Genomic DNA, 115343 nt, shown 5'->3' with positions numbered 1-115343 from the left:
AAACAGTAGAGCAACCTTGAATGCCGTACTTATCTTGAGCTTGTTTATAAGTTAATTCGCCTTTTTCTACCTGATCGACAATCGATAATTTAAAAGCGAGTGAATAGTCGCGCTGAGTACGCTTAGATGTTGATTGCATAACACTCTCCAAATGATTAATTGGAAGTGACAACCTTATTCAGGACGGGACAAGTAGATTAAAAAAGCCAAGACCTAGGTCTTGGCTTTTTTTTGCGAAAATTAATTCACATCAATCACGCTGCGTCTTTCTCTACCCTATTCAGACACTAAGGCTCACTAAAGATAGCCACAACGGCTATCCAGCCAAGAAACAACACAAAATGTAGCTTTTTACTTAACTCCATATAACGCCAATACTTATTCGTTAATTGATGCGTGACGCATATATTTTTGTATTCTTGCAACTGCTCTTTCTGCTTAACAGGACTAAAGTACTCCTGATAATCAGCATCATACTCTTTTAATGTCGGCACAATAATTTTTTTACGTATATAAATCACACGTCCTATTGCTGCGGCAAATAAGAGCTAATAAGCAAAGATGATAACTTCAGTATTCATAAGATAGGGCTTTTAGACCACGCCCTTCGGGTCTTTCAGAAAAATCATCTCATAGACAGAAAATTACAAGCGAATAATCAAATTCAAAATATTCACAAAAGGTGCTTAATACTTTCATATCTTGATTTAAAACCACTATATGAAATCGAGATTTGGGATAAGGATTATGATTGCATACCAATTAAGGCCTAGTTTCACTAAAATGAAGCCATTATTGATGAGCCGTGAAGGCTCTAAGCTAGGAGATAAAAATGCAATATAATGTTTATTTATCCGGTGAGATTCACTCGGATTGGCGTGATCAGATTAAAAAAGGCATCGCTGAAAAAAACCTTCCTGTTACCATTTTTGCCCCTAACTGCCATCATGAATCAAGTGACGAAGTAGGCTCTGTGATTTTAGGCGAAGAAGATAAAGCCTTCTGGAAAGACCATAAAGCCGTCAAAATTAATGCTATCCGCATTAATAATATGATCAAACAGTCAGATATTGTTGTGGTACGTTTTGGTGATAAGTACAAACAATGGAATGCGGCATTTGATGCAGGCACAGCCGTTGCATTGGGTAAGTCTCTCATTACCATGCACTCTCCAGAGCTAACACACCCACTAAAAGAAGTGGATGCACAAGCGCTAGCGGTAACAGAAACACCAGAGCAAGTTGTCAGCATCTTAGAGTACATTTGCCAGCCTTCATAGGCTGATAGGCAATACTCATCCATAAAAAAAGGAAGCTTGGCTTCCTTTTTTTATGCTAGTTATCTACTAACTAGATTCTGACTAATGGTGGAGTCGTAAGGCTTTAATTACTTAGACTGTATTAGGCTTGGTTAACAAGCTTCCTTACCTCCAGGTAATAATTTAATGTCAGCTCTTTTTTAAAGCTAACACTTTGTATGTCCTTTATGTTCTCTCGCTATTTTTAGCGCTTTATGTGATAAAGCAATTCTTTAAGCCATTTGGCTAAATAATAATGTTAGGTAAATTGTAAATTCAAATCAGGGTTAGCTGGTAAAACAGGATAACGGCTGGATATCGCCACACGATTCCAAGTGTTAATAACAATACTAAGCCATTCTATTGCGGCAATTTGTGCTTTTGTTAATACCTTGGTGGCGGCTTTATACACAGTATCAGGTACTTGGCCCTGAGAAATTAATGTAATGGACTCTAGTAACTCTAAGGCTGCCTTTTCTTTATTATCAAAATATAGGGACTCCCGCCAGGCGGAGACTAAACTAATACGTTCAATAGGTTCGCCACTATCTGAGGCATCTTTACTGTGCAATCGAATACAGAAAGCACATTGATTGATTTGTGAAGCGCGCAGCTTTAATAGATGGCTAAAGCCTTCATCTATTCCAGCATCTTCAATGAACTGAGTTGCGATACAATCGAGCTGCACCACAGACTTATACATAACAGGACTTGCTTTACCTAAATTGACTCGATCTTCCATTTTCTACCTCAACATATTCTTCAGTTAAATAAATGAATACGAAACCATATAAAGTTAGTACTTTTTACGTTAATTTACATAATCAAATATTTAAAAAAATTCAGTTAGCAGAAAAATACGTTACCACCAGCCCATTTGGGTATCAACTAACTAGCAGAAATTGAGCCCGCTGCGAGGAGAACGCACCCACTAGATGTAAAATTATAGTCAAAATAACGAAAGTATTTAGCAAACTATTTATCACTATTACTCTGAGTAATTAAACAGGCCTCTCAATGCCTACTTTTACGACCATTTGACAAAACTGATAACTGATTCAGTTTTAGTGTTGCAATTTATTCACTGAGCCAAAAAGCTAAGACAAAATGCATAAAAATATCCCATGAAATTTTAAATTTTTCTATTACATCTTATTATTCATATCTTGTTAAAACAGTAGAATGAGATTCGTTTACACCACTTTATAGCGCTAATATTGTGAATTAAACACGGATAACTACCTGCCTTTTATTTGATTAAACCTATGCTTTGGTTCAATTTGCTAGGAAAGTTGATCCCCCTTGTTATTGCCTAAGTCTCGAAAAAATCACTATATTCCCATTCTTTGATCTAAGACAATCCCTGAGATCTAAGCAGGGAAATTTGTAATGAAGGCAGTTCTAAATGAAACAACTCATACACCCAAGCACCTTATTTCGTCATTTGATTAACCTCTACCCTCCTTATCTTTTTACTGGGATTAAAGTTTCTTCGATCAGCCGAGACTTCCAGCATTTACAAGTGGATATGCCACTTCGTTGGTACAATAGAAACTATGTCGGTACGCATTTCGGCGGTAGCCTATTCGCCATGACTGATCCTTGGTTTATGCTGATGTTAATGCAAATATTGGGGAGGGATTATCTCGTTTGGGACAGCAAAGCCGAAATAGATTTTATCAAACCAGGCAAAGGTAAGGTCTCTTGTCGCTTTCATATTAGCCAAACCATGCTAGATCAAATAAAACAAAATACGGAGACAGGTGCTAAGTATTTACCTGAATATGAAGTGCATATTCGAGATGAATCAGGAGAGCTAATCGCTAAAGTCAAAAAGGAAATCTACATTCGTAAAAAACCAAAAAAATAAGCAGGAAAAGTTGTTTTTGCCTAATCGCTCTCTTTAAAAGGTACATTACACTCAACTCAAAAACGTCGTTTTTAGATAAATCAATATTAAAAGTGTCGTTTTTTAGCCATTTAAAATAGAAACTATCTTATTAAAGCCTATAGCATGAAACCCTATTCGAACCGACTATATTAAAATAAATGACTGTTATTTAAGACAAATTCAACAGCTGTTACTAGTAGGTTTCAGGCTACAATAGGGTATTTGAATTTTTTGATAAAGAGAGATCAATGTACACCATTAAAGCTCGTGACCTATCTGTTCAATTCGATAATGATTTCATATTAAACACTGTAAACTGGACGATTGAGCCAGAACAACATTGGGTTATCACGGGAAGCAACGGAGCAGGAAAGTCTGCACTGGCAGCCAGCTTATGCGGCTATGGGGATATTAGTTCAGGTGAACTCTCTGGCTTACCTGAAAAAGTCGCAATAGTCTCATTTGAAGCACAAGCAGAACTGATTACAGCAGAGCTAAAAAAGGATGACGCAGACATTATGGATGTTGTCGCCTTAGGTACTCCAGTAAGAGAGATACTAGAAGGTGAACAAGCTAAGCCGACTAATCCAGGGTTAGTTGAACGCCTTGTAAGTGAATTCAAACTTGAGTATCTACTTGATCGCGCTTTTCGCAAACTCTCTACAGGTGAAAGCCGTAAGGTAATGCTGATCAGAGCATTAGCAAGCGAACCCGAGTTACTTGTTTTAGATGAACCTTTTGATGGCTTAGACGCAGATACATTAGATATGCTGCAAAGCTATCTAGAGCAGATTAAAGATCAGATTCAAATTATCATGGTACTCAATCGTTTTGACGAGTTTCCAGCCTTTACAAGCCATGTGGCTTACGTCGAAAATGGGCAACTTACTCATCAAGTAAGTACCCAAGATAAAGAAGCCTATGCCGACCTTTATCAGCTAATGCATTTAAAAACGACAGATCTTAGTATCCCACCAGCAAGCAGCGCGTCACTATTAGAAAACTTAGACCCAACAGAGCCCCTTGTTGACCTTAATAAAATTCAAGTGAAATATGCTGACACCACCATTCTTGATGGTATTGATTGGCGTATAAAACAACAGGAACACTGGCAATTAAGCGGCCCTAACGGCAGTGGTAAAACAGCTCTTTTATCCCTCATTACAGGTGACCACCCACAATGTTATGTAAATGATATTTTTGTATTTGGTTTTAAGCGAGGCAACGGCGAAAGTATTTGGCAGATCAAACAATATATAGGCTATGTCTCGACTGCGTTACAGTGGGAATATAGAGTAGGGACAAGTCTAAGAAATGTGATTATTTCAGGCTTTTACGACAGCATTGGTTTGTACAATAAAAGCAGTGATGTAGAAAAAGACATTGCCAACCAATGGTTAGCCCTATTAGGAATGAGCCACAAAGCAGATCAGCCTTTCAACCAACTGTCCTACGGTGACCAAAGGCTTATCTTAATTGCTCGTGCCATGGTAAAACACCCACCACTATTGATTCTTGATGAACCTTGCCTTGGCTTAGATGATATCAATAGACAACTTGTATTAGCTCTCATTGAGAAGATTTGTGCTGGTAGCGAAACCACTGTTATTTACGTTAACCACCATGCTGAAGATAAGATCAAAGGCATCAACAGACACCTTAAATTAGATAAAAAGCAAAGCTAGTCTCTTAGGAAGGTACGATTATCTTGTACCTTCCTTCTTTCACTCCAGTAGCCATAAGACACGATAACTCTTATCTTGCCGATAACTTTATTGTCAACTTTTGCGACAAAGGGGTAACTATAAAAGAAATCACCATGGCTAATGGCCAAGCAAAAGCAAACGCTTTAAGCCAGCTAAATATAAATACCTCAGTCCAGCCAATATTGAACCAGGTCACCCAGAAGCTCATTAATAGTGACAGTTGAAAAGACATAATAAGGGTAAAAATCAAGCGCTCTTTCATTGTTGTTTCCTAACAATTCAAACAGGCTTAAAGTATATTTATTTGCATTATTGTTTTATATAGACAAAATTAGAACAACAAATTGCACATATGAAATCATAAACAAACCTGAGTGATTTATGTACGACGACCTCAACCTCTTTATCCAAATTGTTCAACACCAAGGTTTAGCAAAAGCCGCGATAAAACTAAACATGTCTGCCGCCACTATCACGAGACGCCTACAAAAACTTGAGCAGACCCTCAGTACCCAATTAGTTCATCGTTCAGCAAGACAGTTTATCTTAACGCCTGAAGGACAAAACTATTATCAAACCTATGCACCTTTATTCGAGCAATTAGAAGCCTCTAAAAATGCGCTCGACATGGAAAGCCAAGAAACATGCGGCAGCTTAAAAGTCTTCACTCCCACCAATATTTCATTGGGCTTTTTACAACCTATGTGGTCAGGCTTTATCAAACAATATCCAGACATTCGATTAGAGCTTCAACTCAATAATCAAAGAGAAGACCTTCTAGCAGCTAAAGCAGATATTGCTCTTCGCATCGGCCCACAAAGTGACTCTCAGCTTTATCAAAAAAAGCTAGGAAGTCTGTCCACTTTATTCGTGGCAGCACCAAGCTACATAGAGCAAAAAGGTGAACCAAAAACGCTAGAGGAGCTTGAGTGGCATACTTTACTAGCGACCCATACCTTACCTAACTGGCAACTCAACCAAATGAGCACAGGAAAAAGCTGTGTATATCACCCAAAAATATCCACACTGACAAATGACATCAGCCTAATTACCCAATTTGTATGCGACGGACTAGGGGTTTCACTCTTACCTATTAATGAAGCAAGAAATCATCTTGCCTCAGGGCGTCTGGTACACATTTTAAAAGACTGGAAAGGCCCAGAAAGAGAACTCTTTGCCGTCTGGTCTACGGGTCGCTTGCTTAATCCAAGAGCCAAGCGTTTAAAAGAATATATGCAAGATTATATTAAGCTGAAACTCAGCGAACTGTCCTTAGAACAATAGAGCAAATACTTTTACCTAAGGAGGGAAGAGAAACTATTCTCAGCCCTCTTAGCTTGTTATGATGCGCCAACAATTATCATGGGAAGTTAGAGTGCAGACGCTAAAGCAATTAAAAAATGGTGAACTTAAGGGTACAGTTCGCTTAAACCTGAGTGAGAACCTTAGCCAATTTCCAGCTGAAATTTTTGACCTAGCTGATAGCCTCGAAGTACTGGATCTATCCAACAATCAACTAAGTGAATTACCCCAAGATCTCAATAGATTGAAGAAGCTAAAGATTCTATTTTGTTCAAATAATGAATTTACTTGTCTTCCTCCCATGCTATCTCTTTGTCAAAATCTTGAGATGATAGGCTTTAAATCGAATAAGATTACCCAAGTACCAGCAAGCTCATTACCATTACAAACTCGCTGGTTAATTTTGACTGATAATAAAATCGCAGAATTGCCAGAGAAGTTAGGTCAACTTAATAATCTAGAAAAGCTTGCTTTATCCGGAAACCAGCTAACTTATATACCTCAATCTATTTCTAATTGTCATAAATTAGGACTAATTCGTTTATCAGCTAATGCATTAACATCCTTTCCAGATGCCCTACTTGATTTACCAAAACTTGCTTGGCTAGCTTTTGCAGGTAATCCTTTTTGTGAGACCTCTGCCATTGAAGACAGAATTAAAATACTTAAAAGAGACACATTTAGTTTCTATGAAGTTTTAGGCAAAGGAGCCTCTGGTGTTATCTATAGAGCCACCAACTCTAGTGAGAACCATCTTCCAAATGAAGTAGCCATTAAGGTGTTTAAAGGTGAAGTGACCAGTGATGGTTACCCAGAAGACGAATTGGATGCCTGCCTATCAACAGGATTGCATCCTAACCTTGTAAAACCCTTAGCTCAAATTAAAGAAGCTGACTGCTCCGCCCTTGTGATGGAGCTCATTCCAACGGACTATATAAATTTAGGTCAGCCACCTAGCCTTGAAACCTGCACTCGTGACACATTTACTCAGGGTCAAAGCTTTAGTATCAAACAGATTGAACACATAGTACAGCAGCTAGAAAGTTTAGTGGATCATCTAATTGAATACAAAGTCAGCCATGGTGACCTGTATGCTCACAATGTACTTATCAACCATCAAGGCGATATTTTATTTGGTGACTTCGGCGCTGCATCAAAATATCAGATGCTTGAGGGCTATCAGCAATCTGGTATCCAAGCGATAGAAAGGCGCGCGTTAAACTACTTTATTGACGACATGTTAAGCCTATGCCAACCAGAGGATCGCCAAAGCCAAGCTTATCATCAGTTAAAAAGCAAACTGTCCCTTATCACAGAGTAAACCTTCCTAGCTTTAATCTTAATCGTTACTCACCAAGATGCTCTTTTGGCCTTTAAATGATTCATATAGGGCCATATGAGCCACTCTGGAAAAACAATCTGTACGGGTATCGTAAGCTTTCATCCATTCAATCAAAAAGTTTAGATTGTCATCTTGGGCTTGTTTTGACTCATATTTATGGGGCTCCCAGGGCCTATTTTTAGCGTTTTCAATACACTCGTTTAAAGGCAAGTTCAAAAAGAAAGCTTGATTAGCTTCATGACTAATTAAAGCTAATAAGTCACTGTAGCAACCTTCAATTACCCACTCATCATGTTGCTTTATAAAAGTATCTATCATACCTTTGGATTCATCGAGAGGGCGTCTTTGAGGTGTTTCTCCTCCCTCTTGCCAAGCTAATGTATCCAAATCTAAATGGGCTAACTTATCAATCACACTTAACTTTTTTGCCAAAGTTGACTTACCCGATGAAGAATTGCCAAACACTATAATTTTTTTCATTAGTCACGCCTTCAAGTAAAACTTCTGTAAACATAAAAGCAAGCTCAAATGCTATCCCTTAATATAACCTTAAGCTTGCGCCTTTAAGATGTTGAGAATTTCAGAACTGTCTTGGTAAATTAACTATGTTTATTGCTATATGCATCCTTATCACAACTTGCTTAATCATACCTGGTTTAGGTGTGATGCAAAGCTATTCTGGCGTGCCCATGGATGCGGCTTTCAGTCAATACTTAGGAATCGTTGCCTTATTAGGTATGTCCTACTGCTATATTTTAGCCACTCGCTTTAAACTCGTAGAAAGCCTTTTTGGTGGCTTAGACAAGTCTTATGTCTTTCATAAGTGGTTAGGTCTTGGCTCACTCGCTGTCATTTTTTTACATGATCAGATAGACGCTGAAATTAAAAGTCTAGGCTCTCCTAGCATGGGAGAGTTGGCTGAAGACTTAGGCGGACTGGGATTTGATGGTTTACAGGTTTTACTTTTAATCACAGTCATTACACTCATTCCTTATGCACTTTGGAAGTTTACCCATAAGTTTATTGGCGTTCTCTTTGTCTTATCTGTTTTACATTTTGCTTGGATGCCAAAACCTTTTGATCTCACTTCACCTTTGGGGCTTTACGTCCTTAGTATATGTGGTTTAGGGATCTTATCTTACCTTTATACTCTCTCTTCAGGTTTTGCTAGAGCATCAAAGAGCCACAACCCATTAAAGGGCACTCGCCAATACAAAGTCATCAGTAAAGACCTTACAGGAGATATTGTTAGCTTTGAGTTAGCGCCAATACAAAAAGGCATTCGTCATCAAGCGGGTCAATTCTCTTTTATTTCATTTGATCACGCGAAACTAAAGGAAATCCACCCATTTACGATTAGCAAAGCACCTAACCAAGAGGGCAACTTAAGATTCAGTATTAAGGCTTTGGGTGATTACACAAAAGCGCTTCCTAAGCATTTAGAAATCGGTATAACAGCTAATGTCAGTAAAGCTTACGGCCATTTTGGTAAGAAGCTAGGTAAACGTAATGAGGTATGGATTGCAGCAGGCATAGGTATCACACCGTTTGTCGCTATGGCTCAAGCTTTATCAGAACAAAAAGAAAGCAGTGATAAAGAGACTCATCTTTTCTACTGTGTTCAAAGTAAACAGCAAGCGATTCATCTAGAAGAATTAGAGAAAATTGCAGCTAGATGTTCACGTTTTCATGTGCACCTTTGTGAGTCATCACTAGGCAAACGTATTAGCCTTAACTTAATTAAAGAAAGTATTGGTTTCGAGCTTAAGAAAGCGTCCATTTCTTTCTGTGGTCCAAGCAAGCTAAGAAAAACCTTACAAGATTGGTTTAAAAGCGAGTCTGTACCTAGTCGCAACTTCCATTATGAAGTATTCGAAATTCGCTCTGGTATAGGGTTAAATCCTATCGTCAGCTGGATCTTAAAAGTTTTGCTTGCTCGTTTTCCAAAAATTAAACAAGTTTGGGCTAGGCTACCTTTTACTCAACAATAGTTTTCAGATCAATAACAACCTCTTCTGTTAATACTCCCTTCAGTTATTAACAGAGCATCAGCCAAAGCAAAGCCTGCTTTGGCTGATTTTTTATTACAGCGATACCATAACACCTAACAGAGTAAAGCAGTCCGCACTGTCTCATTGAACTAGGTTAACAACTTAACGCCAACTATTTAGTTTCTTATGAATATCTTTTTTAGATGTTTTACAGAGCAGCTGTATCTGTTCAAAGCTCAAATCGAATATACCATAGCGCTCACCGATACTTTCAAGCATAGCTAGCCAAACTTTGGCAGTCATTTGGGCATCATATAAAGCTCGGTGGAAATTACCTTCAACGGGGATATTGGCAAAATCCACCAAGCTTCCCAGCTTATGGTTAGGTGCATCTTGAAAAATCCGTCTGGCTAACAATAAGGAGCAGGCAAATTCCCCCTGATAATTTAGCGACAATCGCGCAAGTTCTGCGTCTAGAAAACGACGATCAAATGAGGCGTTATGAGCAATGAGGTTATCCTTGCCAATAAAGTCTGCGAAATCACGCATAACCTCGGCACAAGGTGCTGCTTCAGACAAAAGCCCATTACTGATTCCAGTATAGTCTTCAATAAAACGACTCACCCTGAAACCTGGGTTCATCAGTGCTTGAAATTCAGCAACGGGCTGACCAGCTTCTAGCTTTACTGCACCAATTTCAATGGCCCTATCACCTTGATCTGGTGATAATCCTGTGGTTTCAAAATCAAGAATAACAAGTGTATCTGCGCGCATTTAACCCTCATAAGCTAGCCGTTCAGACTCGCTACTTTAAAACCACTAGCCTAACAGACTCAACTAAACAAAGGTCAAACTATCTTGGTGTTTCAAACCTGCTTAAGAAAAGAAGTAGTTACAAATGCGTCGATACATAGAAATTGATTCGGGCGGATTAGAACCCGATTTTGGGATATTATGGCCTTTACCAATTTGAGCATACATGAGTTTACTCACGGCACTCATTGCTGCTACTTCCGCTTTGGTTATCGTTAAAGAGCGTCCTTGGTTTTTTACCAGTCTGGCAATCATAATACGCATTGTGATTAGGTACTGCCGTGTCATAGGCGCCTTAGTACCAACGAACTTAAACCAGTCATCATTCATTTTATTCATGACTGGCTTTAGTACATCAGGATTATTAACGGTAAAGCCTGAGCCATTCACCGTGCCTTTTGGCGCAGCTCGCATTAAATCGTAAATCAAATGTTCCTTGGCCTTAGCGACTAACATACCTTTGGTATTAAGCTGAAGCTCCCCAATTATGCCGTTATCCATTGGCAAGAAGAACTTAATATCTTGGTAACCAGACTTAAGTGCGCCAGAATTATGTGGATCACTTTCATCCCCACTAGAAGAAGTTCCATAACGGTTCTTTAGAGATTTGGCATATTGACGAATTTTTTTAAATTCATCACTGCCTTCTACCTTTTGACGGGCCATATTCATATCAAATTCATTATCAAATTCGACCGTCATTCTAGCGATATCTTTTAGGTCGCCAAAGTCAGACTCTCTTTCTCGATTGGTAATTTTATCAAGCGCGCCATTAAAGCTTTTAAGACCCTGGAATGCGCCAGGAGGGCAAGAGATGCGGCCATGAAACTCAGCAGCCAAATCCTTTGAAAGGGAGACTAGTTGGGCTTGAGCCAGTTTCATTCGCTCAAACTGCATGAAAAGAGATTTCATTTTGAACTTAGTATTGGCAACATGGCGCCTATCACGGCTAGTAAGCGCATAACCTTCTTTTAAGCGTTTACGAGTTTCCTCTGGCACATAGTTCTCAATGGCACTTGGATCCGTCAACATAATGAGAATTTTTCGATCTGCTTCAATATCGACGTGGGGACCAAAAAGCGACAACCATCTGGCACAGACGCTATTGTCATGGCCACGAATTTTTTCTTGCAGCATTTTCACCGCAGCAGCATAAGCATCTTGGTTCAGCAAAGGGTAGCCTTGGCTAAGATGAGTACTTAAATCTAAACGCTTCATTACTTTGCCGTGACTTTTACGCGCAGCCACCTCTATCTCATCTAATCTCAGAGACTGCTTAATCAATTCCTCAGGAGACTTTTTCTTCAAATAAGCCCTTTGCCCTGAGTACTTTTTTCGCATGGAGGCATTCAGTTTTTGCTGTAGCGCGTCCTCTTTTTGCGAGGCCAATACACTACTAGTAATCGTCATAATTGGCTGCCCTTATTACTCGCAGTTACCTGCTATCCTTGAATTAAATCTGACTCAATTTGGCTAAGTTTCATTTATTCAGCACTAAGCTAACCATTAGAAATGCTTGATAAACTTGCCCATTTTCATTGTATTAGAAGTTTATGGATTAAATGTGCAGTTAACCAAAGAAGCAGAAGTTTAACTAGGGGATTTTGTAACAAGAGATGCATGCTGACACGAAAAGAAACAGAGAAGCTCACCACATTTAGGGTGAGCGACAATCTAACTTATGAGAAGAAATAACGAGATACCTTACTAAAGGTTGATCCTGATTGAGGAATACTCGTTCCAAGTTTAACGCCCTCTCCTTTACCTATCTGTGTATACATAAGACGACTAATAACGTTCATAGCCTCCACTTCTTGTTTTAATACAGTAAAACTTCCTTTTACTGGCCTTTTGGCCATGCGAGCCATCATCGCCTTCATGGTATAAAGTTTAGTGAGTGTCTTTGGCGCTCTTTGACCAACGAATACAAACCACTCATCATTCAACTTATGCACTAGGTGATCGAGTAAATCTTCTTTATTATTCAGCGTAAAACCCGCGCCCTTCTCTGTCCCCTTAGGGGCTGCACGTGTTAGGTCATAAATAAGATGCTCTTTTTCTTTCGCTATCAACATACCTTTAGTGTTCAGCTGAAGTTCGCCAATAATACCGTTACTCAATTTAAGGAAAAATTTGATATCTTGATAACCTGATTTCAACGCTTTGCTATTATGAACCGAACCTTTCTCCGAAGTGCCATACCTGTTTTTTAGGGCTTTGGCATAACCTTTTATTTGCTCAAACTCTTTTCCATCTTCTAAATATGCTCTGGCCAAGTTCATCGCATGCTCATCTTCAAACTCAACCGTCATTCGAGCAACATCTTTTAAATCTCCAAAATCTGATGACCTCTCCCTATTGGTTATTTTATCTAACGCACCACTAAAGCTTTTTAAACCATGGAAGGCACCTGGTGGCGTGGATAGCTTGCCATTGAACAAAGAGGAAACCTCTTTGCATAAAGTCAGTAACTCAGATTGAGCCACTTTCATCCTTTCAAACTGCATGAATAAAATTTTCAGTTTATATTTTGTATTAGCAACATCACTCTTGTCTTTGAATTTCAAACTTGAATCTTTAACTGTCTTTTCTGTTCCCTTTTTATCTTTAATGACACTCTCACCAGACCACCCTCTTTTCTCCCGTTGAAGAGTCCCCTCAGAAACATATTTTTGATACGCGTTTGGGTCAGTTAATAGCTGTAGAATTTTTCTATCGGCTTCGATATCAACATAGGGACCAAACATGGTTAAAAACTTCTTACAAATACTGCCATCATGACTAGCGATTTTTTCTTGCAGAAGATTTACCGCATTTGTATAAGCTTCTCTATTTAATAATGGGTACCCCTGAGTGAGGTATTTATCCTGACTAAGTCGCTCAATGACTTTTCTCTTTTTAGATGCCACATCACTATTTAAAGAGTCAATAATTTGTGGAATCGACATTTCAGGAACAATCGTCGGTGCAATACGCTGGGTACTTGGTGCTTTTAAACCTGCTTTTGCAGATGCTAACTCTGATATTGTTGGCATATTAATCTCCTTTTAAAAGGCAGCGGGTACTCAATAAGGCCTTTCATTTGAGTTAACTACCCCATAAAAATTCGTTGATAGATAAGGCTATTGGCCCACTATAAAATCAATTTGTGCACTTTATGTGCAATCTATCGAATATAAAAAGAGAATAATTATTCATTTATTAGATAACGATTAAATTTACCTACCAAAAAAATAAGAACTACTAAAAATAGCTAAAGAGTAAAGCTGCACTAAAAAAAAGCACAAAATCCGCTCCATCCAAACACCTTACTTAAAATGCACCAAAAAAGCGCCATAAACCTAACATATTCAATCAAGGCACTCTTGATGCGACCAATCTAGTGCACAGAACACAGATGATTGCTAAGAAAGATACAAAAATTTCAAGGTTTATAGATATTGGAATATTAATTGCTACTAACAGTCTATCTAATGACTTTCTTCTGCAAGGACTGTTGTAACTTAATGAGCCTAACTCTGATAAATACAAACAATAATAAGCGTCAAAACAGTATGGTTAAAACGGATAGCAAGACTAGCCAGTGGCATGCTTTTCTTGATCTTACATTAGCCTCTACCCTACGAGGTGTGGTTTTAAAATCTTGCGCTCATCAAGGCCCTCTTTATGTACAAAAACCTTTTTATCCAGAAGGAAAAGATCTCGCTCACCTTTATATACTGCACCCGCCTGGTGGGTTAGTGTCTGGCGATACGCTAAACTTTAGCTGCCATCAAGAAGCAAATGCTCACTTGCTTTTAACAACACCTGGCGCAGGGCGAGTTTATCGAGCCAGACAAGATAAAAGTTTACAGTCTCAAAATAACCTCTTTCATGTTGGTGAAAGTGCCAGTCTAGAATGGCTACCACAAGAAACGATTCTCTACCCTGATGCCAATACCAAACTAATGACGCAAGTTGACCTTGCTAAAAATGCTCACTTTATCGGTTGGGAAGTCACTTGCTTTGGTCTCCCCGCAAGCGACCAAACCTTTACGAGTGGGCAAGTCAGCCAAACATTCGAAATTCGCCAACAGGGTCAAATCAAGTTTCGAGAAAAAAACCTAATCAACAAAAATTCATTTCATTTATTAAGCCAACAAGCAGGCTTTAATCAACAAAGCGTCAATGCACTTATGGTGGCAGGCCCTTGCATTAACGAGCCAAACAAACCACAAGAAACAAACACTTTAGATAGGGTGATTAATGCATTACAGCAGGACTGCGAACACTTAAATCAAGCACAGACCCATGCGATGGCAAGTGTCAGTTTAACCGGTGAGTTTTTACTGATTCGCTACCTTGGCGACTCCTCAGAACAAGCTAAACAGCTTTTCTTAAGCTGCTGGCAAAAAATACGCCCTTTTTTGCTAAACAGAGATGCCTGCATTCCTCGCATTTGGGCTACTTAATAAGGATAACAAGATGGAATTACTCCCTAGAGAAAAAGATAAATTATTAGTCTTTACCGCTGCCTTACTGGCAGAGCGCAGGCTTAACCGTGGTTTAAAACTCAATTACCCAGAAGCTATGGCCTATATCACGATGGAGATCATAGAAGGTGCAAGGGATGGACAAACCGTGGCTCAACTCATGAGCTTTGGCAAAACCCTGTTAACAGCTGAACAGGTGATGGATGGGGTAATAGAGCTTATCCCTGAAGTACAGGTAGAAGCCACGTTTCCTGATGGCACCAAGTTAGTCACAGTACATAACCCGATTAATTAACGGCGTTCTTAACTGCATTTAAAGGAGGACACATGATTCCAGGTGAGATTAAAGTCGGTCAAGACAAGATCATCTTAAATGAAGGCCGTAAGAAAATAAAAATCACAGTACAAAACACAGGCGATAGGCCAGTTCAAATTGGCTCACACTATCATTTCTATGAAGTTAACCCTGCCCTATCTTTTAACCGCGAAGCAACAAAAGGCTATCGCTTAAATATTGCATCAGGCACGGCGGTAAGGTTTGAGCCTAGCCAAGCACGAAGTGTTGAGTTGGTTGAGTATGCAGGCAGTAAAACCATCTATGGCTTTCGTGGCGAAATAATGGGCCCTCTGGAAGCCACAGCAGTTACTGAGCAAACAGACGACTATAGCAGTGATTATGAAGCCAGTATGGACAGGGAAAGTTATGCGCAGATGTTTGGCCCAACCACAGGCGATCAAGTTCGTTTAGCCAATACCGATATTTGGATTCAAGTGGAGAACGACCTGACCACCTATGGGGATGAAGTTAAGTTTGGCGGTGGTAAAGTCATTCGAGATGGTATGGGACAAAGTCAGGTTATCCGTGAGCAAAGTGTTGATCTTGTCATTACCAATGCGCTCATTCTGGATTATTGGGGAATCGTCAAAGCCGATGTTGGCATCAAAGATGGCCGTGTGTATAAAGTCGGAAAAGCAGGTAACCCAGACATCCAAGACAATGTCACTATCAATATAGGCCCAGGAACAGAAGTCATCGCTGGTGAAGGCTCTATTTTAACGGCTGGCGGTATAGATGCACATATCCACTTTATCTGTCCACAGCAGATCGAAGAAGCTCTCACCTCTGGCGTTACGACCATGATAGGTGGCGGCACAGGGCCAGCGACAGGGACTAATGCAACTACTGTAACACCAGGTGCTTGGAACATGCATAAGATGTTACAAGCAACTGATAACATGCCAATGAATTTAGGCTTTTTGGGAAAAGGAAACGCCAGCCTCCCCGATGCATTGGAAGAACAATTAAAAGCAGGGGCTTGCGGCCTGAAACTTCATGAAGATTGGGGCACGACTCCCGCTTCTATCGACAACTGTTTAACCATTGCTGACAAATATGATGTACAAGTCGCCATTCATACAGACACTTTAAACGAGTCAGGTTTTGTTGACTCAACTTTGGGCGCTTTTAAAAACAGAGTCATTCACACTTATCACACAGAAGGAGCTGGAGGCGGCCACGCACCTGATATTATTCAAGCCTGCGCCCATGCCAATGTATTACCCTCCTCTACCAATCCAACACGCCCCTATACGCATAACACGGTTGATGAGCATTTAGACATGCTGATGGTTTGCCACCATCTCGACTCAAGTATTGCTGAAGACGTGGCTTTTGCTGACTCTCGCATTCGTAAAGAAACCATAGCAGCAGAAGACATCCTGCATGATAGAGGCGCATTCAGTATGATCTCCTCAGACTCCCAAGCAATGGGACGAGTAGGTGAAGTCGTCACACGAACCTGGCAAACCGCTCATAAAATGAAACAGCAGTTTGGTTTCTTAAAAGAAGACACTGAGCTTGGCGCTGATAATTACAGAGCTAGACGCTATATTGCAAAATACACAATAAACCCTGCCATTACCCATGGTATCGCCCATGAAGTAGGCTCAATCGAAGCCGGAAAGTTAGCAGATCTAGTACTTTGGAAACCCGCATTTTTTGGTATAAAGCCCTCACTTATAATCAAAGGCGGCATGATAGCAAATGCCCCAATGGGCGATCCTAATGCCTCTATTCCAACACCTCAACCTGTGCATTATCGCCCTATGTTCGGCTCTTTTGGTAAAGCCAGTGCTAAGACATCACTTACCTTTGTCTCACAAGCTGCACTCGATAATGGCATTCAAGAAGAGCTGCAATTAGAGCGTACCTTGGTGGCTTGTAAAAACACTCGCGACCTTTCTAAGAAAGACATGATATTAAACGATTGGTTGCCAAACATTAGCGTGGATTCACAAACCTATGAAGTAAAAGCAGATACTGAGCTGCTTACCTGCGAACCTGCCAAAGAGCTGCCATTGGCTCAACTTTATTGCCTATTTTAAGGAGCTAAACATGCTAGAAATTTATCAAAGACTAGGCACTCATTGCCACCAGCCACTTCATACCCAAGTTGAGCTAAGCCATGAACAAAGAACAAAGGGCCGCCTCAAACTATTCGGTAAAAATGGCGAAGAAGTTCGCATCTTTTTAGAAAGAGGCAAAACCTTAGAAGTTGGCGAATACTTAAAATCTGAATGCGGCAAATACGTCCAAGTACAAGGCATGATAGAAGAAGTTTGTCAGGCTAGGTGTGATGATTGGCATACCTTTAGTAAAGCCTGTTATCACTTAGGTAACCGTCACGTCAAAATAGAAATTGGTGAGCTTTGGTTACGTATTAGCCCAGATCATGTACTAGAAGAAATGCTACAAAATCTTGGTCTTGAGATAAGCCGCAAAAATGTCATTTTTGTGCCTGAGTCCGGAGCGTATAAAGATGCTCACCACGGACACTAGCCTACTAAGATTGCTGCAATTAAGCAGTGCTAGCTTGCCTGTTGGTGGCTATTCCTTTTCTCAAGGAATGGAGTTTGCAATTGACCTTGGTCTGGTTCAAAACCAAGAACAAGTACATGACTGGATAAAGACACAGTTAGAACAAAGTGTTAGCCAGCTAGACCTGGCTATCTTGTGTCACGCAATCAAGGCCTGCAAAGCAGAAGACTGGCACGCTCTCCTTGATTTAAACCAACTTGCTCTGGCCTGTCGTGAAAGTAAGGAATTAAGGCTGACTGATACAGCAATGGGAGAGGCATTAGGGCGCTTACTGACCAATTTAGAAATAAGCTCCCCATTTAAAAAAGGAGACGAGGTAAGCTTTGTGAGTTTATTTGCTCTGGCCTGCGTTAATTGGCAAATAGATTATCAACTCGCCGCACTTGGTTTTAGCTGGTCATGGTTAGAAAACCAAGTCGCTGCTGCCACCAAGTTGGTGCCTTTAGGACAAACCCAAGCACAGATTTTATTAGGTCAATTGCAAGCCTATATTCCCGCAGCGATTAATCATGCGCAAACACTTGCTACGCAAGATATAGGAGCAGGCTTACCTATGCTTGCCATTTTAAGCGCTCGCCATGAGCAACAATATTCGAGGCTATTTAGATCCTAAATCAGCCAACTAACACATTTAAAAGGAAAGGCTATGTCTGCAACAAAAAAACAATGTTTAAGAATTGGCGTAGGTGGTCCTGTAGGGTCAGGTAAGACTGCTCTACTTAGATCTTTATGTAGTGCTTTAAGAGAGCATTATGATCTCGCCGTGGTAACCAATGATATTTACACCCAAGAAGATGCTAAATTCCTAACTCATCATGAAGCATTATCCGCCGACAGAATCATAGGCGTTGAAACAGGTGGCTGTCCTCATACAGCCATACGTGAAGATGCCTCTATGAATCTTGCTGCAATTGATACCTTGATGGAACGTCATGGCGAGCTTGATCTTGTTTTTGTCGAAAGTGGCGGAGACAATCTTAGCGCCACATTTAGCCCAGAACTGTCTGATCTCACTATTTATGTGATCGATGTATCGGCGGGCGATAAAATCCCTCGTAAAGGCGGCCCAGGTATCACCAAATCCGATCTATTAATCATTAATAAAACGGATCTCGCTCCTCTAGTAGGTGCGTCGCTGGATGTAATGGATACTGATGCGAGAAGAATGCGTGGAGATAAACCCTTCATCTTTGCCAACTTGAAAAAAGCCGAAGGTTTAGACGATATAATTCAACTCATCATTCAGCTAGGCATGTTAGAATCCAAAACCATTCCCGCTGCTAAGGCTGTGGTCTAATTAAACACTTTATTATGGAGAATTCCCCAATGAGAAAGAGTCACTTTCTTGTGATTGCTGCATTAGCCAGCATAACATCTGGCGCTTTTGCACACTCAGGCCATGAGGCTAGCATGCCTTTTATGTCAGGTTTCCTTCACCCTATGATGGGATTTGATCATCTAATTGCCATGTTTGCAGTTGGCCTTTGGGGTGCGCGTTTAGGTGGTAAAGCTATTTTTGCCGCGCCGTTTGCCTTTGTTGGGACTATGATTATTGGCTTTGGCTTAGCCATCGCTGGCATGAGTATTCCTTATATTGAACAAGGTATCATTGCCTCTGTTATCTTTTTAGGATTAGTACTGGCCTTTTCTGCTCGCCTACCTTTGGTATTTAGTAGTGGTTTAGTGGCTGTATTTGCTTTTTTCCATGGCGCCGCTCACGGAATGGAACTGCCTGCTGATGCCCACGCAACAGGCTTTGCCATGGGGTTCGCAGCTGCTTCAATCTTCTTCCACCTAATTGGTGTGGCATTTAATAAAGCAATTGAGCCTCTTAACCAAAAGCTTGTCTCTCGTATGACAGGTAGCCTGATTGCGCTATCTGGTGTTTTTCTTGCTGTTGGTGCATAAGACCTAAGCGAAAAACCAGAAAATCCTCCATAAATCCATAATAATGCTAAGTTAATAGGCATTATTATGGATTTTTTTTAGCTAAACTAATGTCTTCATTATCCTCATGGATAAACGGAAAGATCTAGGGAAGGCTAAACTCTAATAATCCGTTCAAACAAGTGAATAGATAAACGACTAATAAGATAGTCAATCATGCCTTCCCCAGATACTTATATTGAAATTTGATCCTGTTAGGGCGCTATATGCATCGCAAAGTCGAAAGCTCCATATTAATTGTTGATGATGTTTCTTCTGTAAGACAGTTTTTAAAACAGTCACTGCATCATCTAGGCACTTATGAAATTCACGATGCAGCCAATGCTAAACAAGCACTTCGCACCATGACCTACTTAAGGCCAGATATTATTTTTCTGGATATCGACTTGCCTGACCAACAAGGCACGACACTTATCCCTAAATTCTTACAGCTTTCACCCAGCACAACGATAGTCATGTTTTCTGCTAACAATACGGTTGAGAACATTGTTAAAGCGAAGAAACTAGGCGCTAAAGCCTTCTTAGTGAAGCCTTTTACCTTGAATAAAATTGACTTTATTTTAAAAAAATATGGCAGGAAGTAATTCTTATGGCGAGCAAGATTCTTGAGATTTTAGACAAGTGTGAAAGACGTTTAAGTAAGAAGGCAAAGCGCGCTGAGATAGCGCTTAAAATAAGTGGACAAGAAGTTTTTGACTTGTGTGAAACCTCTCAAGGTGATGACTGGCAAAGACTCTTTATCGCTATTATTCAAATTCATCTAGAGAACTATTCAACCTCAGCAAGCACACTCCAGTTTCAAGCAATCGACTCACTTAATGCGAGCCTTAGCATAGAAAACTTATCCGACGTTATCTGGCAAGGCGAAAGCATGGAGAAGTTAACACAAAGCAGCGCTACCATTGATGCAATAACAATCACAAAGAGCGAAACAAGCCTTGAACTCTCCTTTCAATTAGGCAGCCTATCCGAAATAAAAAACCACAAACTTATATTGTGTGCTGACGACAACCCAGATAACCGTCAAATTATGCAGTTATTATTAGAAAAAATGGGACACAAGGTCTGTACCGCTGAAAACGGCGAATTGGCATTACAAGCAACGCTAGAGCAAGAGTTCGATTTAATTTTCCTTGATATTCAAATGCCTGTTATGGATGGGATAGAGGCATTAGAGTTAATACGCTCCACAGCTTGTGAAACACCTATCATAGCTTTTACGGCTCAAGTTTTTGATCACGAAGTAAGCCATTTATTAGAACTAGGCTTTAATGCTTGGTTAGCTAAACCAATAGATAGGAGCAAACTAGACGAGATATTAGCGCAATATCTTGATTTTCAAAGCCATACTGAAAACATTGAAATTGATTCAGCTGAATTAGATGCTTTAACTCACACCTACCAACAAAGCCTACAGCAATATATCGACGATATAGATGCAACAATAAAGACTCAAGACACCTCACAATTAGCACGCCTAGCCCATGCACTAAAAGGTAGCGGTGGTAACTTTGGTTTCCACGATATTACCCAAACGGCAGGGCAATTAGAGCAAGCTTGCTATGCAACGCCTTACGTAATTCCAACAGAGCTGACAGAAGCGTTAACCAAACTCCTCAAAAAGTACAAAATTTGATCAAAAGTTTCTTAAAATACCGAATATAACGTCACTTTCTCTACAAATGCACAAAAACTGAGCACTATCCTCTAGATAGATGTTGCTTATTAGAGCGTGTTTTTGAAATAATCGCCGTCCTGCACATAAAGCCCCCCATAAAGGGTGCTAAAAACAGCGTGTCATGTGGGAATGTCACACCTTGATTTTAGCTTTAGCTGATTTGCTGCAACCTTAAAAACTCATATATAAAAATGAGATAACTGATAATAAGTTGAGATAACTATGCAAGAAAAACAATCTATACACGGCACATGGGCGAGCCGTTGGATCTTTATTTTGGCGGCAACAGGTTCTGCTGTTGGCCTAGGTAATATCTGGAAATTCCCTTACATCACTGGTGAGAATGGCGGTGGCGCATTCGTACTTATGTACCTAGTATGTATTCTTCTCGTGGGCGTGCCTATCATGATGGCGGAAGTCTTTATCGGCCGCCGTGCACGTAAAAGCCCAATCAATGCGATCACTGAACTCGCTAAAGAAGCAAACAAGTCTACTAACTGGTCTATTCTTGGCCTAATGGGAATGCTAGCGGGTGTGATGATTTTCTCATTCTACTCTGTTGTAGCGGGTTGGGTACTTCATTATATCGCCCTAATGGGAAGCGGTGAATTTGTAGGTGCAAGCTCTGACAAAGCCGGAGAGATCTTTAACGGTTTACTAGGCGATCCTAAAACCATGCTACTTTGGCACACAGTGTTTGCCATTATGACAGTTGTGGTTGTTATCGGTGGTGTAAATAAGGGTCTAGAGCGTGCTACACGTATCTTGATGCCAGCTCTGTTTGTATTGCTTATTATCTTGCTTGGTTACTCTGCAACGACTGATGGTTTCGCTGAAGGCTTTGACTTCATGTTCCATTTCGATGCAAGTGAACTATCTTGGGATGCGGTACTAATTGCTCTTGGCCACTCTTTCTTCACCTTATCACTAGGTATGGGTACCATAATGGCATACGGTGCTTATATGCCGAAAAAAGCCTCTATCGGTAATACAGTAATCACCATTGCTGTACTTGATACTGTTGTTGCTTTGATTGCTGGCCTAGCTATTTTCCCAATCATCTTTGCCAACAATATGGACCCAGGTGCAGGCCCAGGATTGATGTTTGTTAGTTTACCCGTTGCCTTCGGTCAGATGCCTGGTGGTCAAATATTTGGCTTCATGTTCTTCTTACTAGTCGGTGTAGCAGCTTGGACATCAGCTATCTCTCTACTTGAGCCAACAGTTGCTTACCTAGTAGAAAAACTAAAATGGTCTCGTGTTAAAGCATCAATTATTCTTGGTGTAATCGTTTGGGCAATTGGTATTTCTTGCCTACTAGCCTTTAACGAATGGTCTGAGTTCAAACTGTTCGGTAAGAACATGTTCGATCTTCTTGATTATGCAACAGCTAACATCATGCTACCGTTAGGTGGTATTTTGACTGCGCTATTTGCAGGTTGGGTTGTATCTAAGAAAGTCAGCCTTGAAGAAACAGCTATCTCTGAAAGCCTTCATACAGTATGGTTGTTTACAGTACGTTTCGTAGCGCCTATTGCAGTAAGTATCGTATTTGTTTTAAACCTTAAATAAATACCTACTACGCATTTTAAAGCCCCAAGCTTGTATAAGCTTGGGGCTTTTTTGTTTTTAAAGTTAACCCATGTTTATAGTGTAAATAAGGTCTTATTTCATGGCATAGCTTTCGTAACTTTGTATTAACACATCCACTAAGCCGTTTAAAAACCTAAAGCCTTCTTGCCTGGTTTCTTGTTCAGATTGTTTTAATTCCATTATCACTTACTCCTGCCCCTGCCTGTGATAATTAATACTAGTAGACAAAACCCTATATAGATAATGGATTTTCTTAATCAGCCTAATAGCCAAGGGAAGCAGCGATTAAGTTATCTCTTCTTAGTCTGCTCTTTTAAGGGAGTTGCGATTAAGTCTTCCCGCCTCAGAGCCTATAACGAACCTACCGAATTAAGAGAAAGCTTAAGTTAAATTAGCAGGAATGATTAAATGTTATTTACATTTTATCCGCATTTGAATAAATTTAGTTACGACTATAATATTTTGATATCTAATCATTAGAATTGAATGTTTTTATTAGTTCTAAAATCTATTGCACCGTTCGCACAAAGCCCTATAATCCGCGAACTATTTTTAACACTCATCTTAAGCTGTATAGAAAGTAATTATGCCTGATTCACAACAATTACATGATGTGCTTATTAACTTACGCCGAGTAATAAGAGCGACTGATTTGCAATCCAAGCGGGTTGTTAAGAAGTGCGGCCTTACCATACCCCAAATTATGGTATTGAGTGCTATCCATGAATTAGGGGATGTGACTGTAAAACGCATCTCAGATAATGTCTCATTAAGCCAAGCAACAGTCACAACTATCCTTAATCGCTTAGAGGACAGGGTGTTAGTAGAGCGCGTTAGAGCCCAGAAAGACAAACGAATTGTCAATGCACGCCTAACAGAAGAAGGTCGCTGCATGTTAGATAATGCGCCACCTTTATTAAATGAGAAGTTTATAGACCGCTTTGAAGATTTAGAAAGCTGGGAAAAAAATCAAATTCTTTCCACCCTACAAAGAATCGCCAGCATGATGGATGCAGAAAACATCGACACAGCTCCATTAAGTGAAGTTTCAAGCGATACTTTTTAAATAGCATTTCTACTTTTAAGACTCAACAAAGAAGCCCTTATTTTTAAGGGCTTTTTTTTATTTGATCAAAACTTACCCAATCACGACTAACCTTTAACAAACAACGTCTTGCTCGTTTACTGAATTAATTTGCGCACTAATAATTAGAGATGTAAACTATTCAATGTTTTGAACACTAATCATCTCCTTAAATAGAACAATTAAACAAAAAAGGTACCCCTCTATGCATAAACAAACTTTTGTCGCTGGAGCTATGGTCTTATTAAGTTCTGCAAGTTTTGCTGCCGATTCATGTGGTGAGATTACGATCGCTGATATGAACTGGAACTCAGCCTCTTTGATGGCGAATATTGATAAATACATCCTCGAAGAAGGTTATGGTTGCGAGATCGAACTGATCCCTGGCGATACTATGCCAACAGGTGCTTCCATGATTGAAAAAGGCGAGCCGGATGTGGCACCAGAAATGTGGAGTAACGCCATGCGTGATGCCCTACAAAAAGGTGTCGATGATAAACGTTTACGTTTTGCAGGTAACTCTTTATCAGACGGCGGTGAAGAAGGTTTCTGGGTACCTAAGTATCTAGTCGAAATGGACAGCTCTTTAGCGACTATTGAAGGTGTATTAAAAAACCCTCAACTATTTAAGCACCCTGAAGATGACAGCCTAGGCGCTCTATATAGCTGCCCTGCTGGTTGGAACTGCCAAATCTCTACTAACAACCTTTATGTTGCATTAGGTATGGAAGAAGCAGGCTTTGATATTATCGATCCAGGTTCTTCTGCAGGTTTATCTGGTGCCATTGCACGTGCTTATGAGCGTGGACAAGGTTGGTTAGGTTACTACTGGGCACCTACTGCCGTTCTAGGTAAGTATGAAATGGTGAAAGTTGATTTTGGTTCAGGCATTGATGAAGAACACTTCACGACTTGTCTGACACAAGAAGACTGCCTTGAGCCTCGCCCAAGCATGTGGCCACCAGCACCAGTTAAAACTATGACAACTGAAGACTTCGCTAAACGCGAACCTGCTGCCTATGATTATTTCACCAAGCGTTCATTTACCAACAATAAAATGAATGTATTGTTGGCTTGGATGGAATACAACCAAGCAGACGGTGAAATTGCTGCTGAATACTTCCTAAAAAATAATGAAGAAATGTGGACTACATGGGTTTCTGCTGATGTAGCTAGCAAGATTAAAGCTTCATTAAACTAATCTTAAATACGCTAGTCTCCTCTACCTAACTCAGTTAGGTAGAGGCTATAAATAGTTTTTTTGCAACAAGATAAACGAGGCGACATTCACTATGTCAGATACTTCTTGGTTAAGTAAATTTCCACAACTAGAACGTGGCGATCTGATTGCCATCCGTAAAACTCTCGATGGTGCTTATAGGGAATTCTCTCGCAATTACGGCGATACTATTGAAAGCCTTTTTGACCCTCTTCTTACATTTTTAATTTGGTTTGAAAAGCTCCTTATTGCCTCTCCTTGGTGGCTAACCATAGGCGTAATCCTTGCGATCGTATATGGTGCAAGCCGTTCTTGGAAACTTTGCACAGGTGTCTTTGCCTCTCTAATCGCCATTGGCGTATTAGGCATGTGGGATGACACTATGCGAACACTCAGTATTATTACTGTCTGTACCTTACTTTCTATTGGTATAGGCATACCTACTGGCATACTCATGTCTCGCTCTAATCGAGTACAAGCTATAGTCACTCCCATACTCGATGTCATGCAAACCATGCCAGCATTCGTTTATCTCATCCCTGTTGTTATGCTATTGGGTATAGGTAAAATCCCAGGGGTTATCGCGGTAATTATCTATGCTGTTCCACCTGTTATTCGATTAACTAACTTAGGGATTCGCCTAGTTAACAAAGAAACCCTTGAAGCGGCAACGGCATTTGGAGCCACAGCTAAACAAAGATTATTTGGCATCCAGCTTCCTCTTGCTATGCCGACTATCATGGCCGGTATCAACCAAACCATTATGATGGCACTTGCCATGGTTGTAGTGGCTTCCATGATAGGGGTTAAAGGTTTAGGGCAACCGGTTCTAAAATCTATTACTAACCAATATTTCACCCTAGGTTTATTCAATGGTTTAGCCATAGTTGCATTGGCAATCATCTTCGACCGAGTATCTCAAACCTATGCAAAACGCACTCAAAAACACCTAGGAGGCATGAATAATGACTGATTTAAATAAGGCCTCTACAGAAGAAAACGAAACTCTGATCGAAATTAGTGGTTTGTATCAAGTATTTGGTAATAAGGCTAAGTCTGTATTACCTATGGTTAAGGCCGGCAAAAGTAAAGACGAGGTGCTTGCTGAAACGGGCCATACAGTCGGCTTAAGAGACATTAATCTTGATGTAAAACGTGGTGAAATTTTCGTTATTATGGGTCTATCTGGCTCAGGTAAATCGACAATGATCCGACACTTCAACCGTTTGATCGATCCAACAGAAGGTCAAATCAAAGTTGAAGGCGAAGACATCATGAAACTTACAGATGATGAATTGATCCAGTTCCGTCGTCACAAGATGTCTATGGTATTCCAACACTTTGGTTTAATGCCCCATCGTACTGTCATTGACAATGTTGCCTATGGTTTAGCGATTCAAAATGTTGATAAAACAGAACGCTTAGCAAGTGCTAGCCAATGGTTAGAAACTGTTGGTTTAGCAGGTTATGGTGATCAATACCCAGCGCAGCTATCAGGTGGTCAGCAACAAAGGGTTGGCCTTGCCAGAGCCTTATGTACTAATGCTGAAATTCTCTTGATGGATGAAGCATTCTCAGCACTTGATCCCTTGATCCGTAGTGAGATGCAAGATCAATTGATCGAGCTACAAGCAAAACTGAAAAAGACAATTATCTTTATCACCCATGATTTAGATGAAGCATTACGTATCGGCGATCGTATCGCTATCTTAAAAGATGGCATTCTATCTCAAGTTGGTAAACCAGTTGATATCTTACTCAGCCCTGCTGATGACTATGTTGAGGCTTTTGTTAAAGACGTTAACCGCGCACGAGCACTAAGCACACAAACCCTAATGCAAAACGTCAACAATACATTGGAATCACAAAGTGTTGAGTCAGCCATCAATTCATTAAACGCTAGCCAACAAGAATATGGTTTCGTTTGTAATAATGAAGGTTATCAAGGTGTCGTTACTCGCTCTCAATTAGAGCAAGCCGCAGCGAATGATAGTAACGCGGACATATGCTGTGATGAGCTTTTAATCAAGGTTCCTAGCGTATCGCCAACCCAATCATTGCAATCAGCTATCCCTGAAGCCTTGGGTCATAACTTTGCTCTACCTGTTACCTGTAAAGATGGTAAGTTGGTCGGCACAATTCCAAGATCAGAAATTGCTCAAGTGCTAGAGTCCTAATCTAGCCAAAGCCAGCTTGGGTTAGTAAGACACTAACCCAAGCTTGGTTTATCCAAACTATTCCTGCAAACATCATCCTTTTCTTAAGAACTGAATACTAATTCTTCATCTCCTTAATAATTCGCTTATAATAACTTAATTGAAACACGAAGTTAGCTCTCACACCTATCCAACTAGGCAAGTCTACTCGAGGGGAAGTTATGGATAATCCAGCATTAGAACCAAGACATAATTGGCGAGTTCTACTTCAATTAAGAGCCATTGCCATAATGGGGCAAGCGGTTTGTGTCCTTGTCATCTTTCTATATTTCGATAGTGTCGAACATACTGCCATCATGGCGGCTGTGATTGCCGTTTATGCTTTAATCAATGGCATTCTATGGGTACAACTACGTAACCCTGAATTACCCGGCAATAAGTCATACTTGTTTCAAATCCTATTAGATATCATTGAGCTCAGTGCTATCTTTTATTTAAGTGGCGGTAGTGATAACCCCTTTATCTTTTACTTTCTAGTCCCCTTAAGTATTGCTGCCGTAGTTTTGCCTTTAAATTATGTTGCCTGTGTCGCTATCAGCGCGATTATTGCCTTTAGCTTTTTAAGTCTTTATAACCTCCCATTGCCAGAGTTCACCGAAGAAAATCAAAACTTAAACCTGTCACAGTTTGCCCTCTGGTTTAACTTTGTCATGTGTAGCATCTTTATTGCCGGCTTTATCACACACATAGTGGGCTATATGAAACGCCAACAAAATTGGTTATCTGACAGCCGTGAACACCTACTACAAGACGAACAAATACTCGCTATTGCAACCCATGCAGCAGGGACAGCTCACGAACTGGGAACACCTTTAAATAGCATGAAATTAATTATTGAAGAGCTCATCGTTGAGATAAAGGACAATGAAACAGCTCATCAAGATGTTCTACAATTAAAAAACCAGCTAGATAACTGCACTAAAATTCTTCGCAATCTATCTGAAGAGGCTAGAATTAATGAACACTGGCATAATGACATTACACTTGCGACTCAATATATGGAAAAAATTCTAGATAAGTGGCGTATATTAAGACCTGATGTCAGCCTTGATTATCAGGCTAAATCAGGTGAGTCGCCTTATATTCGTGTCGATCCAACATTGGACCAAGCCTTTTTAAACCTTCTTAATAATGCTGCAGATGCGAACCCTAATTCGATCGAAATTAAAGCTAAGTGGAATCTTGAAGAGTTTATTCTCACTATAAAAGATCATGGCGCAGGTATTTCTAACCAAGTTTTAGAGCGTTTAGGGCAGCAGCTCACTACCACTAAAGATGGTATGGGTATTGGTTTTTTCCTTTCTAATGCCTCTGTTGCAAGACGAGGCGGCACAGTCGCCCTTTATCCCGTCGAAGAAGGCGGTACCTTAACCCGTATAACAATTCCTTTTGCTGAGAAGCAATAAGCCTGTTTGGAAAACAAATTAATAAGATGAATACGAACCTACTAATCATTGATGACGACGAAGTACTTACCTCTACCTTAAAACGCGCTATGGAACGCCGAGGTTTAGAGGTTTCAACAGCAATGAATGGTGACGAAGCTTGCCTAGCTTTAAAAGAAAAGAGCTTTACCTATGCCACTTTAGATTTAAAGCTGGAACAAGAATCTGGCCTTGCCATTTTAACCAAATTACTTGAAATACAGGCCGACTTAAAAGTTGTTGTGTTAACAGGCTATGCCAGTATTCCTACAACCGTTGAAGCGATTAAACGAGGTGCACAAGATTATTTATGCAAACCTGCTTCTGGGGATGATATCTATGCTGCACTACTTGGCAACAACACCGAAGAAGTTTGCATAGCAAGCAAACCTTTATCTGTTGATAGATTAGAGTGGGAACATATCCATAGAGTGATGGCAGAAAATAATGGCAATATTTCTGCAACAGCAAGAGCACTGGGCATGCATAGACGTACATTACAACGAAAGCTACAAAAGCATCCCGCAACACATTAAATTTAATTCCACATAAACATTAAGTATTTAGTAAACTATGGAGAAGATCTAGTTAAAAAGTAAAAGAGAGAAGCAATGGCGGAAGCACATATTCCATTACAAAAGCTTGTATTAATCAGCGTATCTCTTTTATCTTGCCTGCCTATTACTGCCCTATTTCTTTGGCTTCTTATTAGAGTTGAAACCTTAGACTTTACAGGTGAGTTTCTCTCCATAGATTTTGCTTTTGTCGCAGCTCTAATATTGATGAATATTCTGATTGCTAAAAAGCTTGCGCGTTATTTAGACCATACCATTCAACCCTTTGTTGCAGCAGCTAAACACATACATCATTCAAAGAATAAAATCCCTTTAGAGAAGTTACGCACGACAGAATTTTATCAACTTGCAACCGCATTTAACTCTTTATCAGATCAAGTAGAACAACAGAAACGTCAGCTTAAAAAACAACAAGAGCATGATAAAACCTTATTGCTACAAAGAGTTGCAGACAACTTACCCGGCATGATTTTTCAATCCAAGCTCACCTCCTCAGGTTCGATTCTCACCTACTTTTTAAGCTATGGCTTAGAGCATATTTATGCCAATGCAGAAAAGCCTCAGGAACAAAGAGTTCATGAGCTTATCAACTCGTTTAATGTAGATGCTTTCCCAGAACTGCTGAAAATCATGCGAAAATCAGCACACTCTATGCAGCCTTATCACTTTGATATTGAAGCGATTAACCTTGTTGGCGAAACTTATTGGCTATCGATATCTGGGCAACCTTCTATTAAAAAGGGAGAAGTGCACTGGGATGGAGTTGCACTTGATATCACAGAACGTAAAAATTATGAGACTAAAATGTGGCAGCAAGCTCATATTGATGCAATTACTCAATTAAATAACCGGTCCTCCTTTAATAAACACCTTAAAGCACTTTGCAAACAAGAAGCCCTTCGCCCCTTTTCGTTACTCTTTTTTGATTTAGATGGTTTTAAAAATGTGAACGATAAACATGGTCATCATATAGGCGATCAAGTTTTAATTAAGTTTTCACAACAACTTACTCTGGTATTTTCACCGTTAGAGTCCAGTTTTTTAGCCCGAGTAGGCGGTGATGAGTTCTGCGTGATAGCGACCAATAAAGCAGACTTAATTAAACAAACCGATAACCTACTTGAAAGCTTATCTTTACCAGTCGATATCAATGGTATTCAAATCTATATTAAAGTCAGTGTAGGCATGGCCAACTGGCCAGAAAGTGGCCACAGCGCCGAAGCGATTCTGCATAAAGCCGACATTGCCATGTACTCAAGTAAAGAAGTTGGCGGTCATCAGTTACGCCAATAAATAATGACATTTGGATGACTCATGTCAATCTGATAAACTTGCGCCAAATTTACGACGATGATGGTTTTCGGTCTATTTTTCTCCGAAAATATTGCATTTTTAGATGAAGCAGACTAAAAACTGAACTAAAATCATCGGCCTTCCTTCCTAACTCAATCAGGATTCTGACTAAATGTCTAAATCGAATATTAAGAACGATTTATTATCGGGTCTTACGGTCGCACTTGCCCTAGTCCCAGAGGCTGTTGCATTTGCTTTTGTTGCTGGTGTTGCCCCACTTGTTGGCCTATACGCTGCAGCCATTGTTGGTTTTATCACGGCGGCATTTGGTGGCCGTCCAGGTATGATTTCTGGTGCAACCGGTGCGCTGGCTGTCGTCATGGTCGCCTTAGTAGCAAATCATGGGGTTGAATACCTATTCGCTACTGTTGTCCTTATGGGGATCATTCAGGTACTTGCTGGGGTATTACATCTAGGTAAGTTCATTCGTATCGTACCTTACCCAGTGATGCTTGGTTTTGTTAATGGCCTTGCTATTGTCATTTTCTTAGCCCAATTAGGCCAATTTAAAGTGCCTGATGCAGAAGGCGCACTAGTATGGATGCAGGGTTCTGAGCTTTACATCATGCTAGGACTAGTCGCATTAACTATGGCGATCATTCACTTTTTACCTAAGTTCACTACAGCTATTCCTTCGTCATTAGCAGCCATTGTTTTTGTTACCTTCTTATCAACCTTCTTGAACCTCGAAGCAAGAACAGTAGTTGATTTTGTTGCCACAATGACAGGCGATATTAATGCCTCTATTGCAGGTGGGTTGCCAAGTTTCTCTATTCCTATGGTGCCTTTCAACTTTGAAACACTGGCTATCATAGCGCCTTACGCTTTCATTCTTGCAGCAATTGGTCTGATTGAATCTCTGCTAACATTACGTCTTATCGATGAAATGACAGAAACTCGTGGTCGTGGCAACAAAGAATGTATTGCCCAAGGCTCTGCAAACATAGTGACAGGCTTCTTTGGTGGTATGGGTGGTTGCGCCATGATTGGCCAGAGTATGATCAACATTAATTCTGGTGGTCGTGGTCGACTATCTGGTATTAGTGCAGCAGTGGGTCTAATGCTATTTATTTTGTTTGGTGCCTTCTTAATTGAACAAATTCCTCTAGCAGCCCTTGTGGGTGTTATGTTCATGGTTGTTATCGGTACATTTGAATGGTCTAGCTTTAGAATCATCAAAAAAATACCAAAACAAGATGCATTTATTATCGTGCTTGTTTCAGCCGTCACAGTATTCACTGACCTTGCCATTGCTGTATTCGTTGGTGTTATCGTTGCGGCACTGGTATTTGCTTGGGAACATGCAAAGCACATTCAAACCAAGTCTTATCTTGATGAAAATGGCTGGAAAGTTTATGAATTAGATGGTCCTCTTTTCTTTGGCTCAGTGAGTAACTTCATGGAGTTATTTGACCCTAAAAACGACCCAGATGATGTCGTGGTTGAATTCATGCGTTCACGTGTTGCTGACCACTCCGGCCTTGAAGCAATTGATGCTTTAGCAGATAGGTATGAGAAGGCGGGTAAACGCTTACATATCAGACACCTAAGTCGCGAATGCCAACTACTACTTAAAAAAGCAGGTAACCTAGTAGAAGTTAACTATATCGAAGATCCAAGTTATAGTGTTGCCTCAGACAAGTTAGGTTAATCACCCCAAACCTGTCATAAAAATAAAAAAGGCCGTATTCATTGAATACGGCCTTTTTTGTGACATTTTTTGCTTAAAGAATAGCGCTACTCTGCTATTTGAGATCTAGAACATCCTGCATGTCATACATACCAGCAGACTTACCTTTAAGCCACTCAGCGGCTCTCACAGCACCTTTGGCAAAAGTCATGCGACTACTTGCTTTATGTACGATCTCGATACGTTCGCCTTCTGTCGCAAACCAAACACTGTGATCACCGACTACATCACCTGCACGAATCGTCTCAAAGCCGATCTCTTTTTGGGTTCTAGGACCAATCTGTCCTTCACGGCCATACACAGCGCATTCTTTTAAATCACGACCCAGTGCATCAGCGACAACTTCACCCATTTTAATAGCGGTACCTGAGGGTGAATCGACTTTATGTCTATGGTGAGCTTCGACTATTTCAACATCATACTCATCACCTAGGATCTTAGCTGCAGTCGCTAACAGCTTTAGTGTTAAGTTAACACCAACACTCATATTAGGCGCAAAAACGACTTGAGTTTGCTTAGCACATTCATCAAGAGCAGCCTGCTCATCTTCAGTTAATCCAGTTGTGCCTACTACGATAGCTTTTTGGTTAGCAGCGCAAAATTGTGCATTCTCTATCGTTAATGCTGGTGTTGTGAAGTCAATCAGCACATCAAAATCATTTACACAAGCCGCTAAAGAATCCACCATAGCAACATTAAGCTTACCTACGCCTGCGATTTCACCGGCATCAGCTCCCACTAAGCTGCTACCAGCTTTAACAATTGCAGCACCTAAAACACAGTCTGTTGCATCATTTACAGCCGTAATTAAGTTTTTACCCATACGCCCAGAAGCGCCAATAATTGCTACTCGCATCATCTTCTTATCCCACAATAATTATGCCGCCAACAATAACAAAAACAGAATAAAATCTCAGCTATTTCCGACAGCATTTAGGATAAGATAAGGAGTATGTGTTAAAGCCACGGAAAGCAAACATGAAGACTTTATTAATCATTTTTCTCAGTATTAGCCTAACGGCATGCAGTCTGGGCAGTACCGCCTATAAACACCTAGATTATGTGGTGCTCTGGTACACATCCGATTATGTCAGCCTTGATAAGTCTCAGAAATTGCATCTCTCAGAAGTAACAAAACATTTTGTTGCTTGGCATAGAAGTAATGAGATAGAAAAATATAAGGTGGTACTGGCAGAGTTTAAACAGGATATTGCTCAACAGACGATGACAGATGAAAGGGCAAACTATTATCGTCAACAAATCAGATTTTTCTTGAGTAAGGTAAGGTTTTACCTTAGTCCACATTTAATTCCATTATTAAATAGCCTATCAGATAGTCAATATACCCAAATCGTCGAAGCACTCGACAAAGAAGTTAATTCGGATAAAAAGCCACTCACTTCTGATGAGAAAATCAAAAAGATGCAAGATGAGCTCGAGGAATGGTATGGCACATTAAAACCAGCTCAATTAAACATACTGGCTAACATCAACGCAAAAAGAGAAGTACAAGCTCCTATCTGGCGTGCCGCTAATCAAGCATGGTTAGACACTTTTAAAGAAGCAAGTAAGCAAGCGCAGACGCCAAGGTCACAAGCAATAAAAGCACTCTTGTTGGAAACATTGACCCCTTCCGATTCAGGTGACTATTCAGAAAGAGAAGAATGGATGCAAGTTTGGCGATTAGCTGATGAGGCTCAAAGGCAATCTATCCTAGATAAACTCTCTGAGTATCAAGAATTGCTTGATGACGTATCCAATTAATGATCCGTCATCAAGCTTCGAGGTTAGAATATTTCGTCTGGTGTTAACTCAAAAGTAGCAGCATCATCATTGCTATCTTCGATTTCAGAGTTTTGGAAAGCATTATTAAAGCTATCAAAAGCATTATTAAATCGAGCAGCCGATAGATCATTTTGCTTGATAATCAATTCAACGCGACGATTACTCGCCCTGTTAAAAAAAGTATCATTAGGTGCAAGTGGCCTAGTATCAGCATAACCTGTTACAGAAAAACGGCTTTGCTCTAGTTGACCTGTAGCAAATAACTCTTCTGCTACTGAAATAGCTCGGGCAGATGATAGCTGCCAGTTAGAACCAAATCGACCACTTACGATTGGGATATTATCCGTATGCCCTTCTACCGCAATGGTACCTTCAATACCAATTAACACATCACGAATCATGTCAATAATAGGTATAAAGTCAAAATTCAATTCGGCAGAACCAGATTCAAACGAACCCTTTTCTTTTAGACGTATCGTAATCGTTCGCTCTTGTGTTTCAACTTCTACTGTTCCTTTAGAGATTTCTTCCCTTAGAACAGAGGATATTTGCTGTGCATCTTCTTCTGTTTGTTTTACTTGCTCTTCTCTCTCAAGATCAGCAGAAGATTTATCAACAAGTTGTTGACCTTGAGCACCAGCACCTTCTTTCTCATTTAACTCAGATTCACCAGGTTTACAAAGAACCTCAAGTGTATTTTCAGGCCTTTCATCTACCTTCTGACGCACTTCATTAATGGGTGTAGGTTCTGGCTTACCAGGACTGAACTCTTGAGCAATAATGGAGGTACCAGTCGGAATAGACTTAGCTTCAATTTGCTTTTGCACACCAAAAGCTTCTCGCATTGAACCTGCAAGCTGTTTGAACTTTAATACATCCATTTCGGCAAAAGACAGCAGCAATACAAAGAAACACATCAATAGCGACATCAAGTCGGCAAATGTTCCCATGTAGGCAGGAAGCCCCTCTATACATTCGGGGCAATCCGGTTCTTCTTCATCACTCATGAGTTAGGTTATCCAGCAGCTAAATTGCTTTTATTCACGTTCAATACGTTTGCCTTCGGCAATATAGGTTTTCAATAAACCGTCAATTACACGAGGGTTTTGACCAGCTTGAATAGCAAGCAGAGCATCAATAATTAGTTGTTGTGCCATTAATTCTTCATTAGCACGCTTCTCAAGCTTAGCTTGTATAGGTAGGGCAAACATATTCGCCAACATGGCGCCATAGAGGGTTGTTAGAAGCGCAACCGCCATCGCAGGACCGATGGACTTAGGATCATCCATGTTTGCAAGCATCTGTACCAAACCAATCAGTGTTCCTATCATCCCCATCGCAGGACCAGTATCACCAAAAGCTTTAAATACTTTTGCACCAGCATCATGGCGTTCAAATGCCATTTTCATATCTTTATTCATCTGGCTTTTGACCACAGAACCGTCGTGGCCATCCACTAGCATCTGAATCCCCTTAGACATAAAAGGGTGACTCACATCCATGCCTTCCAATGACAATAGGCCCCCTTTACGAGCAGCATCGGCAAGGTTAAAAATTTCATCAATAAGTGCATCAAGAGGAACACTCTTGAACATAAAGGCTTTCGCTGCGACTTTACCTGCGCCAAGGAACTGACTCAGAGGATATTGCATTAATACAACAAAGGTAGAACCTATTAAAACAATCAGGATAGATGCAGGATCCAAAAACATCCCTGCAGATCCACCTAATATGATTGCCGAAATGATGATCGCAAATGATCCAATCAAACCGACTAACGTTGCTAAATCCAAACTAGTCTCCTAACGAGTAGATTGCTATGTCAAACTTGGTACAATTCTAAACTAAAGTAACGAGATAGGGTTAGACCCTTACTCTAGATTTTTGTATTACTTACGACAGAAAGCTCGAAGAATTTTCAATTTTCTGTTACAAAATGTAGTCTTTTAAAGAGAGCTAGCCATGTCACGTAAAACCAGCGTTCGACACTTCGAAGATAATTTGGTCGAATTAGACAGCATTGTCAGTCAATTAGAGTCAAATCAATTATCCTTAGAAGATGCTTTAAAAGCATTTGAAAAAGGTGTCAAACTTAGTAAAGACTGTCAAACAGTGCTCACTCAAGCAGAGCAAAAAGTACAAATTTTGCTTGAACAACAAGGCAATGAAAGCTTAGAGCCTTTTGATCCGGAATCTAATCAGTGAACCTAAAGCAATTTTCTACTTATACTCAAGACCGTGTCGATCAATATTTAGAACAACAACTTAGCGATTATGAAGCTGCAAATCAACTACATAATGCTATGCGTTACAGCCTTTTTAATGGCGGTAAGCGAATTCGCCCTATGCTAACTTATGCCAGCGCTCAGCTTGTTGGTGAGATTTCATCTCTAACTGACGCGGCTGCTGCAAGTATAGAATCTATCCATGCATACTCTCTTATTCATGACGATTTACCTGCTATGGATGATGATAATCTTAGGCGTGGAAAGCCAACCTGTCATATACAATTTGACGAGGCGACGGCAATTTTAGCAGGCGATGCACTGCAAACCTTTGCTTTTGAACTATTATCCCAAGCAGAGCTAAAAAATACAGATAAGCAATTAACCCTTATTCAAGAGCTAACCAAGGCATCTGGGCGTCATGGCATGATCACGGGTCAAATGATTGATCTTAGTTCTGAGAACAAGAACATTAGCCTTGCAGAGTTAGAGCTAATGCATCTTCATAAAACTGGCGCCCTTATTAAAGCCAGCGTTAGAATGGGAGCATTATCCACAGCTAACCCGAATCCAGAGGTATTAGCTAAATTAGATGCTTATGCTCACGCAATAGGATTAGCCTTTCAAGTACAAGACGATATTATTGATCTAACAAGCGATACTGAAACCTTAGGCAAAACACAGTTTTCAGATGCTGAAGCCAATAAAGCAACTTACCCTAAATTGTTAGGGTTAGATGGCGCAAAGGCTTTAGTTTTAAGACTTCATCAAGAAGCGCTTGAACAAATAACTGAGTTTGGTGACAAAAGCCGACCATTAACAGAGCTAGCTAACTATATTATTGACCGTAACCACTGATATACTAGCGCGCCAATTTGACATTAAAGTGAAAAAATAACTTGTCCATGTTCGAAGAAATTCCAACGCAGCGTCCTAGTACGCCGTTATTAGACCAAATCAACTCACCTGCTGATTTAAGAGAGCTATCTAAAGATCAGCTGACTGTGCTTGTCAGACAGTTACGTGAATTTATGCTGTACAGTGTTGGGCAAACTGGTGGGCACTTTGGCGCAGGTCTTGGGGTCATAGAGCTTACTGTTGCGCTTCACTATATCTATAACACACCCGACGATAGACTAGTCTGGGATGTGGGCCATCAGACTTACCCGCATAAAATTTTGACAGGTAGACGTGAAGAGCTACTCAATATTCGTCACGAACATGGGATTTCAGGCTTTCCTAAAAGAGATGAAAGTGAATTCGACACTTTTGGAGTTGGCCATTCAAGTACCTCAATCGGCGCTGCGTTAGGCATGTCGATAGCCGCTAACCGTATGGGGATTGACCGTAAGGCTGTTGCAATTATCGGTGATGGCGCAATGTCAGCAGGCATGGCATTTGAAGCATTGAATCATGCTGGTGATGTGAATGCCGACATGATGGTCATATTGAATGACAACAAAATGTCCATCTCTAAGCCTGTTGGTGCTTTATCTAAATACTTTGCCCGTATTTGGGCCAGTAAAACCTATGATACTGTGCGTGAAAGTGGCCGAAAAGTTTTAAAAGGCCTCCCTTCAGCGTTAGAACTTGCCCGTAAAGCAGAAGAGCATATGAAAGGCATGGTTGCTCCTGGCACTTTGTTTGAGGAGTTAGGTTTTAATTATATCGGTCCTATTGATGGTCATGATATTGACCTTCTACTGACCACTATCTCTAACATGAAAGACAGATCTGGACCTCAGCTTTTGCATGTTATTACCCAAAAGGGCAAAGGCTTTGAACCTGCTGAAGGCGACCCTATTGGCTACCATGCGATTAATAAAATAGAACCTGAATCTGAGCCAGCAACGCAAGTAAAATCAGAAAACACTAAGAGCAAGCCTAAATACAGTAATATTTTTGGGCGCTGGTTATGCGATGCCGCAGAACAAGATGAAAGCTTAATGGCAATTACACCTGCCATGAAAGAAGGTTCAGACTTAATCGAGTTTTCTGAGCGTTTCCCTGATCGCTATTTCGATGTCGCTATTGCTGAGCAACATGCTGTCACACTGGCTGCAGGTATGGCTTGTGATGGCGTAAAACCTGTTGTCGCCATTTATTCCACCTTTTTACAAAGAGCCTACGATCAGCTAATTCACGATGTGGCGCTGCAAAATCTTGATGTGCTATTTGCAATAGATAGAGCAGGTTTGGTTGGTGAAGATGGTCCTACCCATGCCGGGGTTTATGACCTCAGTTATTTACGATGCATTCCCAACATGCTTGTTATGGCACCATCAGATGAAGATGAATGTCGTAAGATGCTGCATACAGGTTATGAATACAAAGGTCCAGCAGCGGTTCGCTATCCTAGAGGAACAGGTATTGGTGCTAATATTGATTCAGGTCTAAACACCTTAACAATCGGTAAATCTCGCACTTTACACACAGGGCAAGCAAATATTCTGATCTGTGGTTTTGGTAGCCCGACTCATACAGCAATGCAAGCTGCTGAGGCACTCGATGCAACTTTACTGGATATGCGTTTTGTTAAGCCTCTTGATGAAGCGTCACTGCTAAAATTAGCTGGCGATAAGCTTATTGTTACCATAGAAGAGAATGCAGTTATGGGTGGTGCAGGTTCTGCTGTAAGTGAGTTCTTACTATCTAAAAATATCCAATGCCCAACTTTACACATTGGACTGCCTGATCAATATGAAGAACATGCAAGTCACAGTGCTATGCTTAAACGTGTCGGTCTTGATAAAGATGGGATTCAAAAACAAATTGAGGATAAGGTCGAAAGCCTAAAAAAGGCTCAAGTTATGCCTGCTGTTGAACTATAAACTCAGGCAAGCAGATATACTTTTTTATAAAAAAATGGCTCTAAGCTCTAATTAAAAATCAGAGCAACTAGAGCCTTTTTTTTCTAAGAACAAATTGTTTTCAAAGCGGTAACCAATACAGCCATTTCATCATCAGTACCTATGGTAATTCGAAGGTATTGATCAATCCTAGCTTTCTTACCAAAGTATCTAACAAGAACACCGGCCTCTTTTAATGCCAGATAGATATTTTCTGCTTCGTAATCTGGGTGAGTAACAAATACAAAGTTAGTTGAAGATGGAATGATTGAAAAACCAAGTGCTTCAAGCGCTTCAGTCGTCACGCCTCGTGTTTTGATCGTTTTATTACATAAGTCAGCAAGGTAATCGCTGTCTTCAACAGATGCAGCAGCGCCTGCAAGCGCAACTCTATCAATAGGATAACTGTTAAAAGAATTTTTTAGCCTCTCTAAGCCTTCTATCAAATCAGGGTGACCTAGCGCGTAACCAACACGAATACCCGCCAAAGCACGTGATTTAGACAAGGTTTGTACCACTAACAAGTTTGCATATTGATTAACTAGAGTCACCGCACTTTGCGCACCAAAATCAACATAGGCCTCATCGACTAATACCACCTTATCTGGGTTAGCAATCAGAACTTGCTCGATATCAGCCAAAGGCAATGCCTTACCTGTTGGAGCGTTCGGGTTAGTAATAACCACACCTGACACATCTAAATCTTGATAATGTTTGATATCAATATCAAAATTATCGGTTAAAGGAATCAACTTAGGTTCAATACCATACAAGTTGGCATAAACCTTATAAAAACTATAAGTAATATCTGCAAAAGCGAGCGGTTTAGCCTGCCCTTCATTTGAAGTGAAGTACCCCATAAATGCCAATGCCAGCACCTCGTCAGAACCATTACCTACAAATACTTGATTCGTATCTAGCTCATACGCATTTGCAAGTGCTGTTTTAAGCTGCATGCAGTTAGGGTCTGGATATAAACGTAAATCATCACTTACTTGCTCTTGCATAGCAGCAATAGCTTTAGGTGAAGGCCCATAAGGGCTTTCATTGGTATTAAGCTTTATATATTGCTTATCTTGTGGCTGCTCACCTGGCACATAAGGGTCTAGGTTTGCGATTTTATTGGTCCAAAAACGGCTCATTATCCTCTCCAAATGAACCCAGGCGCCTATTCTGCACTTGGGCTAATCCTATATTTAAAACGGTATTAGAAATAAATAAGGCCTCAAAAGAGGCCTTATTGTTTAACGTTAAAGCACTCTAGACTAGTCTTGGCGACGCATATGCGGGAACAAGATAACGTCACGGATAGAAGGCGCATCGGTAAACAACATAACCAAACGGTCGATACCAATACCTTCACCAGCGGTTGGCGGAAGACCATGCTCAAGGGCATTAATGTAATCGGCATCAAAATGCATAGCCTCATCATCACCAGCATCCTTCTCAGCAACCTGCTTATTAAAGCGATCCGCTTGATCTTCTGGGTCGTTAAGCTCAGAGAAACCGTTTGCAATCTCACGACCACCCACGAAGAACTCAAAACGATCAGTAATGAAAGGGTTATCATCATTACGGCGAGCCAAAGGAGATACTTCTGCAGGATAAGCTGTGATGAAAGTTGGCTGGTCTAACTTAGATTCAGCTGTCTCTTCAAAAATCTCAGTCTGTAGCTTACCAAGCCCCCAAATAGGCTTAACCTGAATACCAAGCTTTTTAGCAACTTCTGTCGCTGCTTCCAGCGTACTGATATCTGCTTCAGTTAATTCAGGGTTATAGTGCAAAATAGACTCAACCATTGTCATACGAACAAATGGCGCACCAAAATCATACTCAGAACCTTGATAAGTTACCTTAGTTGTACCTAGCACTTTTTCAGCAACATCACGCAGCATATCTTCTGTCAGATCCATTAGATCCTTGTAATCTGCATAAGCTTGGTAAAACTCTATCATAGTAAATTCTGGGTTATGACGAGTTGAAACACCTTCGTTTCTGAAGTTACGGTTAATTTCGAAAACTCGCTCAAAACCACCTACAACCAAACGCTTTAAATAAAGTTCAGGCGCTATACGTAAGAACATTTGCATATCCATCGCATTATGATGAGTCACGAAAGGACGTGCAGAAGCACCACCTGGAATCGTTTGCATCATAGGTGTTTCAACTTCAGTAAAACGACGATCTTCAAGGAAACGACGAATTGTAGACACGATTTGTGAACGCATTTGGAAAGTCTTACGAGACTCTTCGTTCACAATAAGGTCAACGTAACGCTGACGGTAGCGAGTTTCCATATCTGCCAAGCCTTTATGCTTATCAGGTAATGGACGCAACGCCTTAGTTAATAAAACAGCTTCTTGCATATCCACATAAAGGTCACCTTTACCCGATTTATGCACAGGGCCTTTAATACCAACAATGTCACCTAGATCCCAAGTTTTTTGATCCGCAAGTAATTCAGGGCTTAAAGCTTTACGGTTTACATAAGCTTGGATCTGACCAGACATGTCTTGAAGTAACATGAAAGCACCACGGTTACGCACAATACGGCCCGCAATACTTACCTTATGATCTAAGGCTTCAAGTTCTGGTTTTTCTTTATCTGCGAATTCTTTTTGTAAATCTTCTGCATAAGCATCACGACGGAAATCGTTAGGGTAAGCATTTCTTTGCTCACGAATGCTATTTAATTTAGCACGGCGCTCTGCAATCAATTTATTATCTTCAGTAGCGCTTTGTTCTGGGCTGTTTTCATTGGCCATGGTGTTTTAAATTCTCATCTTAAAAATGTTTTAGTCGTGGTAGTTCAGATTAAGCTATAAGCCTTGTTTCAAACTCGCGACAATAAATTGATCTAGGTTTCCGTCTAACACTGAACCCGTGTTTGAGCTTTCAACACCGGTTCGTAAATCTTTAATACGAGATGAGTCTAGTACGTAAGAGCGTATCTGACTGCCCCACCCGATATCAGATTTTGTATCTTCCACAGCTTGTGCTGCTTCTGTACGTTTTTTCATTTCAAACTCATAAAGCTTGGCACGCAACTGCTTCATGGCAAAGTCACGGTTCGCATGTTGCGAACGTTGGTTCTGACATTGCACCACTATCCCTGTTGGCATATGTGTAATACGCACAGCAGAGTCTGTTGTATTTACGTGCTGACCACCAGCACCAGACGAACGATAAGTATCGGTTCGGATATCAGCTGGGTTGATCTCAATTTCTACATTGTCATCAATTTCAGGTGATAAAAATACTGATGCAAAAGAAGTATGGCGGCGACTACCCGAGTCGAAAGGTGATTTTCGAACAAGGCGATGAACACCTGTTTCTGTTCTTAACCAACCAAAGGCATACTCGCCTTCAAAGCGAATTGTGGCAGATTTTATGCCTGCAACATCACCCGCTGAAACTTCCATCAACTCAACTTTAAAACCTTTATCTTCACCCCAACGTAAATACATACGCAACAACATATTGGCCCAATCTTGAGCCTCTGTTCCACCAGATCCAGCCTGGATATCAAGGAAGGCATTAGTTGGGTCCATTTCTTGAGAGAACATGCGTCTAAACTCTAACTTAGCTAATTGAGCTTCAAGCTCTTCTAGCTCCAGAGTGACTGCTTCTACCGAATCTTCATCGTCTTCTTCAACGGCCATATCTAGTAATTCTTTAGCATCTACTAAGCCACTAGACATGGTATCTAATACACTGACTACTGCTTCAAGTGCAGCACGTTCCTTCCCTAGCTTTTGAGCATAATCTGGATCATTCCAGACATCAGGATCTTCAAGCTCTCGGGTTACTTCTTCAAGTCGTTCTTGCTTTGTTTCATAGTCAAAGATACCCCCTAAGAGTCAGGGAGCGCTCAGACAGTTCTTTTATCTTAGATATGATCGGATTGATTTCCATACTCGGCTTCAATTTGCTATAAATCAGGGTAAATATTCGTAACTTGCGATTGTAACGAATTTACCAGCATCATAAAATCCTATTAGCCTTACAATGCTTAAAAATAAACCATTTTTTAAGGCCGGATTAATAAAAAGGTATCATCATGGAAAAACCAACTGTCTCAGTCGACATTCTGGGTCAAGAATTTAAGATAAGCTGCCCTAAAGGGCATGAGTCAGAACTGCAAGATGCGGCAGAATATCTTAATAATCAAATGCGAGAAATTAAAGCGAGCGGCAAAATCATTGGTATGGAAAAGATCGCTATTATCGCTGCCCTAAATATTACTCACGACATGCTTTCTAGTCGTAAATACACACGTAAAAATGAGCAACAGTTACGTGAATTAACATCTCAATTAGATACAGCGTTAACAAATAAATCTAAAGTGGGTTAGCTTTTAACTAACTCATTGATCAGGCTTTAAACAGGCTTGATTACAAAGCGTTCAACCAAGGCATTTTATGTTTTAGAATGCTTTGAAAAAAGCGTATCACTGGTGTTTTTTTATTTTTTTTACATTATACTCTGCCCGTTTCCTGGGTTGTACGAATCGGCTTAACGCCCTTGAGCCTATGAGTATACTCCTGGAAAGAGTCTGTGGGTTTGGTGTGCATGTCCGTGCGTCGGAAAGCCTTAAAAATCTCGATTCTTTCCTCCTTGAACCACTGGGTTCAAGGCCTATAGTCGGTGCGGCAACTTGGGAAACCCTATCATGACTCTTCGTAGTAACCTACGCTCTCAATTAAGACAAAATCGTCAGTCCCTTACTCCAGCACAACAAGAAACCGCTGCACTTAATCTATTCGAACAGCTAATACAAAACCTTGACTCACCTCTAGCTCAGCTTAAGGCTAATGACAAAGTAGCCCTTTACCTAGCAAATGATGGCGAGATATCACCCCACCATATTTGTAATTGGTTATGGCAGCAGAGTATAAAAACTTACCTTCCATGCCTTAATGGTGAAACCCTAGTATTTGCTCATTACCACAACGAATGCGAGTGGCAAAAAAACCAATTTAATATTGCAGAGCCTATCGATAAAAACCCTCTAATGGGTGCCGATATGAAACTTGTCTTTATGCCACTAGTTGGCTTTGATATTTTAGGAGGCAGGTTAGGCATGGGAGGCGGCTATTACGATAAAACCTTTGCAGCCAGAGAGTCTCTTTTAGTTGGGCTAGCGCATGATTGCCAGAAAGTTGATTCTTTGCCAATTGAAAGCTGGGATGTCCCGCTTGATGCTATTGCCACTGACAGCCTCTATATCTCAACAAAAAAGAATTAGGATAAATACTTAAATATGCGTTTAATCCAAAGTTAAACGCATATCTACTATGCCAAGATCACGACTAGCAAACTGCACACTAAAAATCGCAACTTTGTTTTTCGCCAGTACTTCTAACCACTTACTTATCTCAGAATAAGACGTATTTTCAACCCAAACTTGTAACCGACTGTCTCCATCAAGGTTCATACGTTGAGCCACTAACTTCTGTTTTCGCATAGTTCGACTGACTAAGGCTTGCAAAGCTTGTCCACTCCTATCTTCGAGCACGACACCCTGATCAGCTTGATTAGCATTTAATAAAGCGGCGTTCTCAACCAATAAGTAATAGGTTTTTAAATTTGCATCTAACTTCTTTTGAGCGGCCTCTTGGCGCTCATGAATTGGTAGCCAAAGACTGGAGTAAATCAAATACAGAAATATCACGAGAGACATGACACCCACGAGTGTTTGCTCTCTTTTCGAAAGCGCCTGATATTTTTGAACCATAGGATAAAGCAAGCTGCTGTTTCGGATTTGCGCTTCTAACCAAGCCATTATTTCGCCTCCGCTTTCAGTTTAATTGAGGCTACATATTTTTCACCTCGTTTTGCGACCTGTTCAAAGACTACATCTAATGGCTCTTTTTCAAGCGCAGACTGAATCGCATCCAGTACATCCCTTTGCTCTGCCTGCCAATCTAAACGATATTCTTGATTAGCATAATCAAGCTTAGTAATACGATGCTCACCCACTACTTTAGCTCTAACTTGATCAACCATTGCCATCACCTCATAGACAGTGAAGGTTTTCTGAGTTTGTCCTTGGCCTTGTTTCGCCCTTTGAATACGGCCTTTAATCTGCCTATCTAAATAAGAAACGCGTCCTTCGTCAGGCGCCAGTTTTAAAAAGGCTTGGCTAGATTTTTGATATATTACATCTGCTTGAGCATTCAGTTCATTGGTTTTCTTCACGGTTAAATACAGCTCAGTCCCTAAGCTAAACACCGCAAACACGAGTACCCAAAACCAGGGTTTTAACCGCGCAAAGATTTGAGTCTGACGCCCAAACTCTCCATGGCACAGATTTGATAGTAAAAGCTTACTGTTTGTTTGCACCTTGGAGGCAACGATAAACAACCAGGTTTCTAATTTACCTTTATCATTAGTACGATAATTTGACCAAGGGGAAACAATATCAAATGTAGTTGCTAATGACTGGAAGCCTTCCTGAGTATCCGAATCACAGCAAAGTCGATACCTTTCTCTTTTAGGTAGAAATGCCTGCCCAGACAAAGGTAAGCAAGAAACAGAGTCTTGATCCTTATAGAGCAAACTATCCGCTGAGGTAAAAATAAAGTCTAAATCATCATCTTGTTCAGGCCAAAAGGGCAACATATTATTGACAGCTAATATGCACGCCTGTGGCCATCCCATATTTTGTAAATCATAAATCCAAGAGGCCATCACATCTTTTGCAACGACACTCACCCACTGATGGTCTTTATCTGATTTATTTAACAAGGTGTAATGTAGTTCATCAGGAGATTGGCCTAAGCTTTCTTCTAATAAAAAAGGAATCACCTGTCCTGCGTGACGGTGCTGCCCTTTTGCTAACTCAACTCGTCTCACTTGAACTCTGTGCTCTGGCGGTATAAAAATTAATTCGCCATAGGTCAGGTTTAGGTCTTGTAGTGCTTCTTGTAATTGAGCGGCTGTTTTATCTTTGCCTGCATTAAGCACATCTGAACTTGGTGCTAATAACAGCCATTCGAATTGATCAGCAAGGGCATAGGTTCGCTCCTCTTCATCATTTTTTGTGTCAGATTGGGCTTCAATAGTCCTGATATAAAGGCGATTCATTTGCCACTACCTAATTGCTGATTCATTTAAAAATTCATCCTATTTCACGACTTAGCATTATTCCTCTAATGCTTCTATTCCAAACATAGCTTGCAGTTTTTTATTCGGTCCATAAGCGCGATAATAACTAATCACAGGGCCATCCTCTGATTGATAAAGCTTGCTATGCAAAGACATAGAGCGCTCCCCTAAAGTAACGTCCACGAAAACATCAACCAAAAGAATATCTGTACGCCAATCTACTTTTTCTAAGCTATAACTAGTCAGGTTAACATTATTCAAAAAGTCATCGAGCGTTTCAAAGCCACTACTATCCATTTGAGCTAATACAGCCTCTTTATGCTGAGTACTAATATTTTCTATCATAGTCACTAACAGCTCTTCGCTCATGCGATTCACATTGATACCTAGATTTTCAGGCCAAATGCAAAGCCAAGGTATCAAACTGGTTTTGGTTTCCTCATCCCACTGCAATAAATCAAATTCAGTTTCGCTAATTAAGCGACTATCTGAGGTTCGATAAGCAGGTGTTAATCCCAAATAATACTCATCTTCATGACCATCACTACCCGTAATATTCTGGTCTTTATCAAGCCAATCTTTTAGTGGCTCGGCCAAGGCAGAATCAACACTTAAACTGGCGAACAGGCGTTTAGTTTCTGATAAAGCGGCATTGCTTAGCGCTTCATCAGCAAAACGATTCACGTTATAGCAGCCCTGCCTATCAACCACGACAACTCGCATTGAGTCTCCTGGGTTATCCAAAGCAAAGTTTTGATCTAGCAAAACCCAACGAGACTCTTCAAGACTAGGTAACTCGGACTCATCTAACTTTGCAAAGGCATACCTAGCCCAAGATTCCCCACCCAATAGCTGCTGCTTTAACGCCGCGGTGGATTGCATTTGATCAAGCAAGCTTCGCTCTCTTGCTAACTGAGACATAATACTAGCGGCAATTGCGGCAACTAAGGCAAAGACCATTAAAGCCATAATTAAAGCCACACCGTGGCTTTGTTTAGCAGCCATCAAGCGATTAGGACGTTTCACTCTTTTAGCCATTATCATCAGCATCATAGTTAAAAGGGTAACTGGGCACAGCGAACATACGGCTCACTAAACCAAGCCCTTCAGTGGCCATATTAATTTGTACAACCCATGGCATATCAGCCGGCTTTTCCACTTCCCCCGGTAAAGTTCCATCATTCACTGGCGGCCAAGTATCTGTCCATTCAACATCAGTATTAAGTAGATTAATGCTAAAACTCGAAACGCCATCAAACTCTTGAACTAAGGTTTCAACATCCTGCTCTTTATCCAAGACCCGCCAAAAAGTTCGCTTTAATATACCTTCAGACTCGTCATACTCATAGCTCACCCTTTGCAGTTCAGAACGGTTGATACCTAAAGGGTTAATCCAGCCAGCCTTAGTAAAATCTAATTTTCCATCGTCTAGTTTTAGTGAAAATTCATACTCACCAAGTTCATCTCTTACAGTACGATCAACCAGCTGCTCCATATCTCGCTCTATCCACTGCCATAAGCGAATGCTATCGAACATGACTTTTTCTTGATCAATTAAAGCCCGTTTGACCCTGACTCCCATGCTCGCCATATCGAAACTAGCCAAGCCAATAAAACCTAAAATACCAACAACAACTAACATTTCGACCAAGGTAAAAGCAGAAACAGCTTGTATAGCTTTAAACCCTTTTCTACCCGTCAAGACGCGACCTTGCTTATAAGAAGCCATCAGCCATCATCCTCAGTCCGTGCAGCAACAAAGCCTGTCATGCGATAAATTGAATTGTCAGCACCAGGCGGCTGAAAAACAGCAACTTCAATGGTAATCACGCCATTTGCAGTCTTAGTTACCAGAGCCTCACTTGACCAAGATAAATTAGCTTGCTCAACCTCTTGGTCTCCAAGTTCTAACTCTTGTCCACTAATTGAAAGTAGTTTTAGGTAAGTTAATCTGTCTTGCGCTATCCACACTGCCAACATTTTTCGTTTGAGATAGTCTGCTTGACTGGTTGACTGGCTTGTTACTTGCACCAAGACCAGACTGACAAAAGCCAATATCACCAATGCCACTAAGACTTCCATCAATGTAAAGCCAGCTTTAGTTTTCGCTAAGTTCAAGGGCATTGACGCCATCCCCCTCTAACAAAAAGCTATGGCCATCAGAAGTATCATCGATAATGCGAATATTCAGTTTAAAAGGAGAGTATTCACCGCTTGCCACAAAAGCCAAATCAACTTCTCTGACTAAACTACTTTTAGCAATGTCACCCGCTTTTTCGGTATCTGACAGCAAGAGACTTACTTCCACCTGTTCAGAATCAGGTTCCCAATTAAATTCTGTCTCAAGCCAAACTTCATTGTCTAAATCGAACTCAAAGAGGTTAATCTCTCTCGCACTAACTTTAGCGCCTAAGGTTTTTCCATCTAACCAAGATTGGTCAATTTGATGTTGAATAAATAGTCTGACTGACTGAGCATCTAACCTTACGGCTTCTTCGTCATCATCCACTTGATAAGCAACGGTTACCATTCCGAGCAAACTGCCAATGATGACCAGCACCACCATCAACTCAAGTAAGGTGAAACCTTTTTGTTGAGAGACGCTTGAGGAGGGTTTAGCAATACATCTCATTTATGCCCTCCTCAATATAGTCATATCAATAACATCAAGACCTTAAAGGTCATCCTGACTTAAGTCAGCTGCGTTTTCATCACCGCCTTCACGGCCATCAGAGCCTAATGCAATCAGATCATAGTCACCGGTTGCACCAGGACTGATGTAAACAAAATCATTACCCCAAGGATCTAGAGGTAGTTTTTTCACATAGCCACCCGACTTCCAGTTCTTCGCTTCTGGAAAACCTGTTGGTTTATTTACCAAAGCTTCTAAGCCTTGCGCCGTCGCTGGATAGTTTCCATTGTCTAATTTATATAAATCTAAAGCTGACATAAGGTTTCGAATTTGAGTCTTAGCAACTGACACTTTGGCATCATCAGAACGACCTAGAATATTAGGTGCAACCATACCAATAAGAGCACCAAGGATAACTAAGACCACCATTAGTTCAAGCAAGGTAAAGCCTTTCTTTTGCGTATTAGAACGCGGTTTTTTCATTGCCAAATTGCGGTTAACTCTATTCATGTATCATTCCTATCACGAGTATTGAGTGTTATTTATCGTCTTATTTAACAGCAGGAAACCACCAAATAAGCTTTGTTATTAATTCAATAATTGGTTCATATTCATAATTGGCAGTAAAATAGCCATGACTATCATCATCACAGCTCCGCCCATCACAAGCAGCATTAGTGGCTCAAATAGTGCAACCAAAGTACCTATCCAAGCATTCGTATCATCTTCTTGCTGCCTTGCGGCTCTTGCTAACATCTGGTCTAGCTCTCCACTTCGCTCACCACTTTGTATGAGTTGCAGCATCATAGGCGGTAGCAGCTTCGTTGCTTCGAACGCTTTACCTAAACTGCCACCTTCTTTGACCTTTTGCTGGCAATCTCTCAAAGCATCCTGCATAGCAAGATTATCCACGACTTGAGACGCGATATTCATACCTTCTACCAATGGCACACCACTACTAGACAGCATGGCTAAAGTACTAATATAACGCGTCACTTGAGACACTCTTACCAAGCTACTTATACCGGGTATTTTAAGTACTAATTTATCTTTTATTTTCTTAGGAGCAGGTTTAGAGACTAACCAGAGATAAAAAATAATGACTAGAGCAACAACTATGACAAATCGCGCACCATAACCTGTAATTAGATTGCTCAAGCTCAACATAAATTGCGTAATACCAGGCAGCTCAGCACCCTGTGTATCAAACACCTGAACGATATCTGGCATCACACTGCCCAATAAGAAACTCACAATACCAATCGCTACAAAAGTTAAAATGGCCGGATACATCATGGCCATTTGTATTTTTTGCGCATTTTGTTTTTGCCTTTCAGTAAAGTCAGCCAGTTGCATTAGTACGCCATGTAGATGGCCAGACTGTTCACCTGCCTCAACACTGGCTCGAAACAGAATTGGAAAGGCTTTAGGGTAACTCGCTAATGCTTCTGCCAAACTATGACCTTCCATGACCTTAGATCGAATGGAAAGCAACATACTGCGTATTTTATTTTTGGTTGCCTGCTGGGCGACTCCTGTTAAAGCCTCCTCAATGGGAAGGCCTGCATCAATCAAAGTGGCTAGCTGTCGTGTGAGCAAAGACCTTTCTTTAATATTGATACCAGGGCTAAAAAAGCTGTTTGTTTGCTTCTCTTTTACTTGGTGAATTTCAAGTAATACTTTGCCCTGTTCTCGCAACATTTGACGAACATGGCGTTCATTATCGGCTTCTAAAACGCCTTTTTTCTTCTTACCTTTAGCATCTAGAGCTAGGTATTCAAATGCTGCCATTTGTCATAACCTCTCTCTTCATCAAACCTAAATCATGTCTCGTATCAACCATGAGACACTCGCAGCACTTCCTCAACAGTGGTATTACCTGCTATTACCTTCTTCATACCATCTTGTCGTAAGCTAGGAGTTGTTTGTCGCACATGCTGCTCCATGGCCTGCTCACCTACCTGACTATGAATCAGGGTTTTCACACCTTCATCAATCAGAATTAACTCATAAAGGCCAATACGGCCGCGATACCCTTGATCAAAACAACTATCGCAACCTTTTGCATGATAAATAGTGACGGGGGAATCAACCTCTAATAAGGCCTGAGTTGCTTCATCCGCTTGAACTGGCTGTTTGCAGTCATCACAGAGTTTACGCACCAACCTTTGCGATAGAACACCCACAATTGAAGAGGATAATAAGAAAGGCTCAACGCCCATATCTTCTAAACGAGTAATGGCTCCGACCGCACTATTAGTATGAAGAGTAGAAAGAACTAGGTGGCCGGTTAAAGATGCTTGTACCGCAATTTCAGCGGTTTCTTTATCCCTGATTTCACCTATCATGACCACATCAGGGTCTTGACGTAATATCGCCCTTAACCCGCGGGCAAAAGTCATATCAGCTTTACTATTAACCTGTGTCTGACCTATACCTTCTAAATGGTATTCAACAGGATCTTCAACCGTCATAATGTTGCGACGCCCGTTGTTTAAATAGCCTAAAGAAGCATAAAGAGAAGTGGTTTTACCAGATCCTGTTGGACCTGTTACCAATAGAATGCCATGGGGATGAGAGATTACATCTCGCAACCTCTCACGATCAGATTCATTCATGCCTAAATGGGTTAAATCTAAGCGTCCCGCCTGCTTATTAAGCAATCGCATTACGATACGCTCACCATGGGATGAAGGCAGTGTTGATACCCTCACGTCCACTTCTTGTCCTGAAATTCTAAGCACTATGCGTCCATCCTGGGGCACACGTTTCTCTGCAATATCAAGCTTAGCCATGACTTTAATACGAGACACTAGCATTGGTGCTAATGCTCGCCTTGGCTCTATCACTTCACGTAGAATACCATCTACACGAAAACGGACGACCAATCGTCTTTCAAAGGTTTCAATATGCACATCTGAAGCTTCTTCTTTTACCGCTTCACTCATAATGGCATTGATTAGACGGATAATAGGCGCATCGCCTTCACGCTCTAATAGGTCTTCACTTTCTGGCAAGGCTTCGGCAACACTTGCCAAATCCATATCATCACCAATCCCTTGCGCCATAGCTAAAGATTGTCCGCCTTCTTGCTGATAGAAACGCACAACAGCTTCATCAAAGTCAGCGTCACTTAAACATTCAATTCTCGGTTCTTTTGGTGAAATTCTTAACGCCTCTGAAATGGCTTTAAGGTCAGTTCCCTGTTTATGCACAAGCACCCACAAGTCTGCATCCTGCCTTAACAGTACACCGGATTGTTTAACGAATGAATAGGGCAATGACGACAAAACACTTCCTTATAAATCAGAGACTAGAGTCATTTTTAGTACAAAGACCTAGTACAATTACATCAATTTAAATACCACTCAAGCTTCAAACAACACAAAGCTTGGTTAGACAGCCTAAGAAAACAAAAAGTCTCAAAATACTAACCTATAAAACCACTTTAAAATGCTGACTCTATCCCTAGATTAACAAACAAGGATCTCGGCAAAGACTTTCCATCAACTTTAACCGTATCCAAAGACCAACCAAAATCTAAGTTAGCCCGATCGAAAAAAGTAAAACCAAGATTAATATAATCTAATTGGGTTCCCGCAAGGTTGCGGCTATAGCCAGCTCGAAAGCCGGGTAACAATAAATCCCCATAATAACTTGAAGACACAACTAACCATTGGTATTCATCATCGACAGCATCAACAACAGCATTCAGGTCTAAACTAGATTGCACACTCCAAAGCCCATTAGCAAACGAACTTGAAGCTTCTATACTAAACTGACGCTTTGCTACATAAGTTTCATCGTGGGTCAGATCATTTGAACTAACGAAAGTCGCAACAGTATTACAATTGGTTAAAGCCGCACCTGTTTTTACGGCACAACCACCGCCTAAAGTATCGTAGTAATAGGTAGGCTCATTCAGGTTAGTGACTTTAGCACCATATAAAACATTCTGAGTTAACCAAATAGCCCCTAGATCAACACTATAGTTAGTCGAAAATGCCTCACTCTCCTCAAACTGACCATCATTATCTATATTCTCAATCGTACTTAAGCTTCGTTCCAGCTTCATTCGAGTCAGATTAAACTTAGAGCCTAAGATTAAGCGTCCCTGCCGAGTTCGTAATACTTGTTTGCTATAACCTACACCAAATACGGCAGCCAATGCTGTCTTAGAGTAGACAGATGAATCAGTTTCCAAAGTTGTACTACCACCGCTCACAACGACATCAATATCGTCATCAAGCACTTTCATTTTCCCTTCACCCTGAAGTATCAAATCAAAGGCCAAGGTACCAAATTTAGGATGTTTATAAAAAATAGGAAAAGCAGGAACATAGCCAGCAGTAGAAACCTTTATATAGCCCTGTTCACCAGCATTTTTCAAAAAGGCATTATATTTTGTCTGTGCAGCAGCCGCTTCAGCACTCGTCAGACTAGTATCATTTAGAACGGATTCAAGCCCATCAAGCTCGTCCGATAAAGAATCAAGTTGACCAACCTCAGCACCAAATCCGCCAGGCCCTAATATACCAAAACGAAATAAGCCTCTCGGATTATCACGACTTTCATTCTCATCAAACATTAAAAATGGGCTAGCTGGATTTGATAAGCTGCTTGATATAAAACGGCTATTTGTAACAGAGCCTAAAGTCGATGCAGAGCCTATGGGGTGATAAACCGGTTGTCCAGATAAACACAAAGCACTATAAAAAAACGCTAGTACTAGGTACAGCTTTCTTGCCATTCATTCCTCTTTATAAGTAAACCGACTTTGAAAGTCCCAACATTATCATCAAAGTGGATTTAAGTACTAGGGAACCTGCGAATAAGTCCTCCCACCTCAGCGTGTGGATAAAAGTGCCTAGATTTATGGTAGAGCCGCAACTTAATAGTCATTCCATTAATAAGGCACTAGACGTAAAAACAGTGTTTCTAGGCCGCGCCCTTCGGGTCTTTGAAGAATACCTAAGCGGCATTTCAGAAAAAGTAACACTTTTTCTCGTATACTTTAAAAGAGCAGACTAAGAAGAGGTAACTTAATCGCAGCTTCCTCCCTAGCAATCAGATACGCTTTATCCAGATACGTTATTCATCAGATAGTTCAGGTTCAAACAAACCTTCAATGCCACCCTCTCTTGGTGCACTCATTTGAAGCTCAACCGCCCTAAAGCCTTGGTATTGAGTATTAGTTACACTGTCAGCATTAGCTTTACCACGAATAATGGTAGGACGAATAAAAACAAGAAGATTTTTCTTATCAATGGTGAATGAACTACTTCTAAACAAGGCCCCTACAAAAGGAATATCACCAAGGAAAGGCACCTTCTGTTTTGACTCAGTAATATTGTCTTGAATCAGACCACCAAGCACTATAGTTTGCCTATCTCCAGCAATCACCACAGTTTCTACTTCACGTACTGTTGTAATAGTCCCTAGAGAACTTGCTTCATCTGAGGCAGATTCAACTGTTTGAAACACTTCCATTTTCACTTCGTTACCCGAGTTAATATGCGGTGTCACTTTAAGGGTCAGGCCCACATCTTCTCGGGAAGTCGTCACAAAGGTACTACTACTGCTCTCAGAGTACTCCCCTGTTTGGAAGGGTCTAGTCTCACCCACTAGAATACGTGCTTCTTGGTTATCTAAGGTGAGTATTTTTGGCGTTGATAAAAGGTTGGAGTTACTTTTACTTTGAAGCGCTTGAATAATAGCGCCTAGATTAGTATCACCTAAAATAGCAGTACCACCCGTCGCTAAAGAGTTAGTACCGTTCGAACCTACCGATGTCACAATCGAGCTAACGGAAGTACCTGCAGTGGTAAAGTTTGTACCAGAGTTCAAACCGTCATTACCACCTATTAACCACTGTACACCCAGCTCTTCTGTATCTGTCACAGTAATTTCAACAATAACAGCCTCAATTAGAACCTGTGCTCTTGGTACATCAATACGCTGTAATACAGAATAGATTTCTGTCATCACACCTGGCTCGGCATTAATTAATAGCGCATTTAGGTCAGTATCAGCTTGGATATTTGTTGTTAAAACTGGCGCCGAGCCTTCTTTTTTCTCGATATCACCGACAACACCTTTTAACAAATCAGCAACTTTCGTCGCATCAGCGTATTGCAGCGGGATATATTGAAGTCGACTTGATTTTTCAGCAGGAATATCCAATTTTATAATCAAATCTTTTATTTGATTAAGCTCACCTGGTTTACCTTTTAAGATAAGACGATTTGTTCTTTCATCAGCAACTATGGTGGTAACATCACTGGATCTTGCCCCTTTGCCCGTTGTGGTTGTCGTCAATTGCTGCAACAGAGTAATGACATCTCCTGCCCATGCATGTTTTAACGCCACCACTGTCATTTCACCTTCGTTGGTGCTATCAAGACGCTCAACTAAGTCTTCTAGACTGCGGATATTATCTGCATGATCACTAATAATCAGAGCATTCATTGTTGGAACAGCCGCAAGATGGCCATATTGAGGAATCAGTGGACGTAAAATAGGAACAAGTTCTGAAGCAACCGCATTTTTGATCGCTAATACACGGGTAACCATTAACTCACCTGGCGCACCGCCTGATGGATCAAAGTTCAATCCACCTTGCTTAGCAATATTTTGCGGCAATATTTTAAAACCTTCAGGTGATTCTAAAACAGCATAACCATGGACGGTCAGTACGGATAGGAATAAACGAAATACAGCATCTTCATCCAAACTCGCATTCGAGATAACTGTCACTTTACCCTTTACTCTAGGATCAACAATAAAGCTTCTATCTGTCATTTCAGCGACTTGTCGAATAAAAATCCCAATATCCGCCTGCTGCAAATTAACTTGCCAAGTTTTCCCGATTGCCATCAAAGGAATAAATAAACAAAGAGATACAACTAACTTAAGCAGTTTTTGCGTTACAACAGAATACATCTACCATCCTTTATATTGTTATTTAATCGGATATGACACAGAAAAGGTCCGACTTCCCCGTTGGATTTGAAAATTAGCGACGCTTTGTTTTCGAACTAATTCACCTAATCCAGCATCACTTTCGATATTACCCACACTTTGCCCATTTACAGCGACGATTTTATCTCCCGCTTTTAGACCCATAGCAATGAGAGAACTAGATGCAAGTACCTCATAAGAGGTACCATTCGAGCGTAACCCTGTAGATGCTAAAAGCGCATTAGGGTCTTCTTCAAACAAAGCTTCATAGGTATCTAGAATTTCTGCGGGTGAAAGCGTACCCACATCACTTTCGACTGACTTTCTTGTATTCGCAGGTACTGTTTTTTGTTGAGCTAAGGCTTGGTTATCTGCACTCTCTATCAAAGTAAGCAATTTATCTTCATCGAAATATAATGATTCAGACTTACCAGCACGCTCCAGAATAACGTGATCGCTGTATACTTCTTTAAGAAGAACACCTCGAATGATTTGCGTATCAATGCGATAAACTTCATCTTTTTTACTTCTGGAGCTGATAATAGCCATAGAGTCTTTCATCTCTAACGCTGGCATAACCCCTTTTAGAGTCAGTTTTAATTTAGTTTTTTTAGTCGGTTCGACTGCTTTTTCTTCAACTTCGGCAAGGTAGCCAAACAAAGAGGATGAAGCCATGTTCACTTGAGCTTTATTATTTTGCGCAGCACGAAAATCTATAGCTGCCAGCTCTGGTTCAGGCATAGGTGTAAAAGACCAAAAAATTTGCGCAGCAGAATAAGCAGAAAGACTAACAAAGCTAAATAAAGCTAAATAGCGAAGCCAAGCCTCAATACGTAAGACGCCCACAGCCATCACCAACACCTCTTAGGTGAAGTAGATTCTTGTTGATGGCTTCTTTTTAGCATGACTTATCTCATCTACTTATTATTGTTAAATCAATTTGGTAAAACTTAATTTATCTACTAAATTAAGTTTTATAAGTAAGAATTTATCTAGAAACTTACCTTAATCAATATGTTACACACTAACTGTTATTACTAATATATCAAAAAACCTTATCTGTCATAACAAAAACAGGCGCATCCATATCACCAGTCCATGGCTGGTTGATTAGCTCAAATACAGCAGGCATGACAGATAACTCCGCATCACCTTGCGGACTCACACCAGCATTTATAAGAGGAACACCTTTTAAAGAGGTTACTTTCAGTTGGTTTATTGAATTAATATTAATCAATTCAAACAGTACTTTATCTAGAGAAACTGAATCTCTTTGCCTAGAGACGACAAACTCTAGGTCCCCACCTTCCCAGTAACCATTACCTCTTAACTTACTCGGTGTAGACTCTACATAGGGCCATTTTCCGTACAATTTTTCCAGCACTATGTTACCGCCAGACACTTTTGCTTTATAAGGCTCTAAAAATGAGTTCAAAAGTTCACTAGATAAGCTTAAACCATCTAACCAAAGAGACGCTTCATCCATTTCAGGTTGAAAGCTCCCCCAAGCCTTTATTTCCTTATGCAGTACCTGAAAGTCAATTGGTTCAAAAACGCCATTCAATTTCCATTGAATTAGCATATCCCCTCTAAGCTGATTTATCCTTAACTTAGCCTTTCCTTGCCAGAACCGACCTTCAAACTGTTCAAGACGGACACCCTCTTCTGTTAAAACTTGATTTAGACTTGATCGCCAAAAGTGCAAAGGAGCAAGCACAACACCCGCAACCAAAAAGACTAAAACAAACCAGATAAAGAGAAAAATTTTAACCTTCATCTACGATATCCCTATGCCTAGATTAAGCTTGGTTTTCTATTAAGCGATTTAACTTAGCTAAATCCTCTTTTGTATCTACACCATGGGGCGGCATCCCCTCGGCATAAGCAACTTTAATTTTAACGCCCTGATGCAATAATCTTAATTGCTCTAGTTTCTCCCATTTTTCCAGAGGAGACATAGGCATTTTACAATATGCAGACAATAATCGTGCTCTATATACATACATCCCTATATGCCGATAAGCAGGCATAGCCTCATTTAATTCTTGAACCTGATTAAAGCCATCTCTATCCCACGGGATAGGCGCTCGGCTAAAATACAAAGCATGATCTTTTTCATCAACCACGAGCTTCACCACATTGGCATTAAAAAAGTCATCTTTATGCTGAATACGACAGGCCATGGTAGCCATATCAGCTAAGGCATCATTCGCCAGTGCAATCACCGCATCATGTATAATGGCAACAGGCAATAAAGGTTCATCGCCTTGTACATTGACGATGATTTCATCATCATGCCATCCCATTATTTGAGCAACTTCAGCAAGACGCTCTGTACCATTTTCATGATCATCCCTTGTCATCACGACATTGGCACCAAAGTCAGATACTGCGCGATAAATATCTTCATGGTCTGTTGCAATAACGACAGTACTCGCACCGGCTTTAAGTGCTAGTTCATAAACCCACTGCAAAACAGGTTTACCTGCCAAGGGTGCAAGTAACTTTTTAGGGAAACGCTGAGAAGCATAACGGGCAGGGATAACAATATGAAATTCTGGCAGTATGTTAGACATAATTGAAATAGGCTCAGATATAAAATGATTCAGTAGTTAAACAAGGATTAACGTCTAAAGGCTAGTTTGATTTACTCTCAAACGCTGGTTTTTGGGCGATTTCATAAGCATTTTCTAATGGCATTCGTGATGACAAAAGTAAATCACATACTTCACGAGCGACGCCTTCACCAGCCTTACAATGCAATGTCATATCACAATGGCGTTTAACTAAGACATGAGCATCATTTGGGCACAAAGCTAAAGAAACAAGTGGCATGACTTGTAGATCGATCACATCATCACCAATATAGGCGGCTTTACCAGCAGTGATATTAAGTCGCTTTAACAAGTCTAAGAATGCTTCTTTCTTATTATGACATCCTGGGTAAAAGTGCTTAACAGACAAGTCAGTCATACGCTTACGTAAAGGCGCTGAGTCTTTTGCCGTGATAATAGCCACCTCAACCCCCCATTTAGGTAAGAGCTTCAAAGCAACACCATCTTTCACATTAAAGCGCTTTAACGTCTCGCCCTGCTCACCATACAAAAGGCCACCATCAGTGAGCACGCCATCCACATCAAAGACAACTAACTCTAAGTCTTGTAGTTTCTTCAAAACATTTTCAGGAAACTGCACACCATTTTCTTGGTAAGAGGACAAGAAATCATTATCTATCATGATGCACTCGTATCCAGCTCATCAAAACCTTTTACTAATTCATCAATTTGCTTCAACTGTTTTAAGAATGGCTCTAATTTATCTAGCGGTAATGCACATGGGCCATCACATTTAGCCTGATTTGGATCTGGGTGAGTTTCCAAGAATAAACTAGATAAACCTAGTGCCATGCCCGACCTTGCCAGCTCAGCAACTTGAGCACGACGACCATCGGCAGAATCAGAACGACCACCAGGACGCTGTAAAGCATGGGTAACATCGAACATGACAGGGTAATCAAACTTTTTCATCAAACCAAAACCAAGCATATCGACCACAAGGTTGTTATATCCCATCATGGTGCCGCGCTCACATAACATCAGCTTGTCATTACCGGCTTCTTCACATTTAGTTAGAATGTGCTGCATTTCATGAGGTGCTAAAAACTGCGCCTTTTTAATATTAATCACAGCATCCGTTTTAGCCATAGCGACCACAAGATCTGTTTGTCTTGATAAAAACGCAGGTAATTGAATAACGTCAGCCACCTCAGCAACAGGCGCACATTGCTCAACTTCATGAACATCCGTGATCACAGGAACATTAAAACTTGTCTTTACGTCTTCAAGAATACGCAAACCCTCTTCCATGCCAGGCCCACGAAACGAATTAATGGAAGAGCGATTAGCTTTATCGAATGACCCTTTAAATACATAAGGGATATCCAAAGTTTGGCAAACTTTCACATGCTCTTCTGCAACCTTCATTGCAAGATCACGGGATTCAAGTACGTTTACGCCGCTAAAAAGTACAAAAGGTAAGTGATTAGCAACTTGTACGTCTTGATTAATTTCAATTATTTTACTTTTTACTGTCATCTTATTTTCCATTAAAAGTCAGTTAGTTAGCGGTCGTAAATTTCTAGTAAGCCAACTACATTATTATCATCATCAACGGCAATCAGCAGGGTAATTTTACCTTGCAACATTTGCTCTTCTGCCGTCGCAATTAAAGTATCTTGGTGTATCGTTTTAGGACTTGCTGTCATCACTTGAGAAATGGTTTTATCCAGCATACCAACAGCATCTGTTAACATGGCACGACGTAAATCGCCATCAGTGAAAATCCCAAGCAAGTCCTTGCCCTCTTTCACTAATACCATTCCCATTCGCCCAGTGGTCATAATGCCAATAGCATCTTTCAATAAAGTGCTTGGAGTGCATTCAGGTAAATTATCCTTATGCATGAGATCTTTAACACGAGTTAAGAGCTTACGACCTAAGCTGCCACCTGGGTGAAAGCGAGCAAAATCTTGTGGCTGAAAGTTTCGACACTCCATCAAAGCCACCGCTAAAGCATCACCCATCGCTGTTGTCATTGTTGTCGAGGTTGTTGGTGCTAAATTATTTGGGCATGTTTCTCTATCTACAGAAATATCTAAAACACAGTCACAATGCTTAGCTAAGGTAGACTGCAAATTCCCGACCATGGCAATACAAGGATTACCAAAGCTTTTTAGAGAAGGCAGTAATCGAATAAGTTCTTCTGTTTCCCCTGAATAACTAATGAGAATCAAGGTATCTTGAGGCTCAATCATACCTAAATCGCCATGAAAGGCTTCCCCAGGATGGAGAAAAAAGCTTGGTGTTCCCGTCGAAGCTAAGGTAGCCGCAATTTTAGCGCCAATTAAGCCTGATTTTCCCATACCACAAATAATGGTTCGACCTTGGGTTTTCATAATCAATTTAATTGCGTTAACAAATTCATTTGTTACAGAATCAGCTAGCTTAGACAAGGCGTTTGCCTGAGTATTCAAGGTATGTTGAGCACTTTTAAGTAACTCATCATCTGTTTTATTAAGGACTTGTGTTGAAGAAGGCATAATTTCTGTTACGTCAGCCATGTCTGATCTCTACAAATTAGAATGACTAGCATTATACCCAAAAAGCGAGTTCAAGATAGAAATCTTATTGAGCATGCGGTGAACTAAAGGCCATCTAAAAAAGCCACTAGAAACAAGCATTCTTTCTGCTTTTTTATCTTCAAGACTATTTGCTAAGACTGACTTAAATAAGAAAGTCTGCTTTGAACAAAGCTATCTTATCTATGTAGCAAAAGGTATGACTGGTTGAGGTAATAGTTGAAGGTGCCGGTCTTTATTAGGGAAGGTTAAGTTAGACAATAAAAAAGTGAGTTAGGTACTCACTTTTTTATAATCAAAGCAGTCACAAGGAGTATTAAGCGACGGCTTTATTGAAAAGATAAGCTTAAGCTTGGCACTTTGAAAACTGACTGCCAAGTTGCTTAATAAAAGCAATATAGGCCGTTTCATTTAGGGCTATACTCGCTCCTAATGGGTCCAGTTCAATCGCTTTGACACTTGTCCCTTCCACTAGTGCATTTACGATAGCAGGATTAAATTGAACCTCACTAAAAATACAGGCAACACTTTCGTCTTTCATCAAGCTTCTGATCGAAACGACCTTTTTGGCACCAGGTTTACGCTCTGGGCTTAAACTAATATTTGCAATGTGAGCAATATCATAATGCGCTTCAAAATAACCATAAGCATCATGAAAAACGACATAGTTTAGATCTTTTAGCGGCAACAGTGACTGCTTATTTTCGGCATCGGCTTTCGCTAATGCACTTTCAAAAGATTCTAAATTTTGCGTAAAGAAGGAAGCTTGTTCAGGAAGCATAAGAGACAGCTTTTCTGCGACAGCCTCAGCAAGAATGTGAGCATTTTCTATATCCAACCACACATGTGGATCTAAACCATCATGATGGTGCCCATGTCCATGCCCATGACTTTCAAAGCTTTTCACGGCTTTAGGCTTATCAGATTCATGATGATCACCAGCCGCTTCTACTAAAGACATCCACTCGATAGCCGTATCAGCATGTTGGCTATTGTGTAATGGTTTTTCCAAAAATGGCTCAAGAGACTCTCCGACCCAAACAACCAAATCTGCATTAATTACTTTTCTTAAATCTGATGGACGCAAGGCAAAATCATGAGGAGAAGCACTGTTAGAGACAATTTGTTCTATAGCAACTTTATCACCAGCAATGGCTTTTACTATCATAGAAACTGGCTTTATGCTGGTTGCGACACTCGGTATCGTCTCCGCTTGCAACTGACCATTTATCGCGAACAAACCCACCAACAAAAAACCTAAAATAGACTTCATTTAAACTCTCAAAAAACGTTATAACATAACAGACATATTAACATTGATATATAAGTGAACACAATTGAAGAAAGAAAGCTAAAAGCACTGTTTAAGGAATGGGTGTAGGTAGGATTCCCCCTAGTTATATGACTTCTAGGGGGAAGGCGATCAAGCAAACAATGTAACTTTAATTAAGTTCAAGAGATGACAGCGCCACCTCTCTAACCATAAGTCCAGCTCTTTGACCGACAGGGATTTTAGTGTTCGGAAAAACTAAGGCATCTCCATCTTGCTTCACTAAATATTCAGAGAGTTGAGACTGAGTTAATTTAAAACCAGCATCAAATGACGTGAAATTTTCAAAATCTGTCGCAATATTCAGCTGATAGTCTTCTGCATCCTTATTCAAGCCATCAATCACCTGAAAAATCTTCATTGAACCTTGGTCACTAGAGGTTAACTCTTCATCTTTAATCAAGTGCCTCAAAGTATGTCTAATAGCTGTTAACTTCGAGTGGTCATTCTCTCCAAAAGGAGCTACTTGGCCTAATTCAACAGTAAAAGCACTAGCATTATGCTGCTCAGATGAGAAGTAAGACAAGGTTGTCGTACTTTGGTGAGACAATAAAACAGCTTCAATACCAGAAGCTTCCAAAAAGCCAATCTGCTCAGCACTGTAAGGACGCCCATGCAAATAAGGATAAACCACAAATTTAGGGTACTTTGATCCCCTTATCGCGGTATGAAGGTCATAATGAATTCTTTGAGCACTATCTGGCCCTTCATTAAAAAAGTCTGCAATTGTTTTCTCAATCAAGCCAGCTCTTTGAGCTTCAAAGCCCTCTTCTTTTTGCCAAGCACCAGAAAAGAGGCGATTCATATTTACTTGAGTAAACCTTTTTCCAATATTTGCAGCAGGTAAGTTTCCGAAAATAACCAGTAAACGCACTGAGCAAGCAAGCTTTTCATCTAAAATATCTTTTAAAATATCATTAACCATTTCCATCGGTGCGGTTTCATTGCCATGAATGCCTGCACTCAATACTAAGCTAATCTGCGCCTCTTGCTTTGGTTCGATAGTGACGATACCAGTTTCCAGTAAGGAAACTTTGGCAAATCCATACTCTTCAACTTTTTTTTCTGCATGTGTAGGGTTGGCTAAACTAAAGGCTAATAGGTCATGTTGCTTAATCAAGAATTCATCCTCTGGAACGGGGGTTTACTATCTAATTAGTGAGTTATTGATAACAAGATATGGTAGTAAATCTAGACTTCAAGCCGAAAAGTTAAAAGCCATCATTTGCCAAGCTTACACGAAATTTGTTGTCGCAATTTGGAAACTTTATATTAATCATTCACACAAAAACCTAACTTGCTAAAAGACTACTTTTACAGGCATTTTATCCTTATAATTTTGCCATAAGATACCATGATACCAAACACAAAAGAGCCTGTTATGAGCGAAGAAATAATCAGTTTAATTGATAAAGACAATAATTTAATTGGCAGCGTAGCAAGGAAAGAAATGCGCTTTGGTATTGATTACCACAGAGCGACTTACATTTTAGTATTCAATAAAAAGAAAGAGCTCATCATACAAAAACGCACTTTAAACAAACAATTTTGTCCCGGCTATTATGGTATTGCGACAGGTGGGGTTGTTGCCCATGGCGAAAGTTATCACCTATCAGCTCAAAGAGAACTAAAAGAAGAGTTAGGCTTAGATTTAACACTAACTAATCATGGTTTATTTTTTACCGAAGGAGAAAGCTATCGCATCTGGGGAAAAGTGTTTAGCTGCATTTATGACCCAGAGCAGGATGGTAAAATCACAATGCAAGCAGATGAAGTTGCTGCTATAAAAGAGATAAGCATTGAAGATATCTTAATGAATAAAAAATGCTTAAACTTTACTCCAGACACCTTAGATGCATTACACCATTATGTTGAAAATCGCCTTATCTTACAGCCTTCTGATCCTGATTAGCCTAGGCTTCAGCCAGATCTCATATGGACAAAGCAGATGGCAAGATGCCGATTACATAAAAGCAAGCTTCATAGACATTGCTTTAGGCAGAGAATACGAAAAAAATAAAGAAAGCCGCCTTGTTCGCTGGAAGAAACCTATCAAGGTACACATAGCCAGTGATTCAGGCGATGCGAACTTACAGAACGTTCTGCTATCTACTCACATCAAACATCTTGCCAGTATCACAAATCATCCATTTCAGCTAAATGTGCCCCAAAACCAAGCTAATATCACCATCATCTTCACCCAGCACAAGCAAATAAGGGATAAGGTTGCTCAATACATAGGCAACCCTAAGCATTATGAAGTCGCACTAAAAGAAGCGATTTGCATTGGCACCTTTAAAAACAATAAGAGAGGTGAGATTTTTAAAGGGGTCATTATAATTCCTGTCGATTACGCCAGAGAAAACTCACGTTTTTTAGATTGTATTATTGAAGAAATCACCCAATTACTTGGTCTGCCAAATGATTCAGATAAGGTCTACCCTTCTATATTCAATGACAATAGCATCGACTCTTACCTCAGCCCTCTAGATTATATTTTACTCAAGATACTTTATTCTCCTAGGTTGAAAGCGGGCATGTCACAGCAACAAGTCGCTCAAGCATTAGACAGCGCTTTAGCGGAACTAAATCAAAATAACGAAATTGCTGAAGCCACTTACAGGGTCAATCAACACAGCTTGAAACGCTATTTAGGGGATTAAAAAATTGGGCATATTAAAAACGGCTCAATTTTTCTACAAAAAAATACGTTATCAACACAAGAAGCTAACGGTTAAACACAAAATTAGATTTAGGCTTATAACAGAATGATTGTATAGTTTCCCGAGGCCTAATATGTTTAACCGCAACAAACATCAAGACACTCAGCAAAAAGCAGCAGAACTAGCCCAAGAAAGCCAAAATTACCTAACCGCAATAAAGCAAAACATAGCGGTTATTGAATTCTCTCCTCAAGGCATCATTCTAGAAGCTAACGAACATTTCCTAAATGCATCCAAATACATGAAAGAAGACATTATTGGCCAACACCATAAGATGTTTTGCGAAGATAAGTATGCCAACACAACAGAATACGCTAATTTTTGGCGTGAGCTCAGCCAAGGAGTCAGTCATAAAGGTGTTTTCAAGCGAATCAATAAAGATCAAGAAACACTCTGGCTTGAAGCTACCTATTTGCCCGTTATTGAAGATGGAAAAGTCATCAAGGTAGTGAAATTAGCTAGCGACATTACTCAGGCAAAAGAACGCCTAGACTGCCAATCTGCCATTTTAAATGCCCTAAACCTTTCCATGGCAGTCATTGAGTTTTCTCCCAATGGAGACATATTAAACGCCAACGAAAATTTTTTAACCTGCATAGGTTATCAAGCAAATGAAATACTAGGCCAGCATCATAAGATGTTTTGCTTTGATAATTTTTACCAAGACAATCCATCATTTTGGCAAGAGCTTCAACAAGGCCAATTTAAATCTGGACAATTCGAACGAAAAAACAGTCAAGGTGAAAGTATATGGTTAGAAGCGACCTACAACCCTGTCTATGATGAGTATGGAAAAGTTTATAAAGTCATTAAATTTGCTTCTGATATTACAGAGCAAATAAACAAACGAGATTCCAGCCAAAAGGTCTCTAAAATGGCATATGAAACCTCGATTGAAACAAGCAATGTGTCAGAAAAAGGCGCTCAGGTATTACAGAAATCCGTTGATATTTCTTCAGATATTTCAAATGAAATGGATAAAGCTTCCAACCTAATAGAAAAGTTAAACATACAATCAGATGAAATATCGAAAATTGTGAACACAATAGGAAGTATCGCTGGGCAAACTAACTTATTAGCACTTAATGCTGCAATAGAGGCAGCACGAGCAGGCGAACACGGAAGAGGGTTTGCAGTGGTGGCAGATGAAGTCAGGCAATTAGCCTCACGAACCAGTAGCTCAACCATAGAAATAGAAGAAATGGTCAAACAAAACACTTTATTAACCCGTGATACTAAAACCAGCATGGAAAAAGTACGTGAACAAGCGATTGAAAGTAACGAGCTAATTAACAACGCATTTGTGATCATAGATCAAATCAAACAAGGTGCTGAAAATATATCCAACACTGTAGCCGAGCTAACAGAGAAGTAAAATTTCATTTTCTAACAAGTGTAAAGACGAGTTCAAATAGCCTCATTAAGTGATTTCTGTCACTTGAAAACCTATTGTGATCGAATTTAACGTCAAAATACTGACTCAACACATGCCTTTTTCAATTTAAAGCCATAAAAATCATTTATAGATTCCGCTTTTATCGTCAAGTTAGGTAAAATGCTTAAAATTTTTACATCGGAGTCACTGAATGTTCCCTGAACTCAAAAATGATCGTTTTATTCGCGCCCTTTTAAAGCAGCCTGTCGATACCACACCAGTATGGATGATGCGCCAAGCTGGACGTTATCTTCCTGAATATCGTGCTAGTCGAGCTCATGCGGGTGATTTTTTGAGTCTCTGTAAGAATGACGAATTTGCTTGTGAAGTTACCCTACAGCCTCTAGAAAGATATGAACTTGATGCCGCGATTTTATTTTCTGACATCTTAACGATTCCAGATGCGATGGGCCAAGGACTTTACTTTGAAACAGGTGAAGGCCCTAAATTCAAGAAAGTCATTCGCACCGAAGCCGATGTTGAAGCGCTACCTATTGCCAGCGTCAATGATCTAGATTATGTCATGAAAGCGGTTACAACCATTCGTAACGCACTAGGCGGGCGTGTTCCGTTAATTGGCTTTTCTGGTAGTCCATGGACGCTTGCTACCTACATGGTAGAAGGTGGTTCAAGTAAAGATTTCCGCCACATAAAAGGCATGATGTACAAGTCTCCAGAAATTCTTCATGAGTTACTGCGTAAACTAGCTATCTCAGTCACTGACTACCTAAATGGTCAAATTAAAGCAGGTGCTCAAGCAGTCCAAATTTTCGATACTTGGGGTGGTGTTTTAAGTGGCCCTAAATACCAAGAGTTCTCTTTAATGTATATGAAACAGATTATTGATGGTCTGATTCGCGAACATGAAGGTAAAAAGATCCCTGTTATCATGTTTACCAAAAATGGTGGCCAATGGTTAGAAAACATGGCGGCAAGTGGTACTGATGCGCTAGGTCTTGACTGGACAACCGATATGGCTGAAGCAAGAGCACGCGTTGGCGACAAAGTTGCGCTACAAGGAAACATTGATCCTTGTGTTTTATATGCTGACAAAGAGGTTATTCGCGATCAAGTTGGCGAAGTATTAGCAGGCTTCGGTCATGGTACAGGCCATGTGTTTAACCTAGGGCATGGTATCCATCAGTTTGTTGACCCTGAACAGCCAAAATACTTAATCGATGCGGTGCACGAATTAGGCGCTAAATACCATCAAACACAATCAGATCAATTAGACCAACTAAACGATCTAAAATCATAACCTTTATAAATACCTTGATATGCACTGGACTGCCTCAGTCTAGTGCATTCCTCTCAAAAAGCCTCTTTCTGCTCACTTCTATAGATTATCCCTCTTTATTTCTCGTTACTTGATCGACCTAACTAGCCGCAAAGAGTAGAGAATGGTATTTTTATCTAATTGATTTATTTTTGGCCTATGGAGAACATTTATGAAACTCGTTACCGCGATTGTTAAACCATTTAAGCTAGATGAGGTGCGTGAAGCACTGTCTGAAATTGGTATCAATGGCATTACAGTGACAGAGGTAAAAGGGTTTGGTCGCCAGCGTGGACATACAGAACTTTATCGTGGTGCCGAATACGTAGTTGATTTTTTACCTAAAGTGAAACTTGAACTTGCAGTAGAAGATGATCAAACTGATCGTGCCATCGAAGTAATACAACAAAGCGCCAACACAGGAAAAATCGGTGATGGTAAAATCTTTGTTACCTCACTTGAGCAAATTATTCGTATCCGTACAGGTGAAACAGGCGAAGACGCAATTTAATTTCAGTCTGTAGTGAACATAAAAAACCTCAAACTTATTCAAGTTTGAGGTTTTTTTATTAAAAGCAGATTTATTAGCAGCGATCACTCACTTATAGCTGACTCAGCACATATTCAGCTGAGCTCACTTTAAACTCACCCGCTTCTTCTTTCCATAACTGAGTTACAACACCATTATCCACTAACATGGCATAACGGCTACTACGCATACCAAACTTAGCGGATGATAAATCCAGTTCAAGACCCATAGCCAAGGTAAACTCAGCCATACCATCTGCAGCCATAACTAGATTCTCTGCATTTTGGGCTTCTCCCCATGCATGCATAACAAAGACGTCATTAACAGAAAGACAAACGACGTCATCAACACCCTTTTCTTTTAATGCATCAAAGTTCACAACAAAACCAGGTACATGGCTAGCACTGCAAGTTGGCGTAAAAGCACCAGGAAGCGCAAACATCACAACTTTTTTATTGCTAAAAAACTCAGCCACTTGGATAGTTTTTGGACCATCTTCACCCATTACTTGAAACTGGGCGGCTGGCAGGGTATCTCCTACTTGAATAGACACTTAATTCAAACTCCTTTACTTAGATAAAATATGATATTTATCAACAAACATACCAAGTTATCTCTTGTTAAGATACTTTGAATTGGCTTAATAAAGTATTTTGCTGCTCAGCAAGTTTTGATAAACCTTCACTATTCTGAGCCGTCGAGTCCGCGGCGCTAGAAGCTTCATCAGACATTTTTGCGATGTCATGCACACTCACACTAATTTCTTGCGCTACTGCAGACTGCTGCTCAGCCGCTGTCGCTATTTGCGTACTTAGATCTCGAATGCCAGTAACAAACTCTTGCATCTCTTGTAAGGATTGGCCTACTTCCTTCGCTTTATCGACACTTTGTTGAGCACTGTTTTGGCTTTGAGTCATGCTAGAAACAGTTTCTTTTACCCCTTGTTGTAGACGACTAATCACCTTCTGAATTTCTTCAGTTGAGCTGTGCGTTCTAGTTGCCAAGGTTCTTACTTCATCTGCAACCACAGCAAAACCACGACCTTGCTCGCCTGCCCTTGCTGCCTCAATGGCCGCATTTAGCGCCAATAAATTAGTTTGCTCTGCAATATCTTGAATAACTTCTAGAATTTTACCTATATCTTGTGAGTAAACATTTAACTCGTTAACCACCTTAGAAGAGCTTTCAATTTCATCAGCCAAGGTTTGAATCGTTTCGATATTCACATCCATTTGTGAGCGGTTTTCTGAAGCTTTTACATCAACCGTCTGCACTTGCTCTAAAGTCGTCTCAGCACTATTCGCAACTTGGTGCACTGTTGCTGCCATTTCTGTCATAGCCGATGCGACTGAGGTTGTCATATCATTTTGAGAACTCATCAACTCTTTTGATTCCTCAGCCGTTACCACACCAGATTGCGCAGACCCAGCAACCTGCACTGACGCTTGACGTATTTCGCGAATCACAGATTCCAGCTTACTCGCAAGGTCGTTAACCCAACGGGATAACTCTCCAAATTCATCTTTAGATTTAATTTCAGCACGTAAAGTGAAATCACCTTCAGCAATTTTACCCAAAACATCCATTACAATAGATAGTGGCTTTCTAATACTACGACTGACCCAAGTAGCGACTAAGATAGCGATAATTGCAGACACAATAATCACTAACACAGCACTGCTGACGGATAAATTAACAGCAGACTTTGCTTGATTTAACGCACCTTGACGTACTTGTGAAGCTTCATTTAACAAAGCTGTGGTTGAGGTATTAATCGAGTTCATTGTGCTAGACAACTGATTTGCTAGCTGGATGCCTTTTTCCTGAAACACAAGGTAATTATAATAAGCCTTAATAACACCTTGCTCTGCCAAAACATGGTCTTCAATTTCTTGGATCAGAATTTCAATGTTTTCATCTTCTAGATTAGCAAGTTTATCTTTCGCTCCTTGAAGGTTTGAATTCATTGATTTGATTAGATCGTCTAATGTTCCTAATTCAGTTTGATCAAAGTAGTCGTTTACAGTGTACTGAATACTTTCTATTTGCCCTAAAATATAAGAAGCAGCAAATTTAACATCGGTTTTATAACCAGACTCTTCTAAAATCGCTAAATCTTCAACCGCGAATAAAATAGAGTCTTTTAAATCAAATTTTTGCTCAAATACTTGATCACGATTTGCAATTTCTAGTCGATGATTTGTCGTTGCTTGTTTTGATATTTGATAAAAAACTTCTGTCTCACGCTTAATTTCAACTAAGGACTCAGTCATGATAGGGTAATTTTGAATCAAGCCTTCTAAAGAGCTCGCTAAGTTTAAAAAGTCAGCTTCCTGTTGCTGCAAGGCCGCTTCTAAACTTGTTAACTCATCATCTGGATAAGTAATAAGATGCTGCAATAAAGTCGCATTCGAAGTTAACAAAGTCTCATTAATCTTGTTACTTGAAGCGACAACACTCGCCACTTCGCCAGTAACAGTATTTAGCCCTTGCTCAACTTTCTTTATGCCGGTGAACCCTGTTGCAGCAACCACAACTAATAGCACCAACAAGATAGCAAAACCTAAAAGAATTCTCTGTATCACAGATAAAGACATTATCTCACCCCAATTTATTACAAAACATTTGATGTGCATCACGCTTTTATGGTTTTAATAAAGGCTAACACTATATTTTCTATACATGACTTATCACAAATAATGTGAAATTAATCAACCAATTACCTTACAAAGTCCTTACATGGTTACAAAATGTAAAGTAAGGTCGCTTTTAAACACTGATTTTTATTTAAAACAGTTACAAAACTAGGTTAACACTTTTAATATTACAAACTAACCTCTTGGTCAGTATTAATTCGAATTATTTTGCTTACTGGCCCCATTCTGTTAAATTTGACATCCTTATCCTTGCAGCTCTTTTTAGACTTATTATGGAACAACCTCTCTACGAGAAAATCGCAGATCAAGTAGAACTACAAATACAAGAAGGGGTGTTTTTACCTGGCACTAAAATTCCTTCTGTACGTAAGTCTAGTAAACAAATGAGCGTGAGTGTAGCAACTGTTTTACAAGCCTATAGTTTGTTAGAAGACAGAGGTGTGGTTAAAGCAAGGCCGCAAAAAGGCTACTTTGTACAAGACAATCTTCCTCTGCCAGAGTCCACACCACAGTTTAAACCAAGCCAAGCACAAGAATCCGTCCCTGAACTGATTCGTTCACTACTCCATGCCTCTCAAAGACCGGATATCATTCAATTTGGCGCAGCCATCCCACACACTCAGTTTTTACCTATCAGACAACTGCAAAAGTCTGTTGGGCGTTTAATGAGACTAGAGCCAGAAATTTGCGCCGCTTATGAGTTCACACCAGGTTCGTTAAATCTAAGACGACAAATTGCAATTCGCATGTTAGATGCGGGCTGTAATGTTCAACCTGATGATATTACCATCACTTTAGGTTGCCAAAATGCCATGATATTGGCATTAAGAGCCATTACAGTTCCTGGCGATACTATTATTATTGAGACGCCAACTTATCATGGCCTACTGCAAGCGGTTGATGAGTTAAAATTGAAAGCGATTGAAATCCCTTGTGATTCACAGTCAGGCATAGATTTAGATGCCCTTGAACAAGTTTTAGCCCAATGGAAAGTAAAAGCCTGTGTTGTAACCCCAAGCAATCAAAATCCGACTGGCGCAACGCTTTCTCAATCAGCCAAAACCCGCCTAATAAAGCTCTGCCAACAACAAGAAGTCACCTTAATTGAGGATGATGTTTATGGCGAACTTAGCTACTGTGAAACTAGAGCCAAGGCCTTAAAAGCAGAAGACTCTCAAGCTGAGGTTATTTATTGCAGCTCATTCTCTAAGAGTATTGCCCCAGGCTTTCGCATTGGTTGGATTATTGGCGCCAAATATCAACAGCAAATAGAACAACATGCCTACGTAGAGTCTTTAGCTATTCCAACCCTAACTCAGAGAGCAATTGCCAATTTTCTGGAAAATGGGGCATATGATAGACATTTACGGAAAACAAGGCACACCTATGAGGAAAATTTACGCCGTTGTCAGCATAGTATTAATAAATACTTTCCCGAAGGCACCTACACCTCAGACCCTAAAGGGGGCTTTTTGCTTTGGATAAGCTTACCTCCTGAAATAGACGCTCTAACATTACACAAAGCCGCTATTGAACAAGGGATAGGCACCATTCCAGGGCTAGCCTTTAGCTTAAGCCACAGCTTCAATCATCACCTCAGAATCAACTACGCTATAAACTGGGATAACCGTATTGAAGGAGCATTGCGCTTGCTAGGGAAGATGGCAAAACGTTTAAGCCATTAAACTAGGTATTTTCACTTTTTATGAATTTATATCCATAAATGGCATATTTACTGCTTCATTATATTTAATAAGAAGAATTTAAGAGCAAGTACAAATAATTAAAATTGGATTCGCCTCTTTCTATTTAAGCTAAACGAAAAAAGAGAATCGAATCTTTAAAAGAATAGCTTCATTAACGAATATTATGCTGATTTTACTCTGTACAGATAGCGTGAAAAGCGTACAATTCCCATTCTTTTTTAATACTTTTGTATTTTGGTCGATAACCTATACATCTGAGTAACTTTTTGGCACGTCCTTATGGAATTTGTAGCGCATCCTAAAGACATACCACTTCACATAGAAGAAGTGGAGACCCAATTTTTCCAAGCAAATGATTTGGAGAATAAAGGGTTTGCCGGCATTATTTGTTTGACATCTCAAGCTTATAATCCTGGCCAGTGTGTGCAATTAAAACTCGCTGAAATTGACCCCAACTTTTGTGTCACTGGACGCATAGTATGGTGTGATAAAGAAGCAGATGAGTTCCGTATTGCTATCGAGTTCCCTTGTAAAGATGATTGTTACTGCGTTCGAATGGTTGAGCAACTCTCCCATATTGAGCACTATCGACGACAAGCAAAACAACAAGGACGAAGATTAAACTTTAATGATGCAGCAGCAGAATGGATTCAAAAATTTGCCGCATCCTTCCCCGCATTTACAGCCTAATAAATAATCTATGACCCATCTAAGCGAAAAAGACATTGCCATAATTACGGATCAAATTGGCCGTACTCCTAATGGTATAGCCAAAATAGCCCACTACTCACCTGCTGGTATTCCCCAATCTTTGCAAATGCAAAGCTGGGTGTTTGATCAACCTTTCCCAACTTTATTCTGGCTATCAAGTAAAGCCATAGATAAAGCATTGGCTAAAATTGAAAGCCAAGGTGTCGTAAAAGAGTTAGAGCAAAGAATACAGGATGACCCAGAGCTAAAAGAGGCACATCACAAGTCACACCGTGACTATATTGCAAGACGCTGGGAAGGAATGACAGCAGAACATAAAGCCATCATAGAAGAAAAAGGCTTTACACCTTTATTCGAAAATTTGGGAATTGGTGGAATCAAAAGCTGGGACCAAGTTCGTTGCCTACACATGCAATACGCACACCATCTGGTTGGCGATAATGCGATTGGTAGAATTCTTGACGCTGAATATGGCATCAAAGCCATTGCCGATGCGGAGAAGTAGACACAAAAAAACCATCATTGAAAAATGATGGTTTTAAATAGATATTACTAAAGGCTAGTAATTATAGATTAGCCTTCTAAAGACGCTTTTAACGCGCCACCGTCAGCAACACCTTTTTCGAGTATTTCTCTAATCTTATTAAAAGAAGCTGCAGCAACTGCAGGTCTTTGCGCATATGTTGTTAAAGCGCCACCAGTCCATCCAGCCGCTTTAAGTACTTCTTTCTTAAACTGATTCCCTGTTACCCCAAGTCCACCCAATGCCATGAGTTCATCTTCTATCAACAAATAACTTGGGCGCTCGCCGCCGAATTTCATAAAATCATCTGCCTGAACTGGCTCAAATTTGTTCGCCATATTTATCTCTCACCAATTAAAAGCAACTTTGGCTCTTTAAGAAAAAGAGCCGCCATGAACTAACGTTAGCCATAAGTCAGTTTTGAAACAAGCGAAAAGCTGTATAGAAACGTAATTTTTTTAATCTTTCGTTTTCACCCTATTAACAGCGCCTAGCCATCCGTGATAGAGAGCTTTTTGTTGAGTCTCAGGCATTTCACTCTCAAACGCCTTATCTGACCACCATAAGGATGTAATTTCCTCTAAGGAAGAATAGACCCCAACTTTTAAACCTGCCAAAAATGCAGCACCCAATGCTGTTGTTTCTGTTACTTTTGGTCGCTCAACTTTCACTCCTAGGATGTCAGCCAAAAATTGTACAACCAAATCATTCACCACCATGCCACCATCAACTCTTAATGAGCTAAATACAGCGCCATCTTTTTCCATGGCATTCACTAAGTCCTTAGTTTGATAACAAACAGAACGTAAGCCAGCACTTACTATGTCTGCAACACTTGTATCACGGGTTAGACCAAGCATGGCTCCACGCGCATCAGGGTCCCAGTAAGGGGCACCTAAACCCGTAAAAGCAGGTACAAGATAAACAGAATCTTGGTTTCTAGCTTGCTCAGCTAAGGTTTTTGTTTCTTTTGCATCGTTGAAAAGTTTCAAGCCATCTCGTAACCATTGGATAGCGGCGCCCGCAATAAAGATACTACCTTCAAGGGCATAAGTAACTTTACCATCAAGGCGATAACCGACAGTGGTTAGCATTTTATGCTCAGATTTAAGCGCTTCATCGCCTGTATTTAGAATCATGAAACAGCCCGTTCCATAGGTACTTTTCACCATACCTTTTTCAAAACAAGCCTGACCAATTAGAGCGGCTTGCTGGTCTCCTGCCATACCAGTAATAGGAATAGGCGCACCAAACAAGTCACTCGATGTGATACCAAAATCCGCACTACAATCCATAACTTCAGGAAAGTTAACATCACCAATCCCCATGACCTCAATGAGCTCATCATCCCACTCTTGGCTATGGATATTGAATGCCATTGTCCTTGCGGCATTAGTGGCATCAGTTTTATGAGATTCGCCTGATGTAAGGTGCCATAACAAGAAAGAATCAATCGTACCAAACACAATGTCGCCAGCTTCAGCTCTCGCTTTAACGCCTTCAACATTATCCAAAATCCACTTGATTTTTGTGGCAGAGAAATAAGGGTCAATTAACAGCCCCGTCTTAGCTTGAACTTTATCCTGCCAACCTTGATCCGTTAAAGTCTGGCAATATTGGCTCGTTCTTCTGTCTTGCCACACAATCGCATTATAAACTGGCTTACCTGTATTTTTATCCCAAAGAACAGTCGTTTCTCTCTGGTTAGTAATTCCTATCGCGGCTATATCTTGAGCAGTTAACCCTGTATCCTTGAGTACAGTTCGGCAAACATTTAAGCTTGATTGCCAAATCTCTTCAGGATCATGTTCAACCCATCCGTCATGCGGAAATATTTGGTTAAACTCCTGTTGAGCTTGCCCAATGCGCTTACCTTTTGCATCGAACACTATGGCTCTACTGCTAGTGGTTCCCTGATCAATTGCTAGAATATAATTAGTCATGGTGAGTCTCTATGGGCAAGTTTCATATTTAATTAAGTAAGTATGAAAGAGTTTACAATATTTCGAACATTTAATGTTCGTCTTTGAATCCTTTATATTAAAACCACAACTGCCTTCATTGGCAAGTCATAAAATTAGGAGCCTTTGACAGAATGGGTCAACAAACTCGACATGAAAAAATCACACTCTTTGTCAAAGAACGTGGTTATGTAACTATTGATGAGCTTTCAGCACACTTTAACGTCACCCCTCAAACCATACGCAGAGACATAAATACCCTTGCCGATGCGGATAAAATTCGTCGCCATCATGGCGGTGCCAGCATAGACTCAAGCACAACCAATGTTGCCTATGCTACTCGCCAAATTTTACAGCTCGATGCCAAGCAAGCCATAGCACAAAAAATTGCATCAGAGATCCCTGATCATGCCTCATTATTCATTAACATAGGCACAACAACAGAGACAGTTGCAAAGGCACTACTTAACCACACAGGTTTGCAAGTAATCACTAACAACCTAAATGTTGCCAGCATACTAAGTAGCAAAGATGACTTTACTGTTATCATTGCAGGCGGCACAGTCCGCTCCAGAGATGGTGGCGTCATTGGTGAAGCGACACTCGACTTTATTAATCAATTCCGTGTTGATTACGGCATCATAGGGATTAGTGGCGTGGACCCTCAAGATGGCTCTTTACTTGATTATGATTACCAAGAAGTCAGAGTAGCGCAAAGCATTATTAACAATTCTCGCACTGTATTTCTGGCGGCAGATAACGCTAAATTTGGCCGTAATGCTATGGTAAGGCTTGGCAGCATCAGCCAAGTAAACACCTTATTTACTGATGTTAAGCCTCCCGAAGCCATTCAAAAAATTCTCAACGAGCATGATGTTGCCCTAACATTATGCCAACCTGTAAACGCTAAATAGCGATAATCACCTAACAATTTCACCTTTTTAGTAAAGCAAACTTGCGAAATGAACAAGCTTGCTTTACTCTTTCGATATCAAATGTTCGTTTTTGAACATTATTATTCAAGAATGACCAAGTTTACTAATATTGATATGTGGGATTGAGCAATGCCAGAAACAAACTTTGATCTTTTTATTGTAGGTGGCGGTATTAATGGCACAGGCATCGCTGCTGACGCTGCTGGCCGAGGCCTATCTGTTGCACTTTGCGAAATGAATGACCTAGCAAGCGCCACATCATCAAATAGCAGTAAACTCATTCATGGTGGCCTAAGATATTTAGAGCACTATGAGTTTGGCTTAGTTAAAAAAGCATTAAACGAACGCGAAGTACTATTAAAAGTAGCGCCGCATATAGTGACACCACTTCGCTTTCAAATGCCACATAGACCACACCTTAGACCAGCATGGTTAATTCGCATCGGTTTATTTCTTTATGACCACTTAGGAAAGAGAGAAGCATTAAGCGGTTCTCATGGTGTTAAGTACGACAGAACTAGCCCACTAAAAAGTGAAATCACTAAAGGCTTTGAATATGCAGACTGCTGGGTTGATGACGCTAGATTAGTTGTTATTAATGCTTTAAGCGCTCAAAACAATGGCGCTAAGATTTATGACAGACGCAAATGCGTTAGTGCTAAACGTAAAAATGGCATCTGGGAAATCACTCTTCAAAAGGCAGGATCTAACGAAACAGAAACGGTAACCGCAAAAGGTTTAGTGAATGCAACAGGACCTTGGGTATCGTCATTTATTGAAACTAAGGTAGAAAGAAAAGCACCGTATAGTATCCGTATGATAAAAGGCAGCCACATAGTGGTACCTAAACTATACGAGCAAGACAATGCATTTATCATGCAAAATGAAGATAAGCGTATCGTTTTCGCTATCCCATACCGTAACGATTACACCTTAATAGGAACAACTGACGAAGAATATACTGGTAACCCATCAGAAGTAAGCATCTCTCAAAATGAAGCAGATTATATTTTGTCAGTTGCCAACCAACACTTTAAAAAACAACTTACTAACAAAGATATCGTTTGGTCCTACTCAGGAGTTCGACCTCTCCTAGAAGATGAATCTAGCGACCCATCAGCAGTCACACGTGATTATACTTTGCATGTGGAAGACGATGCAGGAAAGGCACCTTTATTAAGTGTATTTGGTGGCAAGATAACAACTTATCGCCAACTTGCTCTTTCTTGCATGGATGATCTAAAAAACTATTACCCGAATATGGGTAAAGAGTGGACAGATACAAGTAGCCTACCTGGTGGAAACTTAAACACTAGCCTTCAAGGTTACGCTGAATCACTACAAAGTAAATATCGCTTTTTAAATAAGAAACTTGCTTATCGCTATGCCAGCACATATGGCACCTTATGCGAAACTTTCTTAAAAGATGCAAATTCAATGGAAGCATTGGGACAAAACTTTTCTAACGATTTATACCAAGTAGAAGTCGATTATTTAGTGAAACATGAATGGGCTTACTCTAGCCAAGACATCCTCTGGCGCCGTACCAAATTAGGTTTAGAGTTTAGCAGTGAAATGACTAACCAACTTGAACAATACCTTGCTAAGCAAGGCCTTGTTGCCGCATGACTTGAAGGATCTTCACTCGATCATTCTCTATGAACCTAGTGTTCATTTTATAGCCGCTCTTTCACTTAGAAAGTAGCGGCTTTTTTTTGATTTTAGATCAAGAATATAAGAGGTTTCATGTTACCTTATAGACTTATCTAAACCCTCCTAGCTGGACCCCAATTAAATGGATCTTATATTTTTCGATTTTAATCTAAGCACCTTGCTTATTTTAACTGGCGTGGCTTTTTTAGCCGGTATCATAGACGTAATTGCAGGAGGTGGCGGCCTGATTACAGTACCTGCACTTTTATTTTCTGGTGTAGAACCTGCTCAAGCTTTAGCAACCAATAAATTACAAGGTTGCGCCGGAACCTTATCAGCCTCATACCACTTTATAAAACGACGAAAAGTCGATTTAAAAGCCCTATTTCCAGCCATAGTCACAACAGCTATAGGTAGTGTTTTAGGCACTATTCTAGTGGCCTATCTAGATAGTAGCTTACTGCTCAAAGCAGTCCCTATCATTTTGATTTTAGTAGCTATTTTCTTTCTATTTCTCAATAAACTACAGCCACTTATCAGTAGTAAAGTACAGTTTTCCACCTTTGCTTTTGCCTTGATAATTGGTACATCATTTGGTTTTTATGATGGTTTGATCGGCCCAGGAACAGGCGCTTTTTTTACTACGGCTTACCTTTGCCTAACCGGCATGAACCTTATTTCAGCAACGGCGAACACCAAGGTATTAAACGCAACAAGTAATGTCGCATCATTAGTGATTTTCTCATTTACAGGACATGTATTATGGGGATTAGGGCTTTGTATGGCCGCAGGTCAATGGCTGGGCGCACAGATTGGCTCTCGGTTAGTTGTCACCAAAGGGAACCTATTAATACGCCCTATGGTGATTACCATGTGTCTACTTATGTCGGCCAAGCTAATCCACACAAACTGGTTTTAGTCTGTAAATGCCGAGGGTGAGGTTAAAGTTGATTCTGGCTCGTATTCAAGACAACTCTGCAATAACCAGATAAGCAAGTCCTTTACCTCTCGGCGCAAACTTTGCGCTTGAGGACAGACAAACAAGTAACTCAAGCCATCGTCTAACTCTGCAGAAAATGGCTTAATGAGTTGTCCACTTTGAATATCATCCATGACTAAAGGGGTACGACCTAATGCCACCCCTTGCCCCGCCACAGCAGCTTGTATGGCAAGGTCGCCACGGTTAAAGCTAATAGCACGAGACGGCTTAACACCTTTCACATTGGCTTTTTGCAGCCAGTTTTCCCACTCCACATATGGCGTACTAAAGCGGCTCTCTGAATCATCATTTAATAAGGGGAGACCAACTAATTGCTGAGGTTCAAACAGTTTATGCTGTTTAGCAAAATCTGGGCTACATACAGGGAAGACTTTATCCTTGATCAGAGGAACCTGAAAATCATCCCCTTTATAAAGGTGGCTATGAACAATAGCAACATCTACCCTATCGCGACCAAAATTTACTTCTTTATCATTAGCCTGTATCCGCAATTGCATATCAGGATATGCAGCTTGTAGATCTCCTAGCCTAGGAATTAACCACTTACTCGCAAAAGAAGGCATAACGGATAAGGTAAGAATATTAGATTGTTTATCTTCTTTTAGCTCTGTCAGTAGCGAGTCTATTTCAGTAAAACTATGATTGAGCTGTAACGCTAATCTAGCCCCTTCTGAAGTCAAGGTTAAACGCCTGTGATAGCGCTCAAATAACTTGAATCCTATTCTTTCTTCAAGCTGACGTATTTGCTGGCTGACAGCACCTTGAGTGATATGAAGCTCTTCAGCCGTTTTAGTAAAATTCAGATGCTTAGCAGCAACCTCAAAAGTGAAGAGTGTGGCTAATGGAAGTTGGCGCATTGTAAGAAACTCTCCAATTTATACTTAGGTGATCTACACTAAAAACATGAAAGAAAAACATAAAGCCTTCATTAAAATCATTAATTATTACAAAAGTGCCAGATATAGATACTACAAAACCTATATTTTAAAGAACTTTAAACTTTAAAATAATGATTTATCAAAATTTAATAAAAAATAGATTTTTCAAACAGAAGTGATTTTTAGATTAGCACAGCTAATGCTAAAAATTAATTTATATCGTTTGTAGTTAGCTTAAAAATACCTAAAATACGAACATCTTCTCGATCTGATCGAGATTGATAAAAGCAGCCCTAACTGCTTTTATCTGGCCAAATTATGCCCCCACAGACATAGTTTGGCAGGTAAGAATGCGACCCACATGCATTTTTACCAGGCAACTGCTAGTTACTTTTGTATTACCGGGCAAACCTAGGTTTGCCCGGTTTTTTTTGTCTAAAATTTATGGTTGAGAAGAAACAGCATCCTCACCCGCAGGCTCTTGATTATGGATAATCGACTCAAATGCTTTCAGACGCTTATAAATAGAAATCAATTCAACAATAGTACTCCAAGAGTTAACAAGGAACTGGAAAGAGTTCTCTACTTGTCCAAACGCTCGTGAGATTTGCTGCAATAACCCAAGAGTAATCGCCCCCGCAACTATGGTAGGCGCCATCGCTATATAGGGAATTAGCACAGTAAATTGCAAGTAAGACCATTTAGCTACATCAAAATACATATAGTGCAGATACAGGTTAAAGTAGTTCTTACGAACATGAGTAAAGAGTTCTTTGACCGTTGGCGGATCCGCTCTATCATCATTATCTTCACCAAGAACTAACTCTTTTCGATAAGCCGCTTCTACCTTTTGATTTTTAAACTCTAATCCAGGTAGCTTCACTCCAACGGCAGCTAAGAGCACAGTACCAAATAACGCAGATAAGATGGCAATATAAACCAATGAATGATCCACTGGGCCAAAATAAGGTAACTCGGTCACATTTTCACTTAATACCCATAACAAAGGCAAAAACGCGACTAACGTCATAATCGAACGAATAAAAGCAACACCTAGCCCTTCCATAATACTAGCAAAGCGCATGGTATCTTCTTGCACACGCTGAGCAGCACCTTCTACATGACGTAGTTTCTGCCAATGGCTCATATAATATTCATTCATCGCCGTACGCCAGCGAAAAATATAATGCCTAACAAAGAAACCAAGCATCACAGCAATAAAAACGTACAAACCCGCAATTTTTGCAAAGGTAAAACACTTACTAATAAACTCTTCTAGCGAAACACTGTTTGGCTCAGCTAATGCCTGCTGTAACGTATTATAAAAATCACCAAACCATTCATTAATTTGCACATCTAGCTGTACCTTGTACCAGGTCACGCCCAAGATCAAAATCGAGCCAAATAATGACCAAAGCAGCCACTTCTTATTAAGAAAAAAAGACTTAAACATTATCTACTTACCTATTTATTATGGTGGGAGAATTGCCACCTGATACCCCTAATACACCCTATTGGGAGTTGATTCGTCAACCCCAACTTATTAATAAGATCAATTAGTTCAACTTTATTGAGTTAAAGACTAGCAAGTATGCAGAAAGGTTCAATAATGAGCTTATTTTAAGCAAAAAAAACGGCAACCTAGGGTTGCCGTTTTTTAGAACTACGAAACTAAGACATTATGCTGCTTGGTTTTGCTCTTCTTGCTTTACCTGAAGGCCTACTTGAGACAAACGCTCCATTAGACGAACAACCTGACAGCTGTAGCCGTACTCATTATCGTACCAAACATATAAAGTCGCTTGCTTGCCACGAACTTTAGTAGATTGAGAATCTAGGATGCCTGCATTTTCACAGCCGATAAAGTCAGAAGACACCGCATCTGGTGCATCGCTATAAGCAATCTGACCAGTTAGCTCAGCAGATGCTGACGCATCTTTCAATAATGTATTAATTTCTTCAACAGATGTTTCTGCTTTAAGATTTAAGCTCAATACTGCGATAGATACATTGATAACAGGCACACGAATTGCGCTACCACTCAACTTACCTTCCAGTGCAGGAATCGCTTTAGATACCGCCTTAGCAGCACCTGTTTCAGTGATAACCATATTCATGGCTGCCGCACGTCCACGACGATCACCTTTGTGTACATTATCAATCAAGTTCTGATCGTTAGTGTAAGCGTGAACTGTTTCAACATGACCAGACTCAACACCGTATTTGTTTTCTAGAACAGATAGAATTGGTGTAATCGCATTGGTTGTACAAGACGCCGCTGAAAGGATTTGATCTTGGCTATCAATATCAGAATCGTTAACACCGAATACAATGTTTTTCATCTGCTTACCAGGTGCAGTCAAAACAACACGTTCAATGCCAGGGCGTTGTAGGTGTACACTTAAGCCATCATGATCACGCCAGATACCTGTGTTATCAACAAGTAATGCACCATCAATACCGTGAGACTGGTAATCAACTTCACTTGGGTGTGAAGCATAAATAATTTTTACTGGTTGGCCATTGATGATCAAAGTTTGCTGATCAGCATCAACTTTTACCAAGCCATCATAAGTACCGTGCACTGAGTCATACTTAAGTAAGCTAGCACGCTTTTTAAGGTCTTTATCGCCAGCTTTACGAACAACAATTGCAGCTAGCTTCATGCTTGGTGTTGTATGACCAATACTGCACATACGACGTGCTAATAAACGACCGATACGACCAAAGCCATAAAGTACAACAGGAGTTTGTTCGCCGCTATCAACACTTGTTTGCAAAATAGCATCGAGTTCATTTTCAGCAATCAAAGCTTCTAGATCAACAATAGTGTTAGATGCATTGCTATCTTTAAGCTCATTTAAAAGCGTTACGATTTGCGCAAGGTCAATCTCTGGATACTGATCAAACACTGTCATCAAACTTGTTACAGAGTCAGCTAGTAGGCTTTTACCTGCTAGTTGTACTTTAACATTTTGTTCACGGCCCAATTGACCTAAAACAGGAATCATAGATTCAACAAGTGAAAGAGAGGTAAGCCAAGCGTTTGTCATTAGTTTCTCCGAAAGCAGTAACATAAAGCGATATTTGCGCGAATATTAGCTGGCAAAACGTCTCATTACAAATTGAAAGAAGCCTACGAAACGCCCTAAAAACGGGAGCTTAGGTGCAATTTCGTTATGAAATAACGAAAAAAAACCGAGCAATTATGAAAGTTTACGACATGAGTAACTCATTCTTACAATATTTATGAATATTACTCAATTTATGTAGTTATTAGATCACATGAAAAGGGATTAACTTTCATGTTTTTTTTCTATTTTTTTTATAAATGGCGCTTTCGCTCAGCCATAACACCTAAAAAACAGAAAATACTGATTATCAGAATTGCCAAATAATTTGTTGAAACCAGCCTCAACAAAGATTCAATGAGAGGTTGTAACCATAAGGTTAAAATTCCATAACCAAATGTACACATAAGAATAAAAACCAGAACCCTAGCAACAAAGTGCCACTTATAAACTAAACGTTTAATAAGCTTATTAACATTATCACCGTACACAACTAGGCAAGTTGCCACCAAAGCCAAAGAAATATCCGCCAAATAAGGGCGCATTAAGGAAACAAGGTCTTGGTTAAGTTCTAAAATAAAGTTCATTTACGTTTTGTATTAGCAAGTCTGTTCTCACAGAAGGTTAATTTAGAGATTAGCCTGCAAGAAATAACATAAAAATATGACAAGGAAAAACCTATTCTAAAAGAAAGCATAAATGAATGATCAGAGCCTATCTTTTAAGGCTTGAACATTAATTTCACCTGATACGGATTTCCTTTTAGGGATGAGATCACGATAAGAAATACTGACTTCATAGGTAGTATTATGAAGTTCAACCAAGGTGCCATCGGCAAAACGCCACTGAGCACGACCAAAGCCATCTCTGACAAAACCAGCCATAGGTGGCCCATATTTTTTAGATAACAAATTACCGAGAGAACTGCGCTGCTTCACATTTTCAACAACACCATGCAATTCAATCTTTTCAACAAAATTATAATTGTTGTAATGCACTGCAATCTGCCTAATACCTAGGATGCCTTTATCCCCTAGGCTATAGTTTGCCAGCCCTGCTTGATAACTAGGATAAGGTGACATGCCCATGCTTCTTAGGTGCTTTTCAAATTCTTCTTGGCTTAAATCATTAATCAGCAAGCCAAAAAGTTCAGCAGATTTTGCATAACTTGGTGGCGGGGCGGGCTTTCCTAGTTTAATTTCCTCAGCATTTACAGTGATAGAAACAAAAACAAAGCTCATTATGCTAAGGCAGCATAAGATGCGAGAAAAAAACCAAGTGTTCATGAGAATTACAGCCACAAAAAGATTTGAAAAAGATTAGTATCTATAAGAGTAGCAAGGAATTTTAACCTTGCTTCTGTTATATTACATCAAGGACTTCCAACACAGGAGTTCAATCCCGTAAACAACTGTAAAATGAGGTAATAAATGGCGCTAGTTATTGGCGTTACTGGTGTATCCGGTAGCGGAAAGAGCCGTCTTTGTTCGCTATTGGCGGAAGGTCATGAAGATAAAATCACGGTTCTATGCCAGGACAACTTTTATAATGGCTGCGGCAGCATTGATCCTGATGTTTATAATTTCGATGATTTGAGCTCTTTAGATACTGAAAGCCTCACTTTAGCTATCCATAACTGTAAAAACCGTCAACAGCCTAATGAAATTCCGATTTACGACCACTCAAAACACAGTCGTGTTGGCTATCGTAACCTTGAACCTACTCATGTTGTTTTAGTTGAAGGTCACATGATGTTTCAAGATCCAGGTATTCGCGATGCCGTTGATTACCTACTATTCGTTGATACTGACCTTGATATTGCAGTGGTACGTCGCTTAAAGAGAGATATTTCAGAGCGTGGCCGTAATGTAAACGAAGTCACAAGTCGCTATATGCGTCATGTTAGACAAGCTGCATTGAAAACATTAGATATCCGCAACAAGTCAGACTTTATTATTCCGAATAATAATAGTTTCACTAATGCTGCAAACCTTTTCCGTAATCATATTGATTACCTTCTAAAGGAAAAAGGTGCCATCTAATCTTCTTAGAGATTGGAATATAAAAAGCCGTGTAACCCTGTTACACGGCTTTTTTGTTACTCACTTTATCCTTGTATTTAGCCCATTAACATTTAATTGTTTAGCATGGCCTTTAGTGCAGACAAAGACGCTTTACCTTGTTCTTTTTTCACTTTATCTGATTCATCACCTCGACCTTCCCATTGCACCACGTCATCAGGCAATTCATCTAGAAAACGGCTCGGCATACAGTCAATTTCTTCTCCGTACTGACGCCTTTTAGATGCCAAGGTAATACACAAGGTACGCTTTGCTCTGGTAATTCCTACGTAAGCTAAGCGCCTCTCTTCTTCAATGTCATCATTCTCAATACTGTTTCGATGTGGCAATAACTCCTCTTCACAGCCGATCAAAAAGACATGTGGATACTCAAGGCCTTTAGAAGCATGCAAGGTTAATAGCTGTACCTTGTCCTCATCTTCTTCCTCTTCTTGTCGCTCCAGCATGTCGATCAATAATAACTTGCTAATCGCCTGATCAAGTTCAGCATTTGGGTCTTCTTCCCAAGCACTTTCCATCATACGCTGAATAGATTCGAGCAGGAATCGCACATTTTCTATGCGTCTTTCAGCCGCCTTTGGCGAACTCGACTGCTCCTGCAACCAACCATAATAATCCATGTCATGAATCATTTGCTCTATCACAGGCACAGGAGAAGCGCCGGATAAACGCCTTCTCAAAGAACTAATCCAATGCTCAAACTCACGTAGACTCTTTAAAGAGCGCCCAGTGACTCTTTCTTCTAGCTCGGCCAACTCACATGCAGCAAACAAGCTAACTTTATGCTCGGTGGCCAGTATGCCGACCTTCTCTAAGGTCGCAGGTCCAATTTCTCGCTTCGGCAAGTTAATAATACGTAAAAAGGCATTATCATCTTCTGGATTCACCAATAAGCGTAAATAACTCATGAGGTCTTTAATTTCAGCACGGGCGAAAAATGAAGTACCGCCATTCATCTTGTAAGGAATACGATAAGCTTGCAGCTTAATTTCTATCAAGCGAGCTTGGTGGTTACCTCGATACAGGATGGCAAAATCTTTATAAGGAATATCATGTCTTAAATGGCGAGACTGTATTTCAGCAGCAACACGATCAGACTCAGACTCTTCATTACGTGTCACCATAATCCGAATAGGATCACCAATACCCAAATCACTCCAAAGAGACTTGTCATACACGTGAGGGTTATTTGCGATTAAGGTATTGGCAGCCTTAAGTATGGTTTTTGTTGAGCGATAATTTTGCTCCAACTTAACCAGCTTGAGCCCTTTATAGTCAGAATTCAAACGCTCCAAATTTTCAGGTCTAGCACCACGCCAAGCATAAATAGATTGGTCATCATCACCTACCAGAGTAAAGCACTTGCGCGCTCCCGCTAGAATACGTATTAGCTCATACTGACTGTTATTCGTATCCTGACACTCATCCACCAGCAAGTATCTGACTTTACGCTGCCAGCGCTCTCTTAAATCTTCAAACCCACTTAGTAAGCTAACAGGCAAGAGAATTAAATCATCAAAATCCACAGCATTGTAGGCTCTTAAATAACGCTGATATTGGCCATACACATGGGCTGCTAGCAAAATCTCATCTGAATCCGCATTAACCACGGCCTCATTCGGTGGGGTTAAATCATTTTTCCAGTTCGAAATCGTCATCTGGCAAAAATTTGCTTCATCAGCCTGTTCGTTAAACTCTTTATCCAGAATCTCTTTAATCAAGGTAAGAGAGTCCTGAGAGTCAAACAGAGTAAAGCCCTGCTTCAAACCGGCTTTAGCGTACTCTTTACGTAAGATAGTTAAGCCTAAATTATGGAAGGTCGAGATCTTCAAGCCACGGCTTTCATCTTTACTTAACATGCTGACCACCCGCTCTTTCATCTCACGGGCTGCTTTATTGGTAAAGGTTACCGCCACAATATTCGAAGCTTTATAACCACACTCCTGAATCAAGTAGGCAATTTTTGTTGTGATTACACTGGTTTTACCACTACCAGCACCGGCCAATACCAAGAGGGGGCCATCAATGCGCTTCACGGCATCGAGCTGGCGATCATTAAGGTTTTTCATTCGCTGGCGAATTGTTGGCGGGGCTTCTGACATGCTGTTAACTCAAAAAAGGACAATTCGACAATTTTACATGAGAGCAGCATAAGCAACTACTTAAAGCTTACAAATTATACGCTTTCACTTTATCTAATTTCATAAAGATACATTCACTTCATTTAGAAACGATTAGCTACAAATTCCTAACAGGTCCTTCATATACGTAGCAAATAAACTGAACTAGCCTTTATTCATAGTTATTTAAAAGGCCATCTATGTGAAAAAAAGAGCAAGTAAAATACTCATTGTTGACGATTATCACTCTAATAGGGTCTCTTTGGAGCGCTTGCTTAAGCCTATAGAAAATATAGAAATTTTTCATGCCGAGTCCGGCAATCAGGCTTTAAGCCTTATCATTCACAATCAATTTTCACTTATTTTGCTCGACGTAAACATGCCAGAAATGGATGGCTACGAAGTGGCAGAGCTAATCACAAGCACCGAAAGCCATAAGCACACACCTATCATAATGCTCACTGCTCACACAGGTAACCAAAGTGCGCTTAAAGCCTATAATTCTGGGGCGGTAGATTATTTAACCAAACCAATTGAGCCAACAATTTTACTCAACAAGGTTGGTCTCTATGTCACCCTCGACCAACTGCAAAATCGCACCGAAAGACTAAAAGCAGAAAAAGACGCCATCATAGAATCAATAGGCCAAGGCTTAATCAAGGTGTCCCAAGAAGGGGTTATCGAGTTTGCCAATGCCGCGGCACTCAACATGCTTAATCAAAGCTCAAGTGAGGTGCTATCAACACAGTTCAATAAATGGTTTAGTCGCTGTGATAACAATGAAAACCTCTTTACGGGTATCCAATCAAAAATCCAAGCTAACAGTGTTTTACAGCAAAAAGTGACACTAAAGCCCTTTAACAAAGACGTCCATAAAATTGAAATTACCTGCTCTCGCAAACAAGCGGATCAGGATGACGATGTTATTGTATTGTTTCAAGATATTACCCAACAACTTGCCTATGAAGCCGAACTCACACACTTGGCGAATTACGACAGTTTAACCAAACTTGCCAATCGTAATTACTTTAATACCTACCTGAATAAAGTGCTCGTTGATGCACAAGAGAAAGAATCAAACTTCTTCTTATTAATGTTGGGCTTGGATGGTTTCAAAAAAATCAATGACACCTTAGGCCATAGTATTGGTGATAAATTATTAGTTGGCGTTGCTTCAAGATTGACAGAAAACCTCCCAGATAATGCGTTCGCTGCCCGTTTAGGTGGCGATGAGTTTGCTATCCTAATACAACACCCAGAAATCCATGCAGCAGAGAACCTAGCCAAGCAACTAGTACAATTCATTTCGAACTCCTTCATTATTCAAGACCAAGAAATATACATTGAAGCCAGTATCGGAATAGCCGATGCAAAAACGGGAAATTACGACAAATCAGCTTTGTTAAAGTCAGTAGATATTGCCCTTAATGAAGCTAAACTCGCTGGTAAAAATCGATTTAAACTCTTTATCTCGGAAATGGCAGAACAAAGAAGCCTACAGGCAAGCATTCAACATAAACTTAGACATTTATTAGAAAGCCGTGACCTTGTGGTCCATTACCAACCTCAATTTAGTGTCAACCTAGGTGAGTTTGTTGGCTTTGAAGCCCTCGCCCGTTGGCCAGAAAGTGGCTATGGAGAACAAATATCACCAGGTGTCTTTGTCCCTATTGCTGAGCAGTCCATTCTAATTCAAGAAGTAGGAAAGCAAGTTTTAATTCAAGCTTGTGATCAACTCGCCCTTTGGCATCAAGAAAACAAGAACAAGCACCTTACAATTTCGGTTAATTTATCCGCCAAACAACTCAACCACCCTTTCTTTTTAGAAGAACTAAAAGATATTTTATTAAAATATCACTTCCCGCTAGAGCGGCTCATATTCGAAATTACAGAAACCGCTATTTTGAGCAATAGTGAATCTATCATCACCAGTATTCACAACTTAAAAGCTATGGGCGTACGCTTAGCGCTTGATGATTTTGGCACAGGTTACTCCTCCTTAAACTACTTACAGAAGCTGCCTTTTGACGCGATCAAGATAGACCAGTGTTTTGTCAGACGATTAGGCACCTGTAAAAAAACAGAAGCCCTAGTAAAAGCCATTATCACCATTGCCGATGCGTGTAATATGGATGTGATTGCCGAAGGCGTTGAAAGCACCATGCACCACCAGCAAGTGGTTGCTTTAGGTTGTAACAAGATACAAGGCTACTATTACAGCCCAGCGTTACCTATCCATAAGTTAGACGAATACTGCGTGCAAGCGACGCAATTACAATAGAAAGAAGTTAGCAAAGTTTGGTATTGATATAAGAAAGGTGAAACTAGAATACGCCTAAAACAGCTTTTTACAATAAATGGAATTCACATCCTGCTGTACCCTTTCGAAAGCATCTGATTCAGTTGTACAGTCTAGACTCTCCCTATCCCCCAGCATAAAGAATCCACGAGGAATAACACTTTCTTGAAGCACCTTGAGTGCTCTCTCTTTTAAATAAGAATCGAAGTAAATCAGCACATTACGACAAAGCACTAAATGCATTTGAGCAAAGGCACCATCTTTCATAAAGTTATGATGGGCAAAGATAATTTTATCTCTTAGGGCTGGTGAAAATATGGCCGACTTGTGATTGGTCCGATAATAATCTGCCAGTCGCTTCTCACCACCAGACAAGATGTAGTTCCTCTGGTATTCATCAAAATGTGATAACGAATAAATGGCAGAACGAGCAAGCTTCAAAGAGTCATTATTATAGTCAGTGGCATAGATACGACAGCGTTCCAGCAAACCCGCTTCATCTAGCAGAATCGCTAAGAAATAAACTTCTTCACCTGTTGCACAGCCCGCATGCCAGATATTGATTGAAGAATAGGTACTCAGCTTTGGAATCACGAGCTCTTTCAATAAACGGAACAGCTCAGGGTCACGAAACATACTGGTGACTGTGACAGACATGTCCTGTAGGAAGCGATCAAAGAAGAATTCATCATGCAAAATACAGGGAATAAGGTCACTCACATGTTGTTTTTTCTCTCTGGCTAAGCAGTTCAAAATTTGTCTGTGCAACGAAGGTTTAGCATAGTGACGAAAGTCATAACCATACTGTTTATAAACCGCATCCAAAAACAGATCGATTTCCAGCTGCTCTATTTCAGCACTTAATAATAAAGCGCTATCCGAATCTATCTCTGCATTTTCAGCCATACACTTTACACCATATTAGGTTGATAGAGCCAAACACGTAAAATCGAGAGCAGCATATCCATATCTAAAGGCTTGATTAAATATTCCGAGCCACCCGCATCAAGGCATTTTTGTCTGTCTCCAGGCATGGCTTTAGCAGTTAAAGCAATAATAGGAATAGATTGGTAATCAGGCATACCACGGATAATTTGCGTCGCATCTAAGCCATCCATGACGGGCATCATGATATCCATTAAGATCAAATCAAATACCTCATCAGCATGTGTCACAGCATCAACAGCTGCCTGCCCATTTTCTGCTTGAGTAATGATCAAACCTGTCTCTTCGAGTACCCGAGTGATTGCAAAAACATTACGCATATCATCATCAACTACCAGCACACGACGCCCTTCTAGCATGCTATTTTCATCATGCAGCATCTTTAATTTTTCTGGCTGGGTCGGGCTATGGGAACCATCGATATGATTTAAAAATAAAGCCACATCATCTAATAATCTTTCTGGCGACTCAGACCCTTTAATCACAATAGAGATAGAAAGATTTTGTAAGACTTTTTGCTCTTCAGGGCTAAGTTCCTTACCTGTATATATGATAATTGGCGTTTTAAAATCAGCGACCTTATGGCTCACTGCTTTAACCAAATCCATACCACTGACATCTGGTAAACCCAAATCTAAAATGATGCAATCGAAGCGCTTTTTGTCTATCTGCTCAAAGGCTTCTTCGGCATTACTAACACAGGTTAGCCCCACTTCACTGTTATCTACCAAATGCTGAATGGCAACCTGCGCATCCTTATCATCATCTACTAACAAAATTTGGGGCAGAATGGTTTCAGCTTGCTCACTAGTACCTTGTAGCAAGTCTCCAATCTTATCTATCTCCATCGGTTTTTGCAGATAGTTCACAGCCCCTAAATGCATGGAAGCAACTTTATTATCACTGGCAGATAAAACATGTACTGGAATATCACAGGTATCAGGATTGGCCTTTAAGGTTTCAAGAATTTCGAGGCCATCAGCATCTGGTAGGCCTATATCAAGCAAGATGCCATTCGGCTTGTACTGTTTCGCTAATAAGAGTCCTTCTGCGCCTTTATTAGTTGCAATCACACTAAAGTCTATTGACCTTGCATACTCAATTAACACCTTAGTAAAGGTTTGATCGTCTTCCACTATCAATAAACTTTTATCACTGGGTTTTAGATTATCCCTATCATCATTAAACCAGGTGCTCGATACCTGATAAATCGGTTCAGAAACGAGACCTTCTAAAGGTGGGTTTTCATCCGCGATAAGCTGCACCTTCTCTTCAAGTGTATAAGGGATAATAAGAGCAAAGCAGCTACCTTGCCCTTCTTCACTTTTCAGTCTTATTTCACCTTTAAGTAGCTGGCTTAACTCTTTTGAAATGGACAAACCTAATCCAGTTCCGCCGAATTCACGGTTAGTGGAGCCATTAGCTTGTTTAAAACTCTCAAAGACTAACTTTTGTTTCGATAAAGGAATACCAATCCCGGTATCCGTGACAGAAAAGATGACAGCGGGACTTCCTTCTAATTCAGTAGAACCTATATCGAGCTTTACTTCCCCTTGCTTAGTAAACTTAAACGCATTGGATAAAAAGTTTTTAAGCACCTGTTCGACTCTTTTTTGATCCGTTTGAATTTGATCCGATAAGGCTGGGTCTAAAGCGATACTAAATCCGATATTTCTATCTTTAGAAATTGGCATAAAGAGAGACTCCAAACTGTGGCAAATGCCATTTAGAGACGTGGTCTCAATACAGATATCCAACATGCCAGCTTCGACTTTCGACAAGTCCATTATGTCGTTAATCAGCTCTAATAAAGATTGGCCACTTTTATGAATAATACTGGCTTCCTCAACCTGGTCTGACGTGAGGTTACCTCGTTTATTTTCAGCCAATATTTTAGACAAGATTAATAAACTATTAAGAGGCGTTCTAAGCTCGTGGGACATATTCGCTAAGAATTCAGATTTGTACTTACTTGCCTGTGTTAGCTCTAACGCACTTTCTTCTAACTCTTTTTTCGAAATCATCAATTCTTGTGCTTGGATGGTGAGAGATTCCTGCTTCTCTTCCAACTCAACATTACTCAAGCGTAACTGCTCACTCTGTTGAATCAATTCTTCTTCGGAAGCTTTTAGCTCTTCTTCCGAAGACCTTAGCTGCTGAGCTTGAGCCTCAAGATCACTATTAACGACTCCTAACTCTTCCTGTTGCGCTTTCAGCTCCAACACTTGGAACTGGTTCAGTATCAACAACTCATCCGTCTTCTCGCGGGAAATCGTTGTTTTCAAGGCGATACCCACAATAAGCGCAATGTCTTTTAAAAACTCAAACTGTTGATCAGTGAAGCTACCTAAACTTGCAAGTTCCATTACAGCCAGTAATTCACCCTCAAATAATATTGGGTAAAGCACTATCATTTTTGGTTCACTCGTTCCCAAACCAGAGTCTAAGATCAAATAATTTTCAGGCACATCCCTAACAATTAATACCTTTTTATCAGCAATCACTTGGCCGACTAAGCCTTCCCCTTTTTCATATTTTTGTTTGGCACTTTCACCCCGTGATAAAGCATAACTGCCAGTTAAGGTATAGGCTTGGTCCTCTCTAGCAAGAAATAGCGCCCCTTGTTGAGCACCAAGAATTGGTGCTAGGTATCCTAAAATAGATTGGCTCATTTGCGAGATATTTTGCTCGCCACTCATAGCATCATTAAGCCCATTTAAGCTCTCTTTTATTAGCGCACTTTGCTCCAACTTAATCGCATCTCTTTTCATACGTATGACAAAAAAGCTAACACTCAGCACACCCAGAATAGAAATAGAAAACAATAGCCAAAACACACCTAATAGGCTGTTATTCGAATACTCAATAATTTTATTCAGAGGTAATGTGACTTCTAACACACCTCTAACATCGCCAACCTGCCAATTTTTTTGAGGCGAGTCTGGGTGTGAGTTATGACAGGCTAAGCAGCTTTCAGTCATCACATCTGCAGTGGCATATTTAAGTACAGGCTCTCCATCAAGCTCAAAAAACTCAGAATAAGCTCTGTCTGGGTTTGCTTGTAAATAAGACCATGCTTTTTTAGCAAATTCGCCTTTTAAACCACCAGCATCTTCACGAGAAGGAAACGGGTAAGGGCTATATAGCTTAGAGCTTGCATCGCTCTGAGCTCCAATCTGTTTACCAATTAACATACTAAAGGTAGCAGGAAGAGGGATAGCACCGTCTTGTTTGTCATAATCATGGGTAACCAGCATTCCATGCTTAGAGGCCGCATCAACCACTTCAGACGAGTAAAGCGAGCGGATTTTTTTAAGTGCTCTAGTGTAAATGGAGGCACTGTTTAAGGCAGATTTCTGAGTGAGCTCTTCACTCAAATAGAGGGTATAGGAATAAAGGCCAAAGCCAGTAATGGAAACAAAGCAGAAAAGTGAAACTAGTAACTTAACAAAATGATTGAGATCTTTCTTTTTATTCAAAGCACTCACTTCACGCATCATAGAGTCACCACTATTTACCGATAAATGTATTAGCTTGAATTATATGAAATTAATTACATCTTGCTTGGCGTGGCAATAAAATCACACAATTCAGCCAGTAATGTCGCCTTTTGCAATAAAACAAAACAATTGGAAACAATCACTGACCAAAGAGAGTGAATATAAAAACCTTAACAATCCTCCAATATCATCTGGGCGCCTTTTTCAGCCACCATCATCACAGGGGCATTGATGTTGCCCGAAGTAATATTAGGAAAGATAGAAGCATCTATGACTCTCAATGCGCTGATACCATGAACTCTCAGCCTATCATCGACAACCGCATCGTCTGGGTTTGGCCCCATTTTGCAAGAACCGCACAAATGATAGATAGATCCACCTTTCTCACGAAAGTACTGCAGCATGCTCTCATCATCATTTACCTGGGATAAGGTTGGAATCACTTCCTCTTCGGTAACCTTCTGCAAAGCTTTGGCCTGCATTATTTTACGAATCAAGCGACTCCCTTGAATCACTTCATCCTTATCTTTTTGGGTCGACAAGTAATTTGGCTTGATCAAGGCCGCGTCCAAAGGGTTATTAGAAGCAAGCTCAATGGTGCCCGTACTAGTAGGACGACAAGCATTAAATGCCAGTAAGAAACCAGAATAAGGCTCGGGCTCTAAGCTGGCATTAGGGTCCACCGGAATCTGATAAGACATAGGATTAAAGTAGAGTTGAATATTTGGCTCAGTCACTTGCTCATTACCTCTAAAGAAGCCACCCGCCTGATTCACACTCATAGATAAAGGGCCCGTACGATTTATCACATATTCAAGCCCTGCTTTAATCTGAGAAGCATAAGATAAAAACACATCATTTAAGGTTTTCACCTTGGCACGGTAGAAATAACTCACACACAAGTGATCCTGTAAGTTCTTCCCTACCCCAGGTAAATGATGCAAAGGCTCGACTTGCTTGGCTTCAAGTTCGTCCTTATCGCCAATTCCAGATAATTGCAGTAGTTTAGGAGAATCAACGGCACCTGCGCACACTATTACCTCTTTGTTAGCCTTAACTTCAACTAGCTCGCCTTCATGACGTACCAGTACACCTGTGGCACGATTAGCCTCATCTAGCGCTGTCTTTTCATTTAGCACTATCTTTTCAACTTGGCTAACACGCCAAAGAGTGAGGTTGTCTCGCTTCAAGGCTGGCTTTAAATAAGCAATATTACTGGAGGATCTTTGACCATTTTTAATATTGGTCTCATACACCCCAGCCCCTTCAAATTCAGCCCCATTAAAATCATCATTTAAGGGATAACCCAACTCTTTCGCCGCCGCTAGATAATCTTGGCAAATAGGGTGAGCCTCATCTTTCATTGGGAAGATGCCTATCTTGCCTTGATCAGAATGATATTGGGTCTCACCAAGCGGGTGCTGTTCTAGCTTTTTAAAGTAAGGCAATACATCTTGATAAGACCAACCTGTATTACCGGCCTTTGCCCAATCATCAAAATCAGAGGCTTGGCCACGCACATAAATCATGGCATTGATCGAACCTGATCCACCTTGCACCTTGCCTCTTGGGGCATACAACTTACGCCCAGCCATTTCCTTTTCGGCTTCGCTGTAATACATATAATTGTATTTTGGGTTGTAGTATGTTTTACCAAAACCCACAGGTAGCTTGATCCAAGGGGAAGTATCTCTGCCCCCCGCTTCGATCAATAACACTGAATAGCGACCAGATTCGCTCAATCTATCTGCCACAATGCAGCCAGCAGACCCAGCACCCACAATAATAAAATCAAATTCCATCATCACTTCTCCGGAATATGTTTCCACTCAGTTCCTGATTCTCGTTTCACATCATAAGGTCTTGGGTCCATAGAAAGGTGCAAAGCTTTGCCACGATAAGGAGAGCAGGCTTTGACTGTCTCCATGTTGAGCTCAACCCCTAAGCCCGGTTTGTCCGATGGAATAATGTAGCCATCCTGCCAATTGATTTTTTCTTCTAGCACCTCGGCATGAAAACCATCCCAAGTGCCTATACTTTCTTGAATCAAGAAGTTCGGCAAGGTCGCCGCTAATTGAATGCTCGCAGCCGCACCAACAGGGCCGTTATAAAGATGAGGTGCGATTTGCGCATAATAGGCTTCGGCCATTCCGGCAATTTTCTTACCCTCTAAAATGCCACCCACTCGGCCTAGATTCATTTGCAAAATCGAAGCCGCATTGTGTTTTAGAACATCGTGAAATTCATACTTAGTTGTTAGCCTTTCACCTGTCGCCACTGGAATACTGGTTTTAGCAGCGACTCTTGCCATCGCTTCACTTTGGCCCGGTGGTACTGGCTCTTCAAACCACATAGGGTCAAAAGGTTCCAAATGCTTAGCCAAACGCACCGCTGAAGCGGGTACCATCTGTCCGTGTGTACCAAAGAGTAAATCACAGCTATTACCTACAGCTTCACGAATACGACGACAAAAGGTGGCGGACTTTTCCATGGCTTCAAGGGAAATCATCTGTCCAGAATAAGCACTATAAGGGCCAGCTGGATCAAACTTTAAGGCGGTGAAACCACGCGCTTTCTCAGCTAAAGCACATTCAACAGCCAGCTCTACATTGTCGTAGTTATAGTCACCGTTTTTATCCTTAGGATAGAGGTAAGTGTATGAACGTAGTTTGTCATTCACCTTGCCCCCTATCAGCTCATAGACAGGCTTACCTGCTGCCTTGCCGATAATATCCCAGCATGCCATTTCCAAACCACTGACAATCCCCATCATGGTTAAGTCAGGTCTTTGGGTAAAACCACTTGAATAAGCTTCCCTAAAAAAGCGCTCGATATGATGCGGGTCGTGCCCTTTTAAAAAGCGCTCAAATACGTCTTCTATCGCTTTTACCATCACCTCTGGATGAAAGGTATCAGCATAGACTTCACCAACCCCTTCGATGCCTGAATCTGTTTTCAGGCTAACAAAAATCCAATACATACCCCCTACATGAGGCGGTGGCGTGGCAACAATATGAGTATCGCAATGGGTTACTTTCATGATTAAGACTTCTTCTTAGCTGTCATTGATTTAAGTTTAAGGGCTGCTAGCGTGCCTAAAGCACCCATTACTGCAATATAGCCAAAATACAGGTTATAGACGGTAATGCCTTCATAGCGAGCAGCAAAATAGCCGTTGATTTGAGGTAGAAAAATATCGGGTGTGTAAGCAATTAGAGAAATCACACCAATAGCAAGACCAGTTACCTGTAGAGGGATGTCACAATCATCCAAGATAGCCCAATAAAGACCTCGAATGGCATAGGTTAAAACACCAATTAAAAGCACTATCGCCAATAGGAAATAAACCGTATTAAGCTGAGGGAAGACAATCATAACCACCAAGCCCAAGGTCGAACCTGCAAGGGCAACCGCTAGGATGTTTTCTTTGCCATACTTATCCCCTAAAAAGCCAGCGCCTATGCCACCTATCGGGCGCATCCAAAGTTTAGCCACGGTAATAAAACCTGCTGTCACCGCGCTCACTTCATAACCAAGCTGCATGAATGAAGAGAAAGAGTAAGTCGCCCAAAAAAGCTGGTAACCACAAAAGATAACCGCAGCGACCATCCATAACTCAGGAATAGAGGCAAGGAACTTCAAATCTCTAAACAAGTTCTTACTTGTGACTTTTGGGCCTGACGCTTCGTCCTTGTTTGCTTCGCCACGGAAAAAGAAAAAGGTCAGCACACCAATCGCAATACAGGTATATGAGTACATATAAATCACTTGTTTAAGTGCTAGCGTGGTACTTTGCCCCTGACTTTCAATTGCATAGGCAAAAATGGCGATAGCAATCGTAGCTAATACCGCTTCCACCAAACCTCGACCACCATCAAGCACACCAAAGAATCGACCTTGCTCGTTCTTATGAGCCAGCATTTTCACGCCTTTAATCATAGAGGCCCAGAAGGTCAAACCTGCTGCTATACCCCATGCCATAAAGATGTAAACCAATACTTCTTTTGAGGGAATACTCGCAAACCATAGGCCTAAAACACCCGTTCCCACCATAGATAAGGTGACCAAAAGCCTAGGTGAAATTTTATCGGCCAACCAGCCGCTTGGCACATAACAGACAAAATACACTACCCCTAACATGGAGTAATAATTGCCAAGATCGCCCGAGGTTATTTGAAAGACTTCCAAAATCGAGCTTTCAAAATTCTGCCTTAAGTACAGCAAAGGGTAGATAGCCCCAGCGGCTAAAAGTAATAGGGTGAACTGGAAATAACGCTTTAAGTTCAGGTTTTTACCTGATGCCTCAGGTCTGGCTGTCATGGTGTCACTCATAGTCTTAATCTCTATTATTTGTTTTGTTGTTTTTATCTTTTTAAGTGTCTACAGGTGTTGCTAATGGGCTTGCGCCCTGTGCTCTTTTCTATTTATTTTCCATTCAATTTTTCTAATTAAGAGACGAACGGATTCCTACCTCGTGTTATGGGCATATGGGTTAATGGGAATGTTTGTGTGTAAGAAAAAGTGACCCCATGCAAAGCACAGGCATCACTTAATTACACCAAGGGTTAAGCTCACACTATTGAACTCAAGTGGCTGAATTCAAACGACTGAGCCCTAGTAGTTAAGTACCACTAAACGGGTTTGTGTATATTCCAACATACCATGCTTACCATCATCTCCACCTAGGCCAGAACGTTTCCAACCAGCATGGAAGCCTTGGTAAGGATCTGCAGGTGTACGATTAATATAAATCTCACCCGCTTCAATATTGTTGGCGACCTTCATGGCTGTACGATAATTTTCTGTGTAGATAACCGATGCCAAACCAAACTGGTGATCGTTCGCCAGCTCTAAGGCTTGGTCAGCATCGGTATATTTAAGAACAGGCAAAACAGGACCAAAGATTTCTTCTTGCACGATTTCCATATCTTGGCGGCAGTTAGTCAATAAAGTAGGAGGATAGAAGTGACCTTTACCTTCTGGGATATAACCACCAACCTCTAGAGACGCGCCATCATCAATGGCTCTTTCAACCATTTGATGTATGTTTAAACGCGCATTCTCATTAATGAGCGGCCCCATAAAGCTGGCATCTTTTGCACGATCACCAAACTGGCGTTCGCTCATCTGTCCTTTTAGTAAGGCAACAAACTCATCATAAATGGCTTCATGTACATAAACCCTTTCGATCGCAGTACAAAGCTGACCACAGTTAGTCGTTTTAGATGCCACTATCTCACGGGCCGCTTTTTCAAGGTCTGCATCTGCTTCAACAATGGCAGGTGATTTGCCGCCTAATTCTAAAGAAGATTTTGCAATATTCACTTGAGAATACTCCAACACTTTACGGCCAGCGCCTACGCTCCCAGTAAGTGTAATCATACCAACTTTAGGATGAGTACAGACGCTCTCAGCAGTGGCGTGATCCATAGTTAGAATATTCACTACGCCTGCTGGAATACCTGAATCTTGCACGGCTTTCGCAATTTCAAACGCTGAGCTTGGGGTATTGTTACTTGGACGTACCACCACACTGTTACCTGTAATTAAAGCTGGGGCAATTTTACGCAACAGGGTGTAAACCGGATAGTTAAAAGGGATTAGGCAAGCCACCACACCAATCGGCTCTCTTTGCAGTAAGAGGTTTTCTGATGGTGAATCACTAGGAATAATTTCACCTTCTATACGACGCGCCCATTCAGCGTGATAACGGGTAATATCCGCCGCGTAAACCGCTTCGTTAGTCGCATCTTCAAGGCTTTTGCCTGACTCTAATGCCAAAGCTTGGCCAATGGCTTCTTTACGGGCCAACAAAGCATCTGCCAATTTATGAAGGAAACCAGCACGCTCAATACTGGTCAGTTGACGCCAGCCTTTCTGAGCTTTGGCAGCGATATCAACAGCACCAAGTGCATCTTCCGCACTGGCTAGTGCAACCTGAGCAACTTGCGCTTCATTTACTGGGCTATAAACAGGCATAGCCTTGCTTGTGATAGATGGAACAAATGCATTATTGATAAAATTTTGATCGCTTCTCATGGGTTCACCCTTTTACTGAATATGGCCATGCTAAAACCTCATCCCTGCTTGAGTCAAAAAATATTCCATATGAGAAATTTTAATTCTATATATGGAATAATATCCTGAAAGCCTTATAATTCGGGTCTTTAAGCTTAGCTCAGTTTTTCGATAACCAGCCACTAAGTTCACCCTTAAAGAGAGAAAAGCAGCGCAAGCCAGTTATCTTCTAGGCTTGACCAAAACAAAAAAAATTATATTTTTTTCATTTTATTTTCCCTTAGGGAATCAGGTTTAAAAAAGTGGGATTAATTTAGTGAGTTTTGCACAAGTTTTTCATATATAGAATTTTTAATCTGTGAGTCACATCACTTTTAGGATCAAGCTATGCCAGAGAAAGAGAAGTCAAAAGCCCCAGCAGTAGATAGTTCAGTACTCATTATGGACCTTCTTGCCAGCGCAAATTACCCTATGACATTGTCTGAAATTTGTGAACAAACTGGCATTCCTTCTGCCAGCGGCCATCGCATTATTAATACCCTGTTAGAACACCAAATGGTGGCCCATGACCCAAGTCGCAAAAAGTCTTACTGCATAGGCGCAAAGATCTTTCAAATTGCTTCTACCATTTACAACAAGCAGAGCATCATTCCCTTCTTTTATCCTATTGCTGAGATCCTTAAAAACGAGATCCATAAGACCATTTTTTTAAGTGTGCCTGTGGGCAACACCATAGTGGTGGTATCTAAATTAGAAACCTCGTTAAACAGTGCGTTTAATATCTTTATTGGCCAAACCATGCCCCTTTATCAATCCGCATCAGGGAAAGCGATCCTCTCTATGCGCAGCACTGAGTTTCAGCAAACTTACCTAGCCTCAGAGAAAAAGGTTAACCCGCAAATCAAACAAGAGTGGCAGACAGTTCAGGAAGAATTAGATAGAGCCAAACGCTTAGGCTATGCCGTCACTCACGGGGAAATAGAAGCCGGTGTCAGTTGTATTTCAGCACCAATTTTAAACTTACGAAATGAGCCAGTTGCCGCCATCAGTGCCAGTATCAGTGGTGATTATCTGGACCAGCAAGAAGCCAGAGATAATGCGAAGAAGTTAATCCAAGCAGCGCGACAACTGTCATCGAGAATAGGTTAATCCAGCAAAACAATGTGCTTTTAACCTTTAGGAAAAAAGCACATTATCAACACTAGTTTATAAGAGGTTATTGTTTAAAAGCCCCATTCAAAGCCAGCACTGATACGGTCTGCTTCATCAAATTGCCCATAGAGTCCGCCTTCGTTGCCATAGAAGATATCCATCCCTAAGAAAACATCAAAATCCGATTCTAGGTTATAGCTAATTTGCGGCTGAACAACGCCATCCCCATGATCGGTTGAATGTAGGTGTAGCCATTTAAGCAATAAGGTTTCATTAAAGAGGGTTCGCTCTACCAGAAGGCTCAAGGTATTTTCTTGGCGATTTTTCACCAAGTTTTCCGTTTGCCCCACAAGATTAGATTGAAACCACTGTACCGAGATCAAATAGTCCGTCATACCTTGATAGTCTAAACCAACCAAGATGCCCCATTGATCGGCTTTATCAACACCCGGTACTGATACCGTTGTTCTATGGTACCTATCTGTTTCATAAGCAAATTCTGTTCTTAGTACCCAATCACCAAAGACACTAGAAGCAGAGCCGCCCAGTAAATGACTACGCTTATAATCAGGTGTTAAAGTGAGAGAAGAGCCACTTAAATCTGCGCTAATCACCGCCTCATCCACATAGTGATAGAGGTAATTAAGAGAGAAGTCCCAGTTACCAATAAAGCTGGTATAACGTAAACCAAAATCACTGTTTTCAAGTGTCATGACAGGTGTGTTTGCCTCTTCTAATGTGGCAGTAACACCTGCTGGTACAGCGGCGCTATCTGGCACTAGCACAGGGCTAGTAAAGGCAAAAGGCGAACTGGATTGCGCTAACTCATGGGTGCTAGTATCCAATACCCATAGAGCCTGCAAAGTACCCTCTTCCCCAACTTGAAACTCCCCATTTACCATCCATAAAGGAATACGAGAGTCATCAAAATCATCCAGAATAAACCCACGATAGCTCTGTGGATTAATCACATCTAATAGTTTGATGCCATCCGCTTCCCCCCAAACCACTTGCTGCTTACCAATTCGCCAATAACTGGTATCAAAGCCTGCTTGCCAATACAGTTCTCTTAGCTCGACCCATTCATGATCGCCAGCAGTGAGAGGCTCAGAGTGGGCGCTATAATTATTCAGTGTTTGATCCGAGTTAAGTTTATCTTGCAGATCAAAGCGGCTGCGTAAAATGCCAGTAATCTCGCCATTCTCTAAGCCTTGATAAAGTTCACTATCAAGACGCCAATCAGACTGTTGCCAATCACTCGCACTGGTACCATAACTGGTTTGACTTTTAAGGCTATGACTCATTTCAAACGCTAAACTCAGACTGGGAATAAGCGCCAATATCGCCCCTAATAATTGAGGTTTCATTTTGGTGCTCCTCGGCTTAGGGCCTGACGTGTAAAGACGCTATTTTTAATTTTTTTGCTGTAATTCATATCAGAGAAAATAAACTCAGAACTATGACCCGTTTTATGATTCACCATTTTTAAATTATGACGAGTCCAAATGCCTTCAACCTTACGTACATCACTGATAGTTAAGGTTTTTAATGGGTTCATCTTGATATCCCAATATTCAGCCTTTTGGATTATCCAATTGCTCGGGTCAACCCAAACCTCCTGACGCCCATAACCTAGCTCTCGCGAGGTTTTCTTATCTATCGGCATAGCTTCTAACTTAATGGTTTCCACACCATTTAGAGTCTCTTTGGCTAAGGTTTTAAACTTGAAATCAGCGGTTTCAAACTTGCCTTCTTTTTTAATATCCTCGTAACTAAAGTCCGTTCCTAAGAAATAATCACCTCGATCCGATGCAGAAATACGGCGCGCTTTACGTAATGCAGGTAGATACAACCATTGGTCATCATCACGCTCAGCTTCTGGAAAATCATGGATCAAAAAGGCTGTGTTTTTCACGTTTCTAGGGGATAAGTAATAAAGTACTGTCTGCTTTTCTAATCCTACATATTGGCGAAAGCTCACGGTTTCTCTTTGTCTTACCTTGCCGCGTCTATCTATCAGGGTCATGGACAACTTGCTGGAACTCTGACGACCCTCTTCCACATGGTTAATTTGCTCTACGATCCAATTTGCATCAGGTAAAGCCGTATCGTCCTGGCTAGCCTGCGCCTTATCTTGATAGAAAAGCCCAGCTCCCACTACGCCAACTAATAACAAAGGCGTCGCATTTGATAGCCTTACCCCTGATTTAACAGCTTTTTCTTGCAGGATAAACTTAGGTCTAAACAGCATGATAAGTGCGGGCAATAGGGTCAGGCTAAAGAGAAAGCTGGTGACAACAGAGATGGCGACAATGGCACCAAAGTTGTTAAGAGGCACCACCTTACTAGAAATCAGTACACCAAAACCTAAGGCGATTGCGAGTAAGTTAAACAACAGAGCACGACCTGTTGATGGATAAAAACGGGCAAAGGTCTTTTTCATATCTTTTTCTACCTGATATAAGGCTCTCATTCTTTCTATCGTATGAATGGCAAAGTCGACCCCAAGGCCAATAGCAACCGCCGCAAACATAGAGGTACCTATGCCTAATGAGATAGAAAACAGCACCATGGACGAGTAAACCAGAAGTATGCTCATCGCCACGGGAATCAAGGTATAAAACCCAGCAACAGGGGATTTTAATAACAAGGAAGATACGATCAGTACGAGTAAGAGAGCGATCCCCATGCCGAAGAAGTGGCTTTCACCCAGATCTTTAATCCAGTGGTAATTCAAAGTCACTCGGCCAGTTAACGTGGCATTCACCTTGTCATCATTAAATTGTTTATCCAGATAAGATTGCAGGTCTTCAACCACGTCCTTGGTATTAACATAAGAACCATTATTTAGGGTTAGGCGAATATTGGCTCTTTGATAGTCATAATCGACTTCTTCTTCAAAATCCGTTGGTTCAGCTGAAGCGGAATACAATAAGAAGAATTGAGCAATCAAATCCTGATCTTGAGGCAAACGGTAAAAGGCTTTATCACCGTCATTTAAAGAACGGTTCATCTGCTTCAAGTAATCAATTAATGAGGTGGAACCCTCGACATAATCAAGACCTTCGGCATAGACCTGTAGCGCTTCCATTTTAGCCAGCACCTCAAGATCAAATATGCCTTCAATATCCTGAGTATTTACCACAATATCCAGATAATTTGAGCCATCGAAGCGGCTGTTTATCATCTCATCCGCCACATAAAGCGCTTCATTTGGATGGAAGGTTTTAATGCGCTCTTCATCCACCACCAAGTGGCTTGCAGCAAATAGACCTAGAACAAAAATAACCAATGACAAAGCAAGAATAAACTTAGCAAAGCGCGCAGTAATACGGCCTAAGAAAACCATAAAACGCGCTGTCATATCATGCTTTTGTGAACGTACTTTAGCTGCAAATCCGGGCCTTACTTCTGTCTTAATAAGACTCATGGCCGCAGGCAATACCACCAGCGAATAAAACCAAGCCACAGACACACCAACGGCGGTAAAGAGACCAAAAAACTTAAATGGAGGCATGTAAGCAGCAAAGTACAGCCCCATAAATCCAGCAACTGTGGTTAATGTGGTCAGTGTAATAGGACGCCACATTTCCATCATGGTTTGAATGATTGACTCTTTGATCGATTCATTTGGATAAAGAGCACGACGCTCAAAATATTCACTGTAAATGTGAATACTGTCAGCCACAGAAATACCAATCAAAATCACAGGTAAAGCGTTAGTAATGACATAAAAAGGCACACCAACAAACGCCATAACCCCTATTGTCATTAATACAGATGCGGCTATTACTAGGTTCCCCATAATAATGGGACCAAAGCGAACAAAGGCGATAAACACGATCAAGGTAATGATGACACCAGCAAGCGGGTTTAAGCGCTTTGCATCCGCATCAATATAGCTGCCTAGATAGCCTGAAACAGCCCCTTCACCTGCTACATAAAGCTGAATATCTTGTGGCAGAGTCAGCTCATTCATCGCAATGACCATGTCATCGTAAGACTGCTCCACTAGCTTCTCATCTAAAAGCTCAGCCACCACCAAGGTAGCCGATTCATCTTGTGCAACTAGGCTACCCTGATAAAGCGGAAAGTCTCGAATCGCATCTCGCACAGCTAAGGCTTCTGCCTGACTCTCTATTTCATACTCATAAAAAGGCTCAACCTCCATGCCTTCTTGAGTGCCAAATATATTGTTCTCTGTGGCCAAACTGGTAATGCCCTCCGGATCAATATTGTTTAGATCCATCACCACATCTGTCACAGCTTGTACTGCATTTAGCCCTTCAGGGGTAAAGATACTGTCTTTAGCAACCACGGCGATAACCAAAGGGTCACTTAAGCCAAAGATTTTTTTCACCTTTTCCCGATACACGAGCGCGCTATTATCATCAGCTAAAAAGGCATCAGCGCGAGTATCCTTGGTGAGCGAAGTAATTTGGGAAATGACCAACGCCATAAGAAGCAAGCCGAAGGTTAAAACCCGCTTGGGGTGTGAAACTATCCAACTAAACAGCCGGTAGCCTTGGCTTCTATTCAAATCTTTTACAGCGTTAGGTGATGCCGCACTGACGGCGGCTGGGGCTGAATCTTTCATCTTAAACTCCCGTTACAGAGATCTGTAACAAAACAACAATTAATGCATATGCATGTATTTATATAAATAAAATGAGTAACAACTAAAAGCCATTACTCATTGCTCAATATCCCTATCGGTGCGTCAAATCACCAATAAAATCGACCGCCTCATCCTTAGTTAAACGCCACCAGCTCCTTGCTTCTAAACGTGTTAGCCAAGCCACCAGATGTGGGTAATTATCTAATGGCATACCAGCTTCTTGATGGAACATGAAAACTGCAGCGACTGAGATATCAGCCACACTCACGTCATCGCCACATAAATAAGTATTTTGGGCGAGTGCCTGCTCTAACACTTGGCAACTTTTAGAAAACTTACCTAGCTGCTCTTCATCGGGTTCATGGTCTCTGTTAACACCCCAATGAGGTAAGAGAACACGATTAAAGTGATAACCCGCCCTATCGATACCCGTATCACTTGCCTGCCAAAACAACCAAGACATAACACTAGATCCTTGGCTTAATTTGGCTAATTCAGGCACGGCCTGAACTTGAGGAAGGCCAAGTAAATACAGCAAGATGGCATTGGATTCTGTCACTGTTTCTCCACGTGCAGCATTCACTAAAACTGGAATTTTCCCCTTAGGATTAATCGCTAAAAAATCCGCCTGACTCTGCTCTCTTTTTTGTAACTGAATTAACCTTTGCTCTATGCCTAAATCGAGAAAAGGCTTGATATAAGCCTCTAATAAAGCCACTTTCAGCGCATTTGTCGTAACAGGATAAGTGTATAGCTGCATTATTTACCTCGATTAAAAATTAAAACTGAATGCATATGCATATATTTACTTGTTTATTAAAATACTCGTTCATTTTCTTTACAACTTAACAATCAGCTCTTAAAAGATACGATTTTGTTACTTAACTCATGCAATAGCTGACTTGTTTCAGACCCTAAATGGGCGGCTAAATCATCCTGTGCTTGTCGCCAAGGAATCATACACTGATCAAATAACGTCTTACCTTCCGGCGTAAGCGTCAGCCACTTTTCCTTCTTATTCTTGCCTTCACTCACCAATATATAGCCATCTCTAATCAAGGGTTTTAATGCCCGAGAAACGGTAGGTTGCTCCATAGAAAGATGTTGTTGTAAATCTTTAGCGCTGGCTTTTTGCATCACATCTATCACTCTCAACACAGAAAACTGAGTTGAACGAATACCTAAAACAGATAAACGGTCGTTATAGGCTTGGCTGATGATACGGTCAGCACGGCGAATAGATAAAGCTAAGCAAGGTTCAATTTTATTTTTCATTATTTAAAAATACATGCATACGCATTAAACTGCAAATTATTTATCCTTCTCATCATAAATAAACAGAATTAGAGCTTGTCTATTTCCGCCGCAATCTGACTCAACCAAGACTTTAACGCTAAGGTAAATTCATTCATTTTCATCGACTTAGGATAAATAAGACCATATTCAGTGCCATCTTCTTTAAAACCATAAAGATCGATTAAACGGCCATCTTGCACATAGTCAAAGGCGATTACCTTAGGACATAACGCCACTCCCAGACCACTTGCCGCCCCTTCAACCATGAAAAAATGGTGATCAAAATAGCGCACCTCTTTTGGCTTTGGCACATCTGGATGTTTAACTAACCAATCTCTCCATGCTTCTGGGCGAGTTTTAGAACCAAGGCCAATATAGTCACCGCTTTCAAACGCCTCAAGCATACTTGGCGTCATCACTGGCCCCATTTTTTCAAGCATTAAAACATCGACTTGATAATGAGGATCAATGGCAAAATCTAATCGACGCAACGCGATGCTGGCCTTATCTTTGCTGAAATCCAGTTCACCTCCACCCACGGATAAATGTAAATCCGCTTCAGGGTACTGAGTTTGAAAGTTACTCAACCTTGGCATTAACCAACGCATCGCCACTGACCTTTCACAGGATAGAAGAATGGGGCCTGCTTGCTCAGGTGCTTGTATCTCAGCTAACGCCTCTTGGATTAACTCAAAAGCATCAGTCACAGCCCCAGCCAAGACTTCACCCTGAGAAGTTAAGCGAATACCACGTCCTTCAGATTCAAATAGCTGAACCTCAATATAATCAGCAAGGTTTCGAATTCGTCGACTCACTGCCCCATGGGTGACAGCAATTTCACCGGCTGCAGCACGAACTGTACCCAGCCTTGCTACCGCTTCAAATGCTCTTAGGTCATTAAAAGATGGTGTTTTTACCCGCTGCATAATTCCTCTCAAACTCTCAGATTAAGCCTACATATTGCCATATAAAGCATAACAAGCAGATTACAAAATGGTGATTTTTAATCACCAATAATGGTTAAAAAATATGGCTTTTTTAAATTAATAGGCTCACTAGAATCACCAGTATGAAAAACTTAAATGCGACTTCAGCCAATATTGCCATCATAGCAGACGACCTAACCAGTGCCGCAGATGGTGCCGCCCCCTTTTTAGCAAAAGGGCTCTCTTCCCTTGTTCTTCGCCAAGACTTTTTTGAACTAGAAGCAACACAACAAAGCGAAATAAAAACCCAGCTCATTGCACTTGATACAGGCAGCAGACAAGTTAGTGAACAAGCCGCTATCAAACGTGTTCAGCAAGCTATCCACACATTTTCTAGCCAGCAGATTATCTATAAAACAATAGATTCCACATTAAGAGGTCATATTCGAGCTGAATTAGAGGCCCTTTATCAATCGGCTGAAAAAGATAGGTTTCACAATATTGTCATCGCTCCCGCCTTTCCTGATGCAGGACGAACCACACACAATGGCATTCAGTTTGTGCAAGGCAAAAGTGTTTCAACCAGCCAATACGCTAATGACCCTGTGCATCCAGCCAGAACCAGCTCAATTAAAGACTTGATTGCACCTTCTTTAGGTCAAGCGACGATCATATCGACAGGGGCAAGCCAAGAAGACATAACAAGAGCCGCTAGACAGCAGCTTACGCTGATTCTAGATGCTAAAACCCAAACTGAGCTAAACCAACAAGTTGCGCTTATCCCCAATAGACACAAGGTACTTTGGATAGGCTCACCCGGTCTTGCGCAAGCACTGGCTAATACCCTAGATAAAACAGCTAGAACTTATTCTCACTCTAACAAGGAACCTCTTTTACAAGCCCTGCCCCAAGTTAATGCAAAAAAATGCTTAATTGTAATAGGCAGTGCTAATCCTGTTAGCCAAGCCCAATGTAAGTATTTAAAGAGCAAAGGCGTTCCAGTGGTATTTAGTGCCAAGGCGCTTTTTAAGCATGATAATAAAGATGCTCAAATTGCTTGTTTAACAGTACCGCCATCACTCAAAAATGATGCAAAAACTGCCCTCAAAAACCTCACATCAGAAGCGCAAGACGCCATTCATAAACAGAAATTTGATGCTCTGATCGCAACTGGTGGGGAGACGATGAACGCCATACTCAGCACACTTTCGATTAAGTCATTTCAACTTATAGGTGAATTTGAGGCGGGCTTTCCCCTCGCAAAAGCCATAGATGAAACAGGCACGCCTTTAGCGTTAGCCATGAAAGCAGGTGGCTTTGGTGGACCGAACGTACTTTACCAAGCCGCTCATTCACTTCTCACCACTCACGACTGAGGTATTTCTATGCAAGATGTTAAAGCCCCCATTGCCATAACAATGGGAGACCCAGCCGGAATAGGGCCTGAAATCATCGCTAAAACACTCACTGCTCCCACGTTTACGACTCAATGTGTGGTGATAGGAGATCCTCTTGTGATGCAAGAGGCAATCCAACAGGTATCGGTAAATTGGTCGATCCATGAGATAAAAAGCCCTGAAGAGGCAAATTTTAGCGCTCATACCATTAATCTAATCGCGAGCTCGCACTTCACCCAATTACCCAAGGTGGGTGAAATCAATGCAAATAACGGTAAAGCCGCTTTTGACGCCATAGTCACAGCAATTGAGTTAGCAAAAGCGGATAAGGTATCGGCACTTGTCACCGCTCCTATTCATAAAGAATCCTTTAGTTTAGCGGGTATCCAATACCCAGGCCATACGGAAATCCTCGCCCATTATTGTGACTCTGACAAAGTCGCCATGATGCTTGCAAATCAAGAGTTACGCACGGTATTAGTCAGTATTCATTGCTCCATGAGAGAGGTATTAGACAGGATTAATTTTGATGGTCAAATACAAGCGATAGAACTTGCCCAACAAGGGGCGAAGGCCTTGGGGGTTCAGCAGCCTCGTATTGCCGTTGCAGGCCTCAACCCCCACGCGGGAGAAGGCGGCCTATTTGGTCGAGAAGAAATCGAGATTATCCAACCAGCCATTAAAGCGTCTCAAGAAAAAGGGTATCTAGTCAGTGGCCCTTGGCCGGGGGACACGATTTTCATGCAGGCAAGACAAGGAAAATTCGACATTGTCGTCGCACAATATCATGACCAAGGTCTGATCCCAGTGAAATATATGGGCATAGAAACTGGGGTTAATATCACTCTGGGACTAACCTTCATACGTACAAGCCCAGATCATGGCACGGCATTTGATATTGCAGGTAAAGGTATTGCAGATCACTCAAGTTTAGAAACAGCCATTAGCTACGCAACACAACTCATCAATTGTAAAAACCAAGGGGCCAACCATGTCTTATAACTTTATCTTTATGCTTACCCGTAATGACCGCACTGTGGCTGACGCCAAACAACACTTAAAAACTGTCCTTAACTCTGGAATAAAGCACATAGGGTTTAAAGATATTGGTCTGCCCATTAAAGACCTTAAAGAGCTCAATCTACTCATAAAAACTGGCGGTGCTACAAGCTATATTGAAGTTGTTTCCCTTGATACAGATAGCGAAATTGCATCCGCTAAAGCTGCCGTCGAGATAGGGGTGGATTACCTTTTAGGGGGCACAAGCGTTGAGCATGTTCTACCTCTACTCAAAGATAGCAATATTCAATATTACCCTTTCCCAGGGAGAATCGAAGGCCACCCAAGTAATCTTATGGGTAGCATAGAAGACATAGTTAAAAGCGCTATTTCACTCACTCAACATGAGGGTGTACATGGGCTCGACTTATTAGCTTATCGTTCAAGTGAATCCGTACCAGAGCTCATGGCTGCGGTAACAAGTGCCATCAATAAACCTGTGATAGTAGCAGGGTCTATCGCAGGACCTGAACGAATAATTGCAGCCTATGAAGCAAATGCCGCAGGCTTTACCATAGGTACGGCTGCATTAGATGGCCTTTTTCCAGCAGCGAATACCGACCTTTCTAGCCAATTAGATGCCATTCAGACCTGTGTTGCTAAGCTGGTTCTAGGCCATTAACTCAGTAATCTTTTAGACTTAGCCGATTCGAAGAAATTGGCTAAGTCAAAGTACTAAAAAATTGACTGTGTTTCAGCAGGAGCAGGCTTTAGCGGGCGCATTCGAATCGGGTGTGATAACACAATAGAAGTACGGGTTTCACCAAAATGGTTAAGATGCTAAAAGTCAGTCAAATCGTAGGAGTTTTGTTGATTATCTTTGGGGTTAGCAGTTAATTCAACTCGTGCTGAAGTATTAAAAAGTAATTCATTTTACGCAATTCAAGAAAAATCACACTTTATGACTTATATTAAAATGAATCACAGGACGTCTACACATAAATTAAAGCTATCTTTAATTTATCTCTTCTCAAGGAATAACCAATATACTTAGTTTTAGTCAGGTAATGGCCTCACTATGCAAAACTAAAAGGCATTATTTTATGAAATTAAGCAAAAACCTTCATCGTTTTGATCGCATCTTTCGGGGTGCCACTGGCTTAGTTATAACTGCATTTGCGCTGTTGAATGGTGACTTTTTACAAGAACCAATATTAGAAGCATTACTCGGCATTTTTGGAATCTTGAACCTGATTTCATTTTTCTTTGGCTGGTGTCCGATTTATCACATTGCGGGGATAAACACCCGCTCTGAAAAATAATCAAGTGAAGCTTTAAACAACCTATGGCAGCTATTTCTGAGCTTCAACGTGACAAATATTTTCGCTGGCAATTAATTTGTGCCTGCCTAGGTGTTGCCATTTTAGTATCAACAATTTATGTGGTGGTTTCTTATCGTTTATCCGCCGATTTAGGCATGCGTCTTGAATTAGCATCGCTTGAAAAACAAACTTTATTACTACACGCAGAATTAATTGAAGCGGACAATGACGCCGATGAACGAATGACAGAGCTCATGCATTTGATTCACATTAATGAACCTGACGATGCTGTTTTTTTTGTTAGTATTCAAGGACCTAATATAAACTGGTCACTCAATCAGAATATTCCGAAGCAAGATATAAACACCATAAATAAAATTTTCTCAACACAAGTCGACAACAATCTAAGTAATCAGATTGCCAAGTCAAATGGCATCAAAACCATTGGTAAAAACTGTTATTTGTGGCAAATAGTTAATGGGGATGGCTATCAAGTACAGTTCTACCACCTCGCCAGCTCCCTCGAAACCACCTTAGACTATATTGCTAAACGACTTTCTATTACCACATTTATAGTTATTTGGATTGCCGTCTGGTGTGCGCTTACGCTGACTTTTTGGATGAGTAAAAGAGTGGAAGGTAAAAACAACGCTTTGATTCGCCTTGCTACCCATGATCCACTAACTGATTTGCCCAATCGATTATATTTAGTCGATATGATGCAAAAAGCATTACCTGATATAGAGGGACAAAACCCGATCACCCAAGCCAGTTTATTTGTGATTGATTTGGATAAATTTAAAGAAGTGAATGACACCTTAGGTCATTCTGCAGGCGATCAACTTCTTAAAAAAGTCGCCTTAAGACTGTCATCGGTATTAACCCCAGAGCAAACCCTTTTTAGAACTGGTGGCGATGAATTTCTAATATGGGCGCCTCACTTTACACAAAATCAAGCCGCCAACTTGGCTGCGACCTTAGTTCATGTTTGCGAAGAAGCCATAATAATAAATCAGCTATCGGTTAATACGGGCGCAAGTATTGGCATCGCGCACTACCCGCTACATGGTACCGATACAGATACCCTTATTGCTAATGCAGATCATGCTATGTATGAAGCGAAACAACAGCATTGCGGCTGGGTAACCTTTAATGAGAAAGAAGCCACAGATGGCCATCAAAGATTACGTTTGCGAGCAGATTTAAATGATGCATTTAATCAACATCAGATTAAATTTTATTATCAAACCAAGGTAAATTTGAAGACTGGCGAAATCACTGGTGTTGAGGCTCTAGCTCGCTGGTATCACCCGGATGATGGCATTTTGAGTCCGTTTTACTTCATTGATTTAATAGAACAAAGTGGCCGTGTACAAGAGTTTGGCCGTTATGTGATTCACAGCACCATCATTCAACTTTCTGAATGGAAAAAGCAAGGAAGCACTATCCCGATTGCCATCAACTTGTCTCCTTACAATTTATTGGATCCAGGTTTAATCGACTTCATTTTAGATTTGTTGACCAGCTATAACGTCAGCCCTAAATTACTTGAAATAGAGTTAACTGAAAGCGTAACTAGCCTTAATATTCAAAACATATCTCACAAATTAGACGACCTTAAAAGCATAGGGATTAAACTTGCCATCGATGACTTTGGCACTGGCATGAGCTCCCTTTCTTACATCAGTAACCTCAATGCCGACATTATCAAAATTGACAGGGCTTTCATTGTCGACATTGAAAGCAACGATAAACATAAAGCCATAGTGGCAACCATTATTGCCTTAGCGAATGTGATTGGTAGCAGTATTGTTGCAGAAGGAATTGAGAATGAAGAACAAGCAGACTTACTCACTCAAATGGGCTGCTGTTATGGCCAAGGTTATTATTATGCTCGCCCTGTACAAGCATCGACAATGAGTAAAATGCTTAAAGCTTTTCCTGTCATTAAACAGTTAGAAAATGATACTTAATGAAAACAAAATCTCAACTCAGTTCAGCAATCTATTATTACCTCATAAGAACTGATCTAAAGTTACCTTAGTCAGTGTTTAGATATAAAAAAAGCCCGAGCATAATACTCGGGCAAATGAGTCATTTCTTAAGTCCAATCAAGCGGGTCAACAGGTCTCAAACACTTCTACTGATTTGGCCAATACAAGGTCAGCGGTTATCTCATTAAAAGTCAAAAAATGCTGACTTTCTAAATGCAATTCAAAGCTCTTTTTCCTTTCATAAACTTCATATAAAAAGAAGGTTACATCACTATTTTGTTGGGCCTGTTTTGAGACTTCAAATACATGACATTCAGCTTCATTTATTAAGCTGTTACTCGCTTGCTGTAATACTAAGGTTTGAAACCTGTCTTGATTAATCGCCTTAATCGTAAATTTAACAGTCACAACAAACATAATTAACCTCTTCTCTCATTCTGTAGGCTTCCGGCAGTACCATAGCCTTTTGAAAAACGTGCATGTACTTCTTGCATTTGCTCATCGGTAAGTAAAAAAGGGGATTGTCCCGATGCTAAAACTCTAAGGTAGATATCCGCAAGTGTCTCCACTTCTAGAGCAATGGCTAAGGCTTGTTTTAAACTAGTTCCACAGGCAATTTGTCCATGGTTAGCAAGTAGACATGCTTTTCTCCCTTCCAAGGCGATTAAAGCTGCACTGGATAATGATTGAGTCGCAAAGGTTTCGTATTCAGCACAACGAATCGTGTTTCCCCCTGCGAGGGCAATCATGTAATGAAACGGGGGGATCTCTTTTCTAAGACAAGCTAAAGTCGCAACTGATTTACCATGAGTATGCACGATAGCATTGAGATCATCCCGGGCATTGAGAATATCCAAATGAAAACGCCACTCACTTGATGGTTTACGGTTTATTTTGTCAGGGTGACTAGCTCCTTGTGTATCTACAAAGACAATATCCTCAGGCTCAAGATCTTCATAAACCACCCCAGAAGGAGTAATAAGAAAGCCATCTTCAACCCGAATACTGGCATTACCAGACGCTCCTTGATTTATGCCTAAATTATTCATTTTAAGCACGGATTCAATTAAGTTTTTTCGCTCTGAAAGCCATTTCATTTAACATCCCCCTTTACAAGTC

The 115343-nt window shown here is 40.6% G+C and carries 105 protein-coding genes, 1 other RNA gene and 1 pseudogene (2 of these 107 running past the window's edge); 50 read left to right on the top strand and 57 right to left on the bottom strand.

The window, feature by feature from the left end; all coding sequences use genetic code 11:
- Nucleotides 1-139 (bottom strand): annotated as a pseudogene (locus OA91_RS23995) (IS3 family transposase); it reaches 1074 nt to the left of the window's first position.
- A gap of 148 nt (nucleotides 140-287) precedes the next feature.
- Nucleotides 288-494: a hypothetical protein gene (locus OA91_RS05200; RefSeq protein WP_157203757.1), complete on the bottom strand. Its 207-nt coding sequence runs from the start codon at nucleotides 492-494 to the stop codon at nucleotides 288-290.
- Between the two features lie 338 nt (nucleotides 495-832).
- Between OA91_RS05200 and OA91_RS05195 the strand changes: the two genes are divergently transcribed.
- The gene (locus OA91_RS05195; protein WP_063336615.1) at nucleotides 833-1279 is read left to right on the top strand and encodes a YtoQ family protein; all 447 of its coding nucleotides are present in this window, start codon (nucleotides 833-835) and stop codon (nucleotides 1277-1279) included.
- A 277-nt stretch (nucleotides 1280-1556) separates the two neighbouring features.
- Here the strand turns inward: OA91_RS05195 and OA91_RS05190 are convergent, their stop codons facing one another.
- Nucleotides 1557-2039 carry a carboxymuconolactone decarboxylase family protein gene (locus tag OA91_RS05190; RefSeq protein ID WP_046017626.1) on the bottom strand — a complete coding sequence of 161 codons (483 nt, stop codon included), beginning with the start codon at nucleotides 2037-2039 and terminating at the stop codon, nucleotides 1557-1559.
- Between the two features lie 663 nt (nucleotides 2040-2702).
- On the opposite strand from OA91_RS05190, the gene OA91_RS05185 reads away from it, so the two are divergent.
- Nucleotides 2703-3167 (top strand): DUF4442 domain-containing protein, encoded by a 465-nt coding sequence (locus tag OA91_RS05185; protein ID WP_063336614.1) that lies wholly within the window; start codon nucleotides 2703-2705, stop codon nucleotides 3165-3167.
- 269 nt (nucleotides 3168-3436) lie between these two features.
- Nucleotides 3437-4873 carry a molybdate ABC transporter ATP-binding protein ModF gene (modF, locus tag OA91_RS05180; RefSeq protein WP_063336613.1) on the top strand — a complete coding sequence of 479 codons (1437 nt, stop codon included), beginning with the start codon at nucleotides 3437-3439 and terminating at the stop codon, nucleotides 4871-4873.
- Between the two features lie 70 nt (nucleotides 4874-4943).
- Here modF and OA91_RS05175 read toward each other — a convergent pair whose 3' ends face one another.
- Complete coding sequence (locus tag OA91_RS05175; RefSeq protein ID WP_063336612.1) at nucleotides 4944-5156, bottom strand: DUF2798 domain-containing protein; 213 nt, start codon at nucleotides 5154-5156, stop codon at nucleotides 4944-4946.
- 119 nt (nucleotides 5157-5275) lie between these two features.
- Here OA91_RS05175 and OA91_RS05170 point away from each other — a divergent pair, with 119 nt between their 5' ends.
- Both OA91_RS05170 and OA91_RS05165 read left to right on the top strand, forming a co-directional pair.
- Complete coding sequence (locus tag OA91_RS05170) at nucleotides 5276-6178, top strand: LysR family transcriptional regulator (RefSeq protein ID WP_063336611.1); 903 nt, start codon at nucleotides 5276-5278, stop codon at nucleotides 6176-6178.
- Between the two features lie 91 nt (nucleotides 6179-6269).
- Nucleotides 6270-7517, top strand: coding sequence for a leucine-rich repeat-containing protein kinase family protein (locus tag OA91_RS05165; RefSeq protein ID WP_063336887.1), 1248 nt, complete (start codon nucleotides 6270-6272; stop codon nucleotides 7515-7517).
- Nucleotides 7518-7535: 18 nt separating this feature from the next.
- On the opposite strand, the gene OA91_RS05160 is transcribed toward OA91_RS05165, so the two are convergent.
- The gene (locus OA91_RS05160) at nucleotides 7536-8018 is read right to left on the bottom strand and encodes an AAA family ATPase (RefSeq protein ID WP_063336610.1); all 483 of its coding nucleotides are present in this window, start codon (nucleotides 8016-8018) and stop codon (nucleotides 7536-7538) included.
- 125 nt (nucleotides 8019-8143) lie between these two features.
- On the opposite strand from OA91_RS05160, the gene OA91_RS05155 reads away from it, so the two are divergent.
- Entirely contained in the window at nucleotides 8144-9529 is a 1386-nt protein-coding gene (locus OA91_RS05155) for a ferredoxin reductase family protein (protein WP_063336609.1), read from the top strand.
- A 162-nt stretch (nucleotides 9530-9691) separates the two neighbouring features.
- Here OA91_RS05155 and OA91_RS05150 read toward each other — a convergent pair whose 3' ends face one another.
- From OA91_RS05150 to OA91_RS05140, 3 genes are all read right to left on the bottom strand, one after another.
- Nucleotides 9692-10303 carry a 3'-5' exonuclease gene (locus OA91_RS05150; protein WP_046017632.1) on the bottom strand — a complete coding sequence of 204 codons (612 nt, stop codon included), beginning with the start codon at nucleotides 10301-10303 and terminating at the stop codon, nucleotides 9692-9694.
- A gap of 102 nt (nucleotides 10304-10405) precedes the next feature.
- On the bottom strand, nucleotides 10406-11752 hold the full coding sequence (locus OA91_RS05145) for a hypothetical protein (RefSeq protein WP_052702182.1): 1347 nt from the start codon (nucleotides 11750-11752) through the stop codon (nucleotides 10406-10408).
- 269 nt (nucleotides 11753-12021) lie between these two features.
- A complete protein-coding gene (locus OA91_RS05140; protein ID WP_063336608.1) occupies nucleotides 12022-13377 on the bottom strand; it encodes a hypothetical protein in 1356 nt (451 codons plus the stop codon).
- Nucleotides 13378-13848: 471 nt separating this feature from the next.
- Here OA91_RS05140 and OA91_RS05135 point away from each other — a divergent pair, with 471 nt between their 5' ends.
- The 18 genes from OA91_RS05135 (at nucleotide 13849) to OA91_RS05050 (ending at nucleotide 32432) form a co-directional block, all read left to right on the top strand.
- Nucleotides 13849-14793 carry an urease accessory protein UreD gene (locus tag OA91_RS05135; protein WP_063336607.1) on the top strand — a complete coding sequence of 315 codons (945 nt, stop codon included), beginning with the start codon at nucleotides 13849-13851 and terminating at the stop codon, nucleotides 14791-14793.
- Between the two features lie 13 nt (nucleotides 14794-14806).
- On the top strand, nucleotides 14807-15109 hold the full coding sequence (locus tag OA91_RS05130) for an urease subunit gamma (protein WP_046017634.1): 303 nt from the start codon (nucleotides 14807-14809) through the stop codon (nucleotides 15107-15109).
- A 32-nt stretch (nucleotides 15110-15141) separates the two neighbouring features.
- Nucleotides 15142-17199 carry an urease subunit alpha gene (ureC, locus tag OA91_RS05125; RefSeq protein WP_063336606.1) on the top strand — a complete coding sequence of 686 codons (2058 nt, stop codon included), beginning with the start codon at nucleotides 15142-15144 and terminating at the stop codon, nucleotides 17197-17199.
- 10 nt (nucleotides 17200-17209) lie between these two features.
- The gene (ureE, locus tag OA91_RS05120; RefSeq protein ID WP_063336605.1) at nucleotides 17210-17653 is read left to right on the top strand and encodes an urease accessory protein UreE; all 444 of its coding nucleotides are present in this window, start codon (nucleotides 17210-17212) and stop codon (nucleotides 17651-17653) included.
- Nucleotides 17634-18305 carry an urease accessory protein UreF gene (locus tag OA91_RS05115; protein ID WP_331709765.1) on the top strand — a complete coding sequence of 224 codons (672 nt, stop codon included), beginning with the start codon at nucleotides 17634-17636 and terminating at the stop codon, nucleotides 18303-18305. Before ureE ends, OA91_RS05115 begins: the two co-directional genes overlap by 20 nt.
- Nucleotides 18306-18338: 33 nt before the next feature.
- The gene (ureG, locus tag OA91_RS05110) at nucleotides 18339-18989 is read left to right on the top strand and encodes an urease accessory protein UreG (RefSeq protein ID WP_046017637.1); all 651 of its coding nucleotides are present in this window, start codon (nucleotides 18339-18341) and stop codon (nucleotides 18987-18989) included.
- Nucleotides 18990-19018: 29 nt separating this feature from the next.
- On the top strand, nucleotides 19019-19600 hold the full coding sequence (locus OA91_RS05105) for a HupE/UreJ family protein (protein ID WP_063336603.1): 582 nt from the start codon (nucleotides 19019-19021) through the stop codon (nucleotides 19598-19600).
- Between the two features lie 245 nt (nucleotides 19601-19845).
- A complete protein-coding gene (locus tag OA91_RS05100; protein ID WP_046017639.1) occupies nucleotides 19846-20223 on the top strand; it encodes a response regulator in 378 nt (125 codons plus the stop codon).
- A 5-nt stretch (nucleotides 20224-20228) separates the two neighbouring features.
- Nucleotides 20229-21275, top strand: coding sequence for an Hpt domain-containing response regulator (locus OA91_RS05095; RefSeq protein WP_063336602.1), 1047 nt, complete (start codon nucleotides 20229-20231; stop codon nucleotides 21273-21275).
- Between the two features lie 264 nt (nucleotides 21276-21539).
- Nucleotides 21540-22889 carry a sodium-dependent transporter gene (locus OA91_RS05090; protein ID WP_063336601.1) on the top strand — a complete coding sequence of 450 codons (1350 nt, stop codon included), beginning with the start codon at nucleotides 21540-21542 and terminating at the stop codon, nucleotides 22887-22889.
- Nucleotides 22890-23496: 607 nt separating this feature from the next.
- Entirely contained in the window at nucleotides 23497-23976 is a 480-nt protein-coding gene (locus OA91_RS05085; protein ID WP_046017642.1) for a MarR family winged helix-turn-helix transcriptional regulator, read from the top strand.
- A 223-nt stretch (nucleotides 23977-24199) separates the two neighbouring features.
- On the top strand, nucleotides 24200-25195 hold the full coding sequence (locus tag OA91_RS05080; RefSeq protein WP_063336600.1) for an ABC transporter substrate-binding protein: 996 nt from the start codon (nucleotides 24200-24202) through the stop codon (nucleotides 25193-25195).
- A gap of 91 nt (nucleotides 25196-25286) precedes the next feature.
- Entirely contained in the window at nucleotides 25287-26186 is a 900-nt protein-coding gene (locus tag OA91_RS05075; protein ID WP_046017644.1) for an ABC transporter permease, read from the top strand.
- On the top strand, nucleotides 26179-27390 hold the full coding sequence (locus tag OA91_RS05070; protein ID WP_063336599.1) for a quaternary amine ABC transporter ATP-binding protein: 1212 nt from the start codon (nucleotides 26179-26181) through the stop codon (nucleotides 27388-27390). The genes OA91_RS05075 and OA91_RS05070 overlap by 8 nt, the downstream gene beginning before the upstream one ends.
- Nucleotides 27391-27590: 200 nt before the next feature.
- Complete coding sequence (locus OA91_RS05065) at nucleotides 27591-28835, top strand: ATP-binding protein (protein WP_063336598.1); 1245 nt, start codon at nucleotides 27591-27593, stop codon at nucleotides 28833-28835.
- A 26-nt stretch (nucleotides 28836-28861) separates the two neighbouring features.
- Nucleotides 28862-29389 carry a response regulator transcription factor gene (locus OA91_RS05060; RefSeq protein WP_063336597.1) on the top strand — a complete coding sequence of 176 codons (528 nt, stop codon included), beginning with the start codon at nucleotides 28862-28864 and terminating at the stop codon, nucleotides 29387-29389.
- Between the two features lie 75 nt (nucleotides 29390-29464).
- Nucleotides 29465-30721: a GGDEF domain-containing protein gene (locus OA91_RS05055; protein ID WP_063336596.1), complete on the top strand. Its 1257-nt coding sequence runs from the start codon at nucleotides 29465-29467 to the stop codon at nucleotides 30719-30721.
- 172 nt (nucleotides 30722-30893) lie between these two features.
- Nucleotides 30894-32432, top strand: coding sequence for a SulP family inorganic anion transporter (locus OA91_RS05050; protein WP_063336595.1), 1539 nt, complete (start codon nucleotides 30894-30896; stop codon nucleotides 32430-32432).
- 94 nt (nucleotides 32433-32526) lie between these two features.
- Here the strand turns inward: OA91_RS05050 and dapB are convergent, their stop codons facing one another.
- Complete coding sequence (gene dapB, locus OA91_RS05045) at nucleotides 32527-33327, bottom strand: 4-hydroxy-tetrahydrodipicolinate reductase (protein WP_046017744.1); 801 nt, start codon at nucleotides 33325-33327, stop codon at nucleotides 32527-32529.
- A 122-nt stretch (nucleotides 33328-33449) separates the two neighbouring features.
- On the opposite strand from dapB, the gene OA91_RS05040 reads away from it, so the two are divergent.
- Nucleotides 33450-34235 carry a DUF6279 family lipoprotein gene (locus OA91_RS05040; protein ID WP_063336594.1) on the top strand — a complete coding sequence of 262 codons (786 nt, stop codon included), beginning with the start codon at nucleotides 33450-33452 and terminating at the stop codon, nucleotides 34233-34235.
- A gap of 23 nt (nucleotides 34236-34258) precedes the next feature.
- Here the strand turns inward: OA91_RS05040 and OA91_RS05035 are convergent, their stop codons facing one another.
- Nucleotides 34259-35263, bottom strand: a complete 1005-nt coding sequence (locus OA91_RS05035; protein ID WP_046017651.1) for a flagellar motor protein MotB — start codon at nucleotides 35261-35263, stop codon at nucleotides 34259-34261.
- 30 nt (nucleotides 35264-35293) lie between these two features.
- Nucleotides 35294-36049, bottom strand: coding sequence for a flagellar motor protein PomA (gene pomA, locus OA91_RS05030; protein ID WP_046017652.1), 756 nt, complete (start codon nucleotides 36047-36049; stop codon nucleotides 35294-35296).
- Between the two features lie 169 nt (nucleotides 36050-36218).
- On the opposite strand from pomA, the gene OA91_RS05025 reads away from it, so the two are divergent.
- The 3 genes from OA91_RS05025 to dxs are packed head-to-tail and all read left to right on the top strand — an operon-like array spanning nucleotide 36219 to nucleotide 39312.
- A complete protein-coding gene (locus OA91_RS05025; protein WP_046017653.1) occupies nucleotides 36219-36461 on the top strand; it encodes an exodeoxyribonuclease VII small subunit in 243 nt (80 codons plus the stop codon).
- On the top strand, nucleotides 36458-37339 hold the full coding sequence (ispA, locus tag OA91_RS05020; protein WP_046017654.1) for a (2E,6E)-farnesyl diphosphate synthase: 882 nt from the start codon (nucleotides 36458-36460) through the stop codon (nucleotides 37337-37339). Before OA91_RS05025 ends, ispA begins: the two co-directional genes overlap by 4 nt.
- Nucleotides 37340-37386: 47 nt before the next feature.
- Nucleotides 37387-39312, top strand: a complete 1926-nt coding sequence (gene dxs, locus OA91_RS05015) for a 1-deoxy-D-xylulose-5-phosphate synthase (protein ID WP_063336593.1) — start codon at nucleotides 37387-37389, stop codon at nucleotides 39310-39312.
- Nucleotides 39313-39395: 83 nt separating this feature from the next.
- On the opposite strand, the gene hisC is transcribed toward dxs, so the two are convergent.
- The 3 genes from hisC to prfB all read right to left on the bottom strand — a co-directional run bounded on the left by hisC (nucleotide 39396) and on the right by prfB (nucleotide 43245).
- Entirely contained in the window at nucleotides 39396-40472 is a 1077-nt protein-coding gene (gene hisC, locus OA91_RS05010; protein WP_063336592.1) for a histidinol-phosphate transaminase, read from the bottom strand.
- Between the two features lie 123 nt (nucleotides 40473-40595).
- Nucleotides 40596-42095, bottom strand: a complete 1500-nt coding sequence (lysS, locus tag OA91_RS05005; RefSeq protein ID WP_063336591.1) for a lysine--tRNA ligase — start codon at nucleotides 42093-42095, stop codon at nucleotides 40596-40598.
- Between the two features lie 54 nt (nucleotides 42096-42149).
- Nucleotides 42150-43245 (bottom strand): peptide chain release factor 2 gene (prfB, locus tag OA91_RS05000; RefSeq protein ID WP_157203756.1). Its coding sequence is split into 2 segments (ribosomal slippage): nucleotides 42150-43172 and nucleotides 43174-43245, totalling 1095 coding nucleotides; the frame shifts between segments, so codons are not numbered across the junction.
- Between the two features lie 145 nt (nucleotides 43246-43390).
- Between prfB and OA91_RS04995 the strand changes: the two genes are divergently transcribed.
- The 3 genes from OA91_RS04995 (at nucleotide 43391) to OA91_RS04985 (ending at nucleotide 44578) form a co-directional block, all read left to right on the top strand.
- Nucleotides 43391-43684: a cell division protein ZapA gene (locus OA91_RS04995; RefSeq protein ID WP_063336589.1), complete on the top strand. Its 294-nt coding sequence runs from the start codon at nucleotides 43391-43393 to the stop codon at nucleotides 43682-43684.
- 136 nt (nucleotides 43685-43820) lie between these two features.
- A non-coding RNA gene (gene ssrS, locus OA91_RS04990) (6S RNA) lies at nucleotides 43821-43998 on the top strand.
- A 4-nt stretch (nucleotides 43999-44002) separates the two neighbouring features.
- Nucleotides 44003-44578 carry a 5-formyltetrahydrofolate cyclo-ligase gene (locus OA91_RS04985; RefSeq protein ID WP_063336588.1) on the top strand — a complete coding sequence of 192 codons (576 nt, stop codon included), beginning with the start codon at nucleotides 44003-44005 and terminating at the stop codon, nucleotides 44576-44578.
- 21 nt (nucleotides 44579-44599) lie between these two features.
- On the opposite strand, the gene gspM is transcribed toward OA91_RS04985, so the two are convergent.
- From gspM to astE, 19 genes are all read right to left on the bottom strand, one after another.
- Nucleotides 44600-45115, bottom strand: a complete 516-nt coding sequence (gene gspM / locus OA91_RS04980; protein WP_046017660.1) for a type II secretion system protein GspM — start codon at nucleotides 45113-45115, stop codon at nucleotides 44600-44602.
- Nucleotides 45115-46419: a type II secretion system protein GspL gene (gene gspL, locus OA91_RS04975; protein WP_063336587.1), complete on the bottom strand. Its 1305-nt coding sequence runs from the start codon at nucleotides 46417-46419 to the stop codon at nucleotides 45115-45117. Before gspL ends, gspM begins: the two co-directional genes overlap by 1 nt.
- 57 nt (nucleotides 46420-46476) lie before the next feature.
- Complete coding sequence (gspK, locus tag OA91_RS04970) at nucleotides 46477-47478, bottom strand: type II secretion system minor pseudopilin GspK (protein WP_063336586.1); 1002 nt, start codon at nucleotides 47476-47478, stop codon at nucleotides 46477-46479.
- The gene (gspJ, locus tag OA91_RS04965) at nucleotides 47471-48169 is read right to left on the bottom strand and encodes a type II secretion system minor pseudopilin GspJ (protein ID WP_063336585.1); all 699 of its coding nucleotides are present in this window, start codon (nucleotides 48167-48169) and stop codon (nucleotides 47471-47473) included. The genes gspK and gspJ overlap by 8 nt, the downstream gene beginning before the upstream one ends.
- Entirely contained in the window at nucleotides 48169-48564 is a 396-nt protein-coding gene (gspI, locus tag OA91_RS04960) for a type II secretion system minor pseudopilin GspI (protein WP_046017664.1), read from the bottom strand. The genes gspJ and gspI overlap by 1 nt, the downstream gene beginning before the upstream one ends.
- The gene (locus OA91_RS04955) at nucleotides 48539-49072 is read right to left on the bottom strand and encodes a type II secretion system protein (RefSeq protein ID WP_063336584.1); all 534 of its coding nucleotides are present in this window, start codon (nucleotides 49070-49072) and stop codon (nucleotides 48539-48541) included. The genes gspI and OA91_RS04955 overlap by 26 nt, the downstream gene beginning before the upstream one ends.
- A 42-nt stretch (nucleotides 49073-49114) precedes the next feature.
- Nucleotides 49115-49582, bottom strand: a complete 468-nt coding sequence (gene gspG, locus OA91_RS04950) for a type II secretion system major pseudopilin GspG (RefSeq protein WP_269447898.1) — start codon at nucleotides 49580-49582, stop codon at nucleotides 49115-49117.
- A 78-nt stretch (nucleotides 49583-49660) separates the two neighbouring features.
- On the bottom strand, nucleotides 49661-50863 hold the full coding sequence (gene gspF / locus OA91_RS04945) for a type II secretion system inner membrane protein GspF (protein WP_063336583.1): 1203 nt from the start codon (nucleotides 50861-50863) through the stop codon (nucleotides 49661-49663).
- Nucleotides 50864-50907: 44 nt separating this feature from the next.
- On the bottom strand, nucleotides 50908-52353 hold the full coding sequence (gspE, locus tag OA91_RS04940) for a type II secretion system ATPase GspE (protein WP_082827785.1): 1446 nt from the start codon (nucleotides 52351-52353) through the stop codon (nucleotides 50908-50910).
- Nucleotides 52354-52520: 167 nt separating this feature from the next.
- The gene (traF, locus tag OA91_RS04935; RefSeq protein WP_063336582.1) at nucleotides 52521-53822 is read right to left on the bottom strand and encodes a conjugal transfer protein TraF; all 1302 of its coding nucleotides are present in this window, start codon (nucleotides 53820-53822) and stop codon (nucleotides 52521-52523) included.
- Between the two features lie 341 nt (nucleotides 53823-54163).
- Nucleotides 54164-56014, bottom strand: a complete 1851-nt coding sequence (gspD, locus tag OA91_RS04930) for a type II secretion system secretin GspD (protein WP_063336581.1) — start codon at nucleotides 56012-56014, stop codon at nucleotides 54164-54166.
- Nucleotides 56015-56032: 18 nt separating this feature from the next.
- Nucleotides 56033-56884 (bottom strand): type II secretion system protein N, encoded by an 852-nt coding sequence (locus OA91_RS04925; protein WP_046017669.1) that lies wholly within the window; start codon nucleotides 56882-56884, stop codon nucleotides 56033-56035.
- A gap of 193 nt (nucleotides 56885-57077) precedes the next feature.
- Nucleotides 57078-57809 (bottom strand): hypothetical protein, encoded by a 732-nt coding sequence (locus OA91_RS04920; RefSeq protein ID WP_046017670.1) that lies wholly within the window; start codon nucleotides 57807-57809, stop codon nucleotides 57078-57080.
- A gap of 22 nt (nucleotides 57810-57831) precedes the next feature.
- Complete coding sequence (kdsB, locus tag OA91_RS04915; protein ID WP_046017671.1) at nucleotides 57832-58608, bottom strand: 3-deoxy-manno-octulosonate cytidylyltransferase; 777 nt, start codon at nucleotides 58606-58608, stop codon at nucleotides 57832-57834.
- Between the two features lie 61 nt (nucleotides 58609-58669).
- Complete coding sequence (locus OA91_RS04910; RefSeq protein ID WP_046017672.1) at nucleotides 58670-59269, bottom strand: KdsC family phosphatase; 600 nt, start codon at nucleotides 59267-59269, stop codon at nucleotides 58670-58672.
- Nucleotides 59266-60126: a 3-deoxy-8-phosphooctulonate synthase gene (gene kdsA, locus OA91_RS04905; RefSeq protein ID WP_063336580.1), complete on the bottom strand. Its 861-nt coding sequence runs from the start codon at nucleotides 60124-60126 to the stop codon at nucleotides 59266-59268. Before kdsA ends, OA91_RS04910 begins: the two co-directional genes overlap by 4 nt.
- 26 nt (nucleotides 60127-60152) lie before the next feature.
- Nucleotides 60153-61130 carry a KpsF/GutQ family sugar-phosphate isomerase gene (locus OA91_RS04900; RefSeq protein ID WP_063336886.1) on the bottom strand — a complete coding sequence of 326 codons (978 nt, stop codon included), beginning with the start codon at nucleotides 61128-61130 and terminating at the stop codon, nucleotides 60153-60155.
- A 385-nt stretch (nucleotides 61131-61515) separates the two neighbouring features.
- Entirely contained in the window at nucleotides 61516-62442 is a 927-nt protein-coding gene (znuA, locus tag OA91_RS04895; protein ID WP_063336579.1) for a zinc ABC transporter substrate-binding protein ZnuA, read from the bottom strand.
- A gap of 169 nt (nucleotides 62443-62611) precedes the next feature.
- Nucleotides 62612-63619, bottom strand: coding sequence for a succinylglutamate desuccinylase (astE, locus tag OA91_RS04890; RefSeq protein ID WP_063336578.1), 1008 nt, complete (start codon nucleotides 63617-63619; stop codon nucleotides 62612-62614).
- Between the two features lie 261 nt (nucleotides 63620-63880).
- On the opposite strand from astE, the gene OA91_RS04885 reads away from it, so the two are divergent.
- From OA91_RS04885 to glnK, 5 genes are all read left to right on the top strand, one after another.
- Nucleotides 63881-64411: an NUDIX hydrolase gene (locus OA91_RS04885; RefSeq protein ID WP_063336885.1), complete on the top strand. Its 531-nt coding sequence runs from the start codon at nucleotides 63881-63883 to the stop codon at nucleotides 64409-64411.
- Nucleotides 64353-65162 (top strand): DUF2927 domain-containing protein, encoded by an 810-nt coding sequence (locus OA91_RS04880; RefSeq protein ID WP_231870311.1) that lies wholly within the window; start codon nucleotides 64353-64355, stop codon nucleotides 65160-65162. The genes OA91_RS04885 and OA91_RS04880 overlap by 59 nt, the downstream gene beginning before the upstream one ends.
- Before the next feature lie 133 nt (nucleotides 65163-65295).
- Complete coding sequence (locus OA91_RS24695) at nucleotides 65296-66597, top strand: methyl-accepting chemotaxis protein (protein WP_063336576.1); 1302 nt, start codon at nucleotides 65296-65298, stop codon at nucleotides 66595-66597.
- Nucleotides 66598-66808: 211 nt separating this feature from the next.
- On the top strand, nucleotides 66809-67915 hold the full coding sequence (hemE, locus tag OA91_RS04870) for a uroporphyrinogen decarboxylase (protein ID WP_063336575.1): 1107 nt from the start codon (nucleotides 66809-66811) through the stop codon (nucleotides 67913-67915).
- A 190-nt stretch (nucleotides 67916-68105) separates the two neighbouring features.
- On the top strand, nucleotides 68106-68444 hold the full coding sequence (gene glnK, locus OA91_RS04865; protein WP_009832852.1) for a P-II family nitrogen regulator: 339 nt from the start codon (nucleotides 68106-68108) through the stop codon (nucleotides 68442-68444).
- A 91-nt stretch (nucleotides 68445-68535) separates the two neighbouring features.
- On the opposite strand, the gene OA91_RS04860 is transcribed toward glnK, so the two are convergent.
- Nucleotides 68536-69015 (bottom strand): peroxiredoxin, encoded by a 480-nt coding sequence (locus OA91_RS04860; protein WP_046017680.1) that lies wholly within the window; start codon nucleotides 69013-69015, stop codon nucleotides 68536-68538.
- Between the two features lie 67 nt (nucleotides 69016-69082).
- On the bottom strand, nucleotides 69083-71059 hold the full coding sequence (locus tag OA91_RS04855; RefSeq protein WP_063336574.1) for a methyl-accepting chemotaxis protein: 1977 nt from the start codon (nucleotides 71057-71059) through the stop codon (nucleotides 69083-69085).
- Nucleotides 71060-71391: 332 nt separating this feature from the next.
- On the opposite strand from OA91_RS04855, the gene OA91_RS04850 reads away from it, so the two are divergent.
- The 3 genes from OA91_RS04850 to OA91_RS04840 all read left to right on the top strand — a co-directional run bounded on the left by OA91_RS04850 (nucleotide 71392) and on the right by OA91_RS04840 (nucleotide 74041).
- Nucleotides 71392-72804 carry an aminotransferase-like domain-containing protein gene (locus OA91_RS04850; protein WP_063336573.1) on the top strand — a complete coding sequence of 471 codons (1413 nt, stop codon included), beginning with the start codon at nucleotides 71392-71394 and terminating at the stop codon, nucleotides 72802-72804.
- 300 nt (nucleotides 72805-73104) lie between these two features.
- Entirely contained in the window at nucleotides 73105-73515 is a 411-nt protein-coding gene (locus tag OA91_RS04845; protein WP_046017683.1) for a PilZ domain-containing protein, read from the top strand.
- A gap of 10 nt (nucleotides 73516-73525) precedes the next feature.
- Nucleotides 73526-74041, top strand: a complete 516-nt coding sequence (locus OA91_RS04840; protein ID WP_046017684.1) for a DUF501 domain-containing protein — start codon at nucleotides 73526-73528, stop codon at nucleotides 74039-74041.
- Nucleotides 74042-74109: 68 nt separating this feature from the next.
- Here the strand turns inward: OA91_RS04840 and OA91_RS04835 are convergent, their stop codons facing one another.
- Entirely contained in the window at nucleotides 74110-74397 is a 288-nt protein-coding gene (locus OA91_RS04835; RefSeq protein WP_046017685.1) for a hypothetical protein, read from the bottom strand.
- 120 nt (nucleotides 74398-74517) lie between these two features.
- Nucleotides 74518-76002 carry a glycerol kinase GlpK gene (glpK, locus tag OA91_RS04830; protein ID WP_063336572.1) on the bottom strand — a complete coding sequence of 495 codons (1485 nt, stop codon included), beginning with the start codon at nucleotides 76000-76002 and terminating at the stop codon, nucleotides 74518-74520.
- A gap of 152 nt (nucleotides 76003-76154) precedes the next feature.
- Here glpK and OA91_RS04825 point away from each other — a divergent pair, with 152 nt between their 5' ends.
- The 3 genes from OA91_RS04825 to OA91_RS04815 all read left to right on the top strand — a co-directional run bounded on the left by OA91_RS04825 (nucleotide 76155) and on the right by OA91_RS04815 (nucleotide 79527).
- Nucleotides 76155-76934, top strand: coding sequence for a DeoR/GlpR family transcriptional regulator (locus OA91_RS04825; RefSeq protein WP_063336571.1), 780 nt, complete (start codon nucleotides 76155-76157; stop codon nucleotides 76932-76934).
- Between the two features lie 150 nt (nucleotides 76935-77084).
- Complete coding sequence (gene glpD, locus OA91_RS04820) at nucleotides 77085-78584, top strand: glycerol-3-phosphate dehydrogenase (RefSeq protein ID WP_063336570.1); 1500 nt, start codon at nucleotides 77085-77087, stop codon at nucleotides 78582-78584.
- Nucleotides 78585-78750: 166 nt separating this feature from the next.
- Nucleotides 78751-79527: a TSUP family transporter gene (locus OA91_RS04815; RefSeq protein WP_063336569.1), complete on the top strand. Its 777-nt coding sequence runs from the start codon at nucleotides 78751-78753 to the stop codon at nucleotides 79525-79527.
- On the opposite strand, the gene OA91_RS04810 is transcribed toward OA91_RS04815, so the two are convergent.
- The 5 genes from OA91_RS04810 to OA91_RS04790 form a co-directional block, all read right to left on the bottom strand.
- Nucleotides 79524-80465 carry a LysR substrate-binding domain-containing protein gene (locus OA91_RS04810; RefSeq protein ID WP_063336568.1) on the bottom strand — a complete coding sequence of 314 codons (942 nt, stop codon included), beginning with the start codon at nucleotides 80463-80465 and terminating at the stop codon, nucleotides 79524-79526. The genes OA91_RS04815 and OA91_RS04810 overlap by 4 nt on opposite strands.
- 463 nt (nucleotides 80466-80928) lie before the next feature.
- Nucleotides 80929-81939, bottom strand: coding sequence for a peptide antibiotic transporter SbmA (sbmA, locus tag OA91_RS04805; RefSeq protein WP_063336567.1), 1011 nt, complete (start codon nucleotides 81937-81939; stop codon nucleotides 80929-80931).
- 226 nt (nucleotides 81940-82165) lie between these two features.
- The gene (locus OA91_RS04800) at nucleotides 82166-83539 is read right to left on the bottom strand and encodes a glyceraldehyde-3-phosphate dehydrogenase (protein ID WP_063336566.1); all 1374 of its coding nucleotides are present in this window, start codon (nucleotides 83537-83539) and stop codon (nucleotides 82166-82168) included.
- A gap of 272 nt (nucleotides 83540-83811) precedes the next feature.
- Nucleotides 83812-84144, bottom strand: a complete 333-nt coding sequence (locus OA91_RS04795; protein WP_063336565.1) for a DUF3392 domain-containing protein — start codon at nucleotides 84142-84144, stop codon at nucleotides 83812-83814.
- A gap of 120 nt (nucleotides 84145-84264) precedes the next feature.
- On the bottom strand, nucleotides 84265-84843 hold the full coding sequence (locus OA91_RS04790) for a uridine kinase (RefSeq protein ID WP_231870310.1): 579 nt from the start codon (nucleotides 84841-84843) through the stop codon (nucleotides 84265-84267).
- Between the two features lie 144 nt (nucleotides 84844-84987).
- On the opposite strand from OA91_RS04790, the gene OA91_RS04785 reads away from it, so the two are divergent.
- A complete protein-coding gene (locus tag OA91_RS04785) occupies nucleotides 84988-85599 on the top strand; it encodes a uridine kinase family protein (RefSeq protein WP_009832869.1) in 612 nt (203 codons plus the stop codon).
- A 92-nt stretch (nucleotides 85600-85691) separates the two neighbouring features.
- Here the strand turns inward: OA91_RS04785 and rep are convergent, their stop codons facing one another.
- The gene (gene rep, locus OA91_RS04780) at nucleotides 85692-87740 is read right to left on the bottom strand and encodes a DNA helicase Rep (RefSeq protein ID WP_046017693.1); all 2049 of its coding nucleotides are present in this window, start codon (nucleotides 87738-87740) and stop codon (nucleotides 85692-85694) included.
- Between the two features lie 220 nt (nucleotides 87741-87960).
- On the opposite strand from rep, the gene OA91_RS04775 reads away from it, so the two are divergent.
- On the top strand, nucleotides 87961-90039 hold the full coding sequence (locus OA91_RS04775) for an EAL domain-containing protein (protein ID WP_063336564.1): 2079 nt from the start codon (nucleotides 87961-87963) through the stop codon (nucleotides 90037-90039).
- Nucleotides 90040-90093: 54 nt separating this feature from the next.
- Here the strand turns inward: OA91_RS04775 and OA91_RS04770 are convergent, their stop codons facing one another.
- From OA91_RS04770 to aldA, 6 genes are all read right to left on the bottom strand, one after another.
- Complete coding sequence (locus OA91_RS04770; protein ID WP_063336563.1) at nucleotides 90094-90963, bottom strand: CheR family methyltransferase; 870 nt, start codon at nucleotides 90961-90963, stop codon at nucleotides 90094-90096.
- Between the two features lie 5 nt (nucleotides 90964-90968).
- Complete coding sequence (locus tag OA91_RS04765; protein WP_063336562.1) at nucleotides 90969-94502, bottom strand: response regulator; 3534 nt, start codon at nucleotides 94500-94502, stop codon at nucleotides 90969-90971.
- A 170-nt stretch (nucleotides 94503-94672) separates the two neighbouring features.
- Nucleotides 94673-96307: a GMC family oxidoreductase gene (locus OA91_RS04760; protein WP_197477751.1), complete on the bottom strand. Its 1635-nt coding sequence runs from the start codon at nucleotides 96305-96307 to the stop codon at nucleotides 94673-94675.
- On the bottom strand, nucleotides 96307-97542 hold the full coding sequence (locus tag OA91_RS04755; protein ID WP_063336561.1) for a mandelate racemase/muconate lactonizing enzyme family protein: 1236 nt from the start codon (nucleotides 97540-97542) through the stop codon (nucleotides 96307-96309). The genes OA91_RS04760 and OA91_RS04755 overlap by 1 nt, the downstream gene beginning before the upstream one ends.
- A gap of 2 nt (nucleotides 97543-97544) precedes the next feature.
- Complete coding sequence (locus tag OA91_RS04750) at nucleotides 97545-98834, bottom strand: MFS transporter (RefSeq protein ID WP_063336560.1); 1290 nt, start codon at nucleotides 98832-98834, stop codon at nucleotides 97545-97547.
- A 282-nt stretch (nucleotides 98835-99116) separates the two neighbouring features.
- Nucleotides 99117-100541, bottom strand: a complete 1425-nt coding sequence (gene aldA, locus OA91_RS04745) for an aldehyde dehydrogenase (protein WP_063336559.1) — start codon at nucleotides 100539-100541, stop codon at nucleotides 99117-99119.
- A 366-nt stretch (nucleotides 100542-100907) separates the two neighbouring features.
- Between aldA and OA91_RS04740 the strand changes: the two genes are divergently transcribed.
- Complete coding sequence (locus OA91_RS04740; protein WP_046017699.1) at nucleotides 100908-101669, top strand: IclR family transcriptional regulator; 762 nt, start codon at nucleotides 100908-100910, stop codon at nucleotides 101667-101669.
- 74 nt (nucleotides 101670-101743) lie between these two features.
- Here OA91_RS04740 and OA91_RS04735 read toward each other — a convergent pair whose 3' ends face one another.
- From OA91_RS04735 to OA91_RS04715, 5 genes are all read right to left on the bottom strand, one after another.
- On the bottom strand, nucleotides 101744-103039 hold the full coding sequence (locus OA91_RS04735; RefSeq protein WP_063336558.1) for a DUF1302 family protein: 1296 nt from the start codon (nucleotides 103037-103039) through the stop codon (nucleotides 101744-101746).
- Nucleotides 103036-106269, bottom strand: coding sequence for an outer membrane lipoprotein-sorting protein (locus tag OA91_RS04730; RefSeq protein ID WP_231870309.1), 3234 nt, complete (start codon nucleotides 106267-106269; stop codon nucleotides 103036-103038). Before OA91_RS04730 ends, OA91_RS04735 begins: the two co-directional genes overlap by 4 nt.
- Before the next feature lie 112 nt (nucleotides 106270-106381).
- Nucleotides 106382-107050 carry a glutathione S-transferase family protein gene (locus OA91_RS04725; RefSeq protein ID WP_063336557.1) on the bottom strand — a complete coding sequence of 223 codons (669 nt, stop codon included), beginning with the start codon at nucleotides 107048-107050 and terminating at the stop codon, nucleotides 106382-106384.
- 92 nt (nucleotides 107051-107142) lie between these two features.
- The gene (locus OA91_RS04720; protein WP_063336556.1) at nucleotides 107143-107565 is read right to left on the bottom strand and encodes a MarR family winged helix-turn-helix transcriptional regulator; all 423 of its coding nucleotides are present in this window, start codon (nucleotides 107563-107565) and stop codon (nucleotides 107143-107145) included.
- Nucleotides 107566-107633: 68 nt separating this feature from the next.
- The gene (locus tag OA91_RS04715; protein WP_063336555.1) at nucleotides 107634-108512 is read right to left on the bottom strand and encodes a LysR family transcriptional regulator; all 879 of its coding nucleotides are present in this window, start codon (nucleotides 108510-108512) and stop codon (nucleotides 107634-107636) included.
- 143 nt (nucleotides 108513-108655) lie between these two features.
- On the opposite strand from OA91_RS04715, the gene OA91_RS04710 reads away from it, so the two are divergent.
- From OA91_RS04710 to OA91_RS04690, 5 genes are all read left to right on the top strand, one after another.
- Entirely contained in the window at nucleotides 108656-109888 is a 1233-nt protein-coding gene (locus tag OA91_RS04710) for a four-carbon acid sugar kinase family protein (protein WP_063336554.1), read from the top strand.
- A 9-nt stretch (nucleotides 109889-109897) separates the two neighbouring features.
- Entirely contained in the window at nucleotides 109898-110911 is a 1014-nt protein-coding gene (gene pdxA / locus OA91_RS04705; RefSeq protein ID WP_063336553.1) for a 4-hydroxythreonine-4-phosphate dehydrogenase PdxA, read from the top strand.
- A complete protein-coding gene (locus OA91_RS04700) occupies nucleotides 110901-111590 on the top strand; it encodes a hypothetical protein (protein WP_063336552.1) in 690 nt (229 codons plus the stop codon). The genes pdxA and OA91_RS04700 overlap by 11 nt, the downstream gene beginning before the upstream one ends.
- 421 nt (nucleotides 111591-112011) lie before the next feature.
- Nucleotides 112012-112230: a YgaP family membrane protein gene (locus tag OA91_RS04695; protein ID WP_063336551.1), complete on the top strand. Its 219-nt coding sequence runs from the start codon at nucleotides 112012-112014 to the stop codon at nucleotides 112228-112230.
- A gap of 23 nt (nucleotides 112231-112253) precedes the next feature.
- Nucleotides 112254-114203, top strand: coding sequence for a putative bifunctional diguanylate cyclase/phosphodiesterase (locus OA91_RS04690; protein WP_063336550.1), 1950 nt, complete (start codon nucleotides 112254-112256; stop codon nucleotides 114201-114203).
- Nucleotides 114204-114350: 147 nt separating this feature from the next.
- On the opposite strand, the gene OA91_RS04685 is transcribed toward OA91_RS04690, so the two are convergent.
- The 3 genes in view from OA91_RS04685 to otnK are tightly spaced (at most 2 nt apart) and all read right to left on the bottom strand, a layout consistent with a single transcriptional unit that may run on beyond the window.
- Nucleotides 114351-114641: a putative quinol monooxygenase gene (locus tag OA91_RS04685; RefSeq protein ID WP_063336549.1), complete on the bottom strand. Its 291-nt coding sequence runs from the start codon at nucleotides 114639-114641 to the stop codon at nucleotides 114351-114353.
- 2 nt (nucleotides 114642-114643) lie between these two features.
- Nucleotides 114644-115321, bottom strand: coding sequence for a class II aldolase/adducin family protein (locus OA91_RS04680; protein ID WP_063336548.1), 678 nt, complete (start codon nucleotides 115319-115321; stop codon nucleotides 114644-114646).
- A protein-coding gene (gene otnK, locus OA91_RS04675; protein ID WP_063336547.1) for a 3-oxo-tetronate kinase crosses the window boundary here: on the bottom strand, nucleotides 115322-115343 show its 3' portion. It continues 1256 nt past the right edge of the window; the window shows 22 of its 1278 coding nt (coding positions 1257-1278); its start codon lies beyond the right edge, outside the window — the gene reads right to left on this strand; its stop codon occupies nucleotides 115322-115324.

The organism is Marinomonas sp. SBI8L (assembly GCF_001624705.1).
Taxonomy (GTDB): Bacteria; Pseudomonadota; Gammaproteobacteria; order Pseudomonadales; family Marinomonadaceae; genus Marinomonas.
This window is presented reverse-complemented; position numbering and strand designations above follow the sequence as displayed.

Coding starts and splice junctions, on each gene's coding strand:
- OA91_RS05195 (WP_063336615.1), top strand. CDS start 833: ATGCAATATAATGTTTATTTATCCGGTGAGATTCACTCGGATTGGCGT.
- OA91_RS05190 (WP_046017626.1), bottom strand. CDS start 2,039: ATGGAAGATCGAGTCAATTTAGGTAAAGCAAGTCCTGTTATGTATAAG.
- OA91_RS05185 (WP_063336614.1), top strand. CDS start 2,703: ATGAAACAACTCATACACCCAAGCACCTTATTTCGTCATTTGATTAAC.
- modF (WP_063336613.1), top strand. CDS start 3,437: ATGTACACCATTAAAGCTCGTGACCTATCTGTTCAATTCGATAATGAT.
- OA91_RS05175 (WP_063336612.1), bottom strand. CDS start 5,156: ATGAAAGAGCGCTTGATTTTTACCCTTATTATGTCTTTTCAACTGTCA.
- OA91_RS05170 (WP_063336611.1), top strand. CDS start 5,276: ATGTACGACGACCTCAACCTCTTTATCCAAATTGTTCAACACCAAGGT.
- OA91_RS05160 (WP_063336610.1), bottom strand. CDS start 8,018: ATGAAAAAAATTATAGTGTTTGGCAATTCTTCATCGGGTAAGTCAACT.
- OA91_RS05155 (WP_063336609.1), top strand. CDS start 8,144: ATGTTTATTGCTATATGCATCCTTATCACAACTTGCTTAATCATACCT.
- OA91_RS05150 (WP_046017632.1), bottom strand. CDS start 10,303: ATGCGCGCAGATACACTTGTTATTCTTGATTTTGAAACCACAGGATTA.
- OA91_RS05145 (WP_052702182.1), bottom strand. CDS start 11,752: ATGACGATTACTAGTAGTGTATTGGCCTCGCAAAAAGAGGACGCGCTA.
- OA91_RS05140 (WP_063336608.1), bottom strand. CDS start 13,377: ATGCCAACAATATCAGAGTTAGCATCTGCAAAAGCAGGTTTAAAAGCA.
- OA91_RS05135 (WP_063336607.1), top strand. CDS start 13,849: ATGAGCCTAACTCTGATAAATACAAACAATAATAAGCGTCAAAACAGT.
- OA91_RS05130 (WP_046017634.1), top strand. CDS start 14,807: ATGGAATTACTCCCTAGAGAAAAAGATAAATTATTAGTCTTTACCGCT.
- ureC (WP_063336606.1), top strand. CDS start 15,142: ATGATTCCAGGTGAGATTAAAGTCGGTCAAGACAAGATCATCTTAAAT.
- ureE (WP_063336605.1), top strand. CDS start 17,210: ATGCTAGAAATTTATCAAAGACTAGGCACTCATTGCCACCAGCCACTT.
- OA91_RS05115 (WP_331709765.1), top strand. CDS start 17,634: ATGCTCACCACGGACACTAGCCTACTAAGATTGCTGCAATTAAGCAGT.
- ureG (WP_046017637.1), top strand. CDS start 18,339: ATGTCTGCAACAAAAAAACAATGTTTAAGAATTGGCGTAGGTGGTCCT.
- OA91_RS05105 (WP_063336603.1), top strand. CDS start 19,019: ATGAGAAAGAGTCACTTTCTTGTGATTGCTGCATTAGCCAGCATAACA.
- OA91_RS05100 (WP_046017639.1), top strand. CDS start 19,846: ATGCATCGCAAAGTCGAAAGCTCCATATTAATTGTTGATGATGTTTCT.
- OA91_RS05095 (WP_063336602.1), top strand. CDS start 20,229: ATGGCGAGCAAGATTCTTGAGATTTTAGACAAGTGTGAAAGACGTTTA.
- OA91_RS05090 (WP_063336601.1), top strand. CDS start 21,540: ATGCAAGAAAAACAATCTATACACGGCACATGGGCGAGCCGTTGGATC.
- OA91_RS05085 (WP_046017642.1), top strand. CDS start 23,497: ATGCCTGATTCACAACAATTACATGATGTGCTTATTAACTTACGCCGA.
- OA91_RS05080 (WP_063336600.1), top strand. CDS start 24,200: ATGCATAAACAAACTTTTGTCGCTGGAGCTATGGTCTTATTAAGTTCT.
- OA91_RS05075 (WP_046017644.1), top strand. CDS start 25,287: ATGTCAGATACTTCTTGGTTAAGTAAATTTCCACAACTAGAACGTGGC.
- OA91_RS05070 (WP_063336599.1), top strand. CDS start 26,179: ATGACTGATTTAAATAAGGCCTCTACAGAAGAAAACGAAACTCTGATC.
- OA91_RS05065 (WP_063336598.1), top strand. CDS start 27,591: ATGGATAATCCAGCATTAGAACCAAGACATAATTGGCGAGTTCTACTT.
- OA91_RS05060 (WP_063336597.1), top strand. CDS start 28,862: ATGAATACGAACCTACTAATCATTGATGACGACGAAGTACTTACCTCT.
- OA91_RS05055 (WP_063336596.1), top strand. CDS start 29,465: ATGGCGGAAGCACATATTCCATTACAAAAGCTTGTATTAATCAGCGTA.
- OA91_RS05050 (WP_063336595.1), top strand. CDS start 30,894: ATGTCTAAATCGAATATTAAGAACGATTTATTATCGGGTCTTACGGTC.
- dapB (WP_046017744.1), bottom strand. CDS start 33,327: ATGCGAGTAGCAATTATTGGCGCTTCTGGGCGTATGGGTAAAAACTTA.
- OA91_RS05040 (WP_063336594.1), top strand. CDS start 33,450: ATGAAGACTTTATTAATCATTTTTCTCAGTATTAGCCTAACGGCATGC.
- OA91_RS05035 (WP_046017651.1), bottom strand. CDS start 35,263: ATGAGTGATGAAGAAGAACCGGATTGCCCCGAATGTATAGAGGGGCTT.
- OA91_RS05025 (WP_046017653.1), top strand. CDS start 36,219: ATGTCACGTAAAACCAGCGTTCGACACTTCGAAGATAATTTGGTCGAA.
- dxs (WP_063336593.1), top strand. CDS start 37,387: ATGTTCGAAGAAATTCCAACGCAGCGTCCTAGTACGCCGTTATTAGAC.
- hisC (WP_063336592.1), bottom strand. CDS start 40,472: ATGAGCCGTTTTTGGACCAATAAAATCGCAAACCTAGACCCTTATGTG.
- lysS (WP_063336591.1), bottom strand. CDS start 42,095: ATGGCCAATGAAAACAGCCCAGAACAAAGCGCTACTGAAGATAATAAA.
- OA91_RS04995 (WP_063336589.1), top strand. CDS start 43,391: ATGGAAAAACCAACTGTCTCAGTCGACATTCTGGGTCAAGAATTTAAG.
- OA91_RS04985 (WP_063336588.1), top strand. CDS start 44,003: ATGACTCTTCGTAGTAACCTACGCTCTCAATTAAGACAAAATCGTCAG.
- gspM (WP_046017660.1), bottom strand. CDS start 45,115: ATGGCTTGGTTAGAAGCGCAAATCCGAAACAGCAGCTTGCTTTATCCT.
- gspL (WP_063336587.1), bottom strand. CDS start 46,419: ATGAATCGCCTTTATATCAGGACTATTGAAGCCCAATCTGACACAAAA.
- gspK (WP_063336586.1), bottom strand. CDS start 47,478: ATGGCTAAAAGAGTGAAACGTCCTAATCGCTTGATGGCTGCTAAACAA.
- gspJ (WP_063336585.1), bottom strand. CDS start 48,169: ATGGCTTCTTATAAGCAAGGTCGCGTCTTGACGGGTAGAAAAGGGTTT.
- gspI (WP_046017664.1), bottom strand. CDS start 48,564: ATGCCCTTGAACTTAGCGAAAACTAAAGCTGGCTTTACATTGATGGAA.
- OA91_RS04955 (WP_063336584.1), bottom strand. CDS start 49,072: ATGAGATGTATTGCTAAACCCTCCTCAAGCGTCTCTCAACAAAAAGGT.
- gspG (WP_269447898.1), bottom strand. CDS start 49,582: ATGAATAGAGTTAACCGCAATTTGGCAATGAAAAAACCGCGTTCTAAT.
- gspF (WP_063336583.1), bottom strand. CDS start 50,863: ATGGCAGCATTTGAATACCTAGCTCTAGATGCTAAAGGTAAGAAGAAA.
- traF (WP_063336582.1), bottom strand. CDS start 53,822: ATGGCAAGAAAGCTGTACCTAGTACTAGCGTTTTTTTATAGTGCTTTG.
- gspD (WP_063336581.1), bottom strand. CDS start 56,014: ATGTATTCTGTTGTAACGCAAAAACTGCTTAAGTTAGTTGTATCTCTT.
- OA91_RS04925 (WP_046017669.1), bottom strand. CDS start 56,884: ATGGCTGTGGGCGTCTTACGTATTGAGGCTTGGCTTCGCTATTTAGCT.
- OA91_RS04920 (WP_046017670.1), bottom strand. CDS start 57,809: ATGAAGGTTAAAATTTTTCTCTTTATCTGGTTTGTTTTAGTCTTTTTG.
- kdsB (WP_046017671.1), bottom strand. CDS start 58,608: ATGTCTAACATACTGCCAGAATTTCATATTGTTATCCCTGCCCGTTAT.
- OA91_RS04910 (WP_046017672.1), bottom strand. CDS start 59,269: ATGATAGATAATGATTTCTTGTCCTCTTACCAAGAAAATGGTGTGCAG.
- kdsA (WP_063336580.1), bottom strand. CDS start 60,126: ATGACAGTAAAAAGTAAAATAATTGAAATTAATCAAGACGTACAAGTT.
- OA91_RS04900 (WP_063336886.1), bottom strand. CDS start 61,130: ATGCCTTCTTCAACACAAGTCCTTAATAAAACAGATGATGAGTTACTT.
- znuA (WP_063336579.1), bottom strand. CDS start 62,442: ATGAAGTCTATTTTAGGTTTTTTGTTGGTGGGTTTGTTCGCGATAAAT.
- OA91_RS04885 (WP_063336885.1), top strand. CDS start 63,881: ATGAGCGAAGAAATAATCAGTTTAATTGATAAAGACAATAATTTAATT.
- OA91_RS04880 (WP_231870311.1), top strand. CDS start 64,353: ATGCATTACACCATTATGTTGAAAATCGCCTTATCTTACAGCCTTCTG.
- OA91_RS24695 (WP_063336576.1), top strand. CDS start 65,296: ATGTTTAACCGCAACAAACATCAAGACACTCAGCAAAAAGCAGCAGAA.
- hemE (WP_063336575.1), top strand. CDS start 66,809: ATGTTCCCTGAACTCAAAAATGATCGTTTTATTCGCGCCCTTTTAAAG.
- glnK (WP_009832852.1), top strand. CDS start 68,106: ATGAAACTCGTTACCGCGATTGTTAAACCATTTAAGCTAGATGAGGTG.
- OA91_RS04855 (WP_063336574.1), bottom strand. CDS start 71,059: ATGTCTTTATCTGTGATACAGAGAATTCTTTTAGGTTTTGCTATCTTG.
- OA91_RS04850 (WP_063336573.1), top strand. CDS start 71,392: ATGGAACAACCTCTCTACGAGAAAATCGCAGATCAAGTAGAACTACAA.
- OA91_RS04845 (WP_046017683.1), top strand. CDS start 73,105: ATGGAATTTGTAGCGCATCCTAAAGACATACCACTTCACATAGAAGAA.
- OA91_RS04840 (WP_046017684.1), top strand. CDS start 73,526: ATGACCCATCTAAGCGAAAAAGACATTGCCATAATTACGGATCAAATT.
- OA91_RS04835 (WP_046017685.1), bottom strand. CDS start 74,397: ATGGCGAACAAATTTGAGCCAGTTCAGGCAGATGATTTTATGAAATTC.
- glpK (WP_063336572.1), bottom strand. CDS start 76,002: ATGACTAATTATATTCTAGCAATTGATCAGGGAACCACTAGCAGTAGA.
- OA91_RS04825 (WP_063336571.1), top strand. CDS start 76,155: ATGGGTCAACAAACTCGACATGAAAAAATCACACTCTTTGTCAAAGAA.
- glpD (WP_063336570.1), top strand. CDS start 77,085: ATGCCAGAAACAAACTTTGATCTTTTTATTGTAGGTGGCGGTATTAAT.
- OA91_RS04815 (WP_063336569.1), top strand. CDS start 78,751: ATGGATCTTATATTTTTCGATTTTAATCTAAGCACCTTGCTTATTTTA.
- OA91_RS04810 (WP_063336568.1), bottom strand. CDS start 80,465: ATGCGCCAACTTCCATTAGCCACACTCTTCACTTTTGAGGTTGCTGCT.
- sbmA (WP_063336567.1), bottom strand. CDS start 81,939: ATGTTTAAGTCTTTTTTTCTTAATAAGAAGTGGCTGCTTTGGTCATTA.
- OA91_RS04800 (WP_063336566.1), bottom strand. CDS start 83,539: ATGACAAACGCTTGGCTTACCTCTCTTTCACTTGTTGAATCTATGATT.
- OA91_RS04795 (WP_063336565.1), bottom strand. CDS start 84,144: ATGAACTTTATTTTAGAACTTAACCAAGACCTTGTTTCCTTAATGCGC.
- OA91_RS04790 (WP_231870310.1), bottom strand. CDS start 84,843: ATGAACACTTGGTTTTTTTCTCGCATCTTATGCTGCCTTAGCATAATG.
- OA91_RS04785 (WP_009832869.1), top strand. CDS start 84,988: ATGGCGCTAGTTATTGGCGTTACTGGTGTATCCGGTAGCGGAAAGAGC.
- rep (WP_046017693.1), bottom strand. CDS start 87,740: ATGTCAGAAGCCCCGCCAACAATTCGCCAGCGAATGAAAAACCTTAAT.
- OA91_RS04770 (WP_063336563.1), bottom strand. CDS start 90,963: ATGGCTGAAAATGCAGAGATAGATTCGGATAGCGCTTTATTATTAAGT.
- OA91_RS04765 (WP_063336562.1), bottom strand. CDS start 94,502: ATGATGCGTGAAGTGAGTGCTTTGAATAAAAAGAAAGATCTCAATCAT.
- OA91_RS04760 (WP_197477751.1), bottom strand. CDS start 96,307: ATGATGGAATTTGATTTTATTATTGTGGGTGCTGGGTCTGCTGGCTGC.
- OA91_RS04755 (WP_063336561.1), bottom strand. CDS start 97,542: ATGAAAGTAACCCATTGCGATACTCATATTGTTGCCACGCCACCGCCT.
- OA91_RS04750 (WP_063336560.1), bottom strand. CDS start 98,834: ATGAGTGACACCATGACAGCCAGACCTGAGGCATCAGGTAAAAACCTG.
- aldA (WP_063336559.1), bottom strand. CDS start 100,541: ATGAGAAGCGATCAAAATTTTATCAATAATGCATTTGTTCCATCTATC.
- OA91_RS04740 (WP_046017699.1), top strand. CDS start 100,908: ATGCCAGAGAAAGAGAAGTCAAAAGCCCCAGCAGTAGATAGTTCAGTA.
- OA91_RS04735 (WP_063336558.1), bottom strand. CDS start 103,039: ATGAAACCTCAATTATTAGGGGCGATATTGGCGCTTATTCCCAGTCTG.
- OA91_RS04730 (WP_231870309.1), bottom strand. CDS start 106,269: ATGAAAGATTCAGCCCCAGCCGCCGTCAGTGCGGCATCACCTAACGCT.
- OA91_RS04725 (WP_063336557.1), bottom strand. CDS start 107,050: ATGCAGCTATACACTTATCCTGTTACGACAAATGCGCTGAAAGTGGCT.
- OA91_RS04720 (WP_063336556.1), bottom strand. CDS start 107,565: ATGAAAAATAAAATTGAACCTTGCTTAGCTTTATCTATTCGCCGTGCT.
- OA91_RS04715 (WP_063336555.1), bottom strand. CDS start 108,512: ATGCAGCGGGTAAAAACACCATCTTTTAATGACCTAAGAGCATTTGAA.
- OA91_RS04710 (WP_063336554.1), top strand. CDS start 108,656: ATGAAAAACTTAAATGCGACTTCAGCCAATATTGCCATCATAGCAGAC.
- pdxA (WP_063336553.1), top strand. CDS start 109,898: ATGCAAGATGTTAAAGCCCCCATTGCCATAACAATGGGAGACCCAGCC.
- OA91_RS04700 (WP_063336552.1), top strand. CDS start 110,901: ATGTCTTATAACTTTATCTTTATGCTTACCCGTAATGACCGCACTGTG.
- OA91_RS04695 (WP_063336551.1), top strand. CDS start 112,012: ATGAAATTAAGCAAAAACCTTCATCGTTTTGATCGCATCTTTCGGGGT.
- OA91_RS04690 (WP_063336550.1), top strand. CDS start 112,254: ATGGCAGCTATTTCTGAGCTTCAACGTGACAAATATTTTCGCTGGCAA.
- OA91_RS04685 (WP_063336549.1), bottom strand. CDS start 114,641: ATGTTTGTTGTGACTGTTAAATTTACGATTAAGGCGATTAATCAAGAC.
- OA91_RS04680 (WP_063336548.1), bottom strand. CDS start 115,321: ATGAAATGGCTTTCAGAGCGAAAAAACTTAATTGAATCCGTGCTTAAA.